The 110,047-nt window shown below is 68.7% G+C and carries 115 protein-coding genes, 1 tRNA gene and 1 pseudogene; 67 read left to right on the top strand and 50 right to left on the bottom strand.

The features are described from left to right. Window positions 1–502 precede the first annotated feature (502 nt). From rpsA to HD841_RS11190, 5 genes are all read left to right on the top strand, one after another. On the top strand, window positions 503–2,224 hold the full coding sequence (rpsA, locus tag HD841_RS11210) for a 30S ribosomal protein S1 (RefSeq protein WP_179508989.1): 1,722 nt from the start codon (window positions 503–505) through the stop codon (window positions 2,222–2,224). A gap of 133 nt (window positions 2,225–2,357) precedes the next feature. Beyond that, window positions 2,358–2,636: an integration host factor subunit beta gene (locus tag HD841_RS11205; RefSeq protein ID WP_179508988.1), complete on the top strand. Its 279-nt coding sequence runs from the start codon at window positions 2,358–2,360 to the stop codon at window positions 2,634–2,636. 63 nt (window positions 2,637–2,699) lie between these two features. Then, window positions 2,700–2,783 (top strand) — tRNA-Leu (locus HD841_RS11200). A 68-nt stretch (window positions 2,784–2,851) separates the two neighbouring features. After that, on the top strand, window positions 2,852–4,219 hold the full coding sequence (locus tag HD841_RS11195) for an ABC transporter substrate-binding protein (protein WP_373562998.1): 1,368 nt from the start codon (window positions 2,852–2,854) through the stop codon (window positions 4,217–4,219). A 5-nt stretch (window positions 4,220–4,224) separates the two neighbouring features. Further along, window positions 4,225–4,653: a DUF4112 domain-containing protein gene (locus HD841_RS11190; protein WP_179508987.1), complete on the top strand. Its 429-nt coding sequence runs from the start codon at window positions 4,225–4,227 to the stop codon at window positions 4,651–4,653. 3 nt (window positions 4,654–4,656) lie between these two features. On the opposite strand, the gene HD841_RS11185 is transcribed toward HD841_RS11190, so the two are convergent. The 3 genes from HD841_RS11185 to nadC form a co-directional block, all read right to left on the bottom strand. Beyond that, window positions 4,657–5,370 carry a ribonuclease T2 family protein gene (locus HD841_RS11185; RefSeq protein WP_179508986.1) on the bottom strand — a complete coding sequence of 238 codons (714 nt, stop codon included), beginning with the start codon at window positions 5,368–5,370 and terminating at the stop codon, window positions 4,657–4,659. Next, window positions 5,367–5,834, bottom strand: a complete 468-nt coding sequence (locus HD841_RS11180; protein ID WP_179508985.1) for a hypothetical protein — start codon at window positions 5,832–5,834, stop codon at window positions 5,367–5,369. The genes HD841_RS11185 and HD841_RS11180 overlap by 4 nt, the downstream gene beginning before the upstream one ends. Before the next feature lie 62 nt (window positions 5,835–5,896). Beyond that, on the bottom strand, window positions 5,897–6,745 hold the full coding sequence (gene nadC, locus HD841_RS11175) for a carboxylating nicotinate-nucleotide diphosphorylase (RefSeq protein WP_179508984.1): 849 nt from the start codon (window positions 6,743–6,745) through the stop codon (window positions 5,897–5,899). Between the two features lie 77 nt (window positions 6,746–6,822). On the opposite strand from nadC, the gene HD841_RS11170 reads away from it, so the two are divergent. After that, complete coding sequence (locus tag HD841_RS11170; protein WP_179508983.1) at window positions 6,823–6,969, top strand: hypothetical protein; 147 nt, start codon at window positions 6,823–6,825, stop codon at window positions 6,967–6,969. A 4-nt stretch (window positions 6,970–6,973) separates the two neighbouring features. Here HD841_RS11170 and nadA read toward each other — a convergent pair whose 3' ends face one another. The 8 genes from nadA to HD841_RS11130 all read right to left on the bottom strand — a co-directional run bounded on the left by nadA (window position 6,974) and on the right by HD841_RS11130 (window position 12,754). Beyond that, a complete protein-coding gene (nadA, locus tag HD841_RS11165) occupies window positions 6,974–7,987 on the bottom strand; it encodes a quinolinate synthase NadA (RefSeq protein WP_179508982.1) in 1,014 nt (337 codons plus the stop codon). A gap of 45 nt (window positions 7,988–8,032) precedes the next feature. Continuing rightward, the gene (locus tag HD841_RS11160; protein WP_179508981.1) at window positions 8,033–8,764 is read right to left on the bottom strand and encodes a DUF4230 domain-containing protein; all 732 of its coding nucleotides are present in this window, start codon (window positions 8,762–8,764) and stop codon (window positions 8,033–8,035) included. After that, window positions 8,761–9,618, bottom strand: coding sequence for an MBL fold metallo-hydrolase (locus tag HD841_RS11155; RefSeq protein WP_179508980.1), 858 nt, complete (start codon window positions 9,616–9,618; stop codon window positions 8,761–8,763). Before HD841_RS11155 ends, HD841_RS11160 begins: the two co-directional genes overlap by 4 nt. Before the next feature lie 92 nt (window positions 9,619–9,710). After that, a complete protein-coding gene (locus tag HD841_RS11150; protein WP_179508979.1) occupies window positions 9,711–11,237 on the bottom strand; it encodes a M56 family metallopeptidase in 1,527 nt (508 codons plus the stop codon). Beyond that, window positions 11,234–11,602, bottom strand: a complete 369-nt coding sequence (locus HD841_RS11145) for a BlaI/MecI/CopY family transcriptional regulator (RefSeq protein WP_179508978.1) — start codon at window positions 11,600–11,602, stop codon at window positions 11,234–11,236. The genes HD841_RS11150 and HD841_RS11145 overlap by 4 nt, the downstream gene beginning before the upstream one ends. Before the next feature lie 254 nt (window positions 11,603–11,856). Beyond that, the gene (gene grxD, locus HD841_RS11140; RefSeq protein WP_179508977.1) at window positions 11,857–12,183 is read right to left on the bottom strand and encodes a Grx4 family monothiol glutaredoxin; all 327 of its coding nucleotides are present in this window, start codon (window positions 12,181–12,183) and stop codon (window positions 11,857–11,859) included. 11 nt (window positions 12,184–12,194) lie between these two features. Then, on the bottom strand, window positions 12,195–12,425 hold the full coding sequence (locus HD841_RS11135; RefSeq protein ID WP_179508976.1) for a BolA family protein: 231 nt from the start codon (window positions 12,423–12,425) through the stop codon (window positions 12,195–12,197). After that, window positions 12,425–12,754 (bottom strand): DUF1476 domain-containing protein, encoded by a 330-nt coding sequence (locus tag HD841_RS11130; RefSeq protein WP_179508975.1) that lies wholly within the window; start codon window positions 12,752–12,754, stop codon window positions 12,425–12,427. The genes HD841_RS11135 and HD841_RS11130 overlap by 1 nt, the downstream gene beginning before the upstream one ends. Before the next feature lie 174 nt (window positions 12,755–12,928). Here HD841_RS11130 and HD841_RS11125 point away from each other — a divergent pair, with 174 nt between their 5' ends. Continuing rightward, window positions 12,929–13,078: a hypothetical protein gene (locus tag HD841_RS11125; RefSeq protein WP_179508974.1), complete on the top strand. Its 150-nt coding sequence runs from the start codon at window positions 12,929–12,931 to the stop codon at window positions 13,076–13,078. 6 nt (window positions 13,079–13,084) lie between these two features. On the opposite strand, the gene HD841_RS11120 is transcribed toward HD841_RS11125, so the two are convergent. The 14 genes from HD841_RS11120 to HD841_RS11055 form a co-directional block, all read right to left on the bottom strand. Next, complete coding sequence (locus tag HD841_RS11120; protein ID WP_179508973.1) at window positions 13,085–14,083, bottom strand: NADPH:quinone oxidoreductase family protein; 999 nt, start codon at window positions 14,081–14,083, stop codon at window positions 13,085–13,087. Continuing rightward, the gene (gene leuD, locus HD841_RS11115) at window positions 14,046–14,675 is read right to left on the bottom strand and encodes a 3-isopropylmalate dehydratase small subunit (RefSeq protein ID WP_179508972.1); all 630 of its coding nucleotides are present in this window, start codon (window positions 14,673–14,675) and stop codon (window positions 14,046–14,048) included. The genes HD841_RS11120 and leuD overlap by 38 nt, the downstream gene beginning before the upstream one ends. 117 nt (window positions 14,676–14,792) lie before the next feature. Next, window positions 14,793–16,232, bottom strand: coding sequence for a 3-isopropylmalate dehydratase large subunit (gene leuC / locus HD841_RS11110; RefSeq protein WP_179508971.1), 1,440 nt, complete (start codon window positions 16,230–16,232; stop codon window positions 14,793–14,795). Between the two features lie 66 nt (window positions 16,233–16,298). Beyond that, entirely contained in the window at window positions 16,299–16,985 is a 687-nt protein-coding gene (locus HD841_RS11105) for a glutathione S-transferase family protein (protein ID WP_179508970.1), read from the bottom strand. Window positions 16,986–17,046: 61 nt separating this feature from the next. Next, complete coding sequence (locus HD841_RS11100) at window positions 17,047–17,403, bottom strand: nucleotidyltransferase family protein (protein ID WP_179508969.1); 357 nt, start codon at window positions 17,401–17,403, stop codon at window positions 17,047–17,049. Further along, window positions 17,396–17,827, bottom strand: coding sequence for a nucleotidyltransferase substrate binding protein (locus HD841_RS11095; protein WP_179508968.1), 432 nt, complete (start codon window positions 17,825–17,827; stop codon window positions 17,396–17,398). The genes HD841_RS11100 and HD841_RS11095 overlap by 8 nt, the downstream gene beginning before the upstream one ends. Further along, the gene (locus tag HD841_RS11090) at window positions 17,827–18,477 is read right to left on the bottom strand and encodes a CoA transferase subunit B (RefSeq protein ID WP_179508967.1); all 651 of its coding nucleotides are present in this window, start codon (window positions 18,475–18,477) and stop codon (window positions 17,827–17,829) included. Before HD841_RS11090 ends, HD841_RS11095 begins: the two co-directional genes overlap by 1 nt. Beyond that, window positions 18,477–18,800, bottom strand: a complete 324-nt coding sequence (locus HD841_RS11085; RefSeq protein ID WP_179508966.1) for a DUF5076 domain-containing protein — start codon at window positions 18,798–18,800, stop codon at window positions 18,477–18,479. Before HD841_RS11085 ends, HD841_RS11090 begins: the two co-directional genes overlap by 1 nt. Beyond that, window positions 18,797–19,744 (bottom strand): HAD family acid phosphatase, encoded by a 948-nt coding sequence (locus HD841_RS11080; protein WP_179508965.1) that lies wholly within the window; start codon window positions 19,742–19,744, stop codon window positions 18,797–18,799. Before HD841_RS11080 ends, HD841_RS11085 begins: the two co-directional genes overlap by 4 nt. Further along, the gene (locus tag HD841_RS11075) at window positions 19,741–20,448 is read right to left on the bottom strand and encodes a CoA transferase subunit A (RefSeq protein ID WP_179508964.1); all 708 of its coding nucleotides are present in this window, start codon (window positions 20,446–20,448) and stop codon (window positions 19,741–19,743) included. Before HD841_RS11075 ends, HD841_RS11080 begins: the two co-directional genes overlap by 4 nt. A gap of 310 nt (window positions 20,449–20,758) precedes the next feature. Beyond that, entirely contained in the window at window positions 20,759–23,416 is a 2,658-nt protein-coding gene (gene ppdK, locus HD841_RS11070; RefSeq protein ID WP_179508963.1) for a pyruvate, phosphate dikinase, read from the bottom strand. 86 nt (window positions 23,417–23,502) lie between these two features. Continuing rightward, on the bottom strand, window positions 23,503–25,668 hold the full coding sequence (gene glyS / locus HD841_RS11065) for a glycine--tRNA ligase subunit beta (RefSeq protein ID WP_179508962.1): 2,166 nt from the start codon (window positions 25,666–25,668) through the stop codon (window positions 23,503–23,505). Window positions 25,669–25,675: 7 nt separating this feature from the next. Next, window positions 25,676–26,050 carry an endonuclease domain-containing protein gene (locus HD841_RS11060; protein ID WP_373563018.1) on the bottom strand — a complete coding sequence of 125 codons (375 nt, stop codon included), beginning with the start codon at window positions 26,048–26,050 and terminating at the stop codon, window positions 25,676–25,678. Between the two features lie 149 nt (window positions 26,051–26,199). Then, entirely contained in the window at window positions 26,200–27,069 is an 870-nt protein-coding gene (locus HD841_RS11055; RefSeq protein WP_179508960.1) for a glycine--tRNA ligase subunit alpha, read from the bottom strand. A gap of 93 nt (window positions 27,070–27,162) precedes the next feature. Here HD841_RS11055 and HD841_RS11050 point away from each other — a divergent pair, with 93 nt between their 5' ends. The 9 genes from HD841_RS11050 to HD841_RS11010 all read left to right on the top strand — a co-directional run bounded on the left by HD841_RS11050 (window position 27,163) and on the right by HD841_RS11010 (window position 32,397). Beyond that, window positions 27,163–28,071 (top strand): TraB/GumN family protein, encoded by a 909-nt coding sequence (locus HD841_RS11050; RefSeq protein WP_179508959.1) that lies wholly within the window; start codon window positions 27,163–27,165, stop codon window positions 28,069–28,071. A 257-nt stretch (window positions 28,072–28,328) separates the two neighbouring features. Further along, on the top strand, window positions 28,329–28,955 hold the full coding sequence (locus tag HD841_RS11045) for a 50S ribosomal protein L25/general stress protein Ctc (protein ID WP_179508958.1): 627 nt from the start codon (window positions 28,329–28,331) through the stop codon (window positions 28,953–28,955). A 211-nt stretch (window positions 28,956–29,166) separates the two neighbouring features. After that, window positions 29,167–29,736 (top strand): aminoacyl-tRNA hydrolase, encoded by a 570-nt coding sequence (gene pth, locus HD841_RS11040; RefSeq protein WP_179508957.1) that lies wholly within the window; start codon window positions 29,167–29,169, stop codon window positions 29,734–29,736. Next, window positions 29,733–30,335, top strand: coding sequence for a TIGR02466 family protein (locus tag HD841_RS11035; protein WP_179508956.1), 603 nt, complete (start codon window positions 29,733–29,735; stop codon window positions 30,333–30,335). Before pth ends, HD841_RS11035 begins: the two co-directional genes overlap by 4 nt. A 59-nt stretch (window positions 30,336–30,394) precedes the next feature. After that, complete coding sequence (locus HD841_RS11030) at window positions 30,395–30,721, top strand: 5'-nucleotidase (RefSeq protein WP_179508955.1); 327 nt, start codon at window positions 30,395–30,397, stop codon at window positions 30,719–30,721. 65 nt (window positions 30,722–30,786) lie between these two features. Further along, window positions 30,787–30,939: a hypothetical protein gene (locus HD841_RS11025; RefSeq protein ID WP_179508954.1), complete on the top strand. Its 153-nt coding sequence runs from the start codon at window positions 30,787–30,789 to the stop codon at window positions 30,937–30,939. Window positions 30,940–31,023: 84 nt separating this feature from the next. Then, window positions 31,024–31,329, top strand: coding sequence for a glycine zipper 2TM domain-containing protein (locus tag HD841_RS11020; RefSeq protein WP_179508953.1), 306 nt, complete (start codon window positions 31,024–31,026; stop codon window positions 31,327–31,329). Between the two features lie 97 nt (window positions 31,330–31,426). Further along, entirely contained in the window at window positions 31,427–31,852 is a 426-nt protein-coding gene (locus HD841_RS11015; protein WP_179508952.1) for an OsmC family protein, read from the top strand. A 149-nt stretch (window positions 31,853–32,001) separates the two neighbouring features. Next, the gene (locus tag HD841_RS11010; RefSeq protein WP_179508951.1) at window positions 32,002–32,397 is read left to right on the top strand and encodes a hypothetical protein; all 396 of its coding nucleotides are present in this window, start codon (window positions 32,002–32,004) and stop codon (window positions 32,395–32,397) included. A gap of 11 nt (window positions 32,398–32,408) precedes the next feature. Here HD841_RS11010 and HD841_RS11005 read toward each other — a convergent pair whose 3' ends face one another. After that, the gene (locus tag HD841_RS11005) at window positions 32,409–32,630 is read right to left on the bottom strand and encodes a hypothetical protein (protein ID WP_179508950.1); all 222 of its coding nucleotides are present in this window, start codon (window positions 32,628–32,630) and stop codon (window positions 32,409–32,411) included. Window positions 32,631–32,738: 108 nt separating this feature from the next. Between HD841_RS11005 and HD841_RS11000 the strand changes: the two genes are divergently transcribed. The 7 genes from HD841_RS11000 to HD841_RS10970 all read left to right on the top strand — a co-directional run bounded on the left by HD841_RS11000 (window position 32,739) and on the right by HD841_RS10970 (window position 38,700). Further along, window positions 32,739–33,458: a hypothetical protein gene (locus HD841_RS11000; protein ID WP_179508949.1), complete on the top strand. Its 720-nt coding sequence runs from the start codon at window positions 32,739–32,741 to the stop codon at window positions 33,456–33,458. Window positions 33,459–33,834: 376 nt separating this feature from the next. Then, entirely contained in the window at window positions 33,835–34,914 is a 1,080-nt protein-coding gene (locus HD841_RS10995) for an extracellular catalytic domain type 1 short-chain-length polyhydroxyalkanoate depolymerase (RefSeq protein WP_179508948.1), read from the top strand. A gap of 376 nt (window positions 34,915–35,290) precedes the next feature. After that, window positions 35,291–35,680, top strand: coding sequence for a fluoride efflux transporter CrcB (gene crcB, locus HD841_RS10990; RefSeq protein ID WP_179508947.1), 390 nt, complete (start codon window positions 35,291–35,293; stop codon window positions 35,678–35,680). Further along, window positions 35,677–36,804, top strand: coding sequence for an RluA family pseudouridine synthase (locus HD841_RS10985; RefSeq protein ID WP_179508946.1), 1,128 nt, complete (start codon window positions 35,677–35,679; stop codon window positions 36,802–36,804). The genes crcB and HD841_RS10985 overlap by 4 nt, the downstream gene beginning before the upstream one ends. A 338-nt stretch (window positions 36,805–37,142) precedes the next feature. Then, window positions 37,143–37,796: an HAD-IA family hydrolase gene (locus HD841_RS10980; RefSeq protein WP_179508945.1), complete on the top strand. Its 654-nt coding sequence runs from the start codon at window positions 37,143–37,145 to the stop codon at window positions 37,794–37,796. Next, entirely contained in the window at window positions 37,793–38,011 is a 219-nt protein-coding gene (locus HD841_RS10975; protein ID WP_179508882.1) for a hypothetical protein, read from the top strand. The genes HD841_RS10980 and HD841_RS10975 overlap by 4 nt, the downstream gene beginning before the upstream one ends. After that, window positions 38,008–38,700 (top strand): ATP12 family chaperone protein, encoded by a 693-nt coding sequence (locus tag HD841_RS10970; protein ID WP_179508944.1) that lies wholly within the window; start codon window positions 38,008–38,010, stop codon window positions 38,698–38,700. Before HD841_RS10975 ends, HD841_RS10970 begins: the two co-directional genes overlap by 4 nt. On the opposite strand, the gene gmk is transcribed toward HD841_RS10970, so the two are convergent. The 5 genes from gmk to HD841_RS10945 all read right to left on the bottom strand — a co-directional run bounded on the left by gmk (window position 38,684) and on the right by HD841_RS10945 (window position 42,217). Next, entirely contained in the window at window positions 38,684–39,340 is a 657-nt protein-coding gene (gmk, locus tag HD841_RS10965; protein WP_179508943.1) for a guanylate kinase, read from the bottom strand. The genes HD841_RS10970 and gmk overlap by 17 nt on opposite strands. Before the next feature lie 101 nt (window positions 39,341–39,441). Further along, window positions 39,442–39,639, bottom strand: a complete 198-nt coding sequence (locus HD841_RS10960; protein WP_179508942.1) for a hypothetical protein — start codon at window positions 39,637–39,639, stop codon at window positions 39,442–39,444. Beyond that, entirely contained in the window at window positions 39,636–39,851 is a 216-nt protein-coding gene (locus HD841_RS10955) for a hypothetical protein (RefSeq protein WP_179508941.1), read from the bottom strand. Before HD841_RS10955 ends, HD841_RS10960 begins: the two co-directional genes overlap by 4 nt. Window positions 39,852–39,946: 95 nt before the next feature. Then, entirely contained in the window at window positions 39,947–41,335 is a 1,389-nt protein-coding gene (fumC, locus tag HD841_RS10950; protein ID WP_179508940.1) for a class II fumarate hydratase, read from the bottom strand. 396 nt (window positions 41,336–41,731) lie between these two features. After that, on the bottom strand, window positions 41,732–42,217 hold the full coding sequence (locus HD841_RS10945; protein ID WP_179508939.1) for an SspB family protein: 486 nt from the start codon (window positions 42,215–42,217) through the stop codon (window positions 41,732–41,734). A 75-nt stretch (window positions 42,218–42,292) separates the two neighbouring features. Between HD841_RS10945 and hisB the strand changes: the two genes are divergently transcribed. From hisB to HD841_RS10895, 10 genes are all read left to right on the top strand, one after another. Next, on the top strand, window positions 42,293–42,880 hold the full coding sequence (hisB, locus tag HD841_RS10940) for an imidazoleglycerol-phosphate dehydratase HisB (protein ID WP_137899362.1): 588 nt from the start codon (window positions 42,293–42,295) through the stop codon (window positions 42,878–42,880). Continuing rightward, on the top strand, window positions 42,877–43,194 hold the full coding sequence (locus tag HD841_RS10935; RefSeq protein ID WP_179508938.1) for a YciI family protein: 318 nt from the start codon (window positions 42,877–42,879) through the stop codon (window positions 43,192–43,194). The genes hisB and HD841_RS10935 overlap by 4 nt, the downstream gene beginning before the upstream one ends. After that, window positions 43,191–43,796 carry an imidazole glycerol phosphate synthase subunit HisH gene (hisH, locus tag HD841_RS10930; protein WP_179508937.1) on the top strand — a complete coding sequence of 202 codons (606 nt, stop codon included), beginning with the start codon at window positions 43,191–43,193 and terminating at the stop codon, window positions 43,794–43,796. The genes HD841_RS10935 and hisH overlap by 4 nt, the downstream gene beginning before the upstream one ends. Before the next feature lie 147 nt (window positions 43,797–43,943). Beyond that, complete coding sequence (gene hisA, locus HD841_RS10925; protein WP_179508936.1) at window positions 43,944–44,684, top strand: 1-(5-phosphoribosyl)-5-[(5-phosphoribosylamino)methylideneamino]imidazole-4-carboxamide isomerase; 741 nt, start codon at window positions 43,944–43,946, stop codon at window positions 44,682–44,684. A 241-nt stretch (window positions 44,685–44,925) separates the two neighbouring features. After that, window positions 44,926–45,696 carry an imidazole glycerol phosphate synthase subunit HisF gene (gene hisF, locus HD841_RS10920; protein ID WP_179508935.1) on the top strand — a complete coding sequence of 257 codons (771 nt, stop codon included), beginning with the start codon at window positions 44,926–44,928 and terminating at the stop codon, window positions 45,694–45,696. 34 nt (window positions 45,697–45,730) lie between these two features. Further along, window positions 45,731–46,105: an STAS/SEC14 domain-containing protein gene (locus HD841_RS10915; protein WP_179508934.1), complete on the top strand. Its 375-nt coding sequence runs from the start codon at window positions 45,731–45,733 to the stop codon at window positions 46,103–46,105. After that, entirely contained in the window at window positions 46,102–46,263 is a 162-nt protein-coding gene (locus HD841_RS10910; protein ID WP_179508933.1) for a hypothetical protein, read from the top strand. Before HD841_RS10915 ends, HD841_RS10910 begins: the two co-directional genes overlap by 4 nt. A gap of 32 nt (window positions 46,264–46,295) precedes the next feature. Next, complete coding sequence (locus HD841_RS10905) at window positions 46,296–46,604, top strand: phosphoribosyl-ATP diphosphatase (RefSeq protein ID WP_179508932.1); 309 nt, start codon at window positions 46,296–46,298, stop codon at window positions 46,602–46,604. Window positions 46,605–46,613: 9 nt separating this feature from the next. Then, entirely contained in the window at window positions 46,614–46,991 is a 378-nt protein-coding gene (locus tag HD841_RS10900) for a histidine triad nucleotide-binding protein (protein ID WP_179508931.1), read from the top strand. 167 nt (window positions 46,992–47,158) lie between these two features. Beyond that, window positions 47,159–48,751, top strand: a complete 1,593-nt coding sequence (locus HD841_RS10895) for an amino acid permease (RefSeq protein ID WP_179508930.1) — start codon at window positions 47,159–47,161, stop codon at window positions 48,749–48,751. A 304-nt stretch (window positions 48,752–49,055) separates the two neighbouring features. Here the strand turns inward: HD841_RS10895 and HD841_RS10890 are convergent, their stop codons facing one another. After that, window positions 49,056–50,054 carry an adenosine kinase gene (locus HD841_RS10890; protein ID WP_179508929.1) on the bottom strand — a complete coding sequence of 333 codons (999 nt, stop codon included), beginning with the start codon at window positions 50,052–50,054 and terminating at the stop codon, window positions 49,056–49,058. A gap of 106 nt (window positions 50,055–50,160) precedes the next feature. Here HD841_RS10890 and HD841_RS10885 point away from each other — a divergent pair, with 106 nt between their 5' ends. From HD841_RS10885 to HD841_RS10870, 4 genes are all read left to right on the top strand, one after another. Then, on the top strand, window positions 50,161–50,850 hold the full coding sequence (locus HD841_RS10885) for an EI24 domain-containing protein (RefSeq protein WP_179508928.1): 690 nt from the start codon (window positions 50,161–50,163) through the stop codon (window positions 50,848–50,850). Continuing rightward, window positions 50,832–51,212, top strand: a complete 381-nt coding sequence (locus HD841_RS10880; RefSeq protein ID WP_179508927.1) for a hypothetical protein — start codon at window positions 50,832–50,834, stop codon at window positions 51,210–51,212. Before HD841_RS10885 ends, HD841_RS10880 begins: the two co-directional genes overlap by 19 nt. A 417-nt stretch (window positions 51,213–51,629) precedes the next feature. After that, a complete protein-coding gene (locus HD841_RS10875; protein WP_179508926.1) occupies window positions 51,630–53,762 on the top strand; it encodes a TonB-dependent receptor in 2,133 nt (710 codons plus the stop codon). After that, complete coding sequence (locus HD841_RS10870; protein WP_373562997.1) at window positions 53,759–54,844, top strand: PepSY-associated TM helix domain-containing protein; 1,086 nt, start codon at window positions 53,759–53,761, stop codon at window positions 54,842–54,844. The genes HD841_RS10875 and HD841_RS10870 overlap by 4 nt, the downstream gene beginning before the upstream one ends. A gap of 7 nt (window positions 54,845–54,851) precedes the next feature. Here the strand turns inward: HD841_RS10870 and queG are convergent, their stop codons facing one another. Beyond that, a complete protein-coding gene (gene queG / locus HD841_RS10865) occupies window positions 54,852–55,919 on the bottom strand; it encodes a tRNA epoxyqueuosine(34) reductase QueG (RefSeq protein ID WP_373562996.1) in 1,068 nt (355 codons plus the stop codon). 87 nt (window positions 55,920–56,006) lie between these two features. Here queG and HD841_RS10860 point away from each other — a divergent pair, with 87 nt between their 5' ends. The 4 genes from HD841_RS10860 to msrB all read left to right on the top strand — a co-directional run bounded on the left by HD841_RS10860 (window position 56,007) and on the right by msrB (window position 59,849). Further along, window positions 56,007–56,924, top strand: a complete 918-nt coding sequence (locus HD841_RS10860) for an ABC transporter ATP-binding protein (RefSeq protein WP_179508925.1) — start codon at window positions 56,007–56,009, stop codon at window positions 56,922–56,924. Continuing rightward, complete coding sequence (locus tag HD841_RS10855) at window positions 56,921–58,147, top strand: ABC transporter permease (protein WP_179508924.1); 1,227 nt, start codon at window positions 56,921–56,923, stop codon at window positions 58,145–58,147. The genes HD841_RS10860 and HD841_RS10855 overlap by 4 nt, the downstream gene beginning before the upstream one ends. A gap of 135 nt (window positions 58,148–58,282) precedes the next feature. Continuing rightward, window positions 58,283–59,284 carry an endonuclease/exonuclease/phosphatase family protein gene (locus tag HD841_RS10850; RefSeq protein ID WP_179508923.1) on the top strand — a complete coding sequence of 334 codons (1,002 nt, stop codon included), beginning with the start codon at window positions 58,283–58,285 and terminating at the stop codon, window positions 59,282–59,284. A 70-nt stretch (window positions 59,285–59,354) separates the two neighbouring features. Further along, window positions 59,355–59,849 (top strand): peptide-methionine (R)-S-oxide reductase MsrB, encoded by a 495-nt coding sequence (gene msrB, locus HD841_RS10845; RefSeq protein WP_179508922.1) that lies wholly within the window; start codon window positions 59,355–59,357, stop codon window positions 59,847–59,849. Window positions 59,850–59,983: 134 nt separating this feature from the next. Here the strand turns inward: msrB and HD841_RS10840 are convergent, their stop codons facing one another. Next, a complete protein-coding gene (locus tag HD841_RS10840) occupies window positions 59,984–60,532 on the bottom strand; it encodes a CHAP domain-containing protein (protein ID WP_179508921.1) in 549 nt (182 codons plus the stop codon). A 584-nt stretch (window positions 60,533–61,116) separates the two neighbouring features. Here HD841_RS10840 and HD841_RS10835 point away from each other — a divergent pair. Both HD841_RS10835 and HD841_RS10830 read left to right on the top strand, forming a co-directional pair. Beyond that, on the top strand, window positions 61,117–62,259 hold the full coding sequence (locus tag HD841_RS10835; protein WP_179508920.1) for an acyl-CoA dehydrogenase family protein: 1,143 nt from the start codon (window positions 61,117–61,119) through the stop codon (window positions 62,257–62,259). 73 nt (window positions 62,260–62,332) lie between these two features. Further along, the gene (locus HD841_RS10830; RefSeq protein WP_179508919.1) at window positions 62,333–63,121 is read left to right on the top strand and encodes an SDR family oxidoreductase; all 789 of its coding nucleotides are present in this window, start codon (window positions 62,333–62,335) and stop codon (window positions 63,119–63,121) included. Between the two features lie 427 nt (window positions 63,122–63,548). Here the strand turns inward: HD841_RS10830 and HD841_RS10825 are convergent, their stop codons facing one another. Continuing rightward, a complete protein-coding gene (locus HD841_RS10825; protein WP_179508918.1) occupies window positions 63,549–65,807 on the bottom strand; it encodes an NADP-dependent malic enzyme in 2,259 nt (752 codons plus the stop codon). Window positions 65,808–66,292: 485 nt separating this feature from the next. Here HD841_RS10825 and mutS point away from each other — a divergent pair, with 485 nt between their 5' ends. Then, the gene (mutS, locus tag HD841_RS10820; RefSeq protein WP_179509376.1) at window positions 66,293–68,872 is read left to right on the top strand and encodes a DNA mismatch repair protein MutS; all 2,580 of its coding nucleotides are present in this window, start codon (window positions 66,293–66,295) and stop codon (window positions 68,870–68,872) included. Window positions 68,873–69,080: 208 nt separating this feature from the next. Continuing rightward, window positions 69,081–71,825, top strand: coding sequence for a [protein-PII] uridylyltransferase (locus HD841_RS10815; RefSeq protein ID WP_179508917.1), 2,745 nt, complete (start codon window positions 69,081–69,083; stop codon window positions 71,823–71,825). Window positions 71,826–72,027: 202 nt separating this feature from the next. Here the strand turns inward: HD841_RS10815 and HD841_RS10810 are convergent, their stop codons facing one another. The 4 genes from HD841_RS10810 to HD841_RS10795 all read right to left on the bottom strand — a co-directional run bounded on the left by HD841_RS10810 (window position 72,028) and on the right by HD841_RS10795 (window position 78,672). Then, window positions 72,028–74,862 (bottom strand): TonB-dependent receptor, encoded by a 2,835-nt coding sequence (locus HD841_RS10810; RefSeq protein WP_179508916.1) that lies wholly within the window; start codon window positions 74,860–74,862, stop codon window positions 72,028–72,030. A gap of 205 nt (window positions 74,863–75,067) precedes the next feature. Continuing rightward, window positions 75,068–75,601, bottom strand: a complete 534-nt coding sequence (gene infC, locus HD841_RS10805; protein WP_037534495.1) for a translation initiation factor IF-3 — start codon at window positions 75,599–75,601, stop codon at window positions 75,068–75,070. Between the two features lie 92 nt (window positions 75,602–75,693). After that, on the bottom strand, window positions 75,694–77,685 hold the full coding sequence (gene thrS / locus HD841_RS10800; protein ID WP_179508915.1) for a threonine--tRNA ligase: 1,992 nt from the start codon (window positions 77,683–77,685) through the stop codon (window positions 75,694–75,696). A gap of 171 nt (window positions 77,686–77,856) precedes the next feature. Continuing rightward, window positions 77,857–78,672, bottom strand: a complete 816-nt coding sequence (locus HD841_RS10795) for an LD-carboxypeptidase (protein WP_179508914.1) — start codon at window positions 78,670–78,672, stop codon at window positions 77,857–77,859. A 65-nt stretch (window positions 78,673–78,737) separates the two neighbouring features. On the opposite strand from HD841_RS10795, the gene HD841_RS10790 reads away from it, so the two are divergent. From HD841_RS10790 to HD841_RS10745, 10 genes are all read left to right on the top strand, one after another. Then, window positions 78,738–80,165 (top strand): Mur ligase family protein, encoded by a 1,428-nt coding sequence (locus HD841_RS10790; RefSeq protein ID WP_179508913.1) that lies wholly within the window; start codon window positions 78,738–78,740, stop codon window positions 80,163–80,165. Window positions 80,166–80,189: 24 nt separating this feature from the next. Beyond that, window positions 80,190–80,426, top strand: a complete 237-nt coding sequence (locus HD841_RS10785) for a DUF6356 family protein (protein ID WP_179508912.1) — start codon at window positions 80,190–80,192, stop codon at window positions 80,424–80,426. A 112-nt stretch (window positions 80,427–80,538) separates the two neighbouring features. After that, entirely contained in the window at window positions 80,539–81,639 is a 1,101-nt protein-coding gene (locus HD841_RS10780) for a YjgN family protein (RefSeq protein ID WP_179508911.1), read from the top strand. Then, on the top strand, window positions 81,614–82,708 hold the full coding sequence (locus tag HD841_RS10775) for a M48 family metallopeptidase (protein ID WP_257015448.1): 1,095 nt from the start codon (window positions 81,614–81,616) through the stop codon (window positions 82,706–82,708). The genes HD841_RS10780 and HD841_RS10775 overlap by 26 nt, the downstream gene beginning before the upstream one ends. A gap of 58 nt (window positions 82,709–82,766) precedes the next feature. Next, window positions 82,767–83,480, top strand: a complete 714-nt coding sequence (locus tag HD841_RS10770; protein ID WP_179508910.1) for an alpha/beta hydrolase — start codon at window positions 82,767–82,769, stop codon at window positions 83,478–83,480. After that, window positions 83,477–84,298, top strand: coding sequence for a tetratricopeptide repeat protein (locus HD841_RS10765; protein ID WP_179508909.1), 822 nt, complete (start codon window positions 83,477–83,479; stop codon window positions 84,296–84,298). The genes HD841_RS10770 and HD841_RS10765 overlap by 4 nt, the downstream gene beginning before the upstream one ends. Window positions 84,299–84,393: 95 nt before the next feature. Then, complete coding sequence (locus HD841_RS10760; protein ID WP_179508908.1) at window positions 84,394–84,843, top strand: VOC family protein; 450 nt, start codon at window positions 84,394–84,396, stop codon at window positions 84,841–84,843. Between the two features lies 1 nt (window position 84,844). After that, window positions 84,845–85,573 carry a hydroxyacylglutathione hydrolase gene (gene gloB / locus HD841_RS10755; protein WP_179508907.1) on the top strand — a complete coding sequence of 243 codons (729 nt, stop codon included), beginning with the start codon at window positions 84,845–84,847 and terminating at the stop codon, window positions 85,571–85,573. 35 nt (window positions 85,574–85,608) lie between these two features. Next, entirely contained in the window at window positions 85,609–86,025 is a 417-nt protein-coding gene (locus HD841_RS10750; protein ID WP_179508906.1) for a hypothetical protein, read from the top strand. Next, window positions 86,022–86,378, top strand: coding sequence for a hypothetical protein (locus HD841_RS10745; RefSeq protein WP_218845516.1), 357 nt, complete (start codon window positions 86,022–86,024; stop codon window positions 86,376–86,378). The genes HD841_RS10750 and HD841_RS10745 overlap by 4 nt, the downstream gene beginning before the upstream one ends. A 75-nt stretch (window positions 86,379–86,453) precedes the next feature. Here HD841_RS10745 and hslU read toward each other — a convergent pair whose 3' ends face one another. From hslU to sdhC, 7 genes are all read right to left on the bottom strand, one after another. After that, window positions 86,454–87,746, bottom strand: a complete 1,293-nt coding sequence (gene hslU, locus HD841_RS10740; RefSeq protein ID WP_179508905.1) for an ATP-dependent protease ATPase subunit HslU — start codon at window positions 87,744–87,746, stop codon at window positions 86,454–86,456. 110 nt (window positions 87,747–87,856) lie between these two features. Next, window positions 87,857–88,402: an ATP-dependent protease subunit HslV gene (gene hslV, locus HD841_RS10735; protein WP_179509373.1), complete on the bottom strand. Its 546-nt coding sequence runs from the start codon at window positions 88,400–88,402 to the stop codon at window positions 87,857–87,859. Between the two features lie 357 nt (window positions 88,403–88,759). Continuing rightward, complete coding sequence (locus tag HD841_RS10730) at window positions 88,760–89,017, bottom strand: 3TM-type holin (protein ID WP_179508904.1); 258 nt, start codon at window positions 89,015–89,017, stop codon at window positions 88,760–88,762. Next, window positions 89,014–89,553: a glycoside hydrolase family 108 protein gene (locus HD841_RS10725; protein ID WP_179508903.1), complete on the bottom strand. Its 540-nt coding sequence runs from the start codon at window positions 89,551–89,553 to the stop codon at window positions 89,014–89,016. The genes HD841_RS10730 and HD841_RS10725 overlap by 4 nt, the downstream gene beginning before the upstream one ends. A 433-nt stretch (window positions 89,554–89,986) precedes the next feature. After that, window positions 89,987–91,789, bottom strand: a complete 1,803-nt coding sequence (gene sdhA, locus HD841_RS10720) for a succinate dehydrogenase flavoprotein subunit (RefSeq protein ID WP_179508902.1) — start codon at window positions 91,787–91,789, stop codon at window positions 89,987–89,989. Continuing rightward, window positions 91,789–92,172 (bottom strand): succinate dehydrogenase, hydrophobic membrane anchor protein, encoded by a 384-nt coding sequence (gene sdhD / locus HD841_RS10715; protein WP_179508901.1) that lies wholly within the window; start codon window positions 92,170–92,172, stop codon window positions 91,789–91,791. The genes sdhA and sdhD overlap by 1 nt, the downstream gene beginning before the upstream one ends. Then, a complete protein-coding gene (sdhC, locus tag HD841_RS10710) occupies window positions 92,172–92,600 on the bottom strand; it encodes a succinate dehydrogenase, cytochrome b556 subunit (RefSeq protein WP_179508900.1) in 429 nt (142 codons plus the stop codon). The genes sdhD and sdhC overlap by 1 nt, the downstream gene beginning before the upstream one ends. A gap of 208 nt (window positions 92,601–92,808) precedes the next feature. On the opposite strand from sdhC, the gene HD841_RS10705 reads away from it, so the two are divergent. The 4 genes from HD841_RS10705 to HD841_RS10690 all read left to right on the top strand — a co-directional run bounded on the left by HD841_RS10705 (window position 92,809) and on the right by HD841_RS10690 (window position 97,497). After that, window positions 92,809–94,170, top strand: coding sequence for a methyl-accepting chemotaxis protein (locus HD841_RS10705; RefSeq protein ID WP_179508899.1), 1,362 nt, complete (start codon window positions 92,809–92,811; stop codon window positions 94,168–94,170). Between the two features lies 1 nt (window position 94,171). Further along, window positions 94,172–95,551, top strand: coding sequence for a methyl-accepting chemotaxis protein (locus tag HD841_RS10700; protein ID WP_179508898.1), 1,380 nt, complete (start codon window positions 94,172–94,174; stop codon window positions 95,549–95,551). Window positions 95,552–95,858: 307 nt separating this feature from the next. Next, the gene (locus HD841_RS10695; RefSeq protein ID WP_179508897.1) at window positions 95,859–96,551 is read left to right on the top strand and encodes an SDR family NAD(P)-dependent oxidoreductase; all 693 of its coding nucleotides are present in this window, start codon (window positions 95,859–95,861) and stop codon (window positions 96,549–96,551) included. Next, a complete protein-coding gene (locus tag HD841_RS10690; RefSeq protein WP_179508896.1) occupies window positions 96,541–97,497 on the top strand; it encodes a 50S ribosomal protein L11 methyltransferase in 957 nt (318 codons plus the stop codon). The genes HD841_RS10695 and HD841_RS10690 overlap by 11 nt, the downstream gene beginning before the upstream one ends. A 203-nt stretch (window positions 97,498–97,700) precedes the next feature. Here HD841_RS10690 and phhA read toward each other — a convergent pair whose 3' ends face one another. Then, on the bottom strand, window positions 97,701–98,573 hold the full coding sequence (gene phhA, locus HD841_RS10685) for a phenylalanine 4-monooxygenase (RefSeq protein ID WP_179508895.1): 873 nt from the start codon (window positions 98,571–98,573) through the stop codon (window positions 97,701–97,703). Between the two features lie 26 nt (window positions 98,574–98,599). Here phhA and HD841_RS10680 point away from each other — a divergent pair, with 26 nt between their 5' ends. Together HD841_RS10680 and HD841_RS10675 are read left to right on the top strand one after the other, a co-directional pair. Next, entirely contained in the window at window positions 98,600–99,274 is a 675-nt protein-coding gene (locus HD841_RS10680) for a TIGR02117 family protein (protein WP_179508894.1), read from the top strand. Beyond that, the gene (locus HD841_RS10675) at window positions 99,265–100,053 is read left to right on the top strand and encodes an alpha/beta fold hydrolase (RefSeq protein ID WP_179508893.1); all 789 of its coding nucleotides are present in this window, start codon (window positions 99,265–99,267) and stop codon (window positions 100,051–100,053) included. The genes HD841_RS10680 and HD841_RS10675 overlap by 10 nt, the downstream gene beginning before the upstream one ends. 576 nt (window positions 100,054–100,629) lie before the next feature. Here HD841_RS10675 and HD841_RS10670 read toward each other — a convergent pair. Together HD841_RS10670 and HD841_RS10665 are read right to left on the bottom strand one after the other, a co-directional pair. After that, window positions 100,630–100,908 carry a hypothetical protein gene (locus tag HD841_RS10670; protein WP_179508892.1) on the bottom strand — a complete coding sequence of 93 codons (279 nt, stop codon included), beginning with the start codon at window positions 100,906–100,908 and terminating at the stop codon, window positions 100,630–100,632. After that, entirely contained in the window at window positions 100,909–101,901 is a 993-nt protein-coding gene (locus HD841_RS10665) for a glycerophosphodiester phosphodiesterase (RefSeq protein ID WP_257015446.1), read from the bottom strand. A gap of 141 nt (window positions 101,902–102,042) precedes the next feature. On the opposite strand from HD841_RS10665, the gene HD841_RS10660 reads away from it, so the two are divergent. The 6 genes from HD841_RS10660 to HD841_RS10635 all read left to right on the top strand — a co-directional run bounded on the left by HD841_RS10660 (window position 102,043) and on the right by HD841_RS10635 (window position 109,906). Beyond that, window positions 102,043–102,582: a 2Fe-2S iron-sulfur cluster-binding protein gene (locus HD841_RS10660; protein ID WP_179508890.1), complete on the top strand. Its 540-nt coding sequence runs from the start codon at window positions 102,043–102,045 to the stop codon at window positions 102,580–102,582. Beyond that, window positions 102,579–103,559: an FAD binding domain-containing protein gene (locus HD841_RS10655; RefSeq protein WP_179508889.1), complete on the top strand. Its 981-nt coding sequence runs from the start codon at window positions 102,579–102,581 to the stop codon at window positions 103,557–103,559. Before HD841_RS10660 ends, HD841_RS10655 begins: the two co-directional genes overlap by 4 nt. A gap of 3 nt (window positions 103,560–103,562) precedes the next feature. Further along, window positions 103,563–105,797 carry a xanthine dehydrogenase family protein molybdopterin-binding subunit gene (locus HD841_RS10650; RefSeq protein WP_179508888.1) on the top strand — a complete coding sequence of 745 codons (2,235 nt, stop codon included), beginning with the start codon at window positions 103,563–103,565 and terminating at the stop codon, window positions 105,795–105,797. 224 nt (window positions 105,798–106,021) lie between these two features. Continuing rightward, window positions 106,022–108,214, top strand: a complete 2,193-nt coding sequence (locus HD841_RS10645) for a xanthine dehydrogenase family protein molybdopterin-binding subunit (protein ID WP_179508887.1) — start codon at window positions 106,022–106,024, stop codon at window positions 108,212–108,214. Window positions 108,215–108,372: 158 nt separating this feature from the next. Continuing rightward, window positions 108,373–109,296: an XdhC family protein gene (locus tag HD841_RS10640; protein WP_179508886.1), complete on the top strand. Its 924-nt coding sequence runs from the start codon at window positions 108,373–108,375 to the stop codon at window positions 109,294–109,296. Next, window positions 109,283–109,906 carry a nucleotidyltransferase family protein gene (locus tag HD841_RS10635; protein WP_179508885.1) on the top strand — a complete coding sequence of 208 codons (624 nt, stop codon included), beginning with the start codon at window positions 109,283–109,285 and terminating at the stop codon, window positions 109,904–109,906. Before HD841_RS10640 ends, HD841_RS10635 begins: the two co-directional genes overlap by 14 nt. A gap of 40 nt (window positions 109,907–109,946) precedes the next feature. On the opposite strand, the pseudogene HD841_RS10630 reads toward HD841_RS10635, so the two are convergent. Beyond that, a pseudogene (locus HD841_RS10630) lies at window positions 109,947–110,047 on the bottom strand (IS5-like element IS711 family transposase); the annotation flags it as partial.

The raw sequence follows: 110,047 nt of genomic DNA, 5'->3' as shown, positions 1-110,047 counted from the left end.
GCCAGGGGGAGGTGGCATGCCGAAGGCATGACGGAGGGGGAGGACACGCCACCGAGGACGTTGCTTACCCCGTCACGGCTTCGCCGCGCCATTGTCCTACAGCCGCGGGATCTGACATGATCCCGCCATCCCAAACGCCCGCTGCCCCGCCCGCAGGAACGGGGTCTGGGGGCAATTTCGGCACCGACGTTCCCGCATCCTTCGCAACTTCCGCCCCATGACCGGCCGCGAGTCGCCCCCCTCCGCGACCACCCACCCTCACCTTGCCAAAACGACGGTTTTGGCCTATACGACGATTGTCCTGCGAGCCGATGCTCGTGGAGGTAGGCGCGTTCGGCTGGTCCGTTCGCGCCCTTTTCGCATCAGCGCATCGTATTCCTCCGCCTGCCGACGCCCAACGGATGCCGCGATCGGCATGGGGTCGGCGCGGCGTTTTCAGCCAAGACCATCGGAACCAACCGATTGGCCGGAAACAGATAAACCTCGAGGACACTCTAACCCTATGGCTACCCAGCCCCTTCCCAGCCGCGACGATTTCGCGGCGATGCTCGATGACATGTTCGGCGGCGCCGACAGCTTCGAGGGTCGCGTGGTGCACGGCACCGTCACCGCGATCGAGAACGATCTTGCCGTCATCGACGTCGGCCTAAAGTCCGAAGGCCGCGTGCCGCTGCGCGAATTCGCCGCACCGGGCCAGAAGGCCGACCTGAAGGTCGGCGACGAAGTCGAAGTCTATGTCGACCGCGTCGAGAACATGCATGGCGAAGCGATGCTCAGCCGCGACCGCGCGCGCCGCGAAGCCGCCTGGGACAAGCTCGAGCTCGAGTTCAGCAAGACCGCCCGCGTCGAGGGCGTGATCTTCGGCCGCGTCAAGGGCGGCTTCACCGTCGACCTGTCGGGCGCCGTCGCGTTCCTTCCGGGCAGCCAGGTCGATATCCGTCCGGTGCGTGACGTCACGCCGCTGATGGACATCCCCCAGCCGTTCCAGATCCTCAAGATGGACCGCAAGCGCGGCAACATCGTCGTATCACGTCGCGCGGTGCTGGAAGAGACCCGCGCCGAGCAGCGTTCGGGCCTGATCCAGAGCCTCGCCGAGGGTCAGATCATCGACGGCGTCGTCAAGAACATCACCGATTACGGTGCGTTCGTCGACCTCGGCGGCATCGACGGCCTGCTCCACGTCACCGACCTCAGCTACAAGCGCGTCAATCATCCGTCCGAGATGATCGCGATCGGCGACACGGTGAAGGTGCAGATCATCCGCATCAACAAGGACACGCAGCGCATCAGCCTCGGCATGAAGCAGCTCGAGTCGGATCCGTGGGACGGCGCGTCGGCTAAGTATCCGATCGGCGCCAAGCTGTCGGGCCGCGTCACGAACATCACCGAATATGGTGCGTTCGTCGAGCTGGAAGCGGGCATCGAGGGCCTCGTCCACGTTTCGGAAATGTCCTGGACCAAGAAGAACGTCCATCCGGGCAAGATCGTCTCGACCTCGCAGGAAGTCGATGTCGTCGTGCTCGAAGTCGACGAGGACAAGCGTCGCATCAGCCTCGGCCTCAAGCAGGCGCAGAACAATCCGTGGGAAGCGTTCGCCGCTGCCCATCCGATTGGTTCGACCGTCGAGGGCGAAGTCAAGAACGCGACCGAATTCGGTCTGTTCATCGGCCTGGACAACGACGTCGACGGCATGGTCCACATGTCGGACATCGCCTGGGGCGTGTCGGGTGAGGATGCCCTCAACCTGCACCGCAAGGGCGAGACCGTGCAGGCGGTGGTGCTCGACATCGACGCCGAGAAGGAGCGCATCAGCCTCGGCATGAAGCAGCTCGAGCGTGGCGGCCCGGCGGCCGGCGGCGTTGCGGCTGCGGGCGATCGCCTCAACAAGAACGCGATCGTCACCGTCACCGTCCTCGAAGTCCGCGACGCGGGCCTCGAAGTGCAGCAGGGCGACGACGGCGCAACCGGCTTCATCAAGCGTACGGATCTGGGTCGCGACCGCGACGAGCAGCGTCCGGAGCGTTTCCAGGTCGGTCAGAAGTTCGACGCGATGGTGACCGGCTTCGATCGTTCGAAGAAGCCGACCTTCTCGATCAAGGCGATGCAGATCTCCGAAGAGAAGCAGGCGGTTGCGCAGTACGGCTCGTCCGACTCGGGCGCGACGCTCGGCAACATCCTCGGCGAGGCCCTCAAGGCCCGCTCGGCGGACGCCGACAAGAAGTAAGACGATGCGGGCTGAAGCGGTTCGATACCGCTTCAGCCCAAATTTCTTTTAATATGTTCATTTTGGCCCTATACGCAGGCTCCATTGATCTCTATCAAGACCCCGTTGCATCAACCGGGGGGGGAGTTTTGCGATGATCCGTTCTGAACTGGTTCAAAAGCTGTGTGAGCTGAACCCCAATCTGTCGGGGTCCGAGGTCGACGCCATCGTCTCGACCTTCTTCGATGAGATTTCGCGGCGTCTCGCCGCCAATGGCCGCGTCGAACTGCGTGGCTTCGGTGCATTTTCGACCCGCGCCCGCGATGCCCGTATCGGCCGCAACCCGCGCACCGGCGAAACCGTCGAGGTCGAGGCCAAGCGCGTTCCCTATTTCAAGCCCGGCAAGGAAATGCGCGCGCGACTCAACGTCTGAGCGCGCTTCCCGCCCGTAGCGGGTTGACGGTCGGCGTCGGTTGCGCTTCTCGTGCAGCGGTGTGCGGACGTGGCGAAATCGGTAGACGCTTCCGACTTAAAATCGGCTTCCTTTGGAGTGCGGGTTCGAGTCCCGCCGTCCGCACCATCGCGCTGCTGCTCGGCATCGGCGCGGCCGCGCTGACCGGCTGCGACCAGCGCCCCGATTCGGGGCCGGTGATCGTCAGCGCGATCGGCGACCCGCCCCGCCCCGCCGACCCCGCCCGCACGCGGCTCGATATGCCCTCGCGGCTGCTGCTCGACGCCACGGCGGAGGGGCTGGTCCGCTTCGATGCCGCCGGCCAGATCGAGCCGGGGCTCGCCGAACGCTGGATCGTGATCGACCAGGGGATGAGCTACATCTTCCGCCTGCGCGACGCCCAGTGGAGCGACGGCAGCAAGGTTGAGGCCGATCAAGTCGTCGCGCAATTGCGCCACCAGCTCGCACCCGGATCGCGCAACCCGCTATTGCCCTTCCTCACCGCGGTCGACGAGATCGTGACGATGACGCCGCAGGTCATCGAGGTGCGCCTGTTGCGCCCTCGCCCCGATCTGCTCAAGCTATTCGCCCAGCCCGAACTGGCGCTCTGGCGCAGCGGCACGGTGGGCGGCGGCGGGCCGATGCGCATCGTCCGCGGCACGCGCAGCCCGCTGCTCCGCCCCGCCTTCGATCCGGGCCGGGTCGATCCCGACGATCAGCGCCAGACCCGCCCCGAACAGGATGTCCGCCTGATCGGCGAGCGCGCCGCCCGCGCCATCGTCCGCTTCGCCGCCCGCGAATCGGATTATGTCGCCGGCGGCACCTTCGTCGACTGGCCGCTCGTCGGACTGGCATCGGTCACCCCGGCCAACGTCCGCATCGATCCCGCCGCCGGCCTGTTCGGCTTCGCGATCGTGCATCGCGACGGCTTCCTCGCAGACCCCGCCAATCGCGCGGCACTGAGCGGCGCGATCGACCGCGCCGCGATGACCGCCGCGGTGATGCCCAACTGGGAGCCCGCCGAACGCATCCTGCCGGAGATGTTCGATTCGGCGACGCCCCCCGCCCTGCCCGGCTGGTCGCTGCTCACCCCCGAGCAACGCGTCGCGGCGGCACAGGCCCGGGTTGCCGCTTATGGCGCGCCCGTAACGCTGCGCATCGCGATGCCGGGTGGGCCGGGCGCGACCTTGGTCTATGCGCAGGTTGCCGCGTCGCTTCACGCGATGGGCATCACGCCGCAACGGGTCGGCCCGTCCGACGATGCCGACCTGCGCCTGGTCGACCAGGTCGCCCCCTATGACAGCGCGCGCTGGTATCTCGCCAACGCCTGCGCGCTGTGCGGCGAGGCGGCGCAGAGCGCGCTGGTCGCCGCGCGCGAGGCGCCGACGCTGGCCGAACGCTCGCGGCTGATCGCAACCGCCGATGCGGCCCTCGCGACCGACACCGCGTTCATCCCGATCGCGCGGCCGCTGCGCTGGTCGCTGGTGGCGATGCGGCTGCGGCAATGGCGCCCCAACGCCCGTGCCTGGCACCCGTTGAACCGGCTGCGCGACGACACCAGATAACTATCATGACCGCCACCCGCCCCCGCCCGCTGGACGCCCGTCCGCTGCTCGAGTCCCTGCCGCTCGGCCGTGATGCGGCCTCGGTCCGCATCCGGCTCGAAGCGATGGAGCGGGTGATGGAGGGGCTGTTCACCATCCCCGGCACCAACCGCAAGCTCGGGCTCGACGTGATCCTCGATCTCGTCCCGGTCGTCGGCACGACGATTGCGGCAGTCATCGGATCGTGGCTGGTCTGGGAGGCGCGCAACCTTGGCATGTCGAAGCTGCAGATGGCGCGGATGTTCGGCAATGTCGGGGTCGACTGGGCGCTGGGCATCATCCCCTTCGTCGGCGCCGTGCCTGACTTCTTCTTCCGCTCGAACACCCGCAACCTGCGGATCATCCGCCGTCACCTCGACAAACATCATCCGGCGACGGCGACGATCCTCGGTTAAGGCTCAGCGGCTCCCGCGCCAGATCTTGATGGTGGCGTCGGTCGGCAGGCCGCCCTGGTGCGCCGGGCAACGCTGATAGCGGAACGCCTTGTCGAGGCAGATCCAGATTTCGTCGAGCCAGCCCTGCTTGGTCGCGGTCACCCGCATCATATCGGCGCCCAGCCCCGGATTGCTCCGCGCGAACGCCGCCGCCACCCCGCCCGCGGTCAGCGGCGCACGAGACAGTGCGTCCATGTCCGGATAGCGCAGCTTGCCGTAGAGGCGGGTCGAGGTGGCGAAATAGCGATCCGGCTTGAAGCCGGGCATGCAGGTGCCGTGCTTCGACCATTCGTGCTGCATCAGCTGCGCCGACGGCGTGCTGCAGATATGCTTCTGGATCACCGCACGCGGCAGCAGCGGCGTCGCCTTGCAATATTGCGGCCAGTCCTTGCCGACGCCGTCGGGCCACAGACCGTGCAAGGTGAAGCCGAAGCGGTTGCCCGCTGCGCACTGGAAGCGCGCACCGGCGTCACGATCATGCTCGCGGCAATATTGCGGAGCCCAGGTGATCGCGAGCGTATAGCTGCCGATCGGCAGCAGCCGGCGCGGCTGGCTGTCGCTCGGCAGATCGGGATGCGGGCGCTCGATGCTGGTCGGCGCGGTGCACTGATAGGCCTGCGCCTGCACCGCCGCAGGTGTCGCCGCGAGCAGCGCGACGGTGGCAAGACGCGCGATCACGCGAGCGGCGCCTTTCGGTCGTCGCGCGGATCGAGATCGTCATCCTCGTCCAGTCCCTCGCCCAGCCAGCTCTTGGCGTCCGGCTTGAACAGCATCACCGCGGCGGCGATGTAGAGGAGGTTGGCGAAGAAGCCGAGGATGAGCTGCGCGTTCAGCGCCGACTTGCCCATGGCGAGGAACGCGATCGCGGACAGCAGTGCGAGCGCGCCGAAGCCGGCGAACACCACCTGCACCCATTTGGCGACCACGCTCGGGCGGCGCACGATGAAGAACCAGATCAGCACCGCGATGGCGAGGCCGAGCACCTGCATTGCCGGCAAGAGCCAGGTCATGTTGGCTAGGGTGGGGTTGGCGGCCAATGTCGTCTGCGATGTGCGCCAATTCAGGCCGGTATTGATCAATCCGACGATCACCGAAGCCCAATAGAATTGCTCGAAGCGCGCGATGGATGGCGGTTTGGTCATGACAGGTCCCCTTGCTGCTGCAGATCAGCCTAGCCGCACCGCCGGAGCGTGCAAGCCGGCGCTCACAAGACGGTGAAATCGAGCCCGATATCGGCAGCCGGTGCCGACTGGGTCAGCCGCCCGACCGAGACGTAGGTGACGCCGCTCTCGGCAATCGCCCGTACCGTGTCGAGCCGCACCCCGCCCGAGGCTTCGGTCGGCACCCGCCCGTCGACCAGCGCCACCGCCTCACGCAGCAGCGCCGGCGCCATATTGTCGAGCAGCAGATGCGTCGCGCCCGCCGCCAGTGCCGGGGCGATCTGGTCGAGCCGGTCGACCTCGACGATGATCCGCGCGATTCCCGCGCGCACGGCGCGCTGCACCGCCTCGCCGATGCTCCCGGCGACGGCGATATGATTGTCCTTGATCATCGCCGCATCCCACAGGCCGAGCCGGTGGTTCTGCGCGCCGCCGGTGCGGGTGGCGTATTTCTCCAACCGGCGCAGGCCGGGGATCGTCTTGCGCGTATCGAGCAGCACCGCGCCCGTCCCCGCGATCGCATCGACATAGGCACGGGTCATCGTCGCGATGCCGGAGAGATGCTGCACGGTGTTGAGCGCCGAGCGTTCGGCGGTGAGCAGCGCCCGGGCCGAGCCCTCCAGCCGCATCAGCTCGCTGTGCGCCGACACCCAGGCGCCATCCTCGACCAGCCGGGTGATCGTCACGTCGGGATCGAGCGCGCGGAAGAAGGCCTCGGCGATGCCGAGCCCGGCGACGACGATCGTGTCGCGCGTGTCCATCACGCCGGTGAAACGCGCCTCGGCCGGGATCACCGCGGCCGAGGTGATGTCGCCACCCTCGCCCAGATCCTCCGCCAGCGTCGCGGCGACGAAGCGATCGAGGTCGAAACCATCTAGAGTAAAGCGCGTCATACGTATACGATCCTGTCGTACTACACAGCGGCCCCTGTCGTCACGGGCCTGCCACCATATCACGGGGAAACAGGGCGATGACCGATCGCGAGGCCATGGAGGAACTACACCGGTTGCTCGCCGCCGCGTTGGAGAAGGCGGACGAACTGGAGCTGATCATGGTCGGCATCCACATCAACGAAGCCCGCAACCTGCTCGCCCCGACGACCGCGACCTCGCACTGAGCGGTCAGTCGCCGGTGACCGGCACCACCCGGAACGGCGACGGGCCGAGATCGCCCTGCCCGACCGTCGCCGAAGCCATGGTGAGCATCGCGTCGAGGCTCTTCTTCGCCTTGATGCGCAGCCCCTCCTCGATCTCGATCCGCGGCGTGAGATCGCGCAGCGCGACGTAGAGCTTTTCCATCGTGTTGAGCGCCATATACGGGCAGATGTTGCAGTTGCAGTTGCCGTCCGCCCCGGGCGCGCCGATGAAGTTCTTCAGCGGCATCGCCTTTTCCATCTGGTGGATGATGTGCGGCTCGGTCGCGACGATCAGCGTGTCGCCCGGCATGGCATTGGCGAATTCGAGGATGCCGCGGGTCGAGCCGACGTAATCCGCATGATCGAGGATCACCGCCGGACATTCGGGATGCGCCGCGACCGGCGCGCCGGGGTTCTGCGCCTGCAGCTTGAGCAATTCGGTTTCGCTGAACGCCTCGTGGACGATGCACACGCCCGGCCACAGCAGCAGCTCGCGCCCGGTCTTGCGCTGGAGATAGCCGCCGAGGTTGCGGTCGGGGCCGAAGATGATCTTCTGGTCGCGCGGCAGTTGCGCCAGGATCGTCTCCGCCGACGACGAGGTGACGATGACGTCGCTGAGCGCCTTCACCTCGGTCGAGCAGTTGATGTAGGTCAGCGCGATATGATCGGGGTGCGCGGCGCGGAACGCGGCGAACTGGTCGGGCGGGCAGCTGTCCTCAAGGCTGCAACCGGCATCCATGTCGGGCAGCACGACGATCTTGTCGGGGCTGAGGATCTTGGCGGTCTCGGCCATGAAGCGCACGCCGCAGAAGGCGATGACGTCGGCGTCGGTCGCCTGCGCCTTGCGGCTGAGGTCGAGGCTGTCGCCGACGAAATCGGCGAGGTCCTGCAACTCGGGCTTCTGGTAATAATGCGCCAGGATCACGGCGTTGCGCTCCTTGCGGAGGCGCTCGATCTCGGCGCGGAGGTCAAGTCCCGCGAAGCTGTTGGTCAGTTCCATAATGCCCCCGTTAGGCGATTGCACGCCGCCCCTCAACGGGCGGCATCATCGCGCATTGCCAAGTACTTCCGCCAGCGACCGGCTGGCATCCCAGCGTTCGGTCGCCGCGGTCGGATCGTCGACGAAGCTGACCTTGACGCTGGCGTCGATGCCGGCGGCGCGCAGCGGCATGACGAAACTGTTCTCCACCGCCCGCCGCGTCGCGTCGCGGGCGAGCTTCATCGGCGTCGCATCGCGCGCCTGACGGACCAGCTCCGCCTGTCCGGCGCGGCGGTTGGCGGTGTCGAGCGCGGTGTCGGCATCGGTCAGCCGCGACAGGATGCCGCCGGTGCCATATTCGCGGATTGCATTGAGATCGACCTGCGGCCCGTCGAGTTCGATCGGCGGCAGCCGTACCGACAGCGTGCGGGTGTCGGCATCCCAGGCGACATCGCGCTGGGTCAGCTTGCCGAGATCGACCTCATAGCGGACGAGGCCGGGCATGATCAGCGTCTTCTCGGTCGACAGGCCGAGCTGCGACTGGCGCGAGGTGCTGACCGCGACGAAGCGCGCGGCAAAGGCGGAGAGGCGGTTCTGCTCGCGCAACCCCTCCAGGCTGGCGCTGGCGACGGTGGTGGGATCGGGCGCCAGCCGCCGCTCGACGTAGCGCTGCACGCCCCACAGGCCGATCAGCACGGCAAGGCCGAGCAGGACGATGACTCCCGCCGCCTTGCCCAGGAACGAACCGGTCGAGGAACCGGCCGCCGGCGGGGCGGGATCGGGCACCGGATCGTTCATTCGATGCTCCGCCATAGCTCACCCTCCCCGCTCACCCGCTGCCGTGCCCGTAGATCATAGAGGTGCGCGAGCACCGAGCGCTGTGCCGCCCCAATCAGCCGCGGGTCGAGGCCGACGTACATCCGCCGCGTCATCTCCTCCAGCGCCAGCGATCCCTCGCGCAACAGCCGCAGGATCTGCCCCTCGCGCTGCTTGCGATGGCCGAGCATGCCGCGCACCAGCCGCTGCGGCTGCTCGACCGCCTCGCCATGACCGGGATAATAGATGCGGTCGTCGCGCCCAAGCAGCTTGTCGAGGCTCGCCATATATTGCCCCATGTCGCCGTCGGGCGGCGAGATCACGCTGGTCGCCCAGCCCATGACATGGTCGCCCGAGAACAAGGCGCCCGTCTCCGGCAACGCGAAGGCGAGATGGTTGGAGGTATGGCCCGGCGTCGCGATCGCGGTCAGCGTCCAGCCGTCGCCGGCGACGCTCTCCCCCTCTCCGAGCACGCGGTCGGGCGCATAGGCCGCGTCGAACGCCGCATCGAGGCCGGGCGTGTCGCTGGCGACGTGCACCGGTGCGGCGCCGACGATCGGCGCGCCGGTCGCCGCGGCGAGCGGGCGGCTGGCGGGGCTGTGGTCGCGATGATGATGGGTGATGACGATCGCCCGCACCGGCCGGCCGGCGATCACGCGGAGCAGCGCGTCGAGATGCGCCGCATCATCTGGGCCGGGATCGATGACCGCCAGATCGTCGCGGCCGACGACATGCGTCTGCGTCCCGCCATAGGTGTAAGGCGAAGGATTGGGCGCGAGCACGCGGGTGACGAGCGGCTCGAGCTGGATCGGGATACCGGTCGGGTGCTCGGCCATTGCGTCGGATGTGGCGCGATGTGCGGCGGAGCGCAAGAGGCGAGCATGCCGGGCGCCCCCGTCTGCTCGCCTCCGCCACCCGTACCGGGCGCTCAATCCTTGTCGAGCGAGGCCATTTCGGCGCGCATTTCGGCGAGCGCCGCGTCCATGTCGGCGAGCGCTGCCTTGCGATCGGCGTCCGGCACGTCGCGATTGGCGGCGATGCTCGCCCGCGAAGCGCGGACGCTGGCGAGCGCCGCCGACATCGCGTTGAGGCGCACCTCCTGTGCCTTCAGCCCGGCCGCCGCGCCGTTCAGCGCCGCCGTCTGGATGCGGTTGGTGCAGATCACCATCGTCCGCGTGCCGCCGTGCCCGGTGTTGATGACGAAGCTCTGTGCGCCACCGTCGACGCCATCGACGCAGCGCCGCTCGGCGATGCCGGGCACTGCGGGCACCGCCGGCACCGCGGGCACCGCGCGCTCGACGAGGCGCTGGACGGTGCCGTCGCTCAGCACATGATCGGCCGTCCGCGCGATGCTGGTGACGGCTCCGTCCTGCGTCACGCGCGTGACGCTTACCCGATGCGGTCCGGCGGGGATCGCGGGGGCGGCGGGCGGCTGCGGCACCGCGGCCGCGCCCGGCGCGGCGGGCGCCGCAGGAGCCGCCGGAACGGCCGGCGCCGCCTGCAGGTCGATCCCCATCGTATCGCCGACCCGGCCGCTGATCGCGGCGGCGGCGCTGGTGCCCGAGGCGGTCATGCCGAGCCCGGCGAGGACGAGGGTCGAGACCAGCGCACCACCCAAAGCGAGGCGCCGGCGCGAACGCGGGGACGTGGACAGCATGCGGATTCTCCCTTTCAGATCGTCGATGGTGTGCAGGTGACAGGCGGCGGACACGGCGCCGCCATGCGCCGCCTTGACGATGGCGCAGGCATAAGCGTGGCGGTCGATGGTCGACCGGCCGGCGAGGACGCGCGCGTCATTGGCCAGTTCCTGATCGGCGCGGAACGCCCGGAACGCCCGCCACGCGACCGGATTGAACCAGTGCAGCGCCAGCACGCCGAGCGCGATCCAATTGGCGACCAGATCGCCGCGCTGGTGATGGCCAATCTCATGTTCCAGCGCGAGTTCGCGCTCGTCGGCGTCATAGCGATCGGCGAAATCGAGCGGGAAGGCGACGTAGCGGCGCACCACGCCGAAGGCGAGCGGTCCGGCCGCGGCCTCGCTGGCGATGACGCGCACGCCCCGCACCTCCTCGATGCTCGCGGCGGTGCCGAGCAGGCGACGGCAATGGCGGCGGTGGCTGGTGAGATGCCAGACGAGGAAGCCGAGCGCCCCCGCCGCCCAGAGCAGCCCGACGATCCAGCCGATCACCGGCGCGGCGGTCGGCACGACGGGATCATAGGCCGCGCCATCGGCGACGAAGATGGTGATCGTCTCGCTCGCGTGGCTGATCGGCGTCACCGCCACCTCGCGCCATGCCGCGGGCAGCGGCGGCAGCAGCAGCCGCAACAGCGGCAATGCCCACAGCGCATAGGCGACCTGCGGCCCGAACGCGTTGCGCACCGGCGCGCGGACCAGCATGACCAGCGCCATCAGGATCGTGGAGGCGATCAGCGCCTCGACCAGCCAGCCGATCATGGCTTGAGGTCCTTCAGCAGCGCCTCGATCTCGGCGATGTCCTGCGCGGTGAGTTCGTCGCGCTCGGCGAGATGCGCGACCAGAGGGGTGAGCCGGCCGCCGAACAGCCGGTCGATCAGCCGCTTCGACTCGCCCGACACGTAATCGCCGCGCGCGACGAGCGGCCGGTAGAGATAGCGGCGGCCATCCTCCTCATGCGCGATCACGGTCTTGGCGAGCAGCCGGCCGAGCAGCGTCTTGACGGTGTTGGCGCTCCAGCCGCGGGCGGGATCGACCCGCTCGGCCACATCCTGGGCGGTAAGCGGCGCTTCGTCCCATAGCACCTCCATCACCGCATGTTCGGCATCGCTGATTCGTTCGACCATCGCTACGCTCCTGCTGGACTACAGATGTAATCGTACCGATTACGTCCGTAGTCAATAGGGTGCGTAGCTGTCGGAACGGCTTACAGGTCGATACCCCGGCCGCTGGCCGTTAACCCTCGGAAGGGCGCGAATGCGTCGGTTTGGCGCGCTGGCACGGCATCTGCATGGAAGCAGGCAGCCGAGCGTCACGACGCTTCAGCAGGGTGGGGCCATCGCTTTTCCGCGTCTCGCGGCCCCACCCGCACCCGGCCGCTTCAGCTTGCGGCGGCTTCGCCCTTCAGCAGCGTCGCCAGTTCGCCGCTCTCGTACATCTCCATCATGATGTCCGACCCGCCGACGAATTCGCCGCCGACGTAGAGCTGCGGGATGGTCGGCCAATCCGAATAGGCCTTGATCCCCTGGCGGATGCCCTGGTCCTGGAGCACGTCGACGCTCTCATATTGGACGTTGAGATGGTCGAGGATCGCCACCGCGCGGCTCGAAAAGCCGCATTGCGGGAACAGCGGGCTGCCCTTCATGAACAGCACCACGGGATGGCTCTTCACGACGGCGTCGATGCGGGCGTTGGTATCGTCAGTCATGGTCATCATCCTCAGGCGGCGGCGGTCTTGAGCTGCAGGGCGTGGAGTTCGCCGCCCATGCGCTCGCCGAGCGCGGCATATACGGCTTGGTGTTGCTTGCGGAGCGGCAGGCCGGCGAAACTCGCCGACACGACGCGGGCGGCATAATGGTCGCCGTCGCCGGCCAGATCGGTGATTTCGACCTCGGCGTCGGGGATGGCGGCGCGGATCAGCGCGGCGATGTCGTCGGCGGCCATCGGCATCAGCCCTGCTCCGCCTGCATCAGCTGCCGCCGCGCCTCGATCATCTTCTCGGCGAGCGCGCGGCGCACGGTCGCATCGTCGGTCTCGACCCCGGCGGCGGTCAGGTCGCCGAACAGCTTGCGCACGACATCCTCGTCGCCCGATTCCTCGAAATCCGCCTGGACCACCGCCTTGGCATAGGCATCGGTCTCTTCCGGCGTCAGCCCCATCTGCGCCGCCGCCCAATGGCCGAGCAGGCGGTTGCGGCGTGCGGTGATGCGGAACGCCATCTCCTCCTCACGCGCGTGCGCGGCCTCATGGGCGCGTTCGCGGTCGTCGAACATGGACATCGTCGGCTCACCCCTCGGTTGGTCGTTCCCCCGCACATAGGTGCGACCTCCGGCACGCGCAACGGATGCCGCCGACGGACGCGGATGGCCCGGCCAACCCGCCCGGAACAAAAGGGTTAACGATGCGATAAAGATAAGACGGCGGGCGCACCGCTCGACCGCAGGAGAAGGATCATGATCAAGAGGCCCGTCCCCGCCGGAGGCCATACGCACAGCCCGTCCAGCTCGACCCGCGCCGCGCCGCTCACCGGCATCGTCGTCGGATCGGCGATTTCGCTGGTATTGTGGGCGCTGATGCTCGCCATCGTCCTAGCGGTGCGCTGACCGCGGTCAGCCGACCTCGACCACCAATTTGCCGATCGCGCCCCGCGCCGCCATCTTGGCGATGGCATCGCCACCGCGCTCCAGCGGATAGGTTTCGGTCACCCGCGGCGCGATCTTCCCGTCGCGCCACAACGCGAACAGCCGCGCGACATGCGCCGCATTGGCCTGCGGATCGCGCGCCGCAAAGGCGCCCCAGAAGACGCCGCACACGTCGCAGCTCTTCAGCAGGGTCAGGTTGAGCGGCAGCTTCGGGATACCGGCGGGAAAGCCGACGACCAGATAGCGCCCTTCCCAGCCGATCGCGCGCAGCGCCGGCTCGGCATAGTCGCCGCCGACGGGATCATAGATCACGTCGAAGCCGCCGCGCCCGCCCGCCGCCTTGAACTGCTCGGCCAGCGCCTTCGACTGGTCCTTGTCGAACGGCGCACGGCCGTAGAGGATCGTCTCGTCGGCGCCCGCCGCGCTGGCCGCCGCCGCTTTCTCCTCGGACGACACCGCCGCGACGACGCGCGCGCCCTGCGCCTTGCCCAGTTCGATCGCGGCGAGCCCGACCCCGCCCGCCGCGCCGAGCACCAGCAGCGCGTGTCCGGCCTGCAACCGCCCGCGGTCGAGCAGCGCGTGGATCGTCGTCGCATAGGTGAGGATCAGCGCCGCGCCCTCCGCGAAGCTGCGCTCCTCGGGCAGGCGGTACAGCCGCTGCGGCTCGGTGACGATGCTGGTGGCAAGGCCGCCATGGCCGATCACCCCCATCACCCGGTCGCCGACCTGCCAGCCCTCGACGCCCTCGCCGAGCGCATCGATCACGCCGGCGATCTCGCCGCCCGGCGCGAACGGCCGCGGCGGCTTGAACTGATACCGGTCCTCGATGATCAGCACGTCGGGATAGTTGATCGCGCACGCCTTGACCGCGATCCGCACCTGCCCCCTGCCCGGCTCGGGATCGGGCAGCTCGGTCAGTTCCAGAGTGTCAGGTCCGCCCGACGCCGTCGATAGCAATGCCCGCATAACCGCTCCTGCTCCCGATCCAGGGGCGGTGTTGATCCACCGCGCCCTCGAATTTCGAAATCGCGGTATCCCTTGCCATCGTCAGGCCAATCTCGTCCAGCCCCTCCATCAGGCACTGGCGGCGGAACGGATCGAGGTCGAAGGTGAAGCGGTCCTGATAGGGCGTCGTCACCGTCATGGTTTCGAGATCGACGGTGACCGGCTGGTCCTTCGCGACCTCGACCAGTCGATCCACCGCCTCCTGCGGCAGCACGACCGGCACGATGCCGTTCTTGAACGCATTGCCCGAGAAGATGTCGGAGAAGCTCGGCGCGATCACCGCCCGCACGCCCATGTCGGCGAGCGCCCAGGCGGCATGTTCGCGGCTCGATCCGCAGCCGAAATTGTCGCCGGCGATCAGGATCGGCGCACCGGCATAGCGCGGGTCGTCGAAGACATTGCCCGGCTGCGCGCGCACCGTCTCGAACGCGCCGCGCGCGAGCCCCGAGCGCGAGATGGTCTTGAGCCAATGCGCCGGGATGATGATGTCGGTGTCGATGTTCTTGGCGCCCCAGGGATAGGCGATCCCGGAAACGGTGGTGACGGCCTGCATGCGCGGTCGGACCCTATCGTTCGATCTTGGCGGGATGGGCGAGCACGCGCGCGCCGGCCACATAAGCGGCGACGCCGCTGAGCATCGCACCCGCCACCAGCAGCACCAGAACCTTCTTCATCGTGTCGCTCCCATCACATCGCGTACGTCGGCCAGCCGCCCGGTCACCGCCGCCGCCGCGGCCATCGCCGGTGACAACAGGTGTGTGCGCGACCCAGGTCCCTGTCGACCCACGAAATTCCGGTTCGACGTGGACGCGCACCGTTCCCCCGCAGGGACTTTGTCGGGGTTCATCGCCAGGCACATCGAACAGCCCGGCTCGCGCCATTCGAAGCCGGCCTGCACGAACACCCGGTCCAGCCCCTCGGCCTCGGCCTGGCGCTTGACCAGCCCCGATCCGGGCACGACCATCGCCCGCACGCCGTCGGCGACATGGCGCCCCTCGGCGACCGCGGCGGCGGCGCGCAGATCCTCGATCCGGCTGTTGGTGCAGCTGCCGATGAAGACGTGCTGGACGGTCACGTCCTGCATCGCGGTGCCCGGCGTCAGCCCCATATAGTCGAGGCTGCGCTGCGCCGCAGCGCGCTTGGCGGGATCGGCGAAGCTGTCGGGCGCGGGCACCACGCCGGTGATCGGCACCACGTCCTCGGGGCTCGTCCCCCAGGTCAGCGCCGGTGCGATGTCGGTCGCGTCGAGCCTGACGCTCTTGTCATAGGTCGCGGCGGGATCGGTGGCGAGGCTGCGCCACCACGCGACCGCCTTGTCCCACGCTTCGCCCTGCGGTGCCATCGGCCGCCCCTTGAGATAGGCGAAGGTGACATCGTCGGGCGCGATCAGGCCGGCGCGCGCACCGCCCTCGATCGACATATTGGCGACGGTCATCCGCCCCTCGACCGACATGGCGCGGATCACCTCGCCGGTATATTCGATGACATGGCCGGTGCCGCCCGCCGCGCCGATCTTGCCCATGATCGCCAGGATCACGTCCTTGGGGCTGACCCCGAAGCCGAGCGTGCCGTCGACGCGCACTTCCATCGTCTTCGACTGGCTGAGCAGCAGCGTCTGCGTCGCGAGCACATGCTCGACCTCGCTGGTGCCGATCCCGAAGGCCAGCGCGCCGAGCGCGCCATGCGTCGAGGTATGGCTGTCGCCGCACACCAAAGTGGTGCCGGGCAGCGTGAAACCGAGTTCCGGCCCGACGACATGGACGATGCCCTGCTCCGCCGCGGTCGCGTCGATATAGTCGATGCCGAATTCCGCGGTATTGCGGCGCAGGGCGTCGAGCTGCTGCGCGCTTTCGGGATCGGCGATCGGCAGCATCCGCCCGGCGGCATCGACGCGCGGCGTCGTCGGCAGATTGTGATCGGGCACCGCCAGCGTCAGTTCGGGTCGTCGCACGCGCCGCCCGGCGACGCGAAGCCCCTCGAACGCCTGCGGACTGGTCACCTCATGGACGAGATGCCGGTCGATATAGATGAGGCAGGTGCCGTCGTCGCGCCGTTCGACGACATGAGCAGCCCAGATCTTTTCGTACAGCGTTTGCGGTCGGGAAGCCATGACGCGGCCGATTAACCGAAAGCATGCGCAAGCGAAAGCCTCTGCGACAGATTGTTGCCCAGACCGTTAAACAGCACGCCGGTCCTCGATCACCGTACCACACGAGCGCATTTCATCTTCGTGCGCCGCTTCGCGCCATGTCTCGGCGAGCGCCGCCGCCTCCCAGGCCCTGATCGCAGGATGCGCAAAAAGGCTTTCGCACCAGCACCTTCCCGCCTCACCGACATCAATCCCGAAGCTCCGAATGCGGAACGCGACCGGTGCGTAAAAGGCGTCGACCGCGGTGAAGCGATCCCCAGCCAGCCATGGACCACCGAAGCGATCCATCCCTTCCGTCCATACTTCCTCGATCCGCGCGACGTCGCGGTCCAGCGCCGGTGATGCCGGATGCGGAATCGCGCGAACACCGATGTTCATCATCCGCTCGTTGCGCAGCGCCGAGAAACCGCCATGCATCTCGGTCACCGCGCACATTGCCCAGGCGCGCGCCGCCTCGTCCTGGGGCCAGACGCCGTCGTGCCGCTCGGCAAGATACAGCGTGATGCCGAGCGAGTCCCAGACCGTGCGATCACCATCGATCAGCACCGGCACCTGCCCGCTGGGCGAAAAGGCGCGGAACGCGTCCCAATTGGTTGCCGCCGTAAAGGGTTCGATCCGATCCTCGAATGGAATACCGAGCGCGGTCATCAGCGCCCACGGCCGCAGCGACCAGCTCGAATAATTACGATTGGCGGTGATCAGCACGTAACCCATGGTCGCAGCCCCCGTCTCTGCCGGCTAATCATAGCACCGAATTTGCACGACTGATCGCCCTCTAGCCCGTCATTCCGGTCCGAACGACGTCAGCCCGAAGATCGTCACGCGTGAACAGTGTCTTCGCCGCCCGGTCGATATGCCGTCGCAACGCTGCGGCCAGCTCGGGACCATAGAGGATCACGTCGACCGATACAGCGAGGCTGCTTTCCCCGAACAACGTCCCCAACCGTGCCAAAGTCCTGGCGTCCAGATCCCCCCATATCACAAGATCGATATCGGAGGCTGGACGCGCCGAGCCGAGTGCACGCGACCCGAACACGCCGACCCGGTCGATCCGGTCGGCAAAGGGGCTGAGCACGGACCGTACGATGGCCCGGTCGCGCTCCGACAACATGATGCCGTCCGCGTCAGCCAAGCTTCGCCCGTTCGAGCATCAGCATCAGGTGCAAATCCTCGAATCGCTCGAGGAAGCGCGCCCGGATATCGGCGACGACCCGCTCGAACGCCTGCCGACGATAGACATGCGACATCTCGTTGCGCGCATCCAGCGCGTCCATCCAGATCGGGCCGTCCTCGATATAACCGAAGGCGAACGCCGTGCGGAGCACATCGGCGGGGCCGCTACGCTCCAGCGTCACCTTACGCCAGATCAGAAAATCCTTCAGCGTCTTCCAGGCAAGTTCGAACGTATATTCGAACCGCTGGATAACGCCCTCCCGCACGATGGGGTGAACATCGCCGTCCAGCAGGTCTACGCCTTCGCGCAGCAAGACCAGAGCCCCGTCGAAATTGGCGAACCGCTGCACCCAGCGGGGCGTATCGGGGGCGGCGAGATCCATTACCGCTCGTACCGCGCGGTCGTCTTCGCCGCGATCTCGTCCGCGGTGACGCCCGGCGCCAGTTCGATCAGCCGGAACGGCGACTGGTGATCCGGCCGCTGGAACACCGCAAGGTCGGTGACGATCATGTCGACCACGTTCCTGCCGGTCAGCGGCAGCGTGCACGACGGGATGAACTTGGGGCTGCCGTCCTTGGCGACATGGTCCATCACCACGATGATCTGCTTGACCCCGGCGACGAGGTCCATCGCCCCGCCCATGCCCTTGATCATCTTGCCGGGGATCATCCAGTTGGCGATGTCGCCGCCCTCGCTGACCTCCATCGCGCCCAGCACCGTCAGGTCGATATGGCCGCCGCGGATCATCGCGAAGCTCTGATCGCTGCCGAAGTAGGCGCTTTGCGGCAATTCGCTGATCGTCTGCTTGCCGGCGTTGATCAGATCGGGATCGACCTCGTCGTCATAGGGGAACGGGCCGATGCCGAGCATGCCGTTCTCCGACTGCAAGGTCACCGTGATCCCGGCGGGGATGTTGTTGGCGACCAGAGTCGGGATGCCGATGCCGAGGTTGACGTAATAGCCGTCGCGCAGCTCCTGCGCGGCGCGCGCCGCCATCTGGTTGCGGTCCCAGCCCTTTGCCTGCGTGGCCATCAGTTCAGTCCTCCGGGATGGTTGGCGATCGTCGCGACGGCGTCGGGATCGAGCTCGGGACGGGCAGCGTCGAGGCCGCACCAGATCAGCGCCGCCGCTTCCTCCTCGGCCATGCCGAGCGCCTGTGCATGCGCCTTGGCGGCGTGGCCGATCGTGTCGGCCATCAGCACGCCGAACATTTCGGCATCGGCGAGCACGCCGGGATCGATCACGACGGTCGATCCCGACCGGTCGGTGATCCAGATTCGCGCGACCTCGGCCGATTTGGCGCCGATGTCGGGGATCGCGGACAGCGGGACCTCGCGCGGTTTCGCTTGGGTCACGGCGTATCGCTCCAGCGCTTGTCGGTCGGGAAGACCTCGTCGAACCCGCCCTTGAGCCCGGTGCCGTAGACGGGGTTGGGCAGCACGAACCAGCCGTTGCCCCACAGGTCGGCGATCGCGCCGCTGTCGGCGACGCGGCGGCGCTCCGCGGCGGAGGGGATCGCGTTGAACAGGTCGCTGAAATCGCCGAGCTGGTCGCCCGCCATCGCGACGACGCAATAGCGCGCGGCGATGGCGGTGCGGCGCGCATCCTTGCCGCTCGGCCCGTCGCGCAGGAAAAGGTCGGTGCCGGGGGTGAAATCGCCCAGCCCCGCCGCCTTCAGCCCGGCGATCGTCCCCGCGGCGGTGGCGGCGCCGCGATTGCTGTTGATGATGACCGTGATGTTGGCGGCGCGCAACGCGGCGAACGCCTCGACCGCGCCGGGCACCGGTGCGACCGCCTTCGCGCCGGTCCGCTCCCAGCGCGCCCATTGCGCCGGATCGAACGGCGCGGCGGGATCACGCGCCGCCAGCGCCTCGATACCGAGGTTGAGCACCAATGTCTCGTCGGCGTCGAACACCGCCGCACGCGGCTTGCCCTCGCACGCCTGCCATTGCGGCGCGGCGAGCGTCGCGCCGGGCTTGAGCACGGCGCTGTCACCCGCCGCCCGGCGATAGCTGGCGTATGACACCAGCGCGCGGAACGCCTGTCGGCTGAGCGCCGCCGCCTCCGCCGACCCGTAGAGATACTGGAATTGCGGCGGCACCGCCCGCGTATCGGCAGCAGCGCCCGCCGCCGCGCCGGTCGGCGGCGGCAGCGCGGTCAGCCCGGTGATCCGCACCAGCTTGCCGTCGGCGGTATAGGTCTGCCCCGGTGCCGGCAGCGTCGCGACATGCGTGCGCTTGCCGCCGCAACCGGCGAGCAGCGCCGCCGCCGCCAGCGCGAACCCCGCCCGCCGCATCACGCCGCCTCGCGCGTCCGCACGGTGCGGAACTCGATCTTCTTGTCGTACGGCGCGCCGACGATCAGCCGCTTCACATAGATGCCGGGCAGATGGATGTGATCGGGATCGAGGCTGCCGACCGGCACCACTTCCTCGACCTCGGCGACGCAGATCTTGCCTGCGGTCGCCATCGGCTGGTTGAAGTTGCGCGCGGTCTTGCGGAAGATGAGGTTGCCGCTCTCGTCCGCCTTCCAGCCCTTGATGATGCTGAGATCGGCGCGGATGCCGCGTTCGAGGATATACTCCTCGCCGTCGAAGGTCTTCACCTCCTTGCCCTCGGCCACCAGCGTGCCGACGCCGGTCTTGGTATAGAAGCCGGGGATGCCCGCACCGCCCGCGCGGCAGCGTTCGGCGAGCGTCCCCTGCGGACAGAATTCCACCTCCAGCTCGCCGCTGAGATATTGCCGCTCGAACTCCTTGTTCTCGCCGACATAGCTGGAGATCATCTTCTTCACCTGCCGCGTGCGCAGCAGCTTGCCGAGCCCCTCGCCATCGATCCCGGCATTGTTGCTGGCGATGGTCAGGTCCTTGACACCGGCGGCCTGGATCGCATCGATCAGCCGTTCGGGGATGCCGCACAGGCCGAAGCCGCCCGCGCAGATCGTCATGCCGTCGTGCAACAGGCCATCGAGCGCTGCCGCCGCATCGGGATAGAGCTTGTTCATCGCCCGTGACTCTCCTGTCTGTGCGGTGGCGATAGCGGGGCGGGCGCCGCGTGGTCAATCACGTGAGGTGACGGTGCCTCGCCCGCCCCGTCGCCGCAGTCACGTGAGGGGGCGGTGCCTCGCCCACACCGTCACCGCAATCACGTGAGGCACGGTGCCACCCCCACACCGTCACCCCGGACTTGTTCCGGGGTCCACTCTGCGGCGAGGGGACGGGCTGGAGGTGCAAGCCGTTCTCCCAGCCGCCCGGTGGACCCCGGAACGAGTCCGGGGTGACGGGCGGATGAGGGTACGGCTCGCCCCCTGCCCCTTACTTCAGCGCAGCCTGCGCCGCGGCCAGTCGCGCGATCGGCACACGGTACGGCGAGGCCGAGACGTAATCGAGGCCCACCTTCTCGCAGAAGGCGATGCTCGCCGGATCGCCGCCATGTTCGCCGCAGATGCCGAGCTTGATGTCGGGCCGCGTCTTGCGCCCGCGCTCCGCCGCCAGCTCGACCAGCTCGCCGACGCCCTCGACGTCGAGGCTGACGAACGGGTCCTTGGCGTAGATGCCCTGCTCGACATAGGCGCCGAGGAAGCGCGCCGCATCGTCGCGGCTGACGCCCAGCGTCGTCTGCGTCAGGTCGTTGGTGCCGAACGAGAAGAACTCGCCCGTCTCGGCGATCTCGCCCGCCTTCAGCGCCGCGCGCGGCAGTTCGATCATCGTGCCGACCAGATACTCGATCGTCTTGCCGCGCTCGGCGAACACCGCCTGCGCCGCCTTGTCGACGACCGCCTTCATCAGGTCGAGCTCGCGCTTGGTCGCGACCAGCGGAATCATTACCTCGGGGATCGGCGCCTTGCCCGATTTCTCCGCGACGTCGAGCGCCGCCTCGAAGATCGCCCGCGCCTGCGTCTCGTAGATTTCCGGATAGGTCACGCCGAGCCGGCAACCGCGATGGCCGAGCATCGGGTTGAATTCGTGCAGTTCGGTGGCGCGGCGCTTGAGCACCTCGACATCGACGTCGGCAGCGGCGGCGACCTCGGCGAACTCATTCTCCTCGTGCGGCAGGAATTCGTGCAGCGGCGGATCGAGTAGCCGCACCGTCACCGGCAGGCCGACCATCACCTCGAAGATCGCGGTAAAGTCGCTGCGCTGCGCCGGCAGCAGCTTCTCGAGCGCGGCGCGACGCCCCTTCTCGTCGGCGGCGAGGATCATCTGGCGCACCGCCGTGATCCGGTCGGCCTCGAAGAACATATGTTCGGTGCGGCACAGGCCGACGCCCTCGGCGCCGAAATCGCGCGCGGTCTGGCAGTCGAGCGGCGTTTCCGCATTGGCGCGGACTTTGAGCCGGCGCACGCCGTCGGCCCATTCCATCAGCACGCCGAAGTCGCCGGCCAGCTCGGGCTGTACCGTCGCGACCGATCCGAACATCACCTCGCCGCTGGTGCCGTCGATGGTGATCGTGTCACCCTCGCGGATCTCGCGGCCGGCGACCTTCATCACCTTGTCCTTGGCCGAGATCGACAGCGACCCCGCGCCCGAGACGCACGGCCGGCCCATGCCGCGCGCCACCACCGCAGCGTGGCTGGTCATGCCGCCGCGCGCGGTGAGGATGCCGGTCGCGGCATGCATGCCGTGGATGTCCTCGGGACTGGTCTCGACGCGGACGAGGATGACCGCATCGCCCGCCGCCTTGCGCTTCTCGGCGGTGTCGGCTTCGAACACGACGGTGCCCGAGGCGGCGCCCGGCGAGGCGGGCAGGCCCTTGGCGATCACGTCGCGCGGCGCATCGGGATCGAGCGTCGGGTGCAGCAGCTGGTCGAGCGCCATGGGATCGACGCGCAGGATCGCCTCGTTGCGGGTGATCAGCTCTTCGTTCGCCATGTCGACCGCGATCTTGAGCGCCGCCTTGGCGGTGCGCTTGCCCGCGCGCGTCTGGAGCATCCAGAGCTTGCCCTGTTCGACGGTGAATTCGATGTCCTGCATGTCGCGATAATGCGTCTCGAGCCGGTCGAACACCGCCGCCAGCTCGGCATAGACCTCGGGCATCGCCTCTTCCATCGACGGCGCCTTGGCGCCCGCCTCCTCGCGCGCCGCCCTGGTCAGATATTGCGGCGTGCGGATGCCGGCGACGACGTCCTCACCCTGCGCGTTGATCAGGAATTCGCCATAATAGGCGCGATCGCCCTTCGACGGATCGCGGGTGAAGGCGACGCCGGTCGCCGAGGTGTCGCCCATATTGCCGAACACCATCGCCTGGACGTTGACCGCAGTGCCCCAGTCGGCGGGGATGTCGTTCAAGCGGCGATAGACCTTCGCCCGCTCCGACTGCCACGAGCCGAACACCGCGCCGACCGCGCCCCACAATTGGTCGTGCACGTCCTGCGGGAAGGGCTTGCCCCATTCCTTCTCGACCAGCCCCTTATATTCGGCGACCAGCGCCTTGAGGTCGGTCGCGGTCAATTCGGTGTCGAGGGTGAAGCCGTTGTCTTCCTTGGCGATCTCCAGCGCTTCCTCGAACGCGCCGTGATCGAGCTCGAGCACCACGTCGGCATACATCTGGATGAAGCGGCGATAGCTGTCCCACGCGAAGCGCTCGTCGCCCGACTTGACGGCGAGCCCCTCGACGGTCGCGTCGTTGAGCCCGAGGTTGAGGACGGTGTCCATCATCCCCGGCATCGACACGCGCGCGCCCGAGCGCACCGAGACGAGCAAAGGATTGGCGGCATCGCCGAAGGTCTTGCCGGTGATCCCCTCGATATGCGCGATCCCCTGCGCCACCTCGTCGCGCAGGCTTTGCGGGAATTGCTCCCCCTCCTCGTAATAGCGCGTGCACATCGCGGTCGAGATGGTGAAGCCCGGCGGCACCGGCAGGCCGATCGATGCCATCTCGGCAAGGTTCGCGCCCTTGCCGCCGAGCAGATTCTTGTCGCCCTTCCCGCCGTCCGAAACGCCGCCACCGAAACGGTACACGTATTGGGTCATCGCTGGTCCTTAGCTACGGTCTGATGTCTGTCCCGGGGAGGAAGAGAGACATATCGATCGGTCCGGAAACGTCGGAACGGCGGGCGCTATCCCTCGATCTTCGAGAAATCCGCCACCGCATGCACCGCGGCGCGCACCCGGTCGAGCAACGCCAGCCGCCGCGCACGCACGGCGGGCTCGGGATCGTTGACGGTGACATCGTCGAAGAACGCGTCGATCGGCGCGCGCAACGACGCGAGCGCCGCCATCGCGCCCTCGAAATCCTCCGCCGCAACCGCCGCGGTGGCGGCGGGCTCGGCGACGTCGAGCGCGGCGATCAGCGCGGCCTCGGCGGGTTCGGGCGTATAGGCCGGCGGTGGCGCGACGCCGTCGCCGGCAGCCGCATAGCCTTCCTTCTTGAGGATGTTGGCCGCGCGCTTGTAGCCGGCGAGCAGATTGGCGCCGTCCTCGGTCGCGACGAACGCCTGCAAGGCGTGGACGCGGGCGAGCAGGCGGACGAGATCGTCCTCGCCGCCGAGCGCGAACACCGCGTCGATCAGGTCGTGGCGGACGCCGGCCTCGCGCTGCTGCACCTTGAGGCGATCGGCGAGGAAGTCGAGCACCTCGCGATCCACCGCGCCGCTCAGCGGAAAGCGTAGTCCGTTGTCGAGGATCAGCGCGATCACGCCCAGCGCCGAACGCCGCAACGCGAACGGGTCCTTCGATCCGCTCGGACGCAGCTCGGCGCCGAAGAACTGGGTAATGCTGTCGAGCTTGTCCGCCAGCGACACCGCCACCGTCACCGGCGCGGTCGGGACGTCGTCGCCCTGCCCGACCGGCTTGTAATGATCGCGCACCGCCTCGGCGACCGCATGCGGCTCGGCCTGCGCGGCGGCGTAATAACCGCCGATCAGGCCCTGCAATTCGGGGAATTCGCCGACCATGCCGGTGACGAGGTCCGCCTTGGCGAGCCGCGCCGCACGCTCCGCCATATCGGCGAGCGTCATTCCCTCTCCCCTTGTGGGAGAGGGAGGGAGCGCCGAAGGCGCGGAAGGGTGAGGGGGAGTGGCCAGGGATGCGCTATCCCCCTCACCCTTCCCGATCGCTGACGCGAGCGGGCCCCTTCCCTCTCCCACAAGGGGAGAGGGAGATTGGACGATCCCCTCTTCCACCAGCCACCGCGCCAGCTTCGCCACGCGATCGACCTTGTCGGCGACCGTACCGAGCTTCTCGTGGAAAACGATGTTCGCCAGCTTCTGCGCCTGCGCTTCCAGCGGCGTCTTCAGGTCGGTCTCGTAGAAGAAGCGCGCATCGGACAGCCGCGCCGCGAGCACCTTGCGATTGCCCTCGACGATCTGCACGCCGCCGTCTGTCGCCTCGATATTGGCGGTGCAGACGAAGGCATTGGCCAATGCGCCATCCGCATCGCGGCAGACGAAATATTTCTGGTTCACCCGCGCGGTGAGCTGGATGACCTCGGGCGGCACGGTGAGGAAGTCGGCATCGAAGCGGCCGAGCAGCGGCACCGGCCATTCGGTCAGCCCGGCATTCTCCGCGACCAGCCCCTCGTCCGCGACCAGCACCAGCCCCGCCTCGGCGGCCAGCGCGGTGGCGCGCTCGCGGATCAGCGCGCGGCGCTCGTCCTGGTCGACGATGACGTGGCAGGCGCGCAGCTTCTCGACATAATCCGCCGCCGAGCCGATCGTGATCTGCCCCGGATGATGGAAGCGATGCCCGAAGGTCGCGAAGCCGGAACGGATGCCAGCGATCTCGACCTCGACCAGCTCCTCGCCGAACAGCGCGACGATGCCGTGCAGCGGCCGCACCCAGCGCAGCGACTCGGTCGAGGCGGAGGCCGCGCCCCAGCGCATCGACTTGGGCCAGGGGAAGCCGCGGATGATCGCGGGAATCGCCTCGGCGAGCACCGCCGTCGTGGCGCGACCGGGCTTGTCGGTCACCGCATAGAGCACGCCGTCACGCTCGACGAGCTGCTCGCGGGTCAGCCCGGTCTTGCGCAGGAAGCCTTCGAGCGCCTGCGGCGGCGCGCTCGCCTTGGGGCCCTTCAGCTCTTCGGACACCGGCTGCGTCTCGGCCGGCAGATCGCGCGCGATCAGCACCAGCCGTCGCGGCGTCGCATAGGTGACGAGCGATCCGGCGGCGAGACCGGCCTTGGCCAGTTCGGCGGCGAACAGCCGCGCGAGATCGTCGCGCGCCTTGTCCTGCATCCGCGCAGGGATCTCTTCGGAACGCAGTTCGAGCAGGAAATCGGTCATGATCTTCTCATTCCTCCCCGGCACGGGGAGGGGGACCGTCAGCCAAAGGCTGGCGGTGGAGGGGGGTGGCCGCAAGCGCGGCGATCGCGTTGGCCGTGGCATCGGCGTCGCGGAGCACGTCGACCGCCGGTATGTGCAGAACGCGATAGCCGTTCCCGATCAGGAACGCGTCGCGATCCGCATCGCGCTCGGGCCGATCCGCACGGCTATGCGCGTCGCCGTCCACCTCGATCACGGTACGGGTGGCGCTGCAATAGAAGTCGGCGACATAGGGGCCGACGGGATGCTGTTTGCGGAACTTCACGCCCGCCTGTTGCCCCTTCAGCCGCTGCCAAAGGAGAATTTCGGGCAAGCTCATCGCCTTGCGCAATCTGCGCGCAATGGCCGTCTCGGGGCGGAGCGTGCGCGGAGAACCCCCTCCACCATCGCGCTGCGCGCGACGGTCCCCAGTACCGGGTTGAACATGCCCCGCATGTTCAAGGATCGTTCGGGGAACGATCCGGCCCGGTACTCCGTGCCGGGGAGGAATAGTCACGCCGTCCATCCGTTCTTGTCCATCCACGCCGCGCAGGCGCCCTTGGCGAGGTCGCGGACGCGGCCGATATAGGCCTGCCGCTCGGCGACCGAGATCACGCCGCGCGCCTGCAACAGGTTGAACGTATGGCTCGCCTTGATCGCCTGCTCGTACGCCGGGATCGCGAGACCCGCGGCGAGGCTGTTCTCGCACTCCGCCGCCGCCTTCTTGAACAGGTCGAACAGGCTCGCGGTGTCGGCGACCTCGAAATTCCACGTCGACATCTGCCGCTCGTTCTCGAGGAACACGTCGCCGTAGGTGACGCCGGCATCGTTGAACGCCAGGTCGTAGACGTTGTCGACGTCCTGAATATACATCGCCAGCCGTTCGAGCCCGTAGGTCAGCTCGCCCGCGACCGGCTTCATGTCGAACCCGCCCATCTGCTGGAAATAGGTGAATTGCGTCACCTCCATGCCGTCGCACCAGACCTCCCAGCCCAGCCCCCAGGCGCCCAGCGTCGGCGATTCCCAATCGTCCTCGACGAAGCGGATGTCGTGGCGGGTCATGTCGACGCCGATCGCGGCGAGGCTGCCGAGATACAGCTCCTGCAGGTCGGCCGGCGACGGCTTCAGGATCACCTGATACTGGTAATAGTGCTGCAGCCGGTTGGGATTCTCGCCATAGCGGCCATCGGTCGGCCGGCGGCACGGCTGGACGAAGGCGGCGTTCCACGTCTCCGGCCCCAACGCGCGCAGCGTCGTCGCCGTATGGAACGTGCCGGCGCCCATCTCCATGTCATAGGGTTGCAGGATCAGACAGCCCCGGTCGCTCCAGTAATCATGGAGCGTCAGGATCATCTTCTGAAAGGAAAGCGGTGTGGCAGCCATCGTGCGAGGCTTTGGCCGATGAGGCCGCGTCTAGCAAGTGGTGCGGGCCGGCATTAGCTATGCCGTCACCTTAGTCATGGATGTCGTCCCCGCATGATACGAACCCTTGGCGCCGCGCTGTCGGCGATCGCGCTCTGCCTGTCGCTCCCCGCCTGCGCGCAGCAGCCCGCCCAGCCGGCGCGCGCCGCCAACGATGCCGATCCGGCGCTGTGGGTGGTCAAGGACAAGGACACGACCGTCTATCTGTTCGGCACGATCCACGTGCTCAAGCCCGGCCTCACCTGGTTCGACGAGGCGGTGAAGACCGCGTTCGACCGGTCCGACGAGGTCAAGCTGGAGATCGTCCTGCCCGATCCCGCGGCGATGCAGGGGCTGGTGCAGGCGACCGGCGTCGCCGCGCCCGGCACGCCGCCGCTGACCCAACGCCTGCCCGAGGCCAAGCGCGCCGCCTTCACCAAGGCGGTGACCGACCTCGGCCTGCCGGCCAACGCGCTCGACACGTTCAAGCCGTGGCTGGCGGCGACGCAGCTGTCGGTCGCGCCCTTGTCGAAGCTCGGCTACGACAGCACCAACGGTCCCGAACAGGTGATCACCGCCGCGGCGAAACAGGCGGACAAGGCGCTCACCGGGCTGGAGACGCCCGAACAGCAACTCGGCTTCTTCGGCAGCCTGTCCGACAAGGCGCAGCTCGACTTCCTCGTCAGCACCGTCGACGAGCTGCCCAAGCTCAACGACCAGATGGCGTCGATGGTCGACGATTGGGCGAAGGGCGACCCCGACGCGCTCGCCCGCGAGATGAACGACGAGCTGAAGAGCTCGCCCGAGGTCGCCAAAGTGCTGCTGACCGACCGCAACGCGCGCTGGGCGGCGTGGATCAAGCAGCGCATGGCCAAGCCGGGCACGGTGTTCGTCGCGGTCGGCGCGGGCCATCTGGCGGGACCCGATTCGGTACAGGCGCAACTGGCGAAGCTGGGCGTGAAGGCGGAACGGGTGCGCTACTAAGTCCTCCCCCACCAGGGGGAGGTGGCGCCGCGAAGCGGTGACGGAGGGGGAGGATACGGCGAAATCTGCTTTTGCGGAAACACCCCCTCCACCACGGCCTGCGGCCGCGGTCCCCCTCCCCCGCTACGCGAGGGAGGACTTGACCCCATCTTGTCTTTTCGCGCCCTATCGGCTAAGCGCCCCCGCTTCCGGCCATGGTCATCCCTGGAGGCGTGGCGCGGGAAAGACACTTTAGCACGTTTCGGAAGGTTATCTGCATGAGCGACACCATTACGCTCGCAGCCGAGACGCGCGACCGGGTTGGCAAGGGAGCCTCCCGGGCGCTGCGTCGTGACGGCCGCGTCCCCGCCGTGATCTACGGCCAGAACAAGGAACCGACTTCGGTTCACCTCGAAGAGAAGGCGCTGACCAAGGCGCTGATGACCGGTCACTTCATGACCTCGGTCATCATGGTCGAAGGACAGCGCACGCTGGCCAAGGACGTGACCTTCCACCCCGTCACCGATCGCCCGATCCACGTCGATTTCCTGCGTATCGGCGAGCATACCGAAGTCACCGTCGCGGTGCCGGTGGTGTTCGCGGACGAAGAGGAATGCCGTGGCATCAAGCAGGGTGGCGTGCTCAACATCACCCGTCATGAGGTCGAGCTGGTCGTCGACGCGGCGAACATCCCGTCGGAGATCACCATCTCGCTGAAGGGCCGCGAGATCGGCGATTCGATCCACATCAGCGACGTCGCGCTGCCCAAGGGCGCGAAGCCGGCGATCGACGACCGCGACTTCGCGATCGCCACGATCGTGCCGCCGACCGTGCCGACCGCGGCCGACGAGGCGCTCGACGCCGAGGTCGCCGATGCGGCCGCCGGAGACACGACGGAGGGCTGATCCCCTTTGCCGGACCGAAGAGGGGCAGGGTGGCGAAGGCTCCCCTGCCCTTTTTCGTTGGTCATGCTCTTATCCCGCCCATCCCGTAACCCCGGACTTGTTCCGGGGTCCACCGGGCGGCTAGGAGCATGGCCAGAGCCTCCAGCCGTCTCCCAGCCGCGGAGTGGCCTCCGGAACACGTCCGGGGTAACGAGGAAGAATAGGACGCGTCATGCAGATCTGGGCCGGGCTCGGCAATCCGGGGCCGCAATATGCGATGCACCGGCACAATGTCGGCTTCATGGCGGTCGACCTGATCGCCGACATGCACGGCTTCGCGCCGGTCCGGAAGCAGTTCCAGGGCTGGACGCAGGAGGGCCGCGTCGGCAACCAGAAGGTGCTGCTGCTCAAGCCCGCCACCTTTATGAACGAGAGCGGCCGCGCGATCGGCGAGGCGCTGCGCTTCTACAAGCTCGGCCCCGACGCGCTCACCGTCTTCCACGACGAACTCGACCTCGCGCCGTTCAAGGTCAAGGTGAAGCGCGGCGGCGGCACCGCCGGGCATAACGGGCTGCGCTCGACCGACCAGCATCTCGGTCCCGACTTCCGCCGCGTGCGGATCGGCATCGGCCATCCCGGCCACAAGGACCGCGTCACCGGCCATGTGCTGGGCAATTACGCCAAGGCCGAACTCGATCCGCTCGCCGACATGCTCGGCGCGATCGGGGCGGAGGCGCCGTGGCTCGCCGCGGGCGACGACGTCCGCTTCATGAACGACGTGGCTTTGAGGCTCGCACAATGACCGTCCGCACCCTGTTCGCCACCCGCTTCTACGAGGACGATCTCGGCGACGCCGCGCTGCTTGAGGAACTGGAAGAGGCCTGCCTCGACCTCGCGCGCGAGGATCGCGCCGGCGTCGCCTGGTCGAAGGCGCACGGCTATCGCGGCTATACCTCCTATGCCTCGCTCAACGATCTGCCGTCGCGCGACCCGCGCTTCGCCGATCTGGTGAAGCTGCTCAACAAGCATGTCGCGCGCTTTGCCGACGCCTGCGCCTTCGATCTCGGCGGCCGCAAGCTCAAGCTCGACAGCCTGTGGGTCAACGTCCTCAAGCCCGGCGGCAATCATTCGGGCCATATCCATCCGCACAGCGCGGTCAGCGGCACCATCTATGTCGCGACCCCGCCCGGCGCCGGCGCGCTCAAGCTGGAGGACCCTCGGCTGCCGATGATGATGGCCGCCCCCACCCGCCGCGCCGACGCCGACGAAAGCCACGCCACCTTCGTCTATGCCGAGCCGAAGCCGGGCAGCGTCTTCCTGTGGGAGAGCTGGCTGCGCCACGAGGTCGTCCCCAATGCCGCCAAGGGCGAGCGGATCAGCATCAGCTTCAACTATCGCTGAGCCGTCATTGCGCTGCCGCAATTGACCCGCAGCTTCGCCGGATCGGGAGGACGACGGCGATGCGACTGGCGATCTTGATGGCGTTGCAGGCGGCACCGGTGGCAGGACCGCCGATCCCCGCCGACCTGCGCCCGGTCAGACCTGCGCCGGTGCCCGCCTCCCGCCCCTGCGGCACGCCCGACGACCGCGGCGACATCGTCGTCTGCGGTCGCCGCAGCGACGCCAACCGCCTGCCCCGGCTCGACGATACCCGCTATGCCGAACAGCCGCTCCGCGCCACCACGACGCTCGGCAAGGCGCGCCTCTCGGCCGAGGCGGAGCAGGGCAGCCTGCCCGGCGGCCAGAGCGCGCCGCGCGCGATGCTCCGCCTCAAGATGCCGTTCTGACCGAACCGCCACGGACGGGCGGCGGCCTCATCGCCCGTTCATCGCGTGGCCCTACCACCCACCGCATGCGTATCACCAAAGGCCAGATCGGCCTCGCCGCCGTCGTCCTGCTCGCGCCGGGCGGCTTCATCCTCGGCGCGACGCTGCTCGCCAACCGCTATCGCCAGCGCCGTGCCGCGGCGGCGGCGGACCCGCGCGAGCCGCCGGTCGTTTCCTGAACGGAACGTTGTTTCAGGTTCATGCAACCGCGCCTAACAGGATGACGTTGATGCAACACGATTTTCAAGAACGGGAGTAGAAACATGCGAAATCTGATGCTTGCGATGGGCTGTGCGGCGATGGTCCTGCCCGCGACGATGATCGTGCCGGTGTCGAAGGCCGATGCGCAGCGGCACAAGTATCGCGAGTGGCGCGACGATCGCGGCCGCATCCGCTGCCGCAAGCCCGACGGCACCACCGGCGCGGTGGTCGGCGCGGTCGGCGGTGCGCTGCTCGGTCGCACGATCGACACCCGCGGCGACCGCACGGTCGGCACGCTGGGCGGCGCGGTCGCCGGTGGCCTGCTCGGTCGCGAGATCGATCGCGGCGGCAAGCGTCGCTGCCGCTGAGCCGAGCCCTTTTTAGGGTAGCAGGGGCGTCGCGAGGCAACTCGCGGCGCCCCTCTTGCGTATCCCCCGCGAGCTATCCCCACAGGAGATCAACGACATGGTTACGCGCAGCGCTTCGGCGAGCTACGAAGGCCTCGGCAAGGACGGCAAGGGTACGGTCAGCACCCAATCGGGCGTACTGTCGGGCACGCAATATGGCTTCAACACCCGCTTCGAGGACGGCGCCGGCACCAATCCGGAAGAGCTGATCGCTGCCGCGCACGCCAGCTGCTTCACCATGGCGCTCGCCTTCGCGCTGGCCGGTGCGGGCCATAGCCAGGGCAACCTCAAGACCGACGCCAAGGTCACGCTCGACAAGGACGGCGATGGCTTCACCATCACCCGGTCGGCGCTGACCCTCACCGGCCATGTCGAGGGCATCGACCGCGCCGAGTTCGAGCGCATCGCCAACGAGGCCAAGGCCGGTTGCCCGATCTCCAAGGTGCTCAACTGCGACATCACGCTCGACACCAGCTTCGGCTGATCGCGCCATCGGCGCTGCGGCGGCGTCTCCGGCGATGGCCGGGGACGCCGTCGGCTTGTCGGACAAATCGACGAGGGCTATGCCGGGCCGACGCCCCGATGCCCGCGCGCATCGGTCTTCCTGCTACAGTGATGCCAGAGGAGACAGCCATGCGTATTCTGATCCTGACCGCGCTGGTCGCCGCAACGACGCTGACCGCCGTACCCGCCACCGCGCAGGAACCGCGTGGCCGTGCGCCGCGCCGGACGGCCGACGAGGTCGTCTATATCCACCACGTCCGTCCGGTCCGCCGCCACGATCCGCGGTATGACGACCCGCGCAGCAACCTGCGCGCGCACCGCGACGACGGCTATTATGACGATGGCTATTACTATGACGATCGCGACCCGCGCAATCAGGACCCGCGCAGCGACCTGCGCAGCCGCCGCGGCGGGCGCTATACCGCCGACGATCTGCGCCGCGACCAACGCGCCGACCTGCGCGACCGGCACGACGCGCCGCGCGAGGACGCGGAGGAGGATGCCCCCGACGACAGCGAGGGCTGATCCTCAGCCGATCAGAAGATCCCGCCGCCCAGGCTGAGCCGGATCGCGAAGATCACGATCAGCACCAGGTTGAGGTTGCGCCCGCTGTTCGACGACGACATCGCACCGAACGCGGCGCCGACGATGCCGATCGGGATGACGACCCAGTTCAACCAGCCGAGCAGCGGGATGAAGGCGACCAGTCCCAGCACCAGGGTGACCAAACCGATCGCGATCGAGACGATATTGAGCATAAGCGCAACATGGCCATCGTCCCCGCCCGGGACAAGCCACCCCCGTGTGACGGAATGTTGCCGCAAACGCCGGTAGCGCCCGCCGGCTGACTGGGTCATGTCTTTGACGTGACAGCGATTCGCCCCCTCCTTCTGCTCGCCCTGACGCTGGCCGCGTGCAGCAAGCAGCCTGCCTCGCAGCAGGATCTCGACAGCCTCGACCAGGAGCTGACCGCCGCCGGGCCGGGCAACCAGCGCGACCCCGCATTGACCGCGGCGCTGCGCGACCAGATCATGGTCGATCCCGCACTGACCCAAAGCGCCAACACCAATGTCGTGCGCCCGCCGGCCCGCCCCGACCCGCTCTCGGCGCCGCCCGAACCGGTGATCGCCACGCCGGACCGCGTCACCGCCGCCGATCTCAAGCCGACCCCGGCGGCGAAGGGCGACTGCCCCGCCTGCCGCAAGGCCACGGGCGCACTGACGCTCGGCGAACTCGCGCGGCGGCAATCGGCGGCGACGGCGGGTTGCGCGGACCACGTCACCTATTCCGCCGGCTGGGCCAATCGCCTGCCCGCCGCGGTGCCGCTCTACCCCGACGCGCGCGTCCGCGAGGCGGCGGGCAACGACGCCTGCGGGTTGCGCGTCGTCAGCTTCGCCAGCAGCGCGCCCGTCGGCCGCATCCTCGACTGGTACCACGCCCGCGTCACCCGCGCGGGCTATTCGGCGGAGCATCAGGCGGCAGGCGCGCAACACGTGCTCGGCGGCACTCATGGCGACTCGGCCTATGTCGTCTACGTCACCGCCGACCCCGCCGGCGGCAGCCAGATCGATCTGATCGTCCGCTGATCGTCTCCCTCGCTGGAGAGGCAGGGCGATCGCCCAGCGCCGCGCGGATGAGGTTCGATCGGCTTCCTCTTCTTATCCGTCACCCCGGACTCGTTCCGGGGTCCACCGGGCGGCTGGGAGAACGGCTTGCACCTCCAGCCCGTCTCCCCGCCGCAGAGTGGACCCCGGAACGAGTCCGGGGTGACGGAGTGGGCGTGGAAGACGACGAGCTCACACGGATGGTCCTAGGCGACAGCCCCTCCCGTATAACGCGGAGAGAACACGACTCCCCTCCAGGCAGCGGCGCCGCGGCTTGCTATCCCATCCCGCCGGACCATATTGTGCATTGCAGCATCACACGCCTGGTGGCGGTCTGCCCCCCTTTCGGAGTGCGCGCATGCGACGTTTGTCAGACACGATCAGCCGGCTCGCCGCCGCCCAGGGCCAGACCGCGCCCTGGGCGGGCGGCGCCGATCGGCTGAGCCCGCTGACCGGCTTCGGCCGCAATCCCGGCAATCTGCTCGCCCGCACCTATGTCCCAGCCTCGGTCGCCGCCAGGCCGGCGCTGGTCGTCGTGCTGCACGGCTGCACCCAGACCGCGGCGGGCTATGACGCCGGCGCCGGCTGGTCGCAGCTCGCCGACGAACACGGCTTCATCCTGCTCTTCCCGGAACAGCAGCGCGCCAACAATCCCAATCTCTGCTTCAACTGGTTCGCACCCGAAGACGTCAGCCACGACCATGGCGAGGCCTATTCGATCCGCGAGATGATCGCCGCGATGATCGACGCGCACGACGTCGATCCGGCGCGCGTCTTCGTCAACGGCCTGTCGGCGGGCGGCGCGATGACCGCGGTGATGCTCGCCACCTATCCCGAAGTGTTCGCCGGCGGCGCGATCCTCGGCGGCCTGCCTTATGGCACTGCGAGCGGCGTGATGCAGGCGCTCGACCGGATGCGCGGCCACAACATGCCCGATGCCGCCGCGCTCGGCACGCTGGCGCGCGACGCCTCGACGCACCGCGGCGCCTGGCCGACGCTGTCGATCTGGCACGGCGACGCCGACGCCACCGTCGACCAGACCAACGCCGAGGCGCTGCTCACCCAGTGGCGCGCGCTCCACCACGTCGCCGCGCAGCCCGACGTGCAGACGACCGAGGGCAACCATGCCTATCGCGGCTGGCACGATCCCGCGGGCCGGCTGGTGATCGAGGATCACCGTATCCACGGCATGGGTCACGGCACCCCGATCGCCGCGCACGGACCGGAGGCCTGCGGCACGCCCGGCCCGTTCATGCTCGACGTCGGCATCGCCTCGACCCGCCGCATCGCCGCCTTCTGGGGCATTGCCCCGGCGGTCGTTGCGCCCGCCGCCCGCGGCAGCGCCAGGCTGACCCGCGTTGCGACGCCGCGGCGCGAACCGGCCGGCGTCGCCGGCGTCATCAACGACGCGCTCCGCGCCGCCGGACTGCTGCGCTAGGCTGGATCGACGTTCGAGCGTTGGAGAGAAGCCCCTCGCCCGGGCAGGGGATATGGACGTTCGATCGAGCCCACCGCCTGCCAATCCCCCCCGTCACCCCGGACTTGTTCCGGGGTCCACTCCGCGGCGAGGGGAGTGGCTTGATGGGACACCATTCTCTTGTTGCACGGTGGACCCCGGAACGAGCCCGGGGTGACGGGTAGGAGGAGGAGGCCGATCGAACCTCATCACCACTGCCATATGCGATGGTCCTCCCCTGCCAGCCGGAGGAATTGGCCACGATACCGATCCCCGCAAGCCCGGCGCAGCCGCCGGACCGGAGCGCCGGCAAACCCCCGCATTCCCTTGAACCCAATAGTCCTCTAGGGCTGGCACCATGCCTCTTCTGTTCGTCATGATCGGCGGTGCCCTGGGCTCCGCCGCGCGTTATCTCACCGGCCGTGCCGCGCTCGCCGCGCTCGGCCCGGATTTCCCCTTCGGCACGCTGGCCGTCAATCTCGTCGGCGGCCTGCTGATGGGCGTGCTCACCGCCATCCTCGCCCGCGCCGGCGGCATGGCCGAGCCATGGCGGCTGTTCCTCGGCGTCGGCGTGCTCGGCGGCTTCACCACCTTCTCCAGCTTCAGCCTGGATGCCGTGACGATGATCGAACGCGGTGCGCTCGCCCCGGCGTTCGGCTATGTGCTGGTGTCGGTGATCGGGTCGATCGCCGCGCTGTTCGCCGGCCTCGCCGCGACGCGCGCCCTGCTTGCGGGAGCCAGCGCATGAGCGACGCCAAGAACGACACCCGCGACGGCGTCCGCCAGTTCAACGTCGGCTACGACGACGACGGCATCCGCCTCGACCGCTGGTTCAAGCGCCACCTGCCCGAGACGAGCTTCACCACCGTCGCCAAATGGGCGCGGACGGGCCAGCTCCGCGTCGACGGATCGCGCGCGACGCCGGGCGACCGGATCAAGGCCGGCCAGACGCTGCGCGTGCCGCCGCCCGAGCCGGTGATCGAGGATACGCCCGACGCGCCCCGCCCCAAGCGCGAACGCCCGCCGCTGAGCGAGGACCAGATCGCTTATGCGCGCGAGATGGTGATCCACAAGGATCTCCAGGCGCTCGTGCTCAACAAGCCGCCCGGCCTCGCGACGCAGGGCGGCACCAAGACGTCCGAGCATGTCGACGGCCTGCTCGACGCGCTGCAATATGATGCGGAGGGACGCCCCAAGCTCGTCCACCGCCTCGACAAGGACACGTCGGGCGCGCTGCTCGTCGCGCGCACCAGCCGCGCCGCCGCCTTCTTCGCCAAGGCCTTCTCCGGCCGCACCGCGCGCAAGGTGTATTGGGCGCTGGTCGTCGGCGTGCCGTCGATCGACGACGGCATGGTCGACCTGCCGATCGGCAAGCAGCCCGGCACCGGCGGCGAGAAGATGCATGTCGACGAGGAGAACGGCCAGGCCGCGCGCAGCCGCTATCGCGTCATCGAGCGTGCCGGCAACCGCTGCGCCTGGGTCGAGCTGCAGCCGTTCACCGGCCGCACCCACCAGTTGCGCGTCCATATGGCGGCGATCGGCCACCCCATCGTCGGCGACGGCAAATATGGCGGTGCCGCGGCCTTCCTGACCGGCGGCGTCAGCCGCAAGATGCACCTCCACTCGCGTCGCATCCGCGTCGACCATCCCGACGGCGGCAGCATCGACGAGACCGCGAGCCTGCCGACGCATTTCGCCGAAAGCCTCGCCACGCTCGGCTTCGACGAGGCGAAGGGCGATGCGATGCCGTTCGAGGAGCCGAAGAAGGGCCCGCCCCCCAAGGCGGTGCTCAAGCAGCGTGCCAAGGCGCACGCCAAGTCGATGCGCAAGGAACATCGCGGCGAACGCCGCCGCCGCGGCAGCAAGGACTGATGCGAGGGGGCGGTACTGATGCGCCGCCCCCTTTCGATCTACCCGTCACCCCGGACTTGTTCCGGGGTCCACCGCGCCGCAAGCGCGCGCTTCCGCCGTCAGCCGACCTCCTCGCCGCTGAGTGGACCCCGGAACAAGTCCGGGGTGACGGGGTGGGTCGGGCACCGTCTCGATCGCCAGATCGCCCACATTGAACACGAAAACACTCCCGGCCCAGCACCCATCATATTTGAGACCGGAAACAATTCCCGGATCGTTTCGGTTAGGGTGTCCATGTTGTCCATGTCGCCCAACACCTTCCCCTTCACCGCTCCGCCGGCGACCGCTACGGCAGCACGATGATCAAACTCGCCGTATTCGATTGCGACGGCACGCTCGTCGATAGCCAGGCCAACATCTGCCAGGCGATGGAGGAGACGTTCCGCATCGCCGCGCTGCCCGCCCCGCCGCGCGCCGCGATCCGCCGCATCGTCGGGCTCAGCCTGGTCGAGGCGGTCCGCGCGCTGCTGCCCGAGGCGGACGATGGGCTGCACCGCAAGATGGCCGCCGATTACAAGGACGCCTTCTTCGACATGCGGACCAGCGGCACGATGGCGGAGGAGCCGCTGTTCGAAGGGATCGTCACCGTCATCGAGACGCTCGCCGAGCGCGGCTGGCAGTTCGGCGTGGCGACCGGCAAGTCGGACCGCGGCCTCGCGCGCGTGCTCGCCCATCATGGCCTCACCGACCGATTCGTGACGCTCCAGACTGCCGATCGCCACCCGTCCAAGCCGGACCCTTCGATGCTGCTCGCCGCAATGGCGGAGGTCGGCGCGACGCCCGACCAGACCGCGATGATCGGCGACACCAGCTTCGACATGGCGATGGCCAAGGCCGCGGGGGCGCGCGCGGTCGGCGTGGCCTGGGGCTATCACGACGCGCATGATCTGGTGCGCGGCGGCGCGCAGGTCGTCGCGACCCGGACCGCAGCGTTGCTGGACATCCTGGCATGACCCCCGACGAGTCGCGCGCCCGCACCCGCTGGCTGGCGATGGTCGGCAGCCGATTGGCGGGCAGCGCCGGCGCGGTGTTCGGACTGGTGCTCGCCGCCCGGTCGCACGACTGGCCGATCAAGGTGCTCGGCGTCGCGATCACGCTGTCGGCGCTCGCCGTCGTCGCGATCGTGCCGGCGAGCCTCGCGCATCGCTGGCGGACGCCGCGGCCATGAAGCGCTTCTGGACACAAGTCGCGATCGATGCCGATCGCGTCGTCACGCTCGACGGCCGACCGGTCCGCACGCCCGGCCGGGTTCCGCTCGCGCTCCCGACCGATGCGGTCGCCGCGGCGGTGGCGGAGGAGTGGCGCGCGGTGACCGACACGATCGACCCGCGGGCGATGCCGCTCACCGGCCTCGCCAATGCGGCGATCGACCGGATCGCGCCCGACCCGACGGCCTTCGCCGCCGGCCTGGCTGCCTATGGCGAGACCGACCTGCTCTATTATCGCGCGCAATCGCCCGACGCGCTGATCGCGCGGCAGGAAGCGGCGTGGGACCCGTGGCTCGACTGGGCGCGCGCCCGCTACGACGTGCATTTCGCGACGACCGCGGGGATCATGCATCAGGCACAGCCGCCGGCAACGCTGGCACGACTCGGCGACGCGGTGGCGGCGCTCGATCCCTTCCACCTCGCCGGCCTGTCGCCGGTGGTGACGATCACCGGTTCGCTGATCCTCGCGCTGGCGCTGGTCGAACGCGCCGGCGATCCCGACACGCTGTGGACCGCGGCGAATATCGACGAGGATTTTCAGGCGGAGCTATGGGGCGAGGACGCGCTCGCCGCCCAGGCGCTCGCCAACAAGCGCCGCGACTATGACGCCGCGGTCGCGTTCCTGGCGGCGCTCAGGCCGTCCGGGTGAGCTTGCGGATGAAGCCGATCAACCCGGTCTGCCGCGACCGCTTGAGCCGCTCGGCGGCCAGGATCGTCTTCACCCCCTGGAAGCATTGCTCGACATCGTCGTTGACGAGCACATAATCATAGCCGTCCCAATGGCTGACCTCATTGGCGGCGCGTGCCATCCGCGCCTCGATGACGTCCATCGAATCGGTGTTGCGGTTGGTCAGCCGCGCGCGCAGCTCCTCCATCGACGGCGGGAAGATGAACACCCGTACCACATCGCCGCCGGCGATCTGGAACAGCTGCTGCGCGCCCTGCCAGTCGATGTCGAACAGCACGTCCTTGCCGGCGGCCAGCATCGTCTCGATCTGCGCGCGCGGCGTGCCGTAGCGATGGTCAAAGACATGCGCCCATTCCAGGAACTCGTCCGCCGCGACCATGCGCCGGAATTCCTCGAGATCGACGAAATGATAGTCCTTGCCGTCGACCTCGCCGGGCCGCATCGGCCGCGTCGTCACCGATACCGACATGTCGAGCTCGGGCTCATCGGCAAGTAGCTTGCGCGCGATGGTGGACTTGCCCGCGCCGGACGGCGAAGACAGCACGAACAGGACGCCGCGGCGGCGGAAGTTGTGCGGATCGGCGGAATGGGTCGTCGGCATGCGCGCTAGTGGGGTCTGCCGGGGCCGGGCGTCAAGCGCAGCCGGCTGAAAAGTCGCGAAAGCGAACATCCTCCCGCGCCGCGCGCGGGAGGATCAGTCGATTACAGGTCGCGCGACTGGCGGCGACGGTCATAGGCCTTCTTGGCGACATAGCCGCCGCCGAGCAGCAGGCCGAGCGGCCCCATGCGCCGCATCGCGCCCATCGACAGCGCGCCGATCGCCGCGCCCTTCAGGCCGCCACGGCCATCGCGCCGATCGATCTCACGTCCGACGAGTGCACCGATAATCCTGCCGATCATGCTTCCACCTTTCCGAAAATCTGGTCCTTGAGTTCCGCTGCGCCGCGCAGGACGGCCCAGCCCACCGCATAAGTGACGGCGAGCGGCAGCACGACCTTCAGCACATTGGCGGTCACCGCGCCGATGATCGCGCCGTCGGCGACGCCATCGTCGTCTCCCGACAGCGAATCGATCGCGGCGCCGATCAGCGCGCCCGTGGTTGTGGTGCTCACGTCCGTCCCCTCCTAGCGTTGCGGTCATGGAAGCGCGCGACGGCGGGGGAAGTTCCTCGCGACGGGGCCGTTCCGGAACTTGTCCGCCGCGCCGGTCAGCGCCCGATCATCGTCTCCGGCCGCACCAGCCGGTCGAACGTCGCCTCGTCGACCAGTCCCAGTTCCAGCCCCGCTTGCTTGAGCGTCTGCCCCTTCTGATGCGCATGCTTGGCGATCTTGGCGGCATTGTCATAGCCGACCTCGGGCGCGAGCGCGGTGACGAGCATCAGCGACTGTTCGACCAATTGCCCGATCCGGTCGCGATTCGCCTTGAGCCCGTCGACGGTGCGCTCGGCGAAGCTCTGCATGCCGACACTGAGCAAGGCGATCGACCGCAGCACATTGGCACCGATCAGCGGCTTGAAGACGTTGAGCTCCATATGCCCCTGCAGACCGCCGACGGTGACCGCGACGTTGTTGCCCATCACCTGCGCGGCGACCATGGTCAGCATCTCGGCCTGCGTCGGGTTGACCTTGCCGGGCATGATCGAGCTGCCCGGCTCGTTGGCAGGCAGTTCCAGCTCGCCGAGACCCGAGCGCGGCCCCGACCCGAGCAGGCGGATGTCGTTGGCGATCTTGGTCAGCGCCACCGCGAGCACGTTGAGCGCGCCGTGAAGGTCGACCAGACCGTCGTTCGAGGCCAGCGCCTCGAACTTGTTGGGTGCGGTGACGAACGGCAGGCCGGTGAGCGATGCGATCTCCGCCGCGACCGCCTCGGCAAAGCCGGCGGGCGCGTTCAGCCCGGTGCCGACCGCCGTGCCGCCCTGCGCGAGCGGCATGATGTTGCGCTCCAGCGTGCTCGCGATCCGGTCGCGCGCATTGGCAAGCTGCTGGACGTAACCCGAGAACTCCTGCCCCAAGGTCAACGGCGTCGCATCCTGAAGGTGCGTGCGGCCGATCTTGACCAGATCGTCCCATTCGCGCGCCTTCGCGGCAAGCGCGTCATGCAGCCGGTCGAGCGCCGGATAGAGCTGTCGCGTGACGGCCAGCGCCGCGGCGACGTGGAGCGCGGTCGGGAAGCTGTCGTTGGACGACTGGCCGCGGTTGACGTCGTCGTTGGGATGGACCGGCGCCTTGCCGCCGCGGGTGCCGGCGAGCTGCTCGTTGGCGCGGCCGGCGATCACCTCGTTGACGTTCATGTTCGACTGCGTGCCGCTGCCGGTCTGCCAGATGACCAGCGGGAATTGCTCATCGAGCTTGCCCGCGGCGATCTCGGTGGCGGCGGCCTCGATCGCATCGGCCTTGTCCGCGGCCAGCCCATGCCGCCGGTTCACCCGCGCCGCCGCCTGTTTGACGATCGCGAGTGCGTGGACGATCTCGACCGGCATCCGCTCGCGCGGCCCGAACGGGAAGTTCTCGAGGCTTCGCTCGGTCTGCGCGCCCCAATAGGCGTCGGCGGGGACTTCGATCGGGCCGATCGAATCGGTTTCGGTGCGCGTGCTCATGCGACGTAATATCAAAGGCCGCATTGCCGGATTCAAGGGCTGCCAACGGCAATGGCCGGTACAACCCCGGCAGCGTCCCACGGACGTCGCATTCGCGAGGCGGTTGAGACGTGAGGCACTCCCCCGCAAGGTCAGAGCTATTACATAGGAACGCTCGCGTGAGCCGGTCGCCCTGCCTGCAAGGGAGAGGTGGCATGCCGGAGGCAGCACTCAACTACCGCACGACCGTCCCCGGTATTGTCGCAGATGCCCAAGCATGGCCTGAGAAGCCCGGGATACCCAAATCGCTATCGGATGGCGTTCGGCCGGACCGACCGGGACGTCATTGACCGCAACCTAACCGCGCGAGAACCGCATCGCGGTCCGAGCCTTTCGGCGCAGCGACGACCGCGATCCCTATTTCTTCCGCTTGAAGTCCACGCTCACGACGTTCGAACCGTCCGCCGCCGGGGTCGCGGTCGGGCCGTCGTTCTCGGCCTCGTCATGCGGCTCCGGCCCATCATTGGGATCTTCGGTCGCCTGGAAGCGCAGTTCGAAGTTCACCGCCGGATCATGGAAGCCGGTGATCGCCGAATAGGGGATGACCAGCTTCGACGGCACCTGGTTGAAGCTCAGCCCGACGGAGAACTTCCGTTCGTCGACCAGCAGGTCCCAATAGCGGTTCTGCAGCACGATCGTCATCTCGTCCGGGAATCGCTCGATCAGCCGCTGCGGGATGTCGACGCCGGGCGCCTGCGTCTTGAAGGTGATGTAGAAATGGTGCTCGCCGGGCAGGCCACCCGATTCGGCGACGGAGCCGAGCACGCGTCCCACGACGGCACGCAGCGCCTCCTGGACGATCTCGTCATACGGGATAAGGCTATCAGGAAGGCCGTCAGTCATGCCCCTTGGGTAGCGTATCGCCCGGTCGGGTCAAGATTGTGCGTGACGACACACGCTCCTATGGGACGAGCCGACATGCGCATTGCCACGATCAACCGCTCCACCGCCGAAACGCGGATCGACGTCACCGTCAACCTCGACGGCACCGGCGTCTATTCGATCAAGACCGGCATCGGCTTTCTCGATCACATGGTCGAACAGCTCAGCCGCCACGGCCTGATCGACATCGACCTGAAGGTCGACGGCGACCTGCATATCGACGGCCACCACACCGTTGAGGATTCTGCGCTGGCACTCGGCCAGGCCGTGGCGCAGGCGCTCGGCGACAAGCGCGGGATCCGCCGCTACGGCGACGCGCTCTCGCCGATGGACGAGACGCTGACCCGCGTCGCGCTCGACATCTCGGGGCGGCCGTGGCTGGTGTGGAAGACCGCCTTCACCGTCTCGCGGCTCGGGGAGCTCGACACCGAGCTGATCGAACATTGGTTTCACAGTTTCGCGCAGACCGCGGGGATCACGCTCCACGTCGAGACGCTGTACGGCAGCAACAACCATCATATCGTCGAGGCGGCATACAAGGGCCTCGCCCGCGCGCTGCGTACCGCGGTCGAGATCGACCCGCGCAAGGCGGATGCGATCCCCTCGACCAAGGGCGTCTTGTGAGCGAGCCCTTCGTCCGCCCCGGCACCAGCCTGTGCGTCGTATCGCTGACCTATGGCAACGACCTCGACGCGATCGACGCGGCGATGAGCGACCACGTCGACTGGCTGTCCGACGCCTATGCAAACGGCCTGCTGCTCGCCTCGGGCCGCAAGCAGCCGCGCACCGGCGGCATCATCATCGCGATCGGCGGCAAGACGGTGACCGAGGAACTGATCGCCAAGGACCCGTTCGTCTCGCGCGGGCTGGCGACGGCGGAAATCACTCCCTTTACCGCGAGCATGGCGGCGACGCCGCTCGCCGATCTCCTGTCATGACGATCGCGCTGATCGATTACGGCGCGGGCAATCTCCATTCGGTCGAGAATGCCTTGCGGGCGGCGGGGGCGACCGACCTGACGGTCACCGCCGATGCCGATGTGGTGGCGAAGGCCGACCGCATCGTGCTGCCCGGCGTCGGCGCGTTCGGTGCCTGCGCCAATGCCTTGCGCGCCGTGTCAGGGATGGTCGAGGCGATGGAGCGCCGCGTCCGGCAGGAGGGCGTCCCCTTCCTCGGCGTCTGCGTCGGCATGCAGCTCATGGCGGACGTGGGCGAGGAGATGGGTCAGCATCGCGGCCTCGGCTGGGTGCGCGGGCGCGTCCGCCAGCTCGAACCCGGCACGATGGACGCCAAGGTGCCGCATATGGGCTGGAACGACGTGGTGCCGCTCGGCGCGCATCCGCTGGTGCCGGCGGGCGAGGCCTATTTCCTGCACAGCTATGCCTATGAGGGCGAGGACGTGATCGCGACCAGCGACCATGCCGGCCCGGTCACCGCGGCGATCGCGCGCGACACGATGCTCGGCGTGCAGTTCCACCCCGAAAAGAGCCAGCGCTACGGGCTGGCGATGCTTGAAAGGTTTCTCGCATGGCGGCCCTGACCTCATTCCTCCCCCGCAAGGGGGAGGTGGCAGCGAAGCTGACGGAGGGGGAGGATACGGTACGGTCCGCGGTTGCGGAATCGCCCCCTCCACCACCGGCCTACGGCCGGCGGTCCCCCTCCCCCGCTAAAGCGTAGGAGGAATGATATGAGCCTCATCGTCTTTCCCGCCATCGACCTGAAGGGCGGTCAGGTCGTGCGCCTTGCCGAGGGCGATATGGATCGCGCCACCGTCTATGGCGACGATCCCGCCGCGCAGGCGATGCTGTTCGCCGAGGCCGGCGCGCAGCATCTCCACGTCGTCGACCTTGACGGCGCCTTTGCCGGCGAATCGGTCAACGGTGAGGCGGTGCGCGGCATCGTCGAGCGCTTCCCCGGCCACGTCCAGCTCGGCGGCGGCATCCGCAACCGCGCCAGCGTCGAGCGCTGGTTCGACCTCGGCGTCTCGCGCGTCGTGATCGGCACCGCGGCGCTGGAGGACCCGGAGTTCGTCCGCGGCGCCGCGCGCGACTTCCCCGGTGGCGTCGTCGTCGCGGTCGATGCCCGCGACGGCATGGTCGCGACCAAGGGCTGGGCCGACGTCTCCACGACCAGTGTCGTCGATCTCGCGCGGCGTTTCGAGGATGCGGGGGTGGCATCGCTCCTGTTCACCGACGTCGGTCGCGACGGGCTGCTCAAGGGCTGCAACGTCGAGGCGACGGTCGATCTCGCGCGCTCGGTGTCGATCCCGGTGATCGCCAGCGGCGGCGTCAAGGGTATCGCCGAGATCCACGTCCTCGCGCTGCACGTCCGCGATGGCGTCGAAGGTGTCATCACCGGGCGCGCGTTGTACGACGGGCGGCTCGACCTCGCCGCCGCGCTGAGCGTCGCGCGGGGGGCGGAAGGATGATCGCGCGAAGACGCGAAGACGCCAAGATGCCGGGCTTGCACGCAGAGGCGCGAAGGGCGCGGAGACGGACGTGGCTGATCGACCGCATCAGCGGCCATTCTGTCGCGTCCGGTATCGAAACCTGGGTTTCGCTACGGCCGACACGGAACGCCTCTGCGCTCTCTGCGCCTCTGCGCGGCTATAAAAGCCTGCTTCGCGTCTTCGCGTCTTCGCGTGATCTCACCTGCTCGAGGGGTTCCGCATGACCGTCCGCGCCCGTGTGATCCCGTGCCTCGACGTCGCCAACGGCCGCGTCGTCAAGGGCGTCAATTTCGTCGAGTTGCGCGATGCCGGCGATCCGGTCGAACAGGCACGCGCCTATGACGCCGCCGGCGCGGACGAACTCTGCTTCCTCGACATCACCGCATCCCACGAGGATCGCGGCACGATCCTCGACGTGGTGCGGCGCACCGCGGCGGTATGCTTCATGCCGCTCACCGTCGGCGGCGGCGTGCGCAGCGCCGAGGATGCGCGCGCGCTGCTGCTCGCCGGTGCGGACAAGGTCGCGGTCAATTCCGCCGCGGTCGCCCGGCCCGAGGTCGTCGCCGATATCGCCGAGCGGTTCGGCAGCCAATGCTGCGTCGCCTCGGTCGACGCGCGCCGCGTCGGCGAGCGATGGGAGGTGTTCACCCATGGCGGCCGCCGCCCGACCGGGCTCGACGCGATCGACCACGCCCTGCACCTCGCGGACCTCGGCGCGGGCGAGTTGCTGGTCACCTCGATGGACCGCGACGGCACGCGCAGCGGCTACGACCTCGCGCTCGTCCGCGCGATCGCCGATCGGGTCAGCGTGCCGGTGGTGGCGAGCGGCGGCGTCGGCGGGCTCGCCGATCTCGTCGCCGGCGTCCGCGATGGCCATGCCAGCGCGGTGCTCGCCGCGTCGATCTTCCACTTCGGCGAGGCGAGCGTCGCCGATGCGCATGCCGCGCTTGCCGCAGCCGGCATCCCGGTGCGCCAGCCGCTCCGGGTTTAGCGCTTCGGCAACGGTTTGCGGCCATGATCGGGCTATGTATGCGATCACGTTCCGCCACGATCTCAACCTGCTCGACATCCGCTGGACCGGATTGTTCGACCAGCCTGCCGTTGCCGCTTATGCGGACGAACTGGTGCGCCGCTTTCGCGAAGAGGGGTTCCGCGTCGGCTACCGGCTGCGCATGTACATGAGCGGGTGCAGCGTCCAGCCGGTCGAGGCGGCGGCGGCGATCAACCAGCGACTCGGCACCTTTCCGCGCGCCAGCCGTATCGCGATCGTCACCAGCAGCGCGATCACCCGGCTGCAGGTGAAACGCTTCATGACCCAGCCCTATCTGCGCATCTTCGCCGCTGCCGGCGAAGCGCTCGACTGGCTCGTTGCCGGCGATGGCGAGGTGACCGCAGCATGACCGTGCTGACGGCATCGTCCGTCGCGGGCGGCCATTCCGGCACGGTCCACCCCCGCACCGGCCCCGCCTGGTCGGACCTCGCCTTGTTCGTCGTCGCGGCGATCGGGCTATGGCTTGTCCGACGCGCGTTGCGGCATCGCTTTACCAAGAAGGATTGACCCTTCCCCACTTCCCGCGCCAAGCGGGGGGCATGGACCCGCTCGACCGCCTGGAAGCCACCATCCGCGCCCGCCGCGACGCCGCCGAACCCGGCAGCTCCTATGTCGCGAGCCTGTTCGCCAAGGGCCGGCCGAAGATCGCGCAGAAGGTCGGCGAGGAGGCCACCGAGACGGTGATCGCCGCGCTCGCCGAACCGGACAAGCTGGTGCCGGAGGCGGCGGACCTCGTCTTCCACCTGCTCGTGCTGCTTGCCGATGCCGGACTGGGGCTGGACGACGTGCGCGCCGAACTCGCGCGCCGCGAGGGCGTGTCCGGCCATGACGAGAAAGCCTCGCGCTAGGAGGACCTGATGCCGATCGACGCCACCCTGCCCTATGACGACCAGAATATCTTCGCCAGGATCCTGCGCGACGAGATTCCGTCGAAGCGGGTGTATGAGGACGATTATGCCGTCGCCTTCCACGATATCGCGCCGGTCGCGCCGATCCACGTTCTGGTGATCCCGCGCGGACCCTATGTATCGTGGGACGATTTCAGCGCGCGCGGCTCGGACGCGGAGATCGCCGGCTTCGTCCGCGCGATCGGCCATGTCGCCCGCGCGCACGGCCTCGTCGCGCCGGGCTATCGCCTGCTCGCGAATGTCGGCGGCGACGCCGGGCAGGAGGTGCCGCACCTCCACGTCCACCTCTTTGGCGGCAAGCCGCTCGGCCCGATGCTGTCGCGCTGAACGCGCCGCTTCGGGCGGAACGGGCGTTCCGAACCCCCTGCCCGCACCGCGCCGACCGTCCCTTGATCCACTTAGGGGATTGCACCTGTCCCGTTTGGGGCTAGCATCGATCGCTTCACCATGCGGCGGCAGTCAACGACCGTGCGCATCTGGGGGGATAGAGCTTCATGATATTCGGGCGCGTCAAACCACTCGACGCCATTCTCGCCACTGCCGAAAAACGCGGCCTCCACCGCTCGCTCGGCGCATTCCAGTTGACCATGCTGGGGATCGGCGCCGTCATCGGCACCGGCATCTTCGTCCTGACCTCCGAGGCCGCGCAGAAGGCGGGGCCGGGCATGCTGTTGTCGTTCGTCGTCGCGGGCTTCGTCTGCGCCGTCGCGGCGCTCTGCTATTCCGAACTGGCCTCGATGGTGCCGGTCTCGGGGTCGGCCTATACCTATTCCTATGCGGTCGTCGGCGAATTGCTCGCCTGGATGGTCGGCTGGGCGCTGATCCTCGAATATGCCGTCGGCGCCAGCGCGGTCGCGGTCGGCTGGTCCAACCATGCGGTCGGATTGCTCAGGGGGCTGGGCGTCCAGTTCCCTGCGGCGATCAGCAACGCCGACGCGCTGATGGCGCATATGCTGGTCGCGTTCGGCGCCACGCCCAACGTTGACCTGCAGACCGCGATGGCGGTCGGCGGCTGGGTCAACGTTCCGGCGGTGATCGTCGTCGGCTTTGTCACCTGGCTGCTCATCATCGGCACCACCGAAAGCGCCCGCGTCAACGCGGTGCTGGTCCTGATCAAGATCGCCGCGCTGACCGCCTTCGTCGCGCTGACCATCCCGGTGGCCAAGGCAACCAATTTCGATCCCTTCCTGCCCACCGGCGGCGTCGGCGTGTTCGGTGCGGCCGCGTCGATCTTCTTCGCCTATGTCGGCTTCGATGCGGTCTCGACCGCAGCGGAGGAGACCAAGAACCCGCAGCGCAACGTGCCGATCGGCCTGATCGGCAGCCTGGTGATCTGCACCATCTTCTACCTGCTGGTCGCCAGCGGTGCGATCGGTGCGATCGGCGCGCAGCCGGTGATGACCGCCGGCCAGGTGCTCGCGCCCGGCTCGGCGGAGATGGCGGGCCGCTGCGCCAGCATCGTCGCCACCGGCGCGATCGAGCCGCTGGTCTGCTCGAAGGAGGCGCTGGTCCACGTCCTCGACACGATCGGCTGGCCGGTGATCGGCCGGCTCGTCGGCCTTGCCGCGGTGCTGGCACTGCCCTCGGTCGTGCTGATGATGATGTTCGGCCAGACCCGCATCTTCTTCACCATGGCGCGCGACGGCCTGCTGCCGGAGAAGCTGGCATCGGTGCACCCGAAGTTCCGGACGCCGCACGTCGTCACCGTCGTCACCGGCATCGCCGCGGCGATCGCGGCGGCGGTGCTGCCGGTCGGCAAGCTCGCCGACTATTCCAACGCGGGAACGCTGTTCGCCTTCTTCATGGTCGCGGTTTCGGTGATGGTGCTGCGCAAGACCGATCCGGGTCGTAAGCGGCCGTTCCGCACGCCGGCGGTCTATGTCGTCGCGCCGCTGGCGATCGTCGGCTGCGTCGGCCTCTATCTGTCGTTGCCGCTGACCGCCAAGCTGGTCCTGCCCTGCTGGGGCCTGATCGGGCTGGTGATCTATTTCGGCTACAGCCGCAGCCGGTCGTATGTCGGCCGCGGGATTTTCGACACCGTCGACGATCCGGCGATGCAGCCGGAACTGGCCAAGCCGCTCGACTGATCGGACTTCGCCATCATGACGGGCCGGGGGAGCGATCCCCCGGCCTTTTTTGCGCGCGAAGCCGCGAAGCCGCGAAGCGGGCGCATGCCCCTTTCTCTCTCATCGACAAGCTGGGAAGCGCGCCGCCGCGCCGGCCACGACCTCTTCGCGCCTTTGCGCCTTCGCGTGAATCATGCTCGCGCAGAGGCGCAGGGCGGGCGCGCGCCGGGCGCCTTCGCCTTGTATCGATGATGGGGAAGCGCGCGCGACGGCGATACGCGGCCGCGCGGTTCGCCCCTCTCCCGACGGGAGAGGGGCGACGGCCTCAGCCGAGCTTGGCGGCGGCGAGCGCCTTCATGTCGACGTTGGGGCGGGCGCCGAAGTGGCTGATGATCTCCGCCGCGCAGATCGCGCCGAGGCGCAGCGACTGTTCCAGCCCCTTGCCCTGCGCCTGGCCGTGGAGGAACCCCGCCGCGAACAGGTCGCCCGCACCGGTCGTGTCGACGACCTGCGCGATCGGCTCCGCGGTGACCTCGGCACGGCTGCCATGCTGGATCGCGCAGGCGCCATGCGCACCGCGGGTTACGACGAGCGTCGGCACTTGCGCCGACAGCTTGGCGACCGCGGCATCGAAATCCTCGGTCTCGGCCAGCGCCGCCAGTTCGCCCTCGTTGGCGAACAGGATGTCGATCAGCCCGTCGGCGATGAGCTGGCGGAAGTCGCCGCCGTGCCGGCCGATGCAGAAGACGTCCGATAGCGTGAAGGCGACCTTGCGCCCCGCCTTGCGTGCGGCCTCGATCGCGGCGCGCATCGCGGCGCGCGGCTCCTCGGGATCCCACAGATAGCCTTCGAGGTACAGGATCGCGGCATCCTCGATCACCGACAGGTCGAGCGCGCTCTCGGGCAGGAACTGCGACGCACCCAGATAGGTGTTCATCGTGCGCTGGCCGTCGGGCGTGACGAAGATCAGGCAGCGCGCGGTGGTCGGCTGGCCGGGGCGCGCGACGGTGGCGAACTCGACGCCGGCGGCGCGGATGTCATGCGCGAAGACCTGCCCCAGCTGATCGTCGGCGACCTGGCCGATGAACGCCGTGCGCCCGCCGAGCGCCGCGATCCCCGCGACGGTGTTGGCCGCCGAGCCGCCGGACACTTCGCGCCCCGGGCCCATCTTGGCGTAGAGCGCGTCGGCATCCTCCGGCGAGAACATCAATTGCATCGAGCCCTTGGCCACGCCGATCGACTCGATGAAGGCGTCGTCGGCCTGGCTGAGGATATCGACGATCGCATTGCCGATCGCGACCACGTCATATTTGGGCTGGGACAAGGATATAGCTCCGGGGAAAACGTAAAGGCCGTCCCTAGGGCCAGCCGCCCCCCCACGCAACGTGGCGGCGGTTGACGCGTCCGCCCGCGCGCGCCACCCCGGCACCATGCTGCGCGCCCTCACCTTGTCGATCGCCCAACTCGGCCAGCCCGCCATATTGCGCGTGCTCGGCAAGTCGCTGCTGGTCACGCTGGCGATCTTCGCCGCGCTGGGCGCCCTGCTCTATGCGGGTCTGCGCGCGCTGTTCGAGGCCTGGGTCGGCACCGGCTATGGCAGCGGCCTTGCCGGCGCGGCGGCGGTGGTGCTGCTCGTGCTCGGCGCGTGGCTGCTGTTCCGGGTGATCGCGGTCGCGGTGCTCGGCGTGTTCGGCGACGAGGTGGTCGCCGCGGTCGAGGCGCGCCATTATACCACCGCGCATGCGGCGGCGCGGCCGGTCAGCCTCGCGCGCGCCTTACGCCTGGGGCTCGGTTCGGCGGGACGCGCGGTGGCGGTCAACGCGCTGATGGTGCCCGTCTATCTCGCGCTGCTGTTCACCGCGGTCGGGCCGGCGATCGCCTTCTTCCTGGTCAATGCGCTGCTGCTCGGCCGCGACCTCGGCGAGATGGTGGCGAGCCGGCATATGGACGATGCGACGATGCGGGGCTGGCGCAAGGCGACGCGGGCGCAGCGTTTCGTGCTGGGACTTGTCGGCACCGGGCTGTTCGTGGTTCCGCTGGTCAATCTCGTCGCGCCGATCCTCGGGGCGGCAATGGCGACGCACCTGTTCCATGCGTCGCAATGGGGGAAACGCGCGTGAAGGTACCGGCGGCACTCGGATTGGCCCTCTTTGCGAGCGCCTGCGCCGCGCCGGGCACGGTCGCCCCGACGGTGGTGAGCCGTCCGGTCGTCCCCTACACCAGCGCCGGGCTGGAGCGCGTGATCGGCCAGAACGAGGCGGGTCTGGTCGCCCTGTTCGGCAAGCCCGACGCGGATGTCCGCGAGGGGCCGGCGCGCAAGCTCCAGTTCGCCGGGCCAATCTGCGTGCTCGACGCCTATCTCTACCCCAAAGGGTCCGACGCACCGCGGGTGACCTATCTCGATGCGCGCGAGCCGGACGGCAGCACGATCGACCGCGCCAGCTGCGTCGCCGCGCTGACCCGACGCGACGGCGGCCGCTAGCCAAGCCCCCCTCGGCGGCCACGAAGGATGGCAAATGGGTTTGTAAGTCCACCGTGTTCCAAACCCACCCGTCACGCCGGACTCGTTCCGGGGTCCACTCTGCGGCGAGGAGAAAGGTTTGATCCGACACCGTTCTCTTGCGGCCCGGTGGACCCCGGAACCAGTCCGGGGTGACGGATCTGATAAGGGAACCGATCGAGCCTCATCCCCTCCGCCGTAGAAGATCGCGCTGCCTCGGACGCACGGCGCATGAAATAATCCCTTTCGATCCCGGCGACTTACCTCATCCGCTGCCCCGCAAGCCCTTGGCCGCTAATGCGAAACACTTGCGATACCTGCTGGCGCCTTCTATTCGGCGCGCTTTGAGGCTCTGCGGTGTCCCTGACGGCGGGGTCGCGGGCGGCATGAGGGGGATCGATGACGATAGCATGGGGCCTGATGGCCGTCGCCGGACTGTGGGCCGGCAGCGCCTGCGCGCAGGAGGTCACCGACGCACAGGATGCCGAGCGGCCGGCGCGCGACGACATCATCATCACCGCGGCCCGCACCAACCTGCCCGCCAGCGCGCTGCCGCTGACCGCCGACGTGATCGACCGCGAGACGCTGTCGCGGCAGGTCGCGGTGTCGGGATCGACCGTCGACGCGGTGTCGGCGCTGTTACCCTCCTTCTCGCCGACGCGCGAGAAGATCACCGGCGTCGGCGAGACGCTGCGCGGCCGATCGCCGCTGTATGCGATCAACGGCATCCCGCAGACGACGCCGATCCGCGACGGCAATCGCGACGGCTATACGATCGATCCGTTCTTCATCGATCGGGTCGAGGTGATCTACGGCTCGAATGCGCTGCAGGGGATCGGCGCGACCGGCGGCGTGGTCAACCAGGTCACGGTGCGGGCGCCGAAGACGGAGGGCTGGAGCGCGCGGACGCTCGTGCAGGGCAATACCGCCGACACTTTCGCCGGCGAGGCGCTCGGCGGCAAGCTGGCGGGTCTGGTCAACCTGCGCCGCGGTGCCGTCGATGCGACCGCCGGCGTCGCCGTCCAGCGCCGCGGCGCCTTCCTCGACGGCCACGGACGGCGGATCGGCTATGACGGCAACCAGAGCGAGGTCCAGGACACCGACAGCCTGTCCTTCTTCGGCCGGATCGGCGCCGACCTGTCCGACAGCGCGCGGATCGAGGTGATCGCCAATCGCTTCTGGTTGCAGGGCAACGATCATTACGTGCCGGTGACGGGCAACCGTGTCCTCGGCATCCCGGCGACGACCCGGCGTGGCCATACGCCCGGCCAGCCCTCCACCGGCCTTGCGGAGATGGTGTCGGCATCGCTGACCGATGGCGATCTCGCGGGCGGCGCCTTCACGCTCCAGGGCTTCTACAATCGCACCAGCGACACGTTTGCAGGCGGCATCCTCGACACGTTCCAGGACAAGCGAATCGCCCCGATCAACACGCTTTTCGACCAGTCGCGCAACGTCTCGCGCAAGATCGGCGGCAAGATCAGCTACGAGCGCGCGGTACCCGGGTTCGAGGCCCTGACGCTGACGCTCGGCTTCGACGCGCTGATCGACCGCACCGCGCAGACGCTGGTACAGACCCGGCGGGAGTGGGTGCCGCAGACCGACTTCCGCAGCCTCGCGCCGTTCGGTCAGGCGAACCTCAAGCTGTTCGACGGCCTCGTCCGGCTGGCCGGCGGCATCCGCGACGAGAACGTGCAGCTCGACGTGCCCGATTATACGACGCTCGCCTCGGCCGGCGCGCAGTCGGTCACGGGCGGCAAGCCGCGCTTCTCGCGTGCGCTGTGGAACGGCGGGCTGGTGCTGGAGCCGGCAAAGGGCGTCCGGGCCTATGGCAGCTACGCCGAGGGCTATACCGTCGCCGATATCGGGCGCGTGCTGCGCGGCGTCAGCAAGCCGAACGTGCATATCGACAACTACCTCGATCTGACCCCGGTCATCTCCAACAATCGCGAGGTCGGCGTCGAGGTCACGCAGGGCCCGGTGGAAGCCAGCGCCGCTTATTATTGGTCGTCGAGCAAGGACGGTTCGCTGCTCGTGCGCAACGCAGACGGCTTCTTCAACGTCATGCGCCAGCCGATCGCCATCGCGGGACTCGAACTCGACATCAAGGCGCGCATGCCGGTGAAGGGCCTCAAACTGGGTATCGGCTTTGCGCATACGGTCGGACGCACCGACACCAATCAGGACGGCATCCTCGACGCCGACCTCGACGGCGCCAACATCTCGCCCGACCGGTTCAACCTGAACGCCGACTATAATCGCGGTGGCTTCACGGCGGGCGCGCAAGGGCGATGGTATCTGTCGCGCCGTTTCGATGGTCAGCCGCGCGCGAACGACTTTGCCGGCTACCGCCTGTTCGATGCCTATGTCGCCCACGACATCGGGATCGGGCGCCTGATGCTGTCGGTGCAGAACATCGCGAATACCCAGTTCGTCACTTACTATAGCGACACCCAGGGGCCGACCGATGACGCCCGCTTCTTCACCGGGCGCGGGCGCAACCTCACGCTGAGCTGGCAAACCGGCCTGTGATCCGGCTGCTGTCGCTGCTGCATCGCTGGGTCGGCGCGATCGCCGGCCTGTTGCTGGCGCTGCTCGGCTTGAGCGGTGCGCTGCTGGTGTGGCGCGATCAATGGACCTTCGTACCGCATGCCGGCGACGCGCCCGGGCACGACATGGCGGCGCTGGCCCGCGTCATCGATGCGGTGGCCGACGGCGCGACGCCGATCGAGCGGATGACCTTCGCCGGCGAGGGGCTGGGCGTACATCAGATCGTCTATGCCGACGGCAGCGGTGCCTATCTCAGCCAGAGCGGCGAGGTCGTCGCCCGCTGGACCGCGATCTGGCAGCGGCCCGAATTGTGGCTTTTCGACCTCCACCATCACCTGCTGCTCGGCGAGGCCGGCGAAACCGCCGAAGGCATCGTGGCGCTCGTCGGGCTGTTCTTCGTGATCAGCGGCGTCGTGCTGTGGTGGCGGATGCGTGCGCGGTTCCGGCCGCGGCTATGGCCGGCGAAGATGACGTCGGGCGCGATCGTCCACCACCATCGCGACCTGGGCGTGATCACCGCGCCGCTGCTCGCGCTGTCGCTGCTGACCGGGGCGATGATGGCGCTGCCCGCGGTCGGGCAATGGATGATGGCGCCGCTCGGCCGCGAGGCCAAGGCGAAGGCGCCCGACGTACCCGCAGCCCCGCCGCACGCCGGCCGGCCCGATTTCGCGCGCGCCTTCGCCGCCGCCGCGACGCGCTTCCCCGATGCCGAGCCGCGGCGGCTGCAATGGCCGCGCAAGGCCGGCAAGCCGATCACGCTGCGGCTGCGCCAGCCGTTCGAATGGACGCCGAACGGCCGCACCTTCCTCTACCTCGATCCGGCGACGCTGGCAGTGGTCGGCGCGGCCGATCCCGCCGACGGACGCGGCAGCGGCTGGTTGCAGGAGAAGCTCTACCCGGTCCACGCCGCCAAGGTCGGCGGGCTCGGCTGGAAGCTGGCGATGACCGCGTCCGGGCTGGCGCTGGCGATGCTCGGCAGCCTCGCCGTCTACGGCTTCTGGCGGACGCGCTGGACCGCGCGTCGGCGCCGGCGCGTGCGGATGGTGCTCCACCGCGCGGCGTGAGCGCGGATCAGGGCGCCTGCGCCGCACCGCGCACCTGCGCCGCCGCCCACGCCGCCGCCTCCGCCACCACCGCGTCCGCGTCGCCGCACAGCCGGTCGAGCAGCGGCAGCAGTGTCGCCGCACCGCTGTTCCCGGCGGCGATCGCCGCATTGCGGACCATGCGGTTGCGGCCGATGCGCTTGATCGGCGATCCGGCGAAGACCTGGCGGAAGCCCGCGTCGTCGAGCGCGAGCAGGTCGGCGAGCGCCGGCGCGGTGAGTTCGGCACGCGGCTGGAAGGCGAGGTTCGCCGCGGCCGCCGCCGCGAACTTGTTCCACGGGCAGACCGCCAGGCAATCGTCGCAGCCATAAATGCGGTTGCCGATCCCCGCGCGGAATTCCTCCGGGATCGGTCCGGCGTGTTCGATCGTCAGATAGGAGATGCAGCGCCGCGCATCGAGCCGGTAGGGCGACGGGAAGGCGTCGGTCGGACAGGCGCGCTGGCAGGCGTCGCACGAGCCGCAGCTGTCGCGCCCCGGCGTACCGGGCACGAGGTCGAGCGTCGTGTAGATCGCGCCGAGGAACAGCCAGCTGCCATGCGCCCGGCTGACCAAATTGGTATGCTTGCCCTGCCAGCCGAGCCCCGCCGCCTCGCTGAGCGGCTTTTCCATCACCGGCGCGGTGTCGACGAAGACCTTGAGGTCGCAACCCGCCTCCCGCGCCAGCCAGCGGCCGAGCGCCTTCAGCGCCTTCTTGACGACGTCATGATAGTCGCCGCCCTGCGCATAGACCGAGATGCGGCCGCGCTCCCCCTCCTGCGCCAGCCGCAGCGGATCGGCGGCGGGGGCGTAGCTCATGCCGAGCGCGATGACGCTGCGCACCTCGGGCCATAGCCCGGCGGGCGAGCCGCGGTGATGGGCGCGCTCCTCCATCCAGATCATGTCGCCGTGGCGCCCCTCGGCCAGCCATTCGCGCAGCCGCTCGGCGGTGCGCGGCGCCGCGTCGGCGCGCGCGATGCCACAGGCGACGAAGCCGAGTTCGGCCGCCTTCGCCTTGATCCGGCGTTCGATTTCGGCATGCTGCTTGTGTTGGGACACGTCCGCCCGCTACCACAAGGGCAACGGCAACACACGCATCCCGTTGCGGATGCGCGGCCAGGCCGGGGCGAATGGGGGGACGGGTGTTTGGCTGACGATCTGGCGGTGTTCGCCGACCATCTGGTGAAGCGCTTCGGCGAACGGCGCGTCGTCGACGGGATCGATCTCGCGGTGCCGCGCGGCGCCATCTATGGCGTGCTCGGCCCCAATGGCGCGGGCAAGACGACGACACTGCGGACCTTGCTGGGCATCATCGAACCCGACGAGGGGCGACGATCGGTGCTCGGCCATTTCGCCCCGCGCGAGGCGAGCGACCGCGTCGGCTATCTGCCCGAGGAGCGCGGGCTCTACCCGTCGATGAAGGCGCGCGACGCGATCGCCTTCATGGGCGCGCTGCGCGGGCTCGACCGCCGCACCGGCCGTGCCCGCGCCGCCGAGCTGATGGAGGCCGCCGGCCTCGGCCATGCCGTCGACGAGAAGATCAAGAAACTGTCCAAGGGCATGGCGCAGCTGGTGCAATTGCTCGGCTCGGTAGTCCATCGCCCCGATCTGCTGGTGCTCGACGAGCCCTTCTCCGGTCTCGATCCGGTCAATCAGGAAAAGCTCGAGGCGCTGATCCTCGCCGAGCGCGACCGCGGCGCGACCGTGCTGTTCTCGACGCATATCATGGCGCATGCCGAGCGCGTCTGTGACCGGCTGGCGATCATCGCCGGCGGCAAGCGCCGCTTCGAGGGCACGGTGGACGAGGCGCGCGGCACGCTGCCGAGCCGGGTGCGCTATCTGCCCACGCGTCCCGATGCGGCGATCGCGGACGTGCTGCCGCACGATGCGGTGCCGGATGGCAACGGCTGGCGGTTCCAGCTGCCGGCGAACGGGATCGAAGGGTTGCTGGTGACGCTGATCGACCGGGGATATGGCATCGGCGGGCTGTCGATCGAGCGGCCTGGCTTGCACGACGCCTTCGTCCGCATCGTCGGCGACGCCGGCGCAGGAGACGCCGCATGAGCAACGCACTGCGTACCCTTCGCCAGGCGCTGACCATTGCGCGGCGCGACTTCGTCGCGACGGTGTTCACGCCCGTCTTCCTGCTGTTCCTGCTGGCGCCGGTGCTGCTCGGCTCCTTCTCCGCGATCGGCGGCATGGGCGCGGCGAGCGTCGCCGAAAGCCGCGCCGACAAGTCGCGGATCGTCGCGATCGTCCCGGATGCATCGGCGCGCCTGATGGCGGCGGCCGACACGCGGCTGCGCATTGCCTTCCGTCGCAGCGACGATGCGCCGCCGGTGCTCGTCACCCAACGGCCCGACGGCGACCCCGCCGCGCAGGCGCGCGCCGCCTTCGCGACGGACGATTTCGAGGCGACCGCGGTGCTCTACGGCCCGCTCGACCGGCCGCAGGTGCTGTACGGGCCGCGCGGCGCCCGCGCCGCGGATTATCTCGCCTTGCTCGCCGCCGACACGGTCGCGGCGCAGCGGCTGGGCGCGGTACCGCAGGTCACCGCCACCAAGACGCCGATCGAACGGCCGCGCGGCTCCGCCGGCAATCGCCGCCAGTCCGCCTCGTTCGCGGTGTTCGGCGTGTTCCTGCTCAACCTGTTCCTCGCCAGCCAGGTCGTCGGCACGATGGCGGAAGAGCGCAACAACAAGGTGATCGAGGTGCTCGCCGCCGCGGTGCCGCTGGAGAGCGTGTTCCTCGGCAAGTTGCTCGGCATGTTCGGCGTCGCGGTGCTGTTCGTCTTCTTCTGGGGGACGATCATCTCGCGCCTCGGCATGCTGCTGCCCGCCGAGATGGCTTCGGCGCTGGCGATCCAGGCGGCGGTCGGTTTGCCCGCGTTCGTCGCGCTGTTCCTCGCCTATTTCACGATGGCCTACCTCCTGCTCGGCTCGGCCTTTCTCGTGGTCGGTGCGCAGGCGTCGACGCCGCGCGAAATCCAGATGCTCGCGCTGCCGATCTCGATCGTGCAGATGGGCATGCTGGCGCTGGCGCTCGCCGGCACCAGCCGGCCGGACAGCTGGGTCGCCACCGCCGCGCAGCTCTTCCCGCTGTCGTCGCCGTTCGCGATGGCCGGGCAGGCGGCGATGTCTCCCGCGCTTTGGCCGCATGTCGCCGCGATCGCATGGCAATTGCTGTGGGTGACGCTCTTCATCACGCTCGGCGCGCGCCTGTTCCGCCGCGGCGTGCTGCAATCGGGCAGCGCCAAGCCGTTCTGGAAGCGCACCCGCGGCGACTGACGCCGGCACGCCGCCGGCGACGGCGGCTCTTCTCACGAAAATGTCCGAGATGACGCTGTTGTCATCGCGCCTACGTCACCGCGTCACACGCTCCTGCCTAGACATGATTCCAGGTTGTTGGGGGGAGTTCGGTCGATGCGGCGGATACCTGGGGTCGTGTTGCTGGCGTCGGTGCTGCTGGTCACCGGCCTTGCCGAGCCCAAGCCGGTGATGGCGGTGGAGCGGACCGTGTTCCACGCCGCCCCGGCGCCCGGCCCGGTGACCCTGCTGTCCTACAATGTCGAGGGCCTGCCCTGGCCGCTGACCCATGGCCGCACCGCCGCCGCCGCATCGATCGCCGCCGAGCTGCGCGCGATGCACGATCGCGGCGACGGACCGCAGGTGGTCGCGGTGCAGGAGGCGTTCGGCGCCGCGCAAAAGGCGATCGGCACCGCCGCGGGCTATCGCTACGTCGCCTTCGGCCCGGCTGCGGACGATGCGGGCGCGGCGGCGACCACGCCGCAGGAGCGCGCCTTTCTCGCCGATGCCAGCCTGTGGCATGGCGAAACCGCGGGGGCGCGCGAGGATAGTGGCCTTGCGATCTTTTCCGATTACCCCATCCTGTGGGCCAGGCGCGTCGCCTTCCCTCGCTTCGCCTGCGCCGGCTACGACTGCCTTGCCAACAAGGGGATGCTCGCGGTGGCGCTGCGGGTCCCTGGCCGCACCGCGCCGCTGGTGGTGGTCGACACCCATCTCAACGCCCGCGCCGCCTCGGGCGTCGCCAACGACCGCAGCCTGTTCGCCTATCAGCGTCAGGCCGATGCGCTGCGCGCCTTCATCGGCTCGGTCGGCGGCGGCGGCGCCTCGGTGGTCCTTGCCGGCGACTTCAACGTCGGCAACGATCCCGAGCGGCAGGCCTATCTGGCGCAGGCGCTGGTCGGCGGCGACGGCATGACGCTCGCCGCCTCGGAAACCGCCTGTGGCGCGACGTGCCGGGCGATCGCACCGACGCCGACGCTCGCCCGCGCCAAGACCGTCGTCGCCTATCGCGGCACGCTCACTGCCGAGGGGCAGACGCGCAGCTTCGGGACGCTCGCCGACGGCGACCGCCTGTCGGATCACATCGGCGTGATGCGCCGCTTCGGCCTCGGCGCCTGAGGCGTGCGCTAGCGTACCGAGGCCGGCGGCGGGGGATGCGGGGGGCCGGCGGGGCGCCTATATTCCTGACATGTCACAGGAACCCGATCGTCGCTCATTCTTGTCGCTGGCCGCCGCGGCCCTCGCCGGCGCCGCGCTATGGGGCTGCCGGAGCGCACCCGCCGCTGCCGCGGAGCGCTTCCCCGTCCAGATGAGCGACGCCGCCTGGCGCAAGAAGCTGGGCGATCAGGCCTGGGCGGTGCTGCGTCACGAAAGCACCGAACGCCCCTATTCCAGCCCGCTCAACGACGAGCATCGCGCCGGCACCTTCGCCTGCAAGGGCTGCGCGCAGCCGCTGTTCGCGTCCAGGACCAAGTTCGAGAGCGGCACCGGCTGGCCGAGCTTCTACGCACCGCTGCGGCAGGCGGTGGCGACGCGCATCGACGGATCGATGATGATGCGGCGGGTCGAGGTGCATTGCCGCCAGTGCGGCGGCCATCTGGGCCATGTCTTTGACGATGGGCCCAAGCCGACCGGCAAACGCTATTGCATGAACGGCGTGGCGATGACGTTCCGGGCGGGGTGAGCGGGCCACCGGCTCCGCGTCATCCCGGCGCACGCCGGGACCGATAGCTGCGGTGATTGCCGTCGTTTTGCGCTACGTCGCGCCGCCCGGGGTCGTGGCGCCCGGCGTCCACCGGGATGACGAACAGGGGACGCTTACTGGCCCGCGACGGGGACCACCGGCACGGTGGCGGCGGTCGCGATGATGCTGGTGTCGGTGTCGGCGGCCGGGGCGCTGTCGACCGCGGGGGCATGGCCCGAATAGATGAAGCCGTTGGTCGGGTAGCTCGACGTCCCGAGGCCGCCGTTGGGGCCGTACCAGACCTTCACCTCGCTCCAGTCGCCGGCAGCGGAAACGTCGACGGCGCGGACGTTGCGCTCAATGCCGCCGGGGCGCGACCAATTGGCGTGGGTGAGCAGCACTTCGCGATCGCTGACGACCTGCGACACCATGGCGACGTGGCCGACGCGCATGCGGCGGGTCGACTGGAAGGCGAGCACCGCGCCGACCTTTGGCGCATGGCCCCGCTCGTAACGACCGGCGGCCTGGCCCCACCAGGTATTGGCGTTGCCGTGCAGGTCGATACCGGAGATCTCACGTGCATAGGGCGCGCACTGCCAGAACTGTGCCAGCGCCGGAGTGGCCGTCATCAGGCCGCACGAAATCACCAGCGCAACACGCGCTGCCCACGTCTTTACAGTCATTTGCTGACCCCCCGGTCAAAACCCGTTCGTCGAGGATGTCGCTACAAGCGGCTTTCATTTTCTCCAATGGGCGCGGAAACCATAAGAGACGAACGGTGTTGCGGCGCCGATGAGACGACGAGTCGCGTCCGCAGCCCTGTCCCTTTCTGCGCGATGAACGGCGTGAATGTGCGGAATCGGGCTGTTTTCCTGCCCTTTATCGGCGCGGATGCAGCGATGGCCATCGATAGAGCGCAATCGAGAGGCGCGATCCGTCACCGCATGCACACCGTCACCCCGGACTGGTTCCGGGGTCCACCGGGCCGCAAGCATAGCGGCGGCCTCTCCTGCCTTTCTCCTCGCCGCACGGTGGACCCCGGAACAAGTCCGGGGTGACGAAGTGGGTGTAGCGACCGGCCGGGACCAAGCTCCCACCGCCGTGCGTCAGCAGTGCGCCTCGGACGCGGCACATGCGCGAACGCACTCGACCCGCAATCACAGTATGGCGCAATGGAGAAGCAGTACCGCACCTTTTAGAATTTCGGGTTTGCAGCACCCGCCGTGCCGCAGTACGTTTGCCCCACCCAGATGGCAGTGGAAGCGACATGGCTCTCGACCCCGAAACCTTCGATGCGCTGATCGATACCGTGCGGCGGTTCGTCACCGAACGGCTCCGGCCGCTGGAGGCGGAGGTCGAGGCGGCGGACGCCATCCCCGACACGATCGTCGCCGAGATGAAGGACATGGGCCTGTTCGGCCTGTCGATCGCCGAGGATTATGGCGGGCTCGGCCTCGACATGATCGAGGAATGCCGCGTCGCGATCGAGATGGGGCGGACGACGCCCGCCTTCCGCTCGACCTTCGGCACCAATGTCGGGATCGGCAGCCAGGGGCTGGTGATGGCCGGCACACCCGAACAGAAGGCGCATTGGTTGCCGAAAATCGCCAGCGGCGCGATCGTCACCAGCTTCGCGCTGACCGAACCCGATGTCGGCAGCGATTCGGGCGCGGTGAAGACGCGCGCGGTGCGCGACGGCGACGTCTACCGGCTGACCGGCACCAAACGCTACATCACCAACGCCGATCGCGCCCAGCTGTTCACCGTCATGGCGCGCACCGGCGAGGCGGGCGCGCGCGGCGTCTCCGCCTTCCTCGTGCCGCGCGACCTGCCCGGCATCACCATCGGCGAGCCAGAGAAGAAGATGGGGCAGAAGGGCGCGAAGGTCGCGGACGTGCATTTCGACGACGTGCCCGTCCCCGCCGCCAACCGGCTCGGCGCGGAGGGCGAGGGCTTCAAGATCGCGATGCGCGTGCTCGACCGCGGCCGGCTGCACATCAGCGCGGTCTGTGTCGGCGTCGCCGAGCGGCTGATCGCCGACAGCGTCGCTTATGCCGGCAGCCGCACGCAATTCGGCCAGCCGATCGCCGCTCACCAGCTCATCCAGGGCATGATCGCCGACATGAAGACCGAGGCGTTGGTTGCCCGCGCGATGGTGCTGGAGACCGCACGCGCCAAGGATCGCGGCGAGGACGTGGTGCTCGAATCGGCGGCGGCGAAATATTTCGCCAGCGAGATGGTCGGCCGCGTCGCCGACAAGGCGGTGCAGATCTACGGCGGCGCCGGCTATATCGCCGATTACGGCATCGAACGGCTGTACCGCGACGTGCGCCTGTTCCGCATCTACGAAGGCACCAGCCAGATCCAGCAGGTCATCATCGCCCGCGAAACGATGAAGCGCGGCGGGTAAGGCGGCGGCACGGCGGGTTGGACACATTCATCGTCACCCGCAAGCGGGGACGATCCATTTGGGAGAGAGACACATGGACACCAACACCCTCTTCCGGCTCGACGGCCGGGTCGCGCTGGTCACCGGCGGCAGCCGCGGGATCGGCAAGATGATCGCGGCGGGCTTCGTCGCGCAGGGCGCCAGGGTCTATATCTCGTCGCGCAAGGCCGATGTCTGCGAGGCCGCGGCGGCCGAGCTGGGGCCGAATTGCATCGCGCTGCCGCAGGATGTCAGCACCGTCGCCGGCTGCAAGGCGCTCGCCGCGCAACTCGGCGAGCGCGAGGAGCGGCTCGACATCCTCGTCAACAATGCCGGCGCCGCCTGGGGCGTGCCGTTCGAGGACTTCTCCGAGGCCGGCTGGGACAAGGTGATGGACCTCAACGTCAAGTCCCCCTTCTTCCTGACCCAGGCGCTGCACGGTCTGCTCAAGGCGGCGGGGTCGCGCGCGCGGCCCGCCAAGGTCATCAACATCACCTCGATCGACGGCCAACGACTCAACGCCTGGGAGACATATAGCTATCATGCGTCGAAATCAGCGCTGATCTTCCTCACCAAACGCATGGCAGCCCGACTCGTCCGCGACGGAATCAACGTTACCTCGATCGCGCCAGGCGCCTTCCCGAGCGACATGAACAAGGCGGCGCGCGACCATGGCGAGACGATCGCACGCGGCATTCCGGCGGGCCGGATCGGGGTGGACGAGGACATGGCGGGCGCTGCGATCTATCTCGCCAGCCGTGCAGGGGATTATGTGGTGGGCGAGACGATCACCGTCGACGGCGGGCTGGTCCACGCCGCGCTGGGGACGAGCATCGACGCCTGAGGGGAGATCGACATTCAGGGCGTTCGACAAAATTCCTTATCCGCAGGGCAGGGCTATCACATATCAAGCGCGCCTAGTTCCAAGCCACTCCGTCACCCCGGACTTGTTCCGGGGTCTACTCTGCGGCGAGGAGAAGGGCTTGATTGGACACCCCTCTCTTGCGGTGGGGTGGACCCCGGAACGAGTCCGGGGTGACGAATCTGATGAAAAAGCCGATCGACCTCAGCCGCGCAGCCATATGCGATAGCCCTGCCCTGGCGCGGTAAGAATGTGCCTGACTGTCGGTCCCGCCCGGGCTGACGCCGGCCATTGTTCGTCTCGCCGGACGTGATCCAGCGCCCCCCTCCCTTTGCCGGGCGAGGCATAAGCGGGACCCCGGCCCGATGCCGGGACGGGGACGCGGGCTCCCGCAGCCCCGCCCCCGCAATTACCGCGCGATTCCGCCCGCCGCGAGCACCGCCAGCGTCACCAATTCGCTCGCCGTCGAGGTCATCGGCGCGATCTGCACCGGCTTCTCCATCCCGATCAGCATCGGCCCGATCACGCTGTCGCCACCCAGTTCGCGCAGCAGCTTGGCGGAGATATGCGCCGATTGCAGCCCCGGCATGATCAGGATGTTCGCCGGCCCCGACAGCCGCGCGAACGGATAGTTGGCGAGCTGGCGCGGGTTGAGCGCCACGTCGGGCGGCATCTCGCCCTCATATTCGAAGCCGACGTTGCGCTGGTCGAGCACCGCCACCGCCTCGCGGATATTGTCCACCCACGCGCCCTTTGGATTGCCGAAGGTCGAATAGCTCAGCATCGCGACGCGCGGCTCGTGGCCCATGCGGCGCGCGACCTGCGCGGTCTGTTCCGCGAAATCGGCGAGTTGCTCGCCGGTCGGCCGCTCGTTGACCGTCGTGTCGGCGATGAAGACCGTGTGGCTCTGGCCGACGAGGACGTGGATGCCGAACGGGGTGCGGCCCGCCTCGGGATCGATCACGCGCTTCACCTGCCGCATCGATTCGGCCCAGGTGCGGGTGATGCCGGTGATCATCACATCGGCCTCGCCCAGTTGCAGCAGCGCCGCACCGAACACGTTGCGGTCCTGGTTGATCATCCGCTCGACGTCGCGGCGCAGATAGCCGCGGCGCTGCAACCGCGCGTAGACGAAGTCGACCATCTTCGGGACCAGCGGCGAGTGCCGGCTGTTGTGGACCTCATATTCCTGCGGATTGGCGACGCCCAAGGCTTTCAACCGGTCGTAGACGTCGTCGCGGCCGACCAGCACCGGCGTGCCATAGCCACCTTCCTTGAACGAGATGGCGGCGCGCAGCACCACCTCTTCCTCGCCCTCGGCGAACAGCACGCGCTTCGGCCGCGCCCGCGCGCCCTCATAGGCGAGGCTGAGCACCGAGGTGGTCGGGTTGAGCCGCGCGCGCAGCGTCTGGCGATAGGCGTCCATGTCGAGGATCGGCTTGATCGCCACGCCCGAATCCATCGCCGCCTTCGCGACCGCCGACGGCACCAGCTCCATCAGCCGCGGATCGAACGGCGACGGGATGATATATTCGGGGCCGAAGCTGTGCTGCACGCCATAAGCGACCGCCACTTCCTCGGGCACGCGCTGGCGCGCCAGTTCGGCGATCGCGTTGGCGGCGGCGATCTTCATCGCATCGTTGATGCCGGTCGCGCGCACGTCGAGCGCGCCGCGGAAGATGAAGGGGAAGCAGATCACGTTGTTGACCTGGTTCGGATAGTCCGATCGGCCGGTGGCGACGATCGCATCGGGCCGCGCCGCCTTGGCGAGTTCGGGGCGGATCTCGGGCTCGGGATTGGCCATCGCGAAGATGATCGGCGACGGCGCCATATGCTCGACCATCTCGGGCTTGAGCGCGCCCGCGGCGGACAGGCCGAGGAACACGTCCGCGCCCTCCAGCGCCTCGGTCAGCGTGCGCTTGGTCGTGTTGGCGGCATGCGCCGACTGCCACTGGTTCACGTCGTCGCGACCCTGGTAGATGACGCCGGTCTTGTCGCACATGATGACGTTGTCGTGGCGCACGCCCATCGCCTTCATCAGCTCGGTGCAGGCGATGGCCGCCGCGCCCGCGCCGTTGACGACCAGCTTGACGTCGGACAGCCGCCGCCCGGTCAGCAGGCAGGCGTTGATGAGCCCCGCCGAGGCGATGATCGCGGTGCCGTGCTGGTCGTCATGGAAGACGGGGATGTTCATCCGCTCGCGCAGCGTCTGCTCGATGATGAAACATTCCGGCGCCTTGATATCCTCGAGGTTGATGCCGCCGAAGGTCGGCTCCATCAGTTCGACCGCGTCGATGAATCGGTTGACGTCCTCGGTCTTCAGCTCGATGTCGATCGAGTCGACGTCGGCGAAGCGCTTGAACAGCACCGCCTTGCCTTCCATCACCGGCTTGGACGCGAGCGCGCCGAGATTGCCCATGCCGAGGATCGCGGTGCCGTTCGAGATGACGGCGACCAGATTGCCCTTGGCGGTATAGTCATAGGCCATGGCGGGATCGTCGGCGATCGCCTGCACCGGCACCGCGACCCCGGGCGAATAGGCGAGCGCGAGGTCGCGCTGCGTCGCCATCGGCTTGGAGGCAATGATCTCGATCTTGCCGGGACGCCCCTCCGAATGGAACAGCAGCGCCTCACGCTCGGAGAATTGGACGGACGCTTCGTCGGACATGGGACCTCGCTGACGGGCTGACGCTACGGCTCTTGACCGGTTCGGGCCGGGCTTTCAACCCGCGGCAGTAGGGGTTAAGTTGGCGATACTAGGCGAGAGGCCGACATTCTGCCGCGCAATCCGCGTCAGCCCACCGCCGAGAACGTGGCGCGGGCATGCCCGTGGCTGCTGATCTGGCGCAAGCGCGACTTCAAGGATATTCCCGGCTGGATCGACGAACGGGACGGTGGATCGCCTCATGGGCCAGTAGCAAGTTGTTCTGCAGACTCCGTCACCCCGGGCCCGTTCCGGGGTCCACTCCGCGGCGAGGGGAATGGCTGGAGGCTCAAGCCCGGCGTGTGCGCCCCGGTGGCCCCCGGGACACGTCCGGGGTGACGGGCGGCATAGGCGCCGAACCGAAGCCGCTGACTTACCCACGCCTTGTGCCGACGCGGCGAGCGGCTATCAGACCGCCGATGGCGACTCCCGCGACCACCCCCACCCCGATGATGGCGCAATATCTCGCGCTGAAGGCCGAGGCGGAGGATTGCCTCCTCTTCTATCGCATGGGCGATTTCTTCGAATTGTTCTTCGACGACGCGCGCATCGCCAGCGGCGTGCTCGACATCGCGCTGACCTCGCGCGGCGAACATGACGGCGAGAAGATCCCGATGTGCGGCGTGCCGGTCCATGCCGCCACCGCCTACCTCCAACGCCTCATCAAGGCCGGCCACCGCGTCGCCATCGCCGAACAGACCGAAACCCCCGCCGAGGCCAAGGCGCGCGGCGGCTACAAGGCCTTGGTGTCGCGCGGCATCGTCCGCGTCGTCACCGCCGGCACGCTGACCGAGGAAGCGCTGCTCGACGCGCGCAGCGACAATTGGTGCGTCGCGATCGGCGAGGCGGCAGGCGCGGTCGCGCTCGCCGCCGCCGACGTCTCGACCGGGCGCTTCGAGGTGATCGACTGTTCCATCGACGCGCTCGGGGCCGAGCTGGCGCGGCTCGGCGCCGCCGAGGTGGTCGCGTCGGACGCCGGCGAACAGGCCGCCGCCGCGACGACGCTGCGGCCGAAGCAGACGTTCGACAGCGGCAGCGGCGAAACGCGGCTGAAGACGCTGTTCGGCGTCGCGACGCTCGACGGCTTCGGCCAGTTCAGCCGTGCCGGGCTCGCCGCGGCAGGCGGGCTGATCGCCTATCTCGAGCATACCGCCAAGGGTGCCCTGCCCTTCCTCCGTCCGCCGCGGCTCAGCCAGGCGGCCGAGACGATGGCGATCGACGCCGCGACGCGCGAGAGCCTCGAACTCACCTGCACCACCGGCGGCCAGCGCAAGGGCAGCCTGCTCGATTGCATCGACCGGACGGTGACGGGCGCCGGCGCGCGGCTGCTGGCGAGCGACCTCGGCGCGCCGCTGATGGACAAGGCCGCGATCGATGCGCGGCTCGATCTCGTCCAATATTTCCATGACGCCACCGGCCAGCGCGAACAGGTCCGCGCGGCGCTGCGGGCCCTGCCCGATATCGGCCGGGCACTGGGGCGGCTGGCGGCGGGCCGCGGCTCGCCGCGCGATCTGGGGCAGCTGCGCGACGGGCTCGACGGCGCCTGGCATCTCGGCGAGCGATTGGCGCAGATCGATGCGCCGCTCGCCCTGCTCGATCGCGTGGCGCCGAAGCTGCGCGGCCATGGCGCGCTGATCGACCTGCTCAAGCGCGCGCTGGTGCCCGCGCCGCCGATCGAGGCGAGCGACGGCGGCTATATCGCCGCGGGCTATGACGTCGCGCTCGACGAGCTGCGCGACACCGGCGCGGGCGGCCGCCGCGCGATCGCCGCGCTCGAAGCGGAGATGAAGGCGGCGACCGGCATCACCGCGCTGAAAATCCGCCACAACAACGTGCTCGGCTATCATGTCGAGGTGCCGGCGCGGTCCGCCGATCCGCTGATGAAGCCCGACAGCGGCTTCACCCATCGCCAGACGCTGGCGGGCGTCGTCCGCTTCAACACGCCCGCGCTGCATGAGGTCGCCGCGCGCGTGTCGCAGGCGGGCGCACATGCGCTCGCCGCCGAGGCCGCGCATCTCGAGGAACTAACCGCCGCCGCGCTTGGCCATCGCGAGTCGATCGCCGCCACCGCCGATGCGCTCGCCCGGATCGACGTCGCCGCCGCGCTCGCCGAACGCGCGGCGGAGGGGCAATGGGCGCGGCCGGCGCTCGCCGATCACCCGTGTTTCGACATCGTCGGCGGCCGCCATCCGGTGGTCGAGGCGGCGGTGGCGAAATCGGGCGACCGGTTCGTCGCCAACGATTGCACGCTCACCCCGGATTCGCGGCTGTGGCTGGTGACGGGTCCGAACATGGGCGGCAAATCGACCTTCCTGCGCCAGAACGCGCTGATCGCGGTGCTCGCGCAGACCGGCAGCTACGTCCCCGCGACCAAGGCGACGCTGGGCATGGTCGACCGATTGTTCAGCCGCGTCGGCGCGTCGGACAATCTCGCGCGCGGCCGTTCGACCTTCATGGTCGAGATGGTCGAGACCGCGGCGATCCTTGCGCAGGCGACCCCGAACAGCTTCGTCATCCTCGACGAAGTCGGCCGCGGCACCTCGACCTATGACGGGCTCGCCATCGCCTGGGCGGTGGTCGAGGCGATCCATGAGGACAATCGCTGCCGCTGCCTGTTCGCGACGCATTATCACGAGCTGACCCGGCTGGCGGAGCGCTGCGAGGCGCTGACGCTCCACCACGTCCGCGCACGCGAGTGGAAGGGCGAGCTGGTGCTGCTCCACGAGCTTGCCACCGGCCCGGCGGACCGGAGCTATGGCCTCGCGGTGGCGCGGCTGGCGGGGATGCCGCCGGCGACGGTGGCACGCGCCAAGGCGGTGCTGGCGAAGCTCGAGGCCGGTCGCGCGAAGACCGGTGGGCTCGCCGCGGGGCTCGACGACCTGCCGCTGTTCGCCGCGGCGCAGGTAGCGGAGGAGGAGACGTGCGACGCGATCCGCGCCGAGGTCGAGTCGCTCGATGTCGATGCGCTCACCCCGCGCGAGGCGCTCGACACGCTCTACCGACTAAAGGCGCTGGCGCGGGAGGGGTAAATCCTCCCCCGCCAGGGGGAGGTGGCGCCGCGTAGCGGTGACGGAGGGGAGGACGGGGCGGGAGCTTCGTCATCGGGCTACCGCCCTGTCCTCCCCCTCCACCATCCGGCTTGCGCCGGACGGCCCCCCTGCCCGTGGCGGGGAAGGACTTAGCCCCCCATCCAAAGCCCATGTCCCCTTAACCCTCGCGCCGCTATACCCTGCGGCCATGCAGCGCCGTTTCGACCATCTCCCCAACCGCCGCGCGATCGTCGATCGGCGCGCGCTCGCCGAGCGGATCGCCGCGATCGATGCCAGCGGCATCGGCCTGCGCACCCAGGCCACCGCCATCCTCAAGGACGCGCTTGCCGAAGGGCGGGCCGAGATCCAGCGGCGGCTCGCCGCCCACCCCTCGCGCGGGCTGGAGGCGTCGAACGCACAGGCATATCTGATCGACCAGCTGCTGCGCGTGCTGTTCGACCTCGCGACGCAGCGGCTGCATCCGCTCCACAATCCGACCGCGGGGGAGCGGCTGACGCTGATCGCGGTCGGCGGCTATGGCCGCGCCGAGATGGCGCCCTATTCCGATGTCGACATCGGCTTCCTGACGCCGGGCAAGCAGACGCCCTGGGCCGAGCAGGTGATCGAATCGATGCTCTACGCGCTCTGGGATCTGGCGTTGAAGGTCGGCCATTCCAGCCGCTCGCTCGACGAGATGGTGCGGCAGGCGAAAAGCGACGTCACGATCCGCACCGCGCTGCTCGAGGCGCGCTACGTCACCGGCGACGTCACGCTCTACGACGAGGCGGCGAACCGCTTCAAGGGCGAGGTGCAGCATGCCACCGAGCGCCAGTTCATCGCCGACAAGCTCGCCGAACGCGACGCGCGCCACCGCAAGATGGGCGACACGCGCTATGTCGTCGAACCCAACGTCAAGGAGGGCAAGGGCGGGCTGCGTGACCTGCACACGCTGTTCTGGATCGGCAAGTACATCCACGACGTCCAGCGCGGCGCCGATCTGGTCGAGGTCGGCCTGCTGACCAAGGCCGAATACCGGCTTTTCCACCGCGCCGACAATTTCCTCCAGGCGGTGCGCTGTCACCTGCACAGCGTCACCCGCCGCGCCGAGGATCGCCTCACCTTCGACGTCCAGCGCGAGATCGCGACGCGGATGCGCTTCTCCGACCGGCCCGGCAAACCGGCGGTCGAGCGCTTCATGCAATATTACTTCCTGCAGGCGAAGACGGTCGGGAACCTGACCGGCGTCTTCCTCGCGCATCTCGACGAGCGGTTCGCAGCGCGCGGGCGGCGGTTCGGCCTGCCGACGATCCGCCGACGGCCGGACAGGCTCCACGGTTTCGTGCTCGACCGCGGTCGGCTGGCGCTGCCGCGCGACGACTTTTTCGTCGAGGACCCGGTGCGGCTGATCGAGATCTTCCAGCTCGCCGACCTGCACGGCGTCGAGATCCACCCGCTGGCGATGCGCGCCGCGGCGCGCGACGCCAAGCTCATCGCGCGCCATCGCCGCGATCCCCGCGCCAACGCGCTGTTCCTCGACGTGCTGACCAGCCCGCGCGATCCCGAACTGGTGCTGCGCTGGATGAACGAGGCGGGCGTGTTCGGCCGGTTCGTGCCCGACTTCGGCCGCGTCGTCGCGCAGATGCAGTTCGACATGTACCACCATTATACGGTGGACGAGCATACGATCCGCGCAATCGGCTTGCTCGCGCGGATCGACAAGGGTGAGCTAAAACAGGACCATCCGCTCGCCTCGGCGATCATCAAGCATATCGTGTCGCGGCGCGTGCTCTATGTCGCAGTGCTGCTCCACGACATCGCCAAGGGGCGCGACGGCGATCATTCGATCCTGGGCGCGGAGGTCGCCGAGCGGCTCTGCCCGCGCTTCGGCCTGACCCCGGCGGAGACCGAGACGGTGGCATGGCTGGTGCGCTGGCACCTGCTCATGTCGGCGACCGCGTTCAAGCGCGACCTGTCGGACTTCAAGACGATCCTCGATTTCTGCGAGGTGGTGCAGAGCCCGGAACGGCTGCGGCTGCTGCTGGTGCTGACCATCGTCGATATCCGGGCGGTCGGCCCCGGTACGTGGAACGGCTGGAAACGCCAGTTGCTCGCCGACCTCTACGAAGGCGCCGAGGAGGTGCTGCGGCTCGGTCACAAACAGCGCGGCCGCGCCGAGCGGATCGCGGCGCGGCAGGAGACGCTGCAGGCGACCTTGGGCTGGGCACCGGCGCGGTTCGACGCCTTCGTCCGCCGCTTTCCCGAAGCCTATTGGATCGCCGAACCCGACGACGTGCTCGCGCACAACGCGCGCTTCATCGCGGCGGCAGGCGAGGCGCAACTCTCGATCGACGCGCAGGTCTATGCGACGCGCGGCGCGACGTTGGTGACGATCTACGCCGCCGACCATCCCGGCCTGTTCTACCGGATCGCCGGCGCGATCCACGTCGCGGGCGGCAACATCATCGACGCGCGCATCCACACGACGCGCGACGGCATGGCGATCGACAATTTCCTCGTCCAGGATCCGTTCGGCCGGCCGTTCGACGATGTCGACCAGCTCAAGCGGTTGAAGACGGCAATCGAGGATGCGCTCGCCAATCGCGGCAAGCTTACCGACCGTCTGGTCGCCAAGCCCGCGGCGCGAACGCGCGCCGATGCGTTCGAGATCGAGCCCAACGTGCTGATCGACAACCACGCCTCCAACCGGTTCACGGTGATCGAGGTCAATGCCCGCGACCGGCCGGCGCTGCTCAACCAGCTCGCGCAGGCGCTGTTCCAGTCGAAGGTGACGCTGCATTCCGCCCATGTCGCCACCTATGGCGAGCGCGCGGTCGACACCTTCTACGTCACCGATCTCACCGGCGACCGCATCACCGCGCCGGCGCGGCTCAAGACGCTGGAACGGCGCCTGCGCACCGCCGCCAGCGGCGAGATGACCGAGATGGCGGCGTAGGACGGCGGCGCCTTCGCGCTGCTGTCGGCCCCCTCCCCACGCTCTCCCCGTCACCCCGGACGTGTTCCGGGGTCCACCCTGCGGCGAGGGGAACGGCTGAAGCCGACACCCTTCCCTTGCGGCCCGGTGGACCCCGGAACGAGTCCGGGGTGACGAGTCGGATCAGGAAACCGATCGAACCTCGCGAGCGCCGCCGACGCGATCAGAAGCGTGCGCGGATCGTCGCGCCATAGGTGCGCGGCTCGGCGAGATATTGCGAGAAGAGCTGGCGACCGCCCGGATATTGCGGGTCTTGGAACGCCGCATTCGCCGCACCCTCCTGGAACGGCGAGTTGAACGCGACCTGCGCATAATCGACGTTGGTCAGGTTCTGGCCCCAGAATTCCAGGCTGATCCGCTCGTCCGGCATGCGGATGCCGATGCGGGCGTTGACGATCGCATAGCCGTCCTGCGCCTTCTGCGGGAACAGGTCGGACCCGGTGTTATAATCGCTGGTCATGCGCGTATCGACGTAGAACAGCGCCGAATAGCCGCCCCCCAGCTGCGGCGTCCACGACGCCGAAGACGTCGCGACGATGTCCGCCGAGTTGGACAAGGTCCGTCCCGGCAACAGGCGCAGCGCCTGATCGAGCGGCGCACCCGATGAGCTGCCGACCAGCTGGCTGCGGTATTTGGTGTCGGTGACGGTCAGGCCGAGGCTGACGCGGAAGTCGCGCGCCGGAACGAGCGACGCTTCCAGCTCGACGCCCTTGGCGCGAACGCCGTGACCGACATCGTCGGACGCGCAGACGCCGGTGCTGCTCGCCGCGGCATTGTAGTTGCTCGCTGCCGGGAACTTGCTCTGGTCGCGGTCGCCGCCGTTGAGGCTGGACGAGCAGCCGTTGATATTCTGGACGAGGAAGACCGTGCCGTTGAAGGTATTCAGCTGGAAGTTGCTGAAGTCCTGGATGAACGCCGCCGCCGACAGGGTGAACGGACCGGTCCCGTATTTCGCGCCGACCTCGAACGAATTGACCGTCTCGGGTGCGAATTGCAGCGAATCGGCCAGCGCCTGCGCACCGCCGAGCTGGGCGAACGTCTGCACCGGCTGTTTCAGCGCTGATCGGTCGAGGTTGAAGCCGCCCGCCTTGTAGCCGCGCGAATAGCTGCCGTAGAGCAATAAATCGTCGATCGGCTTCCACGACAGGATCGCGGTGCCGGTGAAACGATCCTCCTTGCGGCGGCTGTTGATCGACACGCCGTTGAGTTCCGAGGTGTTGTTGCCCTGACAGGCGAGGCCGATGATGCCGGCCGCGGTCGCCGCCAGACCGGGGTTCGCCAGCGCCGACGCCAGCGAATTCTGGACGGCGACGCAGCCGGTGTTGTCGTTGGTGAAGCTGGCGTCGAACGTCTTGCGCTCGTTGGTGTAGCGCGCGCCCAGCGTCAGATCGACGGTGTCGGTGACGTGGAAGATATTGTGCGTGAACAGCGCCCAGTTGCGGCTGTTCTGGTTGTAGACGTCGCGGGTCGAACCCCGGTCGTTGATGCCGTCGAGCGTGGCGATCGCGTTGACGATAAGCGGCCCCGCGGCACCGAAGGGCGAGGCCACGCCGGGGACGCCACCGCTGAGCACCGCGCGTCCCGTCGCGCTGAGGCAGCCGGTGCTCCCCGGCGCGTAGAATTGCGCGAGCGCGCTGCCCGAGACGAGGCGGCAGGTGGCGAAACGGCCATATTGGCGACCGAACCGCAGATTATCGAGCAGACGCAGATCCTCGTTGGCGAAGAAGCCGCCGACCAGCCAGTCGAGCTTCTCGCCGAACAGCGAGCCGTTAAGGCGCAGTTCCTGCGTGAAGGTGCGGAAGCGGCGCGCGGAATTGCCGTCGGCGGCGCGATAGAGGATGTCGACGCGGCTATAGTCGGTGTCGGAGCCCTGATCCGAATCGTAATCGCGGTATGCGGTGATCGAGGTCAGCTTGGTGGTGCCGATCGTCCAGTCGAGCTGACCCGAAACGCCCCAGTCCTTGGTGATGCCGGCGAAGCTGCGGCCGGCGCTGACCGAAACGTCGCGGCTGTAGCCGGGGCTGGTGACGAGCCCGAGCGGCTGGCCGAGATCGCGGATGACGTTGACGATATTGTTGCCGTTGCTGCCCGCGGCCAAGCCGGCGTTCACCGATGCGACGGGAGTGTTGAGATTGCCCACCGAGGGATTGACGGTACGGTCGACATAAGTCGCCGCGCAGCATTTTTCGTCACGATGGGTATAATCGCCGATCAGGCGGAAGGTAAGGTCGCTGCTCGGCTCGAACAGCAATTGGCCGCGCACGAAATAGCGGTTGCGATCGTTGACGTCGGTATTGTTGGTATAGTCGCGATAGAAGCCGTCGCGCTTGACGTAGACGCCGTCGATCCGCGCCGCGATCGTCTTGCTCAGCGGCAGGTTGAGATTGCCGGAGAAACGATAGAAATCGTAATTGCCGTAGGTCGCCTCGGCGCCGCCGCTGAAGCCTTGGAACGAGGGCGCCTTGCTGATGATGCTGATCATGCCGGCGGACGAGTTACGTCCACCCAGCGTCCCCTGTGGCCCGCGCAGAACCTCGACCCGGTCGATCTCGCCAAGTTCGGTCAGGCCAATGCCCGAGCGCGAGCGGTAGACGCCATCGATGAACACCGCGACCGAGCTTTCGAGGCCGGGATTGTCGCCGACGGTGCCGATGCCGCGGATGCGTGCCGAGCCGTTCGACTCCGATCCGGTCGAGGACACGAGCAGCGAGGGGGCAAGCTGGTTGAGCTGGCGGATGTCGCTCGCGCCCGAATTCTGCAGCGTGTCCGCGGTGATCGCCGACACCGCGACCGGCACGTCGGCAAGCGCCTGCGCGCGTCCCTGCGCGGTGATGACGATGTCGCCCTGGTCCGCCTCGTCCTGCGTCACCGAGCCCGCTGCGGTCGGCGAGGTCGCCTGCGTCGCCGAACTCGAGGGCTCCGGCGAATTGTTCTGGGCAAGGGCGGGCGAGGCTATCGCGATCGTCGCCGCCGACAGCAGATACGCAGTAAGGCGCATGGTCATCCTCTCCTGTTCCGATTTCGATTTTCGAATATCGGGTTTTCTTTTGAGGCTAGGATCGCGCTGACCTGAGCGTCTAGTAATTTGTCGTTGCTGCAAGAAATTTCGAACGGACTGTCGCCCATACGCAACACCGGGCCCGTTGCCGGACCCGGTGTTCGAAAAACCGCCTGGCGCTACGGATAGCGTCGGATCGGCCCATTTACTTGGGCGCGAGCACCATCAGCATCTGACGGCCTTCCATGCGCGGATAGGCCTCGACCTTGGCGACCTCGGCGACCTGCTCGGCGACGCGCTGGAGCACCGCCATGCCGAGCTGGCCGTGGCTGAGCTCGCGACCGCGGAAGCGCATGGTGACCTTCACCTTGTCACCCTCCTCGATGAACTCGACGACCTTCTTCATCTTGGTGTCGTAATCGTGGTCGTCGATGTTCGGACGCATCTTGATCTCCTTGATCTCCTGCGTCTTCTGCGATTTGCGGGCGAGATTCGCCTTCTTCTGCGCCTCGTACTTGAACTTGCCGACGTCGAGGAACTTGGCGACGGGCGGATCCGCGTTGGGCGACACCTCGACCAGATCCAGGCCGAGTTCCTGCGCCTGCGCCATAGCCTCGCGCGTGTACATCACGCCGAGATTCTCGCCCTCATGGTCGATCACGCGGACCTTGGGGCTGACGATCCACTCGTTGAAACGAGGGCCATTCATTGGCGGCGCCTGGTTCGGTCGGCGCATCATGGGAGGACGTATGGGTATAGCTCCTGTGGTGGTTTGCGAAGCGATATAGTGGATCGGCACATCTTTTGAAAGACGTGCCGCCCCTTATTGCATCAGCGCAGATCGGGCGGAGTCGCCTCCTCGCGCAGCATCGCGACGACCTCGTCAACGGTCAGGATCTGCTGCGCCTGGCTGCCGAGACGGCGGACGGCGAGTTTACCCTCCTCCGCCTCGCGCTTGCCGACGACGAGCAGCACCGGGACCTTCGCCACCGAATGCTCGCGCACCTTGTAGTTGATCTTCTCGTTCCTGAGGTCGGTCTCGACGCGGATGCCCGCCTTGCGCAGCGTCGCCGCCACCTCCTCGGCATAGCCGTCCGCATCCGAGACGATCGTGGCGACCACCGCCTGTACCGGCGACAGCCAGAGCGGGAAGCGCCCGGCGTGATGCTCGATCAGGATGCCGATGAACCGCTCGAACGTGCCGAGGATCGCGCGGTGGAGCATGATCGGGCGGTGGCGATTGCCGTCCTCGCCGACATAGCTGGCGTCGAGTCGCTCGGGCAGCACGGTGTCGGTCTGGATCGTGCCGACCTGCCACGTCCGGCCGATCGCGTCGGTCAGATGGAATTCGAGCTTCGGCGCATAGAAGGCCCCCTCGCCCGGCAGCTCCTCCCAGCCATATTCGGGCGTGTCGCGGCCGGTCGCGGCGACCGCGTCGCGCAGCGACTGTTCCGCCCAGTCCCACATCTCCTCCGAGCCGAACCGCTTCTCGGGGCGCAGCGCCAGCTTGATCGCATAGCTGTCGAAGCCGAGATGCTTGTAGACCGAGTCGAGCAATTCGCAGAACTTGCGCACCTCGTCGACGAGCTGGTCCTCGCGCACGAAGATGTGCGCGTCGTCCTGCGTGAACTGGCGGACGCGCATGATGCCGTGCAACGCGCCGTGCGGCTCGTTGCGGTGGCAGCAGCCGAATTCGGCCATGCGGATCGGCAGGTCGCGATAGCTCTTGATCCCCTGTTTGAAGATCAGCACGTGCGCCGGGCAGTTCATCGGCTTGAGCGCCATCAGGTCGCCCTCGCCCGACAGCACCGCGCCCTCATCCTCGGTATTGGGCACCTCGTCGGGCACGACGAACATGTTCTCGCGATATTTGCCCCAGTGGCCGGATTGCTCCCACTGTTTGGCGTCCATCAGCTGCGGCGTCTTCACCTCGGCATAATCGGCGGCGTCGAGCCGGCGGCGCATATAGGCTTCGAGCTGGCGCCACAGGATGAAGCCCTTGGGGTGCCAGAACACCGAACCCTGCGCCTCCGACTGGAGGTGGAACAGGTCCATCTCCTGGCCGATCTTGCGATGGTCGCGCTTGGCCGCTTCCTCCAGCATGAAGAGATGCTGGTCGAGCTGCTTCTTGTTGAGCCAGCCGGTGCCGTAGATGCGGCTGAGCATCGCGTTCTTCTGGTCGCCGCGCCAATAGGCGCCCGACACGCGCGTCAGCTTGAACGCTTGTGGGTCGAGCTTGCCGGTCGAGACCATGTGCGGGCCACGGCACATGTCGAGCCATTCGCCCTGACGATAGATCGTCAGTTCCTCGTTGTCGGGCAGCTCGGCGGCCCATTCGGCCTTGAAGGTCTCGCCCTGCTTCGTCCAGGTTTCGATCAGCTGTTCGCGCGTCCACACTTCGCGCGTGAACGGCTCGTTCTTCGCGATGATGCGGCGCATCTCCGCCTCGATCGCGGGCAGGTCCTCCTCGGTGAAGGGGCGATCCTTGGGGGCGAAGTCGTAATAGAAGCCGTCGTCGGTCGCCGGGCCGAAGGTGATCTGCGTGCCGGGAAACAGATGCTGCACCGCCTCGGCCATGACATGCGCGAGATCGTGGCGGACGAGCTCGAGCGCGTCGGCCTCGTCCTTCGCGGTGACCAGCGCGAGGTTAGTATCGCCCTCGAACGGGCGGTTGAGATCGCGCACCTGGCCGTCGATCCGCGCGGCCAGCGCCGCCTTGGCGAGACCGGGACCGATCGCGGCGGCGACGTCCGCCGGGGTAGTCCCGGGCGCAACCTCGCGGACGGAACCGTCGGGCAGCGTGATACGGAACATGGCGGACATGATGGACTTTCAGGTTGGTTGAGGGAGCCGCGAATAAAGCGGCGCAGGGTATATAGGCAAGCGTTGCTGCGATTGCTCATCGCCGACGGCTGCGGAAGCGCGAGGCATTGCCCGATTTCACCCGTCACCCCGGCCTTGTTCCGGGGTGACGGAGCGGGGTTGGCGACGCCGTCAGGCGATACCGAACGGCACCACGCAATTGGTCTGCGTGTGGCCGATCTCCGCCCGTCCAAGATACGGCACGCCGAGATCGCCGCACCAGCGCCGGATCATGAACTCCAGCGTATCGCCCCATTCGGGCTCGTTGGGCTGCACCGCGGTCACCGCGCCGAGGCGGACGCCGGCGATCCCCTTGAGCTGCGTCGCATGGCCCATGTGGAACAGCAGCCGGTCGATATTGTACATCGGCTCCGACACTTCCTCGATCATCAGGACATGGTCGGTGAGGTCGGGCAGCCAGGGCGTGCCGATCAGCGCGCCGAGGATCGACAGGTTGAATGCCGCCGCCGGGCGACCGTCGAGCCCCGGTTCCAGCCCCTGCCGGTCGCCGCGCGCCAGCCAGCCGAGCGAGCGTGCGATCGTCCGGTCGCCTCCCTTGCGGCGGATGTCGCTCGCCATCGGGCCATGGCAGGGCCTGCCGATCCGGCGGGCGTACAGCGCGCCGAGCAGAAACCCGATGTCGGAATAGCCGAGATAGCTCTTGTGCCGTGCCGCCGGACCGAGGTGCGGCATCACCAGCGGCAGCAGGCGGTTCGAGCCATAGCCGCCGCGCAGGAACCAGATCGCGTCGAAGCCGGGATCATTGGCGAATTCGAGGAAGGCGGACGCCCGCCGTGCATCGTCGCCGGCGAAATGGCCCGCGGCCTCCCAGCATTGCGGATGGACGACCAGATCAACCTCGGGATAGGCCAGCGCGGCGAAGGCGATGAACGGCGCCTCGGCATCCTTGTTGCCGATGCTCGCCGGCGCCACCACCCCTATCCGCATCGTCTCGTCGCTCCGCCTCGCCGCAGAGCCTTGCCCCTACGCAGCCGCGTCGATAGCGCAGGGCCATGGCGAACGGCAATCTTTCCGGCTCGGTAGCGGGCAAGCGCTTCTTCCTGGTCGGTATCGGCGGATCGGGGATGATGCCGTTGGCGACGATCCTTGCCGGGCGGGGCGCGATCGTCGCCGGCTCCGACCGCGGGCTCGACCAGGGGCGCGTCCCCGCCAAGTTCGACGCGCTGCGCGCGCGCGGTATCGCGCTGTTCCCGCAGGACGGCAGCGGCATCGTCTCGCCCGACCAGATCGTCGTCGCCTCGGCGGCGGTCGAGGACGACGTGCCCGACATCGCCGCCGCCGCCCGGCTCGGCTGCGCGCGGGCGCGCCGCGCCGATCTGCTCAGCACCTTGTTCAACCAGAGCGCGCTGCCGATCGGCGTCGCCGGCACCAGCGGCAAGTCGACCGTCACCGGCATGATCGGTTGGATCCTCCACGCCGCCGGCCGCGACCCGACGGTGATGAACGGCGCGGTGATGAAGAATTTCGCCCATCCGCAGGCGCCCTTCGCCAGCGCGCTGGTCGGCGACGGCGAGGCCTTCGTCAGCGAGGTCGACGAGAGCGACGGATCGATCGCCCAATATCGGCCGCGCATCGCGGTGCTCAACAACGTCAGCCTCGACCACAAGGAGATGGACGAGCTGCGCCGCCTGTTCGCCGGCTTCATCGCGCGCGCGGAGACGGCGATCGTCAACCTCGACAATGCCGAGGCGGCGGCGCTCGCCGCGGCGCTGCCGCCGACGCATGTCGCAACCTTCGGCCTCGATCGCGACGCCGACTTCGCCGCGCGCACCATCGTCGAGGCGCCGTTTTCGGCGCGCTTCGACCTGATCGCCGGCGGTGGCGCGCCGATCGGCGTGCAGTTGCAGGTGCCCGGTCGGCACAATGTCGCCAATGCGCTCGCCGCCATCGCCGCGGCGGTCGCCGCGGGCGTGCCGCTCGCCACCGCCGCGGACGCGATCGGTGGCTTCACCGGGCTGCGGCGCCGCTTCGACCTGGTCGGCGAGGCCGCCGGCGTCGCGGTCATCGACGATTTCGGCCACAACCCCGACAAGATCGCCGCGACGCTCGACACGCTGCACGCCTTCCCGGGCCGGCTGCTCGTGCTGTTCCAGCCGCACGGCTATGGCCCGCTCAAGGTGATGCGGCGCGAACTGGTCGACACCTTCGCCACCCGGCTGGCGGCGAGCGACATCCTCGTGCTGCCCGACCCGGTCTATTTCGGCGGCACCGTCGCGCGCGAGGTGACCAGCGCCGATATCGTCGCCGACCTCGCCGCGCGCGGGCGCGATGCCCGCCACGTCGCCGAACGGGCCGCGGCGGCGGCGATGCTGGTGGACGAGGCGCGCGCCGGCGACCGGATCGTCGTGATGGGCGCGCGCGACGACACGCTGAGCCTGCTCGCCGCAGAGATGCTGGAGTCGCTGCGCGCGCGCGGGTAGACTGGCGACCAGGAGGTACGGGTCATGAAGCTGTTCACCCAACATCCGGCATCGGTCGGCGAAACCTATACCGAGCATTTCGGCGTCGCGACTCGCTTCGGCCTGCGCATGATCGGCGGCGGCCTCGCGGCGCTGATCCACGGCGTGCTGCCGTTCGTGTTCACCACCACCGGCAGCCGCACGATCGCCGCGCTGCACGCCGAGATGGTCGCCAAGCGCGGCGACGTCGCACAGACGCACACGGTCGAATTCGTCATCTGATTGACGACACACGGCTTGTCGCCCCGCGGCGACCGGGGCCTACGCGTTAATCATCTTGAGGCGTTGACGGCCCCCGTCCGCTCGGCTCCATTCGCGGCCGGGGGGAACAGACATGAGCGACGAATCTTCGGCGGGCCCGCGCGCGTTCCGGTTTACCGGAACCTGGCAGAACTATGCGCCGATCGCCTTCACCAACCTGCTGCTGATGATCGTCACGCTCGGCATCTACACCTTCTGGGCCCGGGCACGGACGCGCCGCTATCTGTGGAGCCGCACGATCTTCATTGACGACCGGCTGGAATATACGGGTACCGGCTTCGAACTGTTCATCGGCTATGTCGTCGCCTTCCTCGCCTTCATCCTCCCGTTCGGCGTGATCAACCTCGTGCTGCAGGGCGCGATGATGCGCGGCCATCCCGGCATCGCCGCGCTGATCGCGATCCCGATGTACCTCGCGCTGATCTTCCTGGTCGGCATCGCGCGCTTCCGCGCGTTGCGCTACCGGCTCAGCCGCACCCTGTGGCACGGCATCCGCGGCGGCAGCAGCCAGCAGGGCATCGCCTATGGCTGGAGCTATTTCTGGAAGACGCTGGTCGCGACGTTCACCCTCTATCTCATGACGCCCTGGTCGATGGCGCGGCTGTGGAACGAGCGGTGGAACGCGATGAGCTTCGGGTCGCTGCCCTTCCGCAGCACGGCGCGCTGGCAACCGGTGTTCGGGCGCTTCCTGCTCTTCTACCTGCTCCCCGTCGCGCTGGTCGTCGCGCTCGTGGCGATGGCGGCGACGATGGCCGGCACCGGCCTGTTCGATCAGGCGCGCGGCACGGTGCCGAGCGCGGGCACCATCCTGATCATCGTCGCCGCCGCCATCGGCTTCTACGTCTTCTTCTTCGGCGTCCTCGGGCTGATCGCGATGACCTATTTCGCCGCCTTCTTCCGCGAGGCGATCGGCGCGACCTCACTGGGCAAGCTCGAATTCGGGTTCGAGGCGACGACCAAGGACTGGATCCTGCTCTACCTCGGCAATCTGGCGCTGGTGATCGTCACCTTCGGCATCGGGTCGATCTTCGTGCCCTATCGCAACTGGGCGTTCTTCATCCGCCATCTCGCCGGCTATGGCGAGGTCGAGCTGGATACGTTGCTCCAGTCGCAAACCCGCGCACCGGGCCAGGGCGAAGGGATGCTCGATGCCTTCGATGTCGGCGCCTTCTGATCCGGACGGCGGCGCGCCGTCGGCGTCGGCCTGGCATTATGACGGCCGCACGGCATTGCGCCGGCAGGTGCGGCTCGTCGCCGATGGCGACGGCTTCCGCCTCGACGAGGACGGGCAGCCCGGCGAGCATTACGACTTCGCGCAATTGACGCCGGCGGACGGCGACGGCGACCCGCGCAGCTTCGGATTGCAGGGCCGGCCCGGCTGGCGGATCGGCTTCACCGATGCGCCGCCGGCGGCGATCGCGGAACGCCTGCCCCGCCCGCACCGCTATGGCGGCTGGGTCGACCGCTTCGGCCTGTGGCAGGCGGCGGCCGGGTTCGCGGTGCTCGCCGCGATCGCCATGGTGCTGGTGCTGCGGACACCGGCGCTGGTCGCCCGCATGGTGCCCGCCTCGGTCGAACGCCAGCTTGGCGAGGTGATGATCGGCGATTTCGGCCGCAAGGGCTGCGTCGCGCCCGCCGGTGCCGCAGCGCTGGCCAAGCTCGCCAACCGCATCGATCCGCATGACCCGACGCTGGACGTCCATGTCGTCAAACTGCCGATGGTCAATGCGGTGACGCTGCCCGGCGGGCGGATCGTGATCTTCGACGGGCTGTTGCAGGCGGCGCGCTCGCCCGACGAGGTGGCGGGCGTGATCGGGCATGAGATCGGCCACGTCCGCGGCCGCGACGTGATGGAATCGCTGCTGCGGCAATTGGGGCTGTCGGTGCTGCTCGGCGGCATGGAGGGGCATGTCGGCGGCTATACCAATGCGCTGCTCGCCACCGCTTATTCACGCGGGGCGGAGGCGCGGGCGGACGGTTATGCGATCCAGCTGCTCGCCGATGCCGGAGTGTCGCCGCAGCCGACCGCCGACTTCTTCGCGCGTCTCGCCAGGCGTAGCGACGGCCAGGAGCGGATGTTCGCCTATCTCGCCAACCACCCGCTGTCCGCCGACCGCGCCGCGCGCTTCCGGCGCAGCGCGACGGCGGGCGCACGCTACACGCCGGCGCTGACCGCGCAGGAATGGGCGGCGTTGCGCGACATCTGCGCCGGCGAGACCGACACGATGCTATGGGGATTCTAGCCGCCCCGCCGTGCCGAGCAAGGATGACGCATCGCGTTCGGCACGATAAACAGCGGCCATGACAGCTCCTCGCCCCCGCCTGGCTTATCATCACTCCGTCGGTACCGGGCCGACGATCGTCTTCCTGCCCGGCTATGCCTCCGACATGCAGGGCGCCAAGGTGCTGGCGCTCGAGGCATGGGCGCGCGCCCACGGCCGCGCCTTCCTGCGCTTCGACTATGGCGGCTGCGGACAGAGCGAGGGCGCGTTCGAGGACCAGACGCTCGCCGGCTGGCGCGACGACGTGCTGGCGATGCTCGATCAGGTCGCGACCGGGCCGGTGGTGCTGGTCGGGTCGTCGCTCGGCGGCTGGCTGATGCTGCTTGCCGCCAAGGCAAGGCCCGAACAGGTCGGCGGGCTGGTCGGCATCGCCCCCGCGCCGGACTTCACCGACTGGGGCTTCACCACCGAGGAGAAGATGGCCATCCTCACCGAAGGGCGGCTGGAGCGGGCCAGCGCCTATGGCCCGGCGCCGACCGTCTACACCCGCGCCTTCTTCCAGTCGGGCGAGGCCAATCGGCTGATGTTCGGGACGATTCCCTTCGACGGCCGCGTGCGGCTGGTCCAGGGTCAGGTCGACAAGGACGTGCCGTGGCACCGCACCGTCCGGCTCGGCGAGATGCTCCGTTCAGCCGACGTGCAGACGCTGCTGATCAAGGACGGCGACCACCGGCTGTCGCGCGCGTCCGACATCGCGCTGATCATCCGGGCGACCGAGGATGTGTTGCGATGATCCTGATTTTGGCCGCGGCGTTGCAGGCCGCCTCCCCCGCTCCGGCCCGCGCCCCCGCCCCCGCCGCGCCCAAGCCGAAGGCGACGGTGCCCGACGTCGATCCCCGCGCCGCGCGCTTCGACCGCTGCCGCCAGCTCGCCGCGACCGATCCCGCCGCCGCGCAGGCCGAGGCGACGCGCTGGGCGGCGAGTGGCGGCACCTGGTTCGCGCGGCAATGCGCCGGTCTCGCGCTGGCGCAGCAGGGCGAGTTCGCCGCCGCCGCAAGCGAATTCACCGCCGCGGCAAAAGCCGCCGAACTGGCGCATGACAAGCGCGCCGCCAATTACTGGGCGCAGGCGGGCAATGCGCGACTCGCCGCGGGCGACATCGGCGGTGCACGCGCCGCGCTCGACACCGCGCTGGTCGCCGGCACGCTGGAGGGGCTGGCGCTGGGCGAGGCGCAGCTCGACCATGCGCGGGTGCTGGTCGCGGCGGGCGACCTGCCGGCGGCGCGCCGCGACATCGATCTGGCGCTGACCCATGCCGGCGACGATCCGCTCGCCTGGCTGCTCTCGGCGACGCTGGCGCGGCGGATGGGGAACATGGCGCGCGCCAAGACGGACATCGGGGAGGCGCTGCGCCGCTCGCCCGACGATGCGTCGGTACAGCTCGAGGCGGGCAATATCGCCGCCGCGATGCAGGACGAAGCCGGCGCCCGCGCCGCCTGGGCGGAGGCGGCGCGGCTCGCTCCCAATGTCCCCGCCGGCCAGCATGCACGCGCCGCGCTGGCGCAGTTCGGCGACGCGCCGGTATCGGCCAAGGTGCAGAGCGGGCGATAACCCGGCCCCCTCCCCGCCGCGGCGGGCGAGGGACACCCTCTGGTGCATGGGGCGTTGGGGGCCTAAATCTCGCCCATCAACCGCAGGACCCCTCTATGCAGTATCTCCACACGATGATCCGCGTCAGCGATCCCGACGCGACGCTCGCCTTCTTCCGCGTTCTCGGCCTCGAGGAAGTGCGGCGGATCGAGAATGACGCGGGCCGCTTCACGCTGATCTTCCTCGCCACCGAAGAGGACCGCCGGATCGGCGATCGTCGCGCCGAGGTCGAGCTGACCTACAATTGGCCGGCCGAGGACGGCACGCCGCCCGAAACCTATACGGGCGGCCGCAACTTCGGCCATCTCGCCTACCGGGTCGAGAATATCTACGACAGCTGCCAGCGGCTGATGGATGCGGGCGTGACGATCAACCGCCCGCCGCGCGACGGCAACATGGCGTTCGTGAAGACGCCCGACGGCATCTCGATCGAGCTGCTGCAGGCAGGCGATCCCTTGCCCGCGGCCGAGCCTTGGGCGTCGATGCCGAACACCGGGAGCTGGTGACATGACGCTGGCGATCGTCCGCGTACCGGTGCTGACCGACAATTACGCCTGGCTGCTCCACGATCCCGTGAGCGCCGAGACGGTCGCGGTCGATCCGGGCGAGGCAGCGCCGGTGCAGGCCGCCGCGGCGGAGCGGGGCTGGACGATCGGCCAGGTCTGGACGACGCACTGGCATGCCGATCACACCGGCGGCAACGCCGCGTTGCGCGCGGCGGGCGTCCGGATTACCGGCCCCGCCGCCGAGGCGGCGCGCATCCCGACGCTCGACACCAAGGTCGGCGAAGGCGACGTGGTGCGGATCGGGACGCAGGTCGCGACGGTGTGGCACGTGCCGGGTCACACCGCCGGCCATATCGCCTTCCACCTCGCCGAGGCGCAGGCGATCTTCACCGGCGACACCCTGTTCGCGCTCGGCTGCGGCCGGCTGTTCGAGGGCACGCCGGCGGAGATGTTCGCCAACATGCAGCGCTACGCCGCCCTGCCCGACGCGACGCAGGTCTATTGCGGCCACGAATATACCCAGTCGAACGGTCGCTTCGCTGTGACCGTCGAGCCGGACAATGCCGCGCTGGCGACGCGGATGGCGGCGGTCGACGCGGCCCGCGCCGCGGGTGAGGCGACCGTCCCGACGACGATCGGCCTGGAGCGGGCGACCAACCCCTTCGTCCGCGCCGCCAATGCGGATGAGTTCGCCAAACTACGCGAAGCAAAGGATAACTTCCGCGGCTGAGACGTTCCGGTCGCGGTGCAGGAGACGTGCTGATCATGACCGTGAAGCCCCTTTACGCGTTGCTCGCCGTCTGTGCGGCGGGCTGCACCCAGACACCGCAGCAGGTCGCCGCCGCGCAACAGGCGAGCGCCGCCGCCGCGACGGATCTGGCCAAGGAACTGGCGGGCCTGGTCCCGGGCCGATCCTCCACCTGCATGCCGCATGTCCCGACCACGCAGGTCAAGGCCTATGGCCCGACGCTGGTCTATGTGGTCAGCAACCGCCTGAAATATCGGAGCGATACCGCCGGCGGCTGCGAACGGGTCGGGCGCGGCGACATCCTGATCACCCGCAGCGTCACCGGGCAGCTCTGCCAGGGCGACATCGCGACGACCGTCGACTCGACCTCGCGGACGTTCAGCGGCAGTTGCTCGTTCGGTCCGTTCGTCCGCTACAGCAAGGACGGCAAATGATCCGGCCGCTGCTGATCGCCGCGCTGGCGCTGCCGCTGCTCGCCGCCAAGTCCGATCCGCTCGCCGGGCGGGTGGCGGGGGCGCCGGTCAATTGCATTTCGATGCCGACGTCGCAGGGGCCGGCGATCGTCGACTCGCACACCATCCTCTACACGCAGGGCGCGCGGGTGTGGAAGACCGGCCCGGTCGGCGCCTGCCCGTCGCTCGCGCCGCTGACCACGCTGGTGGTCGACGTCTATGGCGGGCAATTGTGCAAGAACGACCGCTTCCGCGTCATCACGCCGGGGATGACGATCCCCTCCGCCTATTGCCGCTTCACCGAATTCACGCCCTACCTTCGCGTAAAGAAATAGACCCCCGCGAGGCCAGCCGGCGCCGTTCGTGCCGAGGGCTCGGCACGAACGGTCGGCGCTGTCGGCACCCCTCGGTTACAGCACGAAGCGGCTGAGGTCCGTGTTCCGCGCGATCCCCGCCAGCTGCTTGTCGACATAGGCGGCGTCCACCGTCACCGCCTCGGTACGATCCTCGGCGTCGAAGCTCACCTCTTCGAGCAGCTTCTCCATCACCGTCTGCAACCGCCGCGCGCCGATATTCTCGACCTGCCCGTTCACCTCGGCGGCGATCCGCGCGATCGCGGCAATACCGTCGTCGGTGAAGGTCACCTCCGCGCCCTCGGTGGCGAGCAGCGCCTTGTATTGCGCGGGCAGCGACGCCTTGGTGTCGGAGAGGATTGCGATGAAATCCTCCTCGGTCAGCCCCTTGAGTTCGACGCGGATCGGCAGGCGGCCCTGCAATTCGGGCAGCAGGTCGGACGGCTTGGCGACGTGGAACGCGCCGCTGGCGATGAAGAGGATATGATCCGTCTTCATCGGCCCGTATTTGGTCGCCACCGTCGTCCCCTCGATCAGCGGCAGCAGGTCGCGCTGCACGCCCTCGCGGCTGACCGATCCGCCGCGCACGTCGCTGACCGCGATCTTGTCGATCTCGTCGAGGAAGACGATGCCGTTCGCCTCGGCGTCGGCGAGCGCGGTACGGCTGACCTCGTCCTGGTCGAGGCGCTTGTCCGCCTCTTCCTCGACGAGCTTATCCCATGCCGCGCGCACCGACAGCTTGCGGCGCTTGAGCGGTTGGCCGCCGCCGAACGACTTCATCATCTCCGACAGGTTGATCATCTGCGGGCCGGCACCCGGCACCTCGAACGGCGTCGTCGCGGCCTGTTCCAGCTCGATCTCGATCTCGGTCGCGTCGAGATGCCCGTCGGCGAAGCGCTGCTTGAAGCTCTCGCGCGTCGCCGCGCTCGAATCCTTGCCGACCAGCGCGTCGAGCAGGCGCTTCATCGCCGCCTCCTCGGCCTTGTCCTTCACCGCGACGCGGCGGCGCTCCTTCTCCAGCCGGATCGCCTCCTCGACCAGGTCGCGCGCGATCTGCTCGACGTCGCGACCGACATAGCCGACCTCGGTGAACTTGGTCGCCTCGACCTTGACGAAGGGCGCGTCGGCGAGCTTCGCCAGCCGGCGGCTGATCTCGGTCTTGCCGCAACCGGTGGGCCCGATCATCAGGATGTTCTTGGGCGTCACCTCGTCGCGCAGGTCGGCGGAGAGCTGCTGCCGGCGCCAGCGGTTGCGCATCGCCACCGCGACCGCGCGCTTGGCGTCGGCTTGCCCGATGATATGGGCGTCGAGGGCGGCGACGATCGCCTTGGGGGTCAGGTTCTGGTTCATGTCATTCTTCCCCCCTCCCGCTTGCGGGAGGGGCCGGGGGTGGGCAGGCCACGGGCGGTGCAAGGCGTGGACGGACCCACCCCAACCCCTCCCGCAAGCGGGAGGGGCGATTACGTCGTGCTGTCCATCACCTCGATCGTCGTGCGATCGTTGGTGTAGACGCAGACCTCGGCGGCGATCGCCATCGCCTTGCGGCAGACGGTTTCGGCATCGGCCTCGTAATCGACCAGCGCGCGCGCCGCGGCGAGCGCGTAATTGCCGCCCGACCCGATCGCGGCGACGCCGGCCTCGGGTTCGAGCACGTCGCCGTTGCCGGTGAGGATCAGCGTCACGTCCTTGTCGGCGACGATCATCATCGCTTCGAGATTGCGGAGATATTTGTCGGTGCGCCAGTCCTTGGCCAGTTCGACCGCGGCGCGCATCAGCTTGCCCTGATGCCGCTCCAGCTTCGCCTCCAGCCGCTCGAACAGGGTGAAGGCGTCGGCGGTGGCACCCGCAAAGCCGCCGATCACCTGTCCGTCCGCGCCGAGGCGGCGGACCTTCTTGGCATTGGGCTTCATCACGGTCTGGCCCATCGAGACCTGGCCGTCGCCGATGATGACGACCTTGCCGTTGCGCCGGACCGACAAAATGGTGGTGCCATGCCAGACCGGCATGGAATGGGAATCGCTCATGGGGGCGATGTAGGGTGTCGTTGCGTAGGGGCAACGGGCGCAGGCGACGGTTTCGCGCGAAGAGGCGTTCACGCGGCGGCGCGCGGGAAAAAGGAATGGTGGTTCGCGCAGAGGCGCGGAGACCGCAGAGGACAAGGGTGTGCAGGACACCGCGTCCCACCTCCATCGTCATCCCGGCGAACGCCGGGACCCATGGTTGCGACGTTGCCGCTGTTACGCGCGCGAGCGCGGGGGCGCGCCCGTGGGTTCCGACTTCCGTCGGGATGACGTCCGGGGGAGGACGAGCACGGCGCTCGCCCCCCATCCAACCCCTTCGCGCCTTCGCGCCTTCGCGCGAACCTATTTCTCGACGCCCCTCGCCTTCCCCCACGCGCGCGCCGCGGTGTAGCCGAGATAGCCCGTGCCGAAGAGCGCATAGAGCGGCTCGGGGATCGCCGAGAGGTACGCCCCCATGCCGCGCGCCATCGCCGCCGCCACGGCGGGGCGGAAGGCGGCGACGATCCCCATCGGGATCGACCATAGCAGCAGCGCGTACATGACGTAGAGGAACGCGGGCCGCGCGCGCGTCACCCAGCGATCGGGCGTCGCGGCGGTCATGCGACCCGCCCCGCCAGCCAGCCGTAGAGGAACGCCTCGTCCGCCGGGCGGCGTTCGGCGAGCGCCAGATAGCGTTCGCCCTGCAACGCGTCGATCGCCTTGATCAGCACGGCCTCGCCGCCGCTGCCACGATGCGCGAGGAACGCATCGAGCGCAGCGAGCGTGTCCGCGCCGATCCGCTGGTCGACCGCGACATCGGGATAATCGCGCGCGCCGCGGTTGAGCGCGTTGAGTGCGCGTTGCAGAAAGCCAGTGGCGGTCGCCGTCCCCATGTTGACGCCTGTGTCGAACAACTCCGCCGCCAGCGCCGGCGCGCGCGTCGCGACCTGGTCGAACCCGGCGCCGTGCCAATAGACGCGCGCGTAGATTGCCGCCGCGACGCTGCGCGGCAGGTCGCGCATCGCGCCATGATAGCCGTTGGCGCGCGCCACCGCGGCGCTGATCCCCCAGCGCGTCGCGCCGCCGCGGTCGGCGGGATGATCGACATAGCCGCCTTCGCGGTCGATCAGTTCATCGATGAGGGTCCGGATCGTCATGGCGCACTCCCTTGCCGTTGCAGCGACACGGGCGACCATGGCTTTTCCAAATAGGACAGCAGTTTATGCGGCGGCGAAACATGCCAGCGATTACAATGGCATGGAAGGCAGCACGGCGCAGACGCATCCAACGCCCGACTCACACGCCTGTACCGAAACACACATACTTCGGAGGAGACGAGCACCCGGCCAAGCCCGCATCACCGGTGGCTCAGCACCGTGCTCCTGCGAAAGCAGGAGCCCAGGGCCACACAAACAACGACTTATGGCGCGCGGGACTCCTGGACTCCTGCTTTCGCAGGAGCACTGGAGCGCTTCGCAAAGGTCTCGACCAGGCTGGGCATGTATACCGCCGTCGGCGCACAGTGCGGCCCATCGCATAGCGCCCGACGCCCCCGCTCCGTCCGGAGCGATATGCGTCGGGCGCGGCGGCTTAATACACCCGCTTCTTCGGCTTGATGTAATCGACGTCGTCGGTGAGCGTGTAATCGTGCACCGGACGATAATCGATCGCGGTGGCACCGCCGACGCCGCCCCAGCCGGTGAAGGTGGTGATCGTATGCTTCATCCACTCGCCGTCGTCGCGATCCGGATAATCCTCGTTGACGTGGGCGCCGCGCGATTCCTTGCGGTTGGCTGCCGAATCGATCGTCACCACCGCCTGCGCGGCGAGATTGTCGAGCTCGAGCGTCTCGATGAGGTCAGTGTTCCAGATCAGGCTGCGGTCGTTGACCGACACGTCGGCGATCTCGGCGTAGATGCCCTTCATCAGCGTCTGGCCCTCGGTGAGCAGCGCATTGTCGCGGAACACCGCGCAATGCTTCTGCATCGTCCGCTGCATCCGCCCACGGATTTCCGCCGTCGGAATGCTGCCGCTGGCGTTGCGGAACTTGTCGAGGCGGGTCAGCGACAGCTCTTCCGAGCCCTTGGGCAGCGGATTGTGCGTGCCGTTGGGCTTGCAGATGTCGGCGATCCGCTTGCCGGTGGCGCGGCCGAACACGACGAGATCGATCAGCGAGTTGGAGCCGAGGCGGTTGGCGCCATGGACCGAGACGCACGCCGCCTCGCCCACCGCGAACAGGCCGGGAACGACGGTGTCGGGATTGCCGTCCTTGAGGTGGACGACCTCGCCGTGGAAGTTGGTCGGGATGCCGCCCATATTGTAATGGACCGTCGGCGTGACGGGCAAAGGCTGGCGGGTCAGGTCGACGCCGGCGAAGATCTTGCCGGTCTCGGTGATGCCGGGCAGCCGCTCGTGCAGCACCGCGGGATCGATGTGATCGAGGTGCAGGAAGATATGGTCGCCGTTCTTGCCGACGCCGCGGCCCTCACGCATCTCCATCGCCATCGACCGCGACACGACGTCGCGGCTGGCGAGGTCCTTCGCCGACGGCGCGTAACGCTCCATGAAGCGCTCGCCCTCGGAGTTGGTGAGATAGCCGCCCTCGCCGCGCGCGCCCTCGGTGATGAGCACGCCGGCGCCGTAGATGCCGGTCGGGTGGAACTGGACGAACTCCATGTCCTGCAACGGCAGGCCGGCACGCAGCACCATGCCGCCGCCGTCACCCGTGCAGGTGTGCGCCGAGGTCGCCGAGAAATAGCAGCGGCCATAGCCGCCCGTCGCGAGCACCGTGTTGTGCGCGCGGAAGCGGTGGATGCTGCCGTCTTCCATGCACAGCGCGACGACGCCGCGGCACTGGCCGTTCTCCATGATGAGATCGAGCGCGAAATATTCGACGTAGAAGTCCGCGTCGTAGCGCAGGCTCTGCTGGTAGAGCGTGTGCAGCATCGCGTGGCCGGTCCGGTCCGCGGCGGCGCAGGTGCGCTGCGCGGGCGGGCCCTCGCCCATGTTCTGCATCATGCCGCCGAACGGACGCTGGTAGATGCGCCCCTCGTCGGTACGGCTGAACGGCATGCCGGCATGTTCCAGCTCGTAGACCGCGGCGGGCGCCTCGCGGACCATATATTCGATCGCGTCCTGGTCGCCGAGCCAGTCGGAGCCCTTGACGGTGTCGAACATATGCCAGGTCCAGTGATCGGGACCCATGTTGCCGAGGCTGGCGGCGATGCCGCCCTGCGCCGCGACGGTGTGGCTGCGCGTCGGGAACACCTTGGTGATGCAGGCGGTCTTGAGGCCGTTCTGCGCGCATTCCATCACGGCGCGCAGGCCAGAGCCGCCGGCGCCGACGACGACGGCGTCATAGGTGTGGTCGATGATCTTATAGGCGTCCGACATTATGCGGCAGCTCCGAAGGCGACCTTGAGGATCGCGAAGATGGCGGTCGCGGCGGTGGCGACCGTGAAGAAGTTGAGCAGCAGGATCGCGGCGACGCGCTTCTGCTCATGCTGGTAATCCTCGATCACCACCTGAAGGCCCAGACGGAAATGATAGAAGACCGAGACGATCAGCAGCATCATCGGCACCGCGGCCCAGCTGTTCTGCAGCCAGCTGTGCACGCTGGCATAATCATAGCCGGGCATGCGCGCGATCGCGAAGACGAACCAGAGCGTCAGGAACAGGTTGGAGCCGGCGGTGACGCGCTGGCGCCACCAATGGTGCGCGCCGTGCTTGGCGCTGCCGAGGCCGCGGACGCGGCCGATGCTGGTGCCGGTACCCATTACTTCATCCCCAGGTAAAGCCAGAAGGCGACGGTCAGCACGACGCCGGCGGTGAGCGCGGCGAGGCTGGACAGCTTGGCCGTCTTCAGTTCGTAGGCGGCACCGGCATCCATGAACAGGTGGCGGATGCCGTTCGCCATGTGCGTGAAGAACGCATAGGTCATGCCGACGCCGATCACCCAGCCCAGCGGGTTGAGATGGCCGGTGTCGGTGGTGAAGACATCAAGGAAGGTCGCATAGGCGTCCGCCCCCGAGGCGATCGCGGCCAGCCACCAGACGAGCAGGACGGTACCCACCGTCGCCATGCCCGAACCGGTCGCGCGGTGAAGGATGGAGACCAGCATGTGCGGCCCCCAGCTGTAGTGAAGCTTCAGGAAGCCCGAAAAGAGATGCGGGCTGCGCGGACGCGCCGGAGTGCGGGATGCCATGAACGGTCCTCGGGCAAAATCGAATGCACTGCCTATTAGGCCGGGGGCGCGACGATGCAACCCATTGTGGCCGCTTCCGCGCGCGCACTGGATCGCCGACGCCCGGTTTCGCGGCACCGGCGCCGAACCCGCTTCTAACCGCACATTAACCAGTGAAGTCTAATTCGGACAATATCGTTCACGCCCCCGCTGATCGCCGGAGACGCTCTTGCCCGACACTGCCCTTCCCCAGCCGGCCAGCATCGCCGCCGCGATCGACCTGCGCAGTCGCATCGTCGCGTTCGACGGGGGCGAGAATACGCTGCTGCCGCGGGCGGCGGAATTGTGGACGATCATCGAACCCGACGCGCCGATGATCGTCGATGCCTATTGGTCGCATTGGCGCCGCGCGCATCCGGGCGCGGCGGAATGGACGCCGCTGGAGAACGAGCGCCGCCTCGCCGCGGGCATCGCCTATCTGCGCAACCGCTGCTGCCATCTCGACGGGCTCGCCTGGGTCGAATCGCTCGAACGCTCGGTCGCCGCCGCTTATGCCGCCGGCGTCTCGACGATGGAGGTGCTGGCGATGTCCTGCGCCAGCGACCGCGCCGCGCTCCAGGCGCTGATGGCGCGCGTCCCCGCCGACGACCCCCGCCAGGGCGCGCTGATCGACGCGCTGATGCGCCTGTTCGGCATGGAGACCGAGCTGACCGTCGAACTGTTCGCCGGCTATGCCGAACATGGCGCGCGGATCGCCCGCGAGGGGCTTGCCGCCGAATTCCGCGAGGGGATCGCCAGCGCGGTCGAGATCGCCACCGACGAGGGCCGCGCGCTGCGCGACCAGGCGCAGCGCAGCTCGGGATCGGCGCGCGGCATGCTCGGCAAGGCGAGCGAGGTCGCCGCGGCGGCCGAACAGTCCGCGGTCGCGATGCGCGAGGCGGCGCAGACCGCCGCCGGCCTGATCCGCGCGATCGAAGACGCGCGCACCGAGGTCGAGGCCGCCGCCGAGATCGCCAGCCGCGCCAGCCTGCAGGCGACCAACGCCGTCGGCATGTCGGAGACGCTGAGCGACCACGCCAAGTCGATCGAATCGATCCTCAGCCTGATCCGCGACATCGCCGGCCAGACCAACCTGCTCGCGCTCAACGCGACGATCGAGGCGGCGCGGGCGGGTGACGCCGGCCGCGGCTTCGCGGTGGTCGCGCAGGAGGTGAAGAGCCTCGCCAACCAGACCGCGCGCGCCACCGACGACATCGCCGCCAAGATCGCCTCGATCCAGTCGGCGACGCGCTCGACGGTCGACACCAACGCCAGCATCAAGACCACCGTCACCGAGGTGCAGGAAAGCGCCGACCGTATCCGCTATGCGATGGAGGCGCAGGCGCAGACCGTCACCGCGATCACCGCCGCGGTCGACGAGACCGCGCTCGCCGCCGATTCGATGTCGAGCACGATCGCCGCGATCCGCACCGATACCGAGACGGTCGCGGCGGAGATCGACGACGTCGGCCGCGGCTTCGATCGGCTCGACGGCCAGCTCAATGCGCTCCAGACCAGCGCCGGCGAATTCGTCGCCAAGGTCGCCGCCTGACATGCCCGCCGCGCTCCTCCGTCGCCATGGCATCACGGGCGACACGCTGCGCGCCCGGCGCAGCATCGTCGAGCATCTCGGCGACTATGATTGGGACGGCACGCTGGCCGCCTCGTGCCGCGACATCGCCGCGCTGCTGCGCCCCGAGGATTACCGCGAGGTCGCCAGCCGCTTCTGGGATCATTATCTCTCGCTGCCCGACGCGCGCGAGCTGAGCCGGCTGGTCACCCCCGAACGGCGCGAGCGGCGGGTGCATGAAAGCGCGCATTACGCCTTCCTCAAATACAATGCGCCGTTCGACGAGGCGTGGGGCGAGATCGCGATCACCAATGCCGAGCGTTCGGAACAGTCGGGCATCCCCCTGCCCAGCCTGCAGGCGGCGCTCGCCCAGTCGCACAGCTTCACCGTGCGCACGCTGGAACAGCATTGCGAGGGCGACACCAAGCGACTGCTGCGTCTGTGCGACGCGGTCCAGCGGATCGCATTGGTCGAATCGGATCTGATGACCGGCCGGCTTGCCGCGTTGCGTGCCGAGGCGGCGCGACAGGAACGCCAGACGCGCTCGGCCGCCTTCCGCGAAAGCATCGCCAGCTCGATCGAGGGCGCGGCGACGCTGGGCGCGCGCATCCGCGTGCAGGCCCATGCCGCCTCCGCCTCGACGCGTGAGGTGCTCGGCAAGGCGAGCGAGGTCGCCGCGGCGGCCGAACAATCCGCGGTCGCGATGCGCGAGGCGGCACAGACCGCCGCCGGGCTGATCCGCGCGATCGAGGATGCCCGGATCGAGGTCGATTCGGCCGCCGGCATCGCCTTCCGCGCCAGCGAACATGCCGGCGAGGCGGTGCGCGCGAGCGAATTGCTCAGCGACCATGCCCAGTCGATCGAATCGATCCTCGGCCTGATCCGCGCGATCGCCGGGCAGACCAACCTGCTCGCCCTCAACGCGACGATCGAGGCGGCGCGCGCCGGCGACGCCGGCCGCGGCTTCGCGGTGGTCGCGCAGGAGGTGAAGAGCCTCGCCAACCAGACCGCGCGCGCCACCGACGACATCGCCGGCAAGATCGCCGCGATCCAGCACGCCACGCGCACCGCAGTGGCGACCAACGCCTCGATCAAGGCGACGGTCGCCGAGGTGCAGGAGAGCGCCGACCGCATCCGCTTCGCGATGGAGGCGCAGGCGCATACCGTCACCGCGATCACCGCCGCGGTCGACGAAACCGCGCTCGCCGCCGATTCGATGTCGAGCACGATCGACGCGATCCGCGCCGATACGCAATCCGTCGCCGGCGAGATCGACAGCCTCGGCGAGGGCTTCGGCGAGGTCGGCGACCGGCTGGGGCAGTTGCAGCAATCCGCGGACAGCTTCTCGGCCAGCGTGGGGTGATATGCGGGTTGGCGCTGCCCAACGCCGCTCCCGCCCTGGCCGCCCTCTACGAGGGCAATCGCATATGGCGGCGGTAAAGAGGCACGTTCGATTTCCCCGATGGATTCGTCACCCCGGACTCGTTCCGGGGTCCACCCGGCCGCAAGGGGACGGCCGCGCCTCTTGCGCTTCTCCCAGCCGCAGAGTGGACCCCGGAACGAGTCCGGGGTGACGGGGCGGACCGGGAAGCGCGCGACTCCTACGCGATGCCCTTCCGCCGGGTTGCCCCCCGGTTGCCGCCCCCTTCCCCGCCGCCTAAAGCCGCAGCATGGCTATTCTTCTGACCGGATCGAGCCGCGGCATCGGCGCGGCGATCCTCGACACCCTCACCGCCGGCGGTGCGCAGGTGATCGGACACGGCACGCGCAGCGGCATCGCCGCCGACTTCGCCGATCCCGCCGCGCCGCGCGCGCTGTGGGACGCGGCGCTGGCGCAGGCCGGCACGATCGACGTGCTCATCAACAATGCCGGCGTGTTCGAGGCCAATCCGCTGACCCGCGACCACGACGACTGGGTCGCCGACTGGGAGCGGACGCAGCGCATCAACCTCACCGCGGCCGCCGAACTCTGCCGGCTCGCGATACGCTATTGGCAGGGCAGCGGCACCGGCGGTCGCATCGTCAACATCGCCAGCCGCGCCGCCTATCGCGGCGACAGCCCGGCGCATTGGCATTACGCCGCCGCCAAGGCCGGCATGGTCGCGATGACCAAGACGATCGCGCGCGGCTATGCCAAGGAGGGCATCCTCGCCTTCGCGATCTGCCCGGGGTTCACGATGACCGGCATGGCCGACGATTATCTCGCCAGCCGCGGCGGCGACAAACTGCTCGCCGACATTCCGCTCGGCAAGGTCGCCGATCCCGCCGAGGTCGCCGCGGTGGCGCGCTTCTGCGCCTTGGAGGCGCCCGCCTCGATGACCGGCGCGGTGCTCGACGTGAACGGGGCGAGCTATGTCCGCTGAATCCGCCGGCACGAGCTGGAAGGTCAGCCTGCCCTGCACCCGCGCCGAGGCGGAGGCGATCGACAGCGCGTCGGATCTCGCGATCGACGCGGTGCTGATGACCACCGAGGAGGTCGAGGACGATGTCGAGCGCTGGCGGCTCGACGCCTATCTGGAGCACGAGCCTGACGCGGCGATGCTGGCGACGCTGCACGCGCTGGTGCCGAGCGCAAGCGGCCATGATCCCGTCGTCGAACGATTGTCCGACCAGGATTGGGTGGCGATGAGCCAGGCGGGGCTGGAGCCGATCCGCGAGGGCCGGTTCGTCGTCCACACCAGCGCGCATTCGGTCGCGCCGCCCGCTGGCGGCCGCGCCTTCCTGATCGAGGCCGGGCAGGCGTTCGGCACCGGTCATCACGGCACCACGAGCGGCTGCCTCGCGATGCTCGACGGACTGGCGAGCGCCGGGCGACGCTTCGACACCGTGATCGACGTCGGGACCGGCACCGGACTGCTCGCCTTCGCCGCGGTCGAGCTGTGGCCCACCGCGACGGTGGTAGCGACCGACATCGATCCGGTGGCGATCGACGTGACCCGTGAGAATGCGACGCGTAACGGCGTCGCCGGCGTCGCACTGTTCGTCGCCGACGGCGCGCGGCACCCGGATATCGACCGCGCGGCGCCGTACGATCTCGTCATCGCCAACATTCTTGCCGGACCGCTGGTATCGATGGCGCCCGAACTCGCCGCGATCGCCGCGCCGGATGCGGTCATCGTGCTGGCCGGGCTGCTCGAGACGCAGCGCGAGACGGTGGTCGCCGCCTATGCGGCCTGCGGCTGCGCGCTGGAGGCGATCGACCGCCGCGGCGACTGGACGGTGCTGCGGCTGCGCGCCGGGGCGGAGCGCTACGTCCCCACCGCGCCGTTCGATCCCAAGGGCCGCGACGGCTGGGCGCTCGACCTCTAGGCCGGATCGACATTACAGCTTCCGGACGTTCGCTTGAGTCCGCCGCCTCCCAATTCCACCCCGTCACCCCGGACGTGTTCCGGGGTCCACCCGTCCGCAGGAGCAGCCGCCCGATCTCATGCGGCACGGTGGATGCCGGAACGAGTCCGGCATGACGGGTGGGTTTGGCGGACGTCGCGACCCCATCCGCATTTCGGCAGAACCTACCCCCGCGCCTTGCTCCGCGCATAATGCTGCGTGCCGTGCGTCAGCACGCGATCGCCCGCGACGATCGCCGCGACCGGGATATCCTCCTGCGCCTTCAGTTCCTCGTACAGCGGCGCGAAGTCGGTCTCGACCGTGATCCGCAGCAGCTCGTCGAAGCTCGGGATGACGAAGTAATTCTGCTGGAAATCGTCGATCCGATATTCGGTGCGCATCACCCGCGCGATGTCGAAGGCGATGCGATTGGGGCTGGGATCGTCCAGCGCGAAGCGGCTCTCGGCGAAGCTCGACACGATGCCCGAGCCATAGATGCGCAGATCGTCGCCCTCCTGGATCAGCCCGAACTCCACCGTGTACCAGTAGAGCCGCCCAAGATATTTCAGCGCGTCCAGCCCCAGCGCACGCTGCCCGCCGCGGCCATAGGCCTCGAGATAATCGGCGAACACCGGGTCGGCGAGCATCGGCACATGGCCGAAGACGTCGTGGAAGACGTCGGGCTCCTGCAGATAGTCGAGCTGGTCGGGGCGGCGGATGAAATTGCCCGCGACGAAGCGGCGATTGGCCATATGATCGAAGAAGACGTCGTCCGGCACCAGCCCCGGCACCGCGACCACCTGCCAGCCGGTCAGCGCCATCAACCGTTCGGACAATTCGGCGAAATCGGGTATGCCCGGCTTCGACAGCTTGAGCACGTCGAGTCCGCGCAGATAGGCGTCCGAGGCGCGGCCGGGCAGCAGTTGCGACTGGCGCGCGAACAGCGTGTCCCAGGTCGCATGCTCCTCGGCGGTGTAATCCTGCCAGTTCTGGGCGATCGTCCAGTCGGCAGCGGCGTCGGCGGGGGGCGTGTCGGTCACGTGCGATTCATCGGCCATTGTGGTAGACTAGCATAAGGTTTCGAATGATACGACCTCATGTCCTTGCGATTGCAGGTAGATGGATCGCAGGGCTGGCGGCGCTGATCGTGCTGCTCATCGCGGGCTATGCGGCCGCGGGACTGGTCGGGGGTGCGATTCCGGCGCATGCGGCATGGCGGCCGCCGGCGCAGGGCGTCCGTGTCTATATCGAATCGAACGGCATCCACGTCGGACTGGTGGTGCCGAAGGTCGCGGCGGGTGTGGATTGGCGCGACTGGGCGCCGGGAGCGGACCTCGCCGATCCGCGTTACGGAGGATATGATCATCTTGCCATCGGCTGGGGCGAAAAGGCCTTCTATCTCGAAACGGCGACCTGGGCCGACCTCAAGCTGCGCACGCTGCTCGCCGCGGCGCGCGGCAGCGACGCGACCTTGATGCACGTCGAACACGTGCCCGCACCCCGCGTCGGCGGCGCCGTGCGCAGCGTGCTGCTGCGCCCGGCGGAATATCGCCGGCTCGCCGCCTATCTCCGCGCGGGCGTCGCGCCGCGGCGCACCCGCTATCGCGGCTATGACGCCAACGACGTCTTCTACGCCGCGCGTGGCCATTACAGCGCGGCACGGACCTGCAATGCCTGGGCCGGCGACGCGCTGCGCCAGGCCGGCGTGCGCGTCGGCCACTGGACGCCGTTTCCGGTGACGGTGATGGCATGGTTCTAGACCGGTTGCAGGCCGGCTTTGCACGCTGGCGCAGCGAACCTCCCGCGCATGCGCGCTTCGGCACCGATTTCCTCGCGCCGCCGCCGCCGCCCAAGGCGCTGGCGGCGAGCGAGGTGCCGCGCGTTGCCTGGATGCTGGCGACCCGCTGGCGCTATGTCGCGGCGCTGGCGGCGGTGCCGCCGGGGCGTGGCGGCGCGGTGATGGTGCTGCCCGGCCTGTTCGACGCCGACGGATCGAGCGTCGTGCTGCGCGACTATCTCACCAAGCTCGGCTATCGCGCGGAAGGCTGGGGCCTCGGTCGCAACCTCGGCGTCAAGAGCGTCGGGATCGAGGCGGAGCGGTTGATTGCGCGCGTCGAAAGCCTGTTCGCGGAGGCGGGGCCGGTGACGCTGGTCGGGGTCAGCCTTGGCGGGATCATGGCGCGGCTGGTCGCGCATCGCCGCCCCGATCTCGTCCGCAAGGTGGTGACGGTCAGCTCGCCCTATGCCGGCGGCGGTCGCGCGACCAACGTCTGGCGCGCTTTCGAATGGGCCACCGGCGAGCGCGTCGACGACCCCGCGGTGATCGCACGCAGCCAGGCGATCGCCGCCCCGCTGCCCGTGCCGTGCACCGCGATCTGGAGCCGCAGCGACGGCTTCGTCAACGGCTTCATCTGCCACGACCCCAGCGCCGAGGCGGTCGAGGTGAGCAGCGGCCATCTCGGCGTCCACATCCACCCCGAGGTGCTGATCGCGATCGCCACCGCCCTGGGGAAGGATACGGTGGTGCAGGACCGGTGACGGGGCTGCTTGTTTAGGACTTGGAGGATGCCCCCCAATCGTCATCCCGGCGACCGTCGGGACCCATGGTCACGGGCGGCTGATGGCCTCGCGCCAGCACTGACGGTCCGCAACCATGGGTCCCGGCCTTCGCCGGGATGACGAAGGGGGGGGGGCGGGTATCTACAAGACCCGATCTGTCCGCGATGATCGGGGCAACCACCCTCCCCCATTTTCGTCATCCCCGCGCAGGCGGGGATCCAGACGCGCGGACCGTCGTGAGTCTCACCGGCGCCAGCGTTTATGGATCCCCGCCTCCGCGGGGATGACAAAAAGAAAGGGGAAGACGACGCCCCGCCCTGCTCAATAGCCCGCGCGAAAGCTCGAATAGCGGCAGGCGTCCTGATCGTCGGGGTGCTTGCGGCATTGCTCCGCCGCCTTCTTGTGTTCGGTGTCCCCCACCCGGTCCGTCATCCCGACGAAAGTCGGAACCCATGGATACGGGCGGCTGATGGCGGCGCGCCGACACTGACGGCCCGCAACCATGGTCCCGGCCTTCGCGGGGATGACAAAGAGAGAGGACGACACCCCCCGCGCTCAATACCCGGCGCGATAGCCCGAATAGCGGCACGCATCCTGGTCGTCCGGATGCTTGCGGCATTGCTCCGCCGCCTGCTTGCGCTCGCGGCCTTCCTTGGCCTCCTGCTTGCGCATCTTGCGGCCGTAGTTGCGATCGGCCTCGTCCTGGCTGGTGGTGGTCCAGTCGACCGCCTTGCCGGCGACCTGGAACGGCGCCTTGACGATCGAGGTGGCGGTGCTGACGCAGCCACCGCCCGCCAGCGTCAGGGGGAGAAGAACGAACGCTATCTTACGCATTTACGGATGATCCTTGGCCGCACGGCGGGTCTCGACGCCGATTAGCGGATAATCCGTGAAGAATCCGTCGATACCAAGGCCGATTGCGGCACGGATCTCGCCCGCGACATCGCCATGCGTCGCGGGATCGTCGCCACGGCGGAAGCGCGCCGGCAGGAAGACGTTCTCGGCCCGATAGGTCCAGGGATGGACCTTGAGCCCCGCGGCATGCGCGTCGGCGACCAGATTGGTCGGCGCGTCCCCGCGCCACAACTGCCCCTTGTCCGGCCCCAACCCATAGGCATAGGTCGCGATCTGCCGGAGCCCCGCCGGGGTCAGCATCGCCGCATAGCTCGGCGCGGCGCCGTCCGCCGGACCGCCCTCGCCCGCCATCAGCTGGATCAGCCGCACCTGCGTGATGCCGTGGAGATGCTGGAGGTTCTTGACCTCGAACGACTGGATGAACACCGGCGCGTCGGCGCTGTCCCAGCCCGCCTTGCGCAGCTCGGCAACCAGCCGGTCGTCGGTCGGATGGCCGATGCTGGCGAAATAGGTCGGGTGCTTGGTTTCGGGATAGATGCCGATCGTCCGCCCCGTCTCCTGCGTCCGCCGCTTGGCGAGCGCGATGATCTCGGCGAGCGTCGGTATCTCGTACTTGCCGTCATAGGCGGCATTGCCGGCGCGCAGCTTGGGCAGCCGTTCGCGCGCGCGCAGCGTCTTAAGCTCGGCGAGCGTGAAATCCTCGACGAACCAGCCGGTGATCGTCTGGCCGTCGATCGTCTTGGTGGTGCGACGGCTGGCGAATTCGGGATGCGCGGCGACATCGGTCGTCTCGGCGATCGCATTCTCGTGCCGTGCGACGAGCACGTCGTCCTTGGTCGGCACCAGATCGGGCTCGATGAAGTCGGCGCCCTGCGCGATCGCCAGCTCGTACGCCGCCAGCGTATGTTCGGGTCGCGAGCCGCTGGCGCCGCGGTGCGCGATGACGATCGGGGTGGGAAAGGGCTTGGCCATCGGCCGATCCTGCCCGTTCGAGGGCGCCGACGCCAGCAGCGCGGCAGTGAGAGCGATTCGCAAACCGGAAACCATCATGATGAAGCGCGTTAGGGGCGTAATCCTTCACGGATATGACTCCCCGACCCCGCGAGGCAGCGCATGCAGTTCACGATCAACGGCCAATCCTTTGAGGCCGAACCGGATATCCGCACCTCCCTGCTCGATCTGTGCCGCGAGCATCTCGGCCTGACCGGCAGCAAGAAGGGCTGCGACCACGGCCAGTGCGGCGCGTGCACGATGCTGGTCAACGGCCGTCGGATCAATTCCTGCCTCAGCCTCGCGGTGATGCATCAGGACGACGAGATCACGACGATCGAGGGGCTCGGCACACCCGAGGACCTGCATCCGCTGCAATCCGCCTTCGTCCGGCATGACGGCTATCAGTGCGGCTATTGCACGCCGGGGCAGATCTGTTCGGCGGTCGGCATGCTCGACGAGGTCCGCAAGGGCTGGCCGAGCCACGTCACCGGCGATCTCGACGCGCCGCGTTTCGGCGACGAGGAGATTTCGGAGCGGATGAGCGGCAATCTGTGCCGCTGCGCCGCCTACCCCAATATCGTCGATGCGATCCGTGAGGTCGCCGAGTCCGACGGGACGGTCGATATCGCGCATCGCCAGACGGTGGGAGCCGGCGCATGAAGACCTTCACCTACGCCAAGGCAAATGACGCCGAGACCGCGGTGCGCGACGCGCACGTCTCCGGCGCCAAGTTCATCGCGGGCGGCACCAACCTGCTCGACCTGATGAAATTGCAGGTCGAGACGCCTGACAAGCTCGTCGACATCAGCCGGCTGCCGCTTGGCGAGATCGAGGAGCGCGAGGACGGTGGGCTGACGATCGGTGCGCTGGTGCCGAATTCCGACCTCGCTGCTGACCCGCGCGTGATCGAGAAGTATGAGGTGCTGAGCCGCGCGCTGCTCGCCGGCGCGTCGGGCCAGTTGCGCAACAAGGCGACGACCGGCGGCAATCTGCTCCAGCGGACGCGTTGCTATTATTTCTACGACACCGCGACGCCGTGCAACAAGCGCGAGCCAGGCACCGGCTGTTCGGCGGTGGGCGGATTCAACCGCGTGCTGGCGGTGCTCGGCACGTCCGAGCATTGCATCGCGACGCATCCGGGCGACATGCCGGTGGCGATGCGCGCGCTCGACGCGACGATCATCACGCTCAAGGCGGACGGCGACAAGCGCCGCATCCCGATCCACGATTTCTACCGCCTGCCCGGTGACACGCCCAACATCGAGACGGTGCTAGAACCCGGCGAGCTGATCACGCATGTCGAGCTGCCCGCCCCGCCCAAGGGCAAGCAGACCTATCGCAAGGTGCGCGACCGCGCCTCTTATGCCTTCGCGCTCGTTTCGGTCGCCGGCGTGGTCGGCGTCGAGGACGGCAGGATCGCCTCGGCGGCGCTCGCCTTTGGCGGGCTTGGCCCGATGCCGTGGCGCAATCCCGCGGTGGAGGCGGCGCTGGTCGGCCAGGCGCCGTCCGACGCGCTGTTCAACACGGCGGCCGACATCCTGCTCGCCGATGCCAAGGGCTATGGCTCGAACGACTTCAAGATCCCGCTGACGCGCCGGGTCCTGATCGCCACCCTGCGCGACCTCACGGGAGAATAAGCGATGTTCGGTTTCGGCAAGGGCGACACCAATTCGCTCACCATGAACACGGCCCATCCCGACAGCCTGCTCGACCGCGGCGTGCAGGATGTGATCGGCAAGCCGCTCGACCGGATCGACGGGCCCAAGAAGGTGTCGGGCAAGGCGACCTATGCGGCGGAATATGCGCTCGACAACGTCGCTTATGGCTTCCTGGTGCGCGCCACCGTCGGCGCGGGCAAGATCACCAGGCTCGATGCAGAGGCCGCCAAGGCGATGCCGGGCGTGATCGACGTCATCACCGATTACGCCACCTTCCTGCGCAATCCGCAACAGGGCGGCGAGACCAGCGCGCCGACGCAGGGCGTCGAGGATGTCGCCTATCATGGCGAGATCATCGCGATCGTCGTCGCCGAAAGCTATGAAGAGGCGCGCGACGCCGCGCATCACGTCAAGGTCGATTATGCGCCCGGCGAAGGCCGCTACAGCTTCCTCGCGCATCGCGAAGAGGCGGAAAAGCCCAAGCCGCAGCAGATCCCGCCGCACCACAAGCAGGGCGACATCGACAAGGCGATGGCCGCGGCCGCGCATACCGTCGACGTCACTTATACCACGCCGAGCCAGAATTCGGCGGCGATGGAGCCGCATGCCAGCCTCGCCATCTGGGAAGACGGCGCGCTGACGCTCTACGGCGCGTACCAGATGCCGTCGTCGGACAAGCAGCAGCTCGCCAAGTCGCTCGGCGTATCGGCGGACAAGGTGCGGATCGTCGCCGCCTTCGTCGGCGGCGGCTTCGGCTCGAAGCTCGGCATCGCGCCCGAGAGCGTCGCTGCGGCGATCGCCGCCAAGCGGCTCAATCGCCCGGTCAAGGCGGTAATGGCGCGCCAGCAGGTCTTCGACGCCACCGTCCGCCGCTCCAACACCGAACAGCGCATGCGCCTCGGCGCGGACGCCGACGGCAAGCTGACCGCGATCGGCCACGAGACGATCACCTCCAACCTGCCCGGCGAGGATTTCTTCGAGCCCGCCGGCATGGCGACGCACTTCCTCTACGAGGGCGAGAACCGGCTGATCACGCATGACATCGTCCGGCTCGACTGGATGCTGGCGGGATCGATGCGCGCGCCGGGCGAAGCGGTCGGCCTGATCGCGCTCGAAGGCGCGATTGACGAACTGGCGGAGACGATGGGCATCGACCCGATCGAGCTGCGCCGCCGCAACGAGCCCGAACAGGACCCGGAAAAGAAGATCCCCTATTCGTCGCGCTCGCTGATCCCCTGCCTCGATCGCGGCGCCAAGGCGTTCGGCTGGTCGCAGCGCAAGCCCGCTGGCACCGACCGGCGCGGCGACTGGCTGTACGGCATCGGCGTCGCCTCGGCGGCGCGGTCGAACATGCTGCAGAAGTCGGCGGCCAAGGTGTCGATCGACGGCCAGGGCAAGGCGCATGTCGAGACCGACATGACCGATATCGGCACCGGCACCTATACGATCCTCGGCCAGATCGCCGCCGAGATCCTCGGCCTGCCGCTGGAGGACGTGATCGTCCATCTCGGCGACACCGATGCGCCGCCGGGCGCGGGCTCGGGCGGCTCGTGGGGCGCGGGCTCGTCGGGATCGTCGGTCTATCTCGCCTGCGAGGCGCTGCGCGGCCAGATCGCCAAGGCGATGGGGGTCGACGAGGGCGCGATGACGCTCAAGGACGGCCGCGTCATCGCCGACAACCGCAGCGTGCCGCTCGCCGAGCTGGTCGGCGAAGGCATGGAGGCGACCGGCCAGATCGCGCCGGGCCATCAGGAAAAGACGTTCAACCAGGCGAGCTACGGCGCGCATTTCGCCGAGGTCGCGGTCAACGTCGTCACCGGCGAGGTGCGGGTGAAACGGATGCTCGGCGTCTTCACCGCGGGGCGCATCCTCAACGAGAAGACCGCGCGCTCGCAATGTCTCGGCGGCATGACCTTCGGCATCGGCTGCGCGCTGACCGAGGAGCTGATCCACGATCCGCGCAACGGCAAGATCGTCAACCGCGACCTCGGCGAATATCACGTGCCGGTGAACGCCGACGTGCCGCAGCTCGAGGTGGAATTCCTCCACGAGCGCGACATTCAGGCCAATCCGCTCCACGCCAAGGGGCTGGGCGAGCTCGGCATCTGCGGCGCGGCGGGCGCGATCGGCAATGCGATCTACAACGCCACCGGCGTGCGCGTGCGCGACTATCCGCTGACCCTCGACAAGCTGCTGGAGGGCCTGCCCGCGGTGTGAGAGCCTGCTTCTTCGTCACCCCGGACTTGTTCCGGGGTCCACCGTTCCGCAGGAGCAACCACCCGTTCTCCTGCGGAACGGTGGATGCCGGAACCAGTCCGGCATGACGGGTGGGTAAGGCTAAGGTCGCAAACCGCTGGACGGCGACGATGGTGTCGGATGCCACCTTCACCCCACCTCCCCCGCCTCCTACATGCCACCCGACCGGGGAGAGGATCGACGCGATGAACGAGATGACGATGGACCGCGCCTACCGGCCGGAGGGGCTGGCGCAGGCACGGCAGGGCGTGCTCGGCGCGCCGGTGCCGCGTATCGAGGGGCCGGCGAAGGTCAGCGGCACCGCCCGCTACGCCTATGAGGGCACCGACGCGGACACCGCTTATGCCGCGATCGTCGGCGCGCCGATCGGCAGCGGCCGCGTCACCGGCATCGACAGCGCCGCCGCGGAGGACATGCCCGGCGTGCTCGCGGTGATCCACGGCGACCCGCGCATGGTCACCGGCGGCAGCAATTCGCAAGCCGCGGCGCATAGCGATACCGACACGATCTTCCATTACGGCCAGCCCGTGGCGATCGTCGTCGCCACCGACCAGAGCATCGCCCGCGACGCCGCGGCGCTGGTCGTCGTCCATGCCGAGCCCGGCCGCGACCGCTTCGATCAAGACGCGCAGCCGGTGCAGCGCGACCATAAGCTCGGCTTCCTGCCGGCGATCGACATCGGCGATCTCGATGCGGCGCTGGCCGCCGCCCCGGTGGTGCTCGACCGCAGCTACACGACGCCGGTCCATTATCCCGCCGCGCTCGAACCGCATGCCAGCACCGTCGCCTGGGCAGACGGCAAGCTGCTGGTCCGCACCAGCAACCAGGTGATCGGTGCCGCCCGCCGCACCATCGCCAAGGCGCTCGCCCTCGCGCCCGAGGATGTGCGCGTGCTCGCGCCGTTCGTCGGCGGCGGCTTCGGCGGCAAGACCGGCGTCGGGCCGGAGGTGATCCTCGCCGCGATCGCCGCCGAAAAGGTCGGGCGGCCGGTCAAGATCGCGCTGCCGCGCGCGCAGACCGCCTATCTCGTGCACCATCGCTCGGCAACGACGCAGCGCGTCCGCATCGGCGCCACCGAAGACGGGCGCATCACCGCCTTCGCGCACGAAGGCGTCGCCGCGCAGAACGACGATGCCAGCTTCCTCGAACCGATCCCGTTCGGCTCGCTGCCGCTCTACGTTGGCGAGGCGCGCCGCTTCCGCACCGATCTGGTCCGCCTCGACCTGCCCGCCACCGGCGCGGTGCGCGCACCGGGCGAGGCGATCGGCACCTTCGCGGTCGAATGCGCGATGGACGAACTCGCCGGACAGCTCGGCATCGATCCCATCGAGCTGCGCCGCCGCAACGAGCCCGAGGTCGATCCGGTCAACGGCAAGCGCTTCTCGACGCGCCGCCTGCTCGATTGCTACGACGAGGGCGCGCGCCGCTTCGGCTGGGCGGAGCGACGCAAACGCCGCGAGGGCGACTGGCTGATCGGCCACGGCATGGCGGCGGCGCTGCGCGGCAATTTCACCGTCAAGGCGGAGGCGCGGGTGACGCTCGGCGCCGACGGCCGCGCGACCGTCGCCTGCGACATGACCGATATCGGCACCGGCACCTATACGATCCTGGCGCAGACCGCGGGCGAGATGCTCGGCCTGCCCGTGCCGTCGGTCGACGTCCAGATCGGCGACAGCGACCTGCCTGCCAGCGCCGGTTCGGGCGGCTCGTTCGGCGCGGGCAGTGCCTGTTCGGCGGTGGTGCTGGCGTGCGAGGAGATCATCGCCGCGCTCGCGCTGCGCATGAATGCCTCCCCTGAGGAACTGGCGCTGCACGACGGCTGCGTCACCGCCGGCGGGCGCAGCGTCGCGCTCGCCGACCTGCTGCATGGGCAGCCGATCGTCGCCACCGGCAAGACCGGCCCCGGCACCGAGACGCAGGCGACGAGCCAGGCGAGCCACGGCGCGCATTTCGTCGAGGTCGCGGTCAATGCGGTGACCGGCGAGGTCCGGGTGCGGCGGATGCTCGGCGTGTTCGACGTCGGCCGCGTGCTCAACGCGAAGACCGCGGCGAACCAGCTCATCGGCGGCATGGTCTGGGGCCTGTCCTATGCGCTCGGCGAGGAAGCCGTGGTCGACACGCGCAACGGCCATTTCGTCAATCCCGACTTCGGCGAATATCACGTCGCGGTGCACGCCGACGTGCCGCGGATCGAGGTGCATTTCATCGAGGAGATCGACGACAGTGCGAACCCGGTCGGCGCCAAGGGGGTCGGCGAACTCGGCATCTCCGGCGCGGGCGCGGCGGTGGCCAATGCGATCCACGACGCCTGCGGGGTGCGCGTGCGCGACTTCCCGGTAACGCTCGACAAACTGCTGGCAGGATTGCCGCCACTTTAATTCCCCCCCCCCCCCCCGCCAGGGGAGGTGGCGCGCCGAAGGCGTGACGGAGGGGGAGGATACGGCGAACTCCGCGCTTGCGGAAGCACCCCCTCCACCACCGCTTCGCGGCGGTCACCCTCCCCCGCTGAAGCGAGGGAGGACTAAAAGGAAAGACCATGGCCGAAAACGATTCCGTCCTTACCGCCGCCCGCCATTGGCAGGGCGAACCGCTCGCCCTCGCGACGGTGGTCTCCACCTGGGGCAGCGCGCCGCGGCCCAAGGGCAGCCATATGCTCGTCCACGCCGACGGCCGCTTCGAGGGCTCCGTCTCCGGCGGCTGCGTCGAGAGCGACATCCTCCAGACCGCCGCCGAGGTGATCGCCGGCGCCCCCTTCCAGCTCAAGCGCTACGGCGTCGCCGACGATGCGGCATGGGAGGTCGGCCTGCCCTGCGGCGGTGAGATCGCGGTGATGGTGCAGCCGGTGTCGGCGACCGGCTTCGATCCCGAATTGTTCGACCGGATCGCCGAGGCGCGCGAACGCGGCGAGGCAGTCACCGTCACCACCGACCTCGCCACCGGCCACAGCGACCTCAAGCCGCTGGAGACGGGCGAAGTGTTCGCCAACCGCTACGATCCGGCCCGGCGGTTGCTGATCGTCGGCGCGGTGCAGATCGCGCAGGCGCTCGCCGAACTGGCGCGCACGCTCGGCATCGCCACGACGGTGATCGACCCGCGCGCCCGCTTCCTCACCGAGGAGCGCTTCCCCGGCGTCACACTCGACGACCGCTGGCCCGACGACGCGATCGAGGCGCTCAAGCCCGGCCCCGCCACCGCGGTCGTGACGCTCAGCCACGACATCAAGATCGATGACCCCGCGCTGATCGCCGCACTGGCGACCAACGCGCCCTATGTCGGCGCGCTCGGCAGCCGGCGCAGCCATGCGGCGCGGCGCGAACGGCTCGCCGCGGCGGGCCTCTCCGCCGAGCAGATCGACCGGATCGATGCGCCGGTCGGCATCGATATCGGCGCGATCGGCCCGTCGGAGATCGCGCTGTCGATCGCCGCGGCGATGGTGGGAGCATTCCATGATCGCCGTTGAGGATTGCGTCCTGGTGCTGCTCGCCGCCGGTCGGTCGAAACGGATGGGCGATATCGGCAGCAAGCTCGACGCACCCTTCCTCGGCCGCCCGCTGGGGCTGCACGTCGCGGTGGCGCTGGAGGACATGCCGTTCCGCGAGCGCGTCGCCGTCGTCGGCCGCGCCGAGTGCGACTATGCCGCGCATGGCTTCACCGTCGTGCGCAACGACGATCCGCAACTCGGCATGAGCCGTTCGCTCGCGCTCGGCGTCGCCTGCGCCCGCGCGCACGGCGTCCGGGCGGTGGTGGTGGCGCTTGCCGACATGCCGCGCGTCACCGCGACGCACATCTATCAGTTGCTCGACGCCGCCGATGACGAGCATGCCATCGTCGCCTCGAGCGACGGCCGCGCTCCCAAGCCGCCGGCGGTGTTCGGTGCGGCACGGTTCGACGCGCTGATGGCGCTGGAGGGCGACGCCGGCGCACGCGCGATGGTGCGCGCGGGCAAGCATGTCGTGACGACGCCCGCGGAACTGATCGACGTCGACACGCCCGAGGAACTGGAGCGCCTGCGCGAACTGGTCCACGCGCCGGAAGCCTATACGCGCCGCGGGCGGCAGTCGTTCGGCTAGGACGGGTCGGGGACTATGCCCCCCTAGGTGCTGTCTGCATTCATCTTAGCCAGATCATGGCACATGCGAGATGGACGAAGCCCATGAAGGCGGAAATGGTCTTCTCGCATCGCAGGGCGATACGGCGGAAGCGTTTGAGCC

The sequence above is a fragment of the Sphingomonas melonis genome (assembly GCF_013409985.1).
Classification (GTDB): domain Bacteria; phylum Pseudomonadota; class Alphaproteobacteria; order Sphingomonadales; family Sphingomonadaceae; genus Sphingomonas; species Sphingomonas melonis_A.
The sequence above is the reverse complement of the archived record's forward strand: the minus strand, read 5'-3'. Positions and strand labels throughout refer to the sequence as shown.

What these genes read in the sequence shown, in the direction of transcription:
- rpsA (WP_179508989.1), top strand. Translation starts at nt 503, where the DNA reads ATGGCTACCCAGCCCCTTCCCAGCCGCGACGATTTCGCGGCGATGCTC.
- HD841_RS11205 (WP_179508988.1), top strand. Translation starts at nt 2,358, where the DNA reads ATGATCCGTTCTGAACTGGTTCAAAAGCTGTGTGAGCTGAACCCCAAT.
- HD841_RS11190 (WP_179508987.1), top strand. Translation starts at nt 4,225, where the DNA reads ATGACCGCCACCCGCCCCCGCCCGCTGGACGCCCGTCCGCTGCTCGAG.
- HD841_RS11180 (WP_179508985.1), bottom strand. Translation starts at nt 5,834, where the DNA reads ATGACCAAACCGCCATCCATCGCGCGCTTCGAGCAATTCTATTGGGCT.
- nadC (WP_179508984.1), bottom strand. Translation starts at nt 6,745, where the DNA reads ATGACGCGCTTTACTCTAGATGGTTTCGACCTCGATCGCTTCGTCGCC.
- HD841_RS11170 (WP_179508983.1), top strand. Translation starts at nt 6,823, where the DNA reads ATGACCGATCGCGAGGCCATGGAGGAACTACACCGGTTGCTCGCCGCC.
- nadA (WP_179508982.1), bottom strand. Translation starts at nt 7,987, where the DNA reads ATGGAACTGACCAACAGCTTCGCGGGACTTGACCTCCGCGCCGAGATC.
- HD841_RS11160 (WP_179508981.1), bottom strand. Translation starts at nt 8,764, where the DNA reads ATGAACGATCCGGTGCCCGATCCCGCCCCGCCGGCGGCCGGTTCCTCG.
- HD841_RS11155 (WP_179508980.1), bottom strand. Translation starts at nt 9,618, where the DNA reads ATGGCCGAGCACCCGACCGGTATCCCGATCCAGCTCGAGCCGCTCGTC.
- HD841_RS11150 (WP_179508979.1), bottom strand. Translation starts at nt 11,237, where the DNA reads ATGATCGGCTGGCTGGTCGAGGCGCTGATCGCCTCCACGATCCTGATG.
- HD841_RS11145 (WP_179508978.1), bottom strand. Translation starts at nt 11,602, where the DNA reads ATGGTCGAACGAATCAGCGATGCCGAACATGCGGTGATGGAGGTGCTA.
- grxD (WP_179508977.1), bottom strand. Translation starts at nt 12,183, where the DNA reads ATGACTGACGATACCAACGCCCGCATCGACGCCGTCGTGAAGAGCCAT.
- HD841_RS11135 (WP_179508976.1), bottom strand. Translation starts at nt 12,425, where the DNA reads ATGCCGATGGCCGCCGACGACATCGCCGCGCTGATCCGCGCCGCCATC.
- HD841_RS11130 (WP_179508975.1), bottom strand. Translation starts at nt 12,754, where the DNA reads ATGTCCATGTTCGACGACCGCGAACGCGCCCATGAGGCCGCGCACGCG.
- HD841_RS11125 (WP_179508974.1), top strand. Translation starts at nt 12,929, where the DNA reads ATGATCAAGAGGCCCGTCCCCGCCGGAGGCCATACGCACAGCCCGTCC.
- HD841_RS11120 (WP_179508973.1), bottom strand. Translation starts at nt 14,083, where the DNA reads ATGCGGGCATTGCTATCGACGGCGTCGGGCGGACCTGACACTCTGGAA.
- leuD (WP_179508972.1), bottom strand. Translation starts at nt 14,675, where the DNA reads ATGCAGGCCGTCACCACCGTTTCCGGGATCGCCTATCCCTGGGGCGCC.
- leuC (WP_179508971.1), bottom strand. Translation starts at nt 16,232, where the DNA reads ATGGCTTCCCGACCGCAAACGCTGTACGAAAAGATCTGGGCTGCTCAT.
- HD841_RS11105 (WP_179508970.1), bottom strand. Translation starts at nt 16,985, where the DNA reads ATGGGTTACGTGCTGATCACCGCCAATCGTAATTATTCGAGCTGGTCG.
- HD841_RS11095 (WP_179508968.1), bottom strand. Translation starts at nt 17,827, where the DNA reads ATGGATCTCGCCGCCCCCGATACGCCCCGCTGGGTGCAGCGGTTCGCC.
- HD841_RS11090 (WP_179508967.1), bottom strand. Translation starts at nt 18,477, where the DNA reads ATGGCCACGCAGGCAAAGGGCTGGGACCGCAACCAGATGGCGGCGCGC.
- HD841_RS11075 (WP_179508964.1), bottom strand. Translation starts at nt 20,448, where the DNA reads ATGAACAAGCTCTATCCCGATGCGGCGGCAGCGCTCGATGGCCTGTTG.
- ppdK (WP_179508963.1), bottom strand. Translation starts at nt 23,416, where the DNA reads ATGACCCAATACGTGTACCGTTTCGGTGGCGGCGTTTCGGACGGCGGG.
- glyS (WP_179508962.1), bottom strand. Translation starts at nt 25,668, where the DNA reads ATGACCGATTTCCTGCTCGAACTGCGTTCCGAAGAGATCCCTGCGCGG.
- HD841_RS11055 (WP_179508960.1), bottom strand. Translation starts at nt 27,069, where the DNA reads ATGGCTGCCACACCGCTTTCCTTTCAGAAGATGATCCTGACGCTCCAT.
- HD841_RS11050 (WP_179508959.1), top strand. Translation starts at nt 27,163, where the DNA reads ATGATACGAACCCTTGGCGCCGCGCTGTCGGCGATCGCGCTCTGCCTG.
- HD841_RS11045 (WP_179508958.1), top strand. Translation starts at nt 28,329, where the DNA reads ATGAGCGACACCATTACGCTCGCAGCCGAGACGCGCGACCGGGTTGGC.
- pth (WP_179508957.1), top strand. Translation starts at nt 29,167, where the DNA reads ATGCAGATCTGGGCCGGGCTCGGCAATCCGGGGCCGCAATATGCGATG.
- HD841_RS11035 (WP_179508956.1), top strand. Translation starts at nt 29,733, where the DNA reads ATGACCGTCCGCACCCTGTTCGCCACCCGCTTCTACGAGGACGATCTC.
- HD841_RS11030 (WP_179508955.1), top strand. Translation starts at nt 30,395, where the DNA reads ATGCGACTGGCGATCTTGATGGCGTTGCAGGCGGCACCGGTGGCAGGA.
- HD841_RS11025 (WP_179508954.1), top strand. Translation starts at nt 30,787, where the DNA reads ATGCGTATCACCAAAGGCCAGATCGGCCTCGCCGCCGTCGTCCTGCTC.
- HD841_RS11020 (WP_179508953.1), top strand. Translation starts at nt 31,024, where the DNA reads ATGCGAAATCTGATGCTTGCGATGGGCTGTGCGGCGATGGTCCTGCCC.
- HD841_RS11015 (WP_179508952.1), top strand. Translation starts at nt 31,427, where the DNA reads ATGGTTACGCGCAGCGCTTCGGCGAGCTACGAAGGCCTCGGCAAGGAC.
- HD841_RS11010 (WP_179508951.1), top strand. Translation starts at nt 32,002, where the DNA reads ATGCGTATTCTGATCCTGACCGCGCTGGTCGCCGCAACGACGCTGACC.
- HD841_RS11005 (WP_179508950.1), bottom strand. Translation starts at nt 32,630, where the DNA reads ATGCTCAATATCGTCTCGATCGCGATCGGTTTGGTCACCCTGGTGCTG.
- HD841_RS10995 (WP_179508948.1), top strand. Translation starts at nt 33,835, where the DNA reads ATGCGACGTTTGTCAGACACGATCAGCCGGCTCGCCGCCGCCCAGGGC.
- crcB (WP_179508947.1), top strand. Translation starts at nt 35,291, where the DNA reads ATGCCTCTTCTGTTCGTCATGATCGGCGGTGCCCTGGGCTCCGCCGCG.
- HD841_RS10985 (WP_179508946.1), top strand. Translation starts at nt 35,677, where the DNA reads ATGAGCGACGCCAAGAACGACACCCGCGACGGCGTCCGCCAGTTCAAC.
- HD841_RS10980 (WP_179508945.1), top strand. Translation starts at nt 37,143, where the DNA reads ATGATCAAACTCGCCGTATTCGATTGCGACGGCACGCTCGTCGATAGC.
- HD841_RS10975 (WP_179508882.1), top strand. Translation starts at nt 37,793, where the DNA reads ATGACCCCCGACGAGTCGCGCGCCCGCACCCGCTGGCTGGCGATGGTC.
- HD841_RS10970 (WP_179508944.1), top strand. Translation starts at nt 38,008, where the DNA reads ATGAAGCGCTTCTGGACACAAGTCGCGATCGATGCCGATCGCGTCGTC.
- gmk (WP_179508943.1), bottom strand. Translation starts at nt 39,340, where the DNA reads ATGCCGACGACCCATTCCGCCGATCCGCACAACTTCCGCCGCCGCGGC.
- HD841_RS10960 (WP_179508942.1), bottom strand. Translation starts at nt 39,639, where the DNA reads ATGATCGGCAGGATTATCGGTGCACTCGTCGGACGTGAGATCGATCGG.
- fumC (WP_179508940.1), bottom strand. Translation starts at nt 41,335, where the DNA reads ATGAGCACGCGCACCGAAACCGATTCGATCGGCCCGATCGAAGTCCCC.
- HD841_RS10945 (WP_179508939.1), bottom strand. Translation starts at nt 42,217, where the DNA reads ATGACTGACGGCCTTCCTGATAGCCTTATCCCGTATGACGAGATCGTC.
- hisB (WP_137899362.1), top strand. Translation starts at nt 42,293, where the DNA reads ATGCGCATTGCCACGATCAACCGCTCCACCGCCGAAACGCGGATCGAC.
- hisH (WP_179508937.1), top strand. Translation starts at nt 43,191, where the DNA reads ATGACGATCGCGCTGATCGATTACGGCGCGGGCAATCTCCATTCGGTC.
- hisA (WP_179508936.1), top strand. Translation starts at nt 43,944, where the DNA reads ATGAGCCTCATCGTCTTTCCCGCCATCGACCTGAAGGGCGGTCAGGTC.
- hisF (WP_179508935.1), top strand. Translation starts at nt 44,926, where the DNA reads ATGACCGTCCGCGCCCGTGTGATCCCGTGCCTCGACGTCGCCAACGGC.
- HD841_RS10915 (WP_179508934.1), top strand. Translation starts at nt 45,731, where the DNA reads ATGTATGCGATCACGTTCCGCCACGATCTCAACCTGCTCGACATCCGC.
- HD841_RS10910 (WP_179508933.1), top strand. Translation starts at nt 46,102, where the DNA reads ATGACCGTGCTGACGGCATCGTCCGTCGCGGGCGGCCATTCCGGCACG.
- HD841_RS10905 (WP_179508932.1), top strand. Translation starts at nt 46,296, where the DNA reads ATGGACCCGCTCGACCGCCTGGAAGCCACCATCCGCGCCCGCCGCGAC.
- HD841_RS10900 (WP_179508931.1), top strand. Translation starts at nt 46,614, where the DNA reads ATGCCGATCGACGCCACCCTGCCCTATGACGACCAGAATATCTTCGCC.
- HD841_RS10895 (WP_179508930.1), top strand. Translation starts at nt 47,159, where the DNA reads ATGATATTCGGGCGCGTCAAACCACTCGACGCCATTCTCGCCACTGCC.
- HD841_RS10885 (WP_179508928.1), top strand. Translation starts at nt 50,161, where the DNA reads ATGCTGCGCGCCCTCACCTTGTCGATCGCCCAACTCGGCCAGCCCGCC.
- HD841_RS10880 (WP_179508927.1), top strand. Translation starts at nt 50,832, where the DNA reads ATGGGGGAAACGCGCGTGAAGGTACCGGCGGCACTCGGATTGGCCCTC.
- HD841_RS10875 (WP_179508926.1), top strand. Translation starts at nt 51,630, where the DNA reads ATGACGATAGCATGGGGCCTGATGGCCGTCGCCGGACTGTGGGCCGGC.
- HD841_RS10855 (WP_179508924.1), top strand. Translation starts at nt 56,921, where the DNA reads ATGAGCAACGCACTGCGTACCCTTCGCCAGGCGCTGACCATTGCGCGG.
- HD841_RS10850 (WP_179508923.1), top strand. Translation starts at nt 58,283, where the DNA reads ATGCGGCGGATACCTGGGGTCGTGTTGCTGGCGTCGGTGCTGCTGGTC.
- msrB (WP_179508922.1), top strand. Translation starts at nt 59,355, where the DNA reads ATGTCACAGGAACCCGATCGTCGCTCATTCTTGTCGCTGGCCGCCGCG.
- HD841_RS10840 (WP_179508921.1), bottom strand. Translation starts at nt 60,532, where the DNA reads ATGACTGTAAAGACGTGGGCAGCGCGTGTTGCGCTGGTGATTTCGTGC.
- HD841_RS10835 (WP_179508920.1), top strand. Translation starts at nt 61,117, where the DNA reads ATGGCTCTCGACCCCGAAACCTTCGATGCGCTGATCGATACCGTGCGG.
- HD841_RS10830 (WP_179508919.1), top strand. Translation starts at nt 62,333, where the DNA reads ATGGACACCAACACCCTCTTCCGGCTCGACGGCCGGGTCGCGCTGGTC.
- HD841_RS10825 (WP_179508918.1), bottom strand. Translation starts at nt 65,807, where the DNA reads ATGTCCGACGAAGCGTCCGTCCAATTCTCCGAGCGTGAGGCGCTGCTG.
- mutS (WP_179509376.1), top strand. Translation starts at nt 66,293, where the DNA reads ATGATGGCGCAATATCTCGCGCTGAAGGCCGAGGCGGAGGATTGCCTC.
- HD841_RS10815 (WP_179508917.1), top strand. Translation starts at nt 69,081, where the DNA reads ATGCAGCGCCGTTTCGACCATCTCCCCAACCGCCGCGCGATCGTCGAT.
- HD841_RS10810 (WP_179508916.1), bottom strand. Translation starts at nt 74,862, where the DNA reads ATGCGCCTTACTGCGTATCTGCTGTCGGCGGCGACGATCGCGATAGCC.
- infC (WP_037534495.1), bottom strand. Translation starts at nt 75,601, where the DNA reads ATGATGCGCCGACCGAACCAGGCGCCGCCAATGAATGGCCCTCGTTTC.
- thrS (WP_179508915.1), bottom strand. Translation starts at nt 77,685, where the DNA reads ATGTCCGCCATGTTCCGTATCACGCTGCCCGACGGTTCCGTCCGCGAG.
- HD841_RS10795 (WP_179508914.1), bottom strand. Translation starts at nt 78,672, where the DNA reads ATGCGGATAGGGGTGGTGGCGCCGGCGAGCATCGGCAACAAGGATGCC.
- HD841_RS10790 (WP_179508913.1), top strand. Translation starts at nt 78,738, where the DNA reads ATGGCGAACGGCAATCTTTCCGGCTCGGTAGCGGGCAAGCGCTTCTTC.
- HD841_RS10785 (WP_179508912.1), top strand. Translation starts at nt 80,190, where the DNA reads ATGAAGCTGTTCACCCAACATCCGGCATCGGTCGGCGAAACCTATACC.
- HD841_RS10780 (WP_179508911.1), top strand. Translation starts at nt 80,539, where the DNA reads ATGAGCGACGAATCTTCGGCGGGCCCGCGCGCGTTCCGGTTTACCGGA.
- HD841_RS10775 (WP_257015448.1), top strand. Translation starts at nt 81,614, where the DNA reads ATGCCTTCGATGTCGGCGCCTTCTGATCCGGACGGCGGCGCGCCGTCG.
- HD841_RS10770 (WP_179508910.1), top strand. Translation starts at nt 82,767, where the DNA reads ATGACAGCTCCTCGCCCCCGCCTGGCTTATCATCACTCCGTCGGTACC.
- HD841_RS10765 (WP_179508909.1), top strand. Translation starts at nt 83,477, where the DNA reads ATGATCCTGATTTTGGCCGCGGCGTTGCAGGCCGCCTCCCCCGCTCCG.
- HD841_RS10760 (WP_179508908.1), top strand. Translation starts at nt 84,394, where the DNA reads ATGCAGTATCTCCACACGATGATCCGCGTCAGCGATCCCGACGCGACG.
- gloB (WP_179508907.1), top strand. Translation starts at nt 84,845, where the DNA reads ATGACGCTGGCGATCGTCCGCGTACCGGTGCTGACCGACAATTACGCC.
- HD841_RS10750 (WP_179508906.1), top strand. Translation starts at nt 85,609, where the DNA reads ATGACCGTGAAGCCCCTTTACGCGTTGCTCGCCGTCTGTGCGGCGGGC.
- HD841_RS10745 (WP_218845516.1), top strand. Translation starts at nt 86,022, where the DNA reads ATGATCCGGCCGCTGCTGATCGCCGCGCTGGCGCTGCCGCTGCTCGCC.
- hslU (WP_179508905.1), bottom strand. Translation starts at nt 87,746, where the DNA reads ATGAACCAGAACCTGACCCCCAAGGCGATCGTCGCCGCCCTCGACGCC.
- hslV (WP_179509373.1), bottom strand. Translation starts at nt 88,402, where the DNA reads ATGCCGGTCTGGCATGGCACCACCATTTTGTCGGTCCGGCGCAACGGC.
- HD841_RS10730 (WP_179508904.1), bottom strand. Translation starts at nt 89,017, where the DNA reads ATGACCGCCGCGACGCCCGATCGCTGGGTGACGCGCGCGCGGCCCGCG.
- HD841_RS10725 (WP_179508903.1), bottom strand. Translation starts at nt 89,553, where the DNA reads ATGACGATCCGGACCCTCATCGATGAACTGATCGACCGCGAAGGCGGC.
- sdhA (WP_179508902.1), bottom strand. Translation starts at nt 91,789, where the DNA reads ATGTCGGACGCCTATAAGATCATCGACCACACCTATGACGCCGTCGTC.
- sdhD (WP_179508901.1), bottom strand. Translation starts at nt 92,172, where the DNA reads ATGGGTACCGGCACCAGCATCGGCCGCGTCCGCGGCCTCGGCAGCGCC.
- sdhC (WP_179508900.1), bottom strand. Translation starts at nt 92,600, where the DNA reads ATGGCATCCCGCACTCCGGCGCGTCCGCGCAGCCCGCATCTCTTTTCG.
- HD841_RS10700 (WP_179508898.1), top strand. Translation starts at nt 94,172, where the DNA reads ATGCCCGCCGCGCTCCTCCGTCGCCATGGCATCACGGGCGACACGCTG.
- HD841_RS10695 (WP_179508897.1), top strand. Translation starts at nt 95,859, where the DNA reads ATGGCTATTCTTCTGACCGGATCGAGCCGCGGCATCGGCGCGGCGATC.
- HD841_RS10690 (WP_179508896.1), top strand. Translation starts at nt 96,541, where the DNA reads ATGTCCGCTGAATCCGCCGGCACGAGCTGGAAGGTCAGCCTGCCCTGC.
- phhA (WP_179508895.1), bottom strand. Translation starts at nt 98,573, where the DNA reads ATGGCCGATGAATCGCACGTGACCGACACGCCCCCCGCCGACGCCGCT.
- HD841_RS10680 (WP_179508894.1), top strand. Translation starts at nt 98,600, where the DNA reads ATGATACGACCTCATGTCCTTGCGATTGCAGGTAGATGGATCGCAGGG.
- HD841_RS10675 (WP_179508893.1), top strand. Translation starts at nt 99,265, where the DNA reads ATGGTTCTAGACCGGTTGCAGGCCGGCTTTGCACGCTGGCGCAGCGAA.
- HD841_RS10670 (WP_179508892.1), bottom strand. Translation starts at nt 100,908, where the DNA reads ATGCGTAAGATAGCGTTCGTTCTTCTCCCCCTGACGCTGGCGGGCGGT.
- HD841_RS10665 (WP_257015446.1), bottom strand. Translation starts at nt 101,901, where the DNA reads ATGGCCAAGCCCTTTCCCACCCCGATCGTCATCGCGCACCGCGGCGCC.
- HD841_RS10660 (WP_179508890.1), top strand. Translation starts at nt 102,043, where the DNA reads ATGCAGTTCACGATCAACGGCCAATCCTTTGAGGCCGAACCGGATATC.
- HD841_RS10655 (WP_179508889.1), top strand. Translation starts at nt 102,579, where the DNA reads ATGAAGACCTTCACCTACGCCAAGGCAAATGACGCCGAGACCGCGGTG.
- HD841_RS10650 (WP_179508888.1), top strand. Translation starts at nt 103,563, where the DNA reads ATGTTCGGTTTCGGCAAGGGCGACACCAATTCGCTCACCATGAACACG.
- HD841_RS10645 (WP_179508887.1), top strand. Translation starts at nt 106,022, where the DNA reads ATGAACGAGATGACGATGGACCGCGCCTACCGGCCGGAGGGGCTGGCG.
- HD841_RS10640 (WP_179508886.1), top strand. Translation starts at nt 108,373, where the DNA reads ATGGCCGAAAACGATTCCGTCCTTACCGCCGCCCGCCATTGGCAGGGC.
- HD841_RS10635 (WP_179508885.1), top strand. Translation starts at nt 109,283, where the DNA reads ATGATCGCCGTTGAGGATTGCGTCCTGGTGCTGCTCGCCGCCGGTCGG.